The sequence below is a fragment of the Pseudomonas sp. 5P_3.1_Bac2 genome (assembly GCF_025465995.1).
Lineage (GTDB): Bacteria > Pseudomonadota > Gammaproteobacteria > Pseudomonadales > Pseudomonadaceae > Aquipseudomonas.
The window spans coordinates 1-115343 of the sequence record NZ_JANLNY010000028.1 but is presented as its reverse complement, the minus strand read 5'-3'; the positions used below and the strand labels follow the sequence as shown (position 1 = coordinate 115343).

The 115343-nt window shown below is 59.4% G+C and carries 103 protein-coding genes and 1 pseudogene (1 of these 104 running past the window's edge); 48 read left to right on the top strand and 56 right to left on the bottom strand.

The window, feature by feature from the left end; translation table 11 throughout:
- The 18 genes and pseudogenes from NTD81_RS17755 to NTD81_RS17670 all read right to left on the bottom strand — a co-directional run.
- Window positions 1-1753, bottom strand: the 5' portion of a protein-coding gene (locus tag NTD81_RS17755) for a type VI secretion system tip protein VgrG (RefSeq protein ID WP_262184050.1). 347 nt of this gene lie to the left of the window's left edge; 1753 of the gene's 2100 nt are visible here — the first part of the coding sequence; it begins with the start codon at window positions 1751-1753; the stop codon falls past the left edge of the window.
- A gap of 17 nt (window positions 1754-1770) precedes the next feature.
- The gene (locus NTD81_RS17750) at window positions 1771-3279 is read right to left on the bottom strand and encodes a sigma-54 interaction domain-containing protein (protein ID WP_262184049.1); all 1509 of its coding nucleotides are present in this window, start codon (window positions 3277-3279) and stop codon (window positions 1771-1773) included.
- Between the two features lie 10 nt (window positions 3280-3289).
- The gene (gene tssH / locus NTD81_RS17745; RefSeq protein WP_262184048.1) at window positions 3290-5956 is read right to left on the bottom strand and encodes a type VI secretion system ATPase TssH; all 2667 of its coding nucleotides are present in this window, start codon (window positions 5954-5956) and stop codon (window positions 3290-3292) included.
- A gap of 58 nt (window positions 5957-6014) precedes the next feature.
- Entirely contained in the window at window positions 6015-7070 is a 1056-nt protein-coding gene (gene tssG, locus NTD81_RS17740; protein WP_262184047.1) for a type VI secretion system baseplate subunit TssG, read from the bottom strand.
- Entirely contained in the window at window positions 7034-8824 is a 1791-nt protein-coding gene (gene tssF / locus NTD81_RS17735) for a type VI secretion system baseplate subunit TssF (RefSeq protein ID WP_262184045.1), read from the bottom strand. The genes tssG and tssF overlap by 37 nt, the downstream gene beginning before the upstream one ends.
- 95 nt (window positions 8825-8919) lie before the next feature.
- Window positions 8920-9126, bottom strand: coding sequence for a hypothetical protein (locus tag NTD81_RS17730; protein WP_262184044.1), 207 nt, complete (start codon window positions 9124-9126; stop codon window positions 8920-8922).
- Window positions 9127-9328: 202 nt separating this feature from the next.
- Window positions 9329-9727, bottom strand: a complete 399-nt coding sequence (locus NTD81_RS17725; protein WP_262184043.1) for a hypothetical protein — start codon at window positions 9725-9727, stop codon at window positions 9329-9331.
- A gap of 185 nt (window positions 9728-9912) precedes the next feature.
- Window positions 9913-10050, bottom strand: a pseudogene (locus NTD81_RS21510) (type VI secretion system baseplate subunit TssF); the annotation flags it as partial.
- Complete coding sequence (locus NTD81_RS17715) at window positions 10050-10673, bottom strand: hypothetical protein (RefSeq protein WP_262184041.1); 624 nt, start codon at window positions 10671-10673, stop codon at window positions 10050-10052. The pseudogene NTD81_RS21510 and the gene NTD81_RS17715, both read right to left, overlap by 1 nt.
- A 2-nt stretch (window positions 10674-10675) precedes the next feature.
- Entirely contained in the window at window positions 10676-11566 is an 891-nt protein-coding gene (locus NTD81_RS17710; RefSeq protein WP_262184040.1) for a glycine zipper family protein, read from the bottom strand.
- Complete coding sequence (locus tag NTD81_RS17705) at window positions 11563-12087, bottom strand: PAAR domain-containing protein (RefSeq protein ID WP_262184038.1); 525 nt, start codon at window positions 12085-12087, stop codon at window positions 11563-11565. The genes NTD81_RS17710 and NTD81_RS17705 overlap by 4 nt, the downstream gene beginning before the upstream one ends.
- Window positions 12088-12097: 10 nt before the next feature.
- Window positions 12098-12502: a type VI secretion system baseplate subunit TssE gene (tssE, locus tag NTD81_RS17700; RefSeq protein WP_262184037.1), complete on the bottom strand. Its 405-nt coding sequence runs from the start codon at window positions 12500-12502 to the stop codon at window positions 12098-12100.
- Window positions 12503-12508: 6 nt separating this feature from the next.
- Window positions 12509-13987, bottom strand: coding sequence for a type VI secretion system contractile sheath large subunit (gene tssC, locus NTD81_RS17695; RefSeq protein ID WP_262184036.1), 1479 nt, complete (start codon window positions 13985-13987; stop codon window positions 12509-12511).
- A 32-nt stretch (window positions 13988-14019) separates the two neighbouring features.
- Window positions 14020-14517, bottom strand: a complete 498-nt coding sequence (gene tssB, locus NTD81_RS17690; protein ID WP_262184035.1) for a type VI secretion system contractile sheath small subunit — start codon at window positions 14515-14517, stop codon at window positions 14020-14022.
- A gap of 52 nt (window positions 14518-14569) precedes the next feature.
- Complete coding sequence (gene tssA, locus NTD81_RS17685; RefSeq protein ID WP_262184033.1) at window positions 14570-16129, bottom strand: type VI secretion system protein TssA; 1560 nt, start codon at window positions 16127-16129, stop codon at window positions 14570-14572.
- Between the two features lie 423 nt (window positions 16130-16552).
- On the bottom strand, window positions 16553-17464 hold the full coding sequence (locus tag NTD81_RS17680; protein WP_262184032.1) for a D-hexose-6-phosphate mutarotase: 912 nt from the start codon (window positions 17462-17464) through the stop codon (window positions 16553-16555).
- Window positions 17465-18019: 555 nt separating this feature from the next.
- A complete protein-coding gene (locus NTD81_RS17675; RefSeq protein WP_262184031.1) occupies window positions 18020-18955 on the bottom strand; it encodes a hypothetical protein in 936 nt (311 codons plus the stop codon).
- A 227-nt stretch (window positions 18956-19182) separates the two neighbouring features.
- Entirely contained in the window at window positions 19183-19584 is a 402-nt protein-coding gene (locus NTD81_RS17670) for an acyl-CoA thioesterase (RefSeq protein ID WP_262184029.1), read from the bottom strand.
- A 308-nt stretch (window positions 19585-19892) separates the two neighbouring features.
- Between NTD81_RS17670 and NTD81_RS17665 the strand changes: the two genes are divergently transcribed.
- The 7 genes from NTD81_RS17665 to NTD81_RS17635 all read left to right on the top strand — a co-directional run bounded on the left by NTD81_RS17665 (window position 19893) and on the right by NTD81_RS17635 (window position 28751).
- Entirely contained in the window at window positions 19893-20876 is a 984-nt protein-coding gene (locus NTD81_RS17665) for a phosphate ABC transporter substrate-binding protein PstS family protein (RefSeq protein ID WP_262184028.1), read from the top strand.
- 153 nt (window positions 20877-21029) lie between these two features.
- A complete protein-coding gene (locus tag NTD81_RS17660) occupies window positions 21030-23315 on the top strand; it encodes an ABC transporter permease subunit (RefSeq protein ID WP_262184027.1) in 2286 nt (761 codons plus the stop codon).
- 15 nt (window positions 23316-23330) lie between these two features.
- On the top strand, window positions 23331-25001 hold the full coding sequence (gene pstA, locus NTD81_RS17655) for a phosphate ABC transporter permease PstA (protein ID WP_262184026.1): 1671 nt from the start codon (window positions 23331-23333) through the stop codon (window positions 24999-25001).
- A 62-nt stretch (window positions 25002-25063) separates the two neighbouring features.
- The gene (pstB, locus tag NTD81_RS17650) at window positions 25064-25897 is read left to right on the top strand and encodes a phosphate ABC transporter ATP-binding protein PstB (protein WP_262184025.1); all 834 of its coding nucleotides are present in this window, start codon (window positions 25064-25066) and stop codon (window positions 25895-25897) included.
- Between the two features lie 71 nt (window positions 25898-25968).
- Window positions 25969-26700 carry a phosphate signaling complex protein PhoU gene (gene phoU, locus NTD81_RS17645; RefSeq protein ID WP_262184024.1) on the top strand — a complete coding sequence of 244 codons (732 nt, stop codon included), beginning with the start codon at window positions 25969-25971 and terminating at the stop codon, window positions 26698-26700.
- A 130-nt stretch (window positions 26701-26830) separates the two neighbouring features.
- A complete protein-coding gene (locus NTD81_RS17640; protein ID WP_262184023.1) occupies window positions 26831-27739 on the top strand; it encodes a response regulator in 909 nt (302 codons plus the stop codon).
- Between the two features lie 112 nt (window positions 27740-27851).
- Window positions 27852-28751, top strand: coding sequence for a peptidoglycan DD-metalloendopeptidase family protein (locus tag NTD81_RS17635; protein ID WP_262184022.1), 900 nt, complete (start codon window positions 27852-27854; stop codon window positions 28749-28751).
- Window positions 28752-28794: 43 nt separating this feature from the next.
- Here the strand turns inward: NTD81_RS17635 and NTD81_RS17630 are convergent, their stop codons facing one another.
- From NTD81_RS17630 to NTD81_RS17610, 5 genes are all read right to left on the bottom strand, one after another.
- Window positions 28795-30135, bottom strand: a complete 1341-nt coding sequence (locus NTD81_RS17630) for a hemolysin family protein (RefSeq protein WP_262184021.1) — start codon at window positions 30133-30135, stop codon at window positions 28795-28797.
- 70 nt (window positions 30136-30205) lie between these two features.
- Window positions 30206-31513 (bottom strand): phosphate regulon sensor histidine kinase PhoR, encoded by a 1308-nt coding sequence (phoR, locus tag NTD81_RS17625; RefSeq protein ID WP_262184019.1) that lies wholly within the window; start codon window positions 31511-31513, stop codon window positions 30206-30208.
- A gap of 38 nt (window positions 31514-31551) precedes the next feature.
- On the bottom strand, window positions 31552-32241 hold the full coding sequence (gene phoB, locus NTD81_RS17620) for a phosphate regulon transcriptional regulator PhoB (protein ID WP_262184017.1): 690 nt from the start codon (window positions 32239-32241) through the stop codon (window positions 31552-31554).
- 126 nt (window positions 32242-32367) lie between these two features.
- A complete protein-coding gene (gene ubiA / locus NTD81_RS17615; protein WP_262184014.1) occupies window positions 32368-33261 on the bottom strand; it encodes a 4-hydroxybenzoate octaprenyltransferase in 894 nt (297 codons plus the stop codon).
- Between the two features lie 45 nt (window positions 33262-33306).
- Window positions 33307-33861, bottom strand: a complete 555-nt coding sequence (locus NTD81_RS17610) for a chorismate--pyruvate lyase family protein (protein WP_262184012.1) — start codon at window positions 33859-33861, stop codon at window positions 33307-33309.
- 165 nt (window positions 33862-34026) lie between these two features.
- Here NTD81_RS17610 and NTD81_RS17605 point away from each other — a divergent pair, with 165 nt between their 5' ends.
- From NTD81_RS17605 to NTD81_RS17585, 5 genes are all read left to right on the top strand, one after another.
- Window positions 34027-34194, top strand: a complete 168-nt coding sequence (locus tag NTD81_RS17605; protein WP_262184011.1) for a rubredoxin — start codon at window positions 34027-34029, stop codon at window positions 34192-34194.
- A gap of 34 nt (window positions 34195-34228) precedes the next feature.
- Complete coding sequence (locus NTD81_RS17600; protein WP_262184009.1) at window positions 34229-35377, top strand: FAD-dependent oxidoreductase; 1149 nt, start codon at window positions 34229-34231, stop codon at window positions 35375-35377.
- 186 nt (window positions 35378-35563) lie between these two features.
- Window positions 35564-35836 (top strand): HU family DNA-binding protein, encoded by a 273-nt coding sequence (locus tag NTD81_RS17595; RefSeq protein ID WP_262184008.1) that lies wholly within the window; start codon window positions 35564-35566, stop codon window positions 35834-35836.
- Between the two features lie 152 nt (window positions 35837-35988).
- Window positions 35989-36384, top strand: coding sequence for an SCP2 sterol-binding domain-containing protein (locus tag NTD81_RS17590; RefSeq protein WP_262184007.1), 396 nt, complete (start codon window positions 35989-35991; stop codon window positions 36382-36384).
- Between the two features lie 82 nt (window positions 36385-36466).
- Window positions 36467-37201: a hypothetical protein gene (locus NTD81_RS17585; protein WP_262184005.1), complete on the top strand. Its 735-nt coding sequence runs from the start codon at window positions 36467-36469 to the stop codon at window positions 37199-37201.
- Window positions 37202-37224: 23 nt separating this feature from the next.
- Here NTD81_RS17585 and NTD81_RS17580 read toward each other — a convergent pair whose 3' ends face one another.
- From NTD81_RS17580 to NTD81_RS17570, 3 genes are all read right to left on the bottom strand, one after another.
- A complete protein-coding gene (locus NTD81_RS17580; RefSeq protein ID WP_262184003.1) occupies window positions 37225-38631 on the bottom strand; it encodes an aminoacyl-tRNA deacylase and HDOD domain-containing protein in 1407 nt (468 codons plus the stop codon).
- A 79-nt stretch (window positions 38632-38710) separates the two neighbouring features.
- Window positions 38711-40786, bottom strand: a complete 2076-nt coding sequence (recG, locus tag NTD81_RS17575; protein ID WP_262184002.1) for an ATP-dependent DNA helicase RecG — start codon at window positions 40784-40786, stop codon at window positions 38711-38713.
- Window positions 40787-40794: 8 nt separating this feature from the next.
- Window positions 40795-41721, bottom strand: coding sequence for a hydrogen peroxide-inducible genes activator (locus NTD81_RS17570; protein ID WP_262184001.1), 927 nt, complete (start codon window positions 41719-41721; stop codon window positions 40795-40797).
- A 265-nt stretch (window positions 41722-41986) separates the two neighbouring features.
- On the opposite strand from NTD81_RS17570, the gene NTD81_RS17565 reads away from it, so the two are divergent.
- The 14 genes from NTD81_RS17565 (at window position 41987) to NTD81_RS17500 (ending at window position 57731) form a co-directional block, all read left to right on the top strand.
- On the top strand, window positions 41987-42400 hold the full coding sequence (locus tag NTD81_RS17565) for an NADH-quinone oxidoreductase subunit A (protein ID WP_262183999.1): 414 nt from the start codon (window positions 41987-41989) through the stop codon (window positions 42398-42400).
- A 10-nt stretch (window positions 42401-42410) separates the two neighbouring features.
- Window positions 42411-43088, top strand: a complete 678-nt coding sequence (locus NTD81_RS17560; protein WP_262183997.1) for a NuoB/complex I 20 kDa subunit family protein — start codon at window positions 42411-42413, stop codon at window positions 43086-43088.
- A 56-nt stretch (window positions 43089-43144) separates the two neighbouring features.
- Window positions 43145-44926 (top strand): NADH-quinone oxidoreductase subunit C/D, encoded by a 1782-nt coding sequence (gene nuoC, locus NTD81_RS17555; protein ID WP_262183996.1) that lies wholly within the window; start codon window positions 43145-43147, stop codon window positions 44924-44926.
- Between the two features lie 2 nt (window positions 44927-44928).
- Window positions 44929-45423, top strand: coding sequence for an NADH-quinone oxidoreductase subunit NuoE (gene nuoE, locus NTD81_RS17550; protein WP_410017179.1), 495 nt, complete (start codon window positions 44929-44931; stop codon window positions 45421-45423).
- Window positions 45420-46772 carry an NADH-quinone oxidoreductase subunit NuoF gene (gene nuoF, locus NTD81_RS17545; protein WP_262183995.1) on the top strand — a complete coding sequence of 451 codons (1353 nt, stop codon included), beginning with the start codon at window positions 45420-45422 and terminating at the stop codon, window positions 46770-46772. Before nuoE ends, nuoF begins: the two co-directional genes overlap by 4 nt.
- Window positions 46773-46866: 94 nt before the next feature.
- A complete protein-coding gene (gene nuoG / locus NTD81_RS17540; protein WP_262183994.1) occupies window positions 46867-49587 on the top strand; it encodes an NADH-quinone oxidoreductase subunit NuoG in 2721 nt (906 codons plus the stop codon).
- On the top strand, window positions 49584-50576 hold the full coding sequence (nuoH, locus tag NTD81_RS17535; RefSeq protein WP_262183993.1) for an NADH-quinone oxidoreductase subunit NuoH: 993 nt from the start codon (window positions 49584-49586) through the stop codon (window positions 50574-50576). The genes nuoG and nuoH overlap by 4 nt, the downstream gene beginning before the upstream one ends.
- A gap of 12 nt (window positions 50577-50588) precedes the next feature.
- The gene (nuoI, locus tag NTD81_RS17530; protein WP_262183990.1) at window positions 50589-51137 is read left to right on the top strand and encodes an NADH-quinone oxidoreductase subunit NuoI; all 549 of its coding nucleotides are present in this window, start codon (window positions 50589-50591) and stop codon (window positions 51135-51137) included.
- 10 nt (window positions 51138-51147) lie between these two features.
- Window positions 51148-51657, top strand: a complete 510-nt coding sequence (gene nuoJ / locus NTD81_RS17525) for an NADH-quinone oxidoreductase subunit J (RefSeq protein WP_262183989.1) — start codon at window positions 51148-51150, stop codon at window positions 51655-51657.
- The gene (nuoK, locus tag NTD81_RS17520) at window positions 51654-51962 is read left to right on the top strand and encodes an NADH-quinone oxidoreductase subunit NuoK (protein ID WP_262183987.1); all 309 of its coding nucleotides are present in this window, start codon (window positions 51654-51656) and stop codon (window positions 51960-51962) included. The genes nuoJ and nuoK overlap by 4 nt, the downstream gene beginning before the upstream one ends.
- A complete protein-coding gene (gene nuoL, locus NTD81_RS17515) occupies window positions 51959-53809 on the top strand; it encodes an NADH-quinone oxidoreductase subunit L (protein ID WP_262183986.1) in 1851 nt (616 codons plus the stop codon). The genes nuoK and nuoL overlap by 4 nt, the downstream gene beginning before the upstream one ends.
- 15 nt (window positions 53810-53824) lie before the next feature.
- Window positions 53825-55354 (top strand): NADH-quinone oxidoreductase subunit M, encoded by a 1530-nt coding sequence (gene nuoM, locus NTD81_RS17510; protein ID WP_262183985.1) that lies wholly within the window; start codon window positions 53825-53827, stop codon window positions 55352-55354.
- A gap of 22 nt (window positions 55355-55376) precedes the next feature.
- Entirely contained in the window at window positions 55377-56852 is a 1476-nt protein-coding gene (gene nuoN, locus NTD81_RS17505; RefSeq protein WP_262183983.1) for an NADH-quinone oxidoreductase subunit NuoN, read from the top strand.
- A gap of 18 nt (window positions 56853-56870) precedes the next feature.
- A complete protein-coding gene (locus NTD81_RS17500; protein ID WP_262183981.1) occupies window positions 56871-57731 on the top strand; it encodes an SDR family oxidoreductase in 861 nt (286 codons plus the stop codon).
- Between the two features lie 89 nt (window positions 57732-57820).
- Here the strand turns inward: NTD81_RS17500 and NTD81_RS17495 are convergent, their stop codons facing one another.
- The 9 genes from NTD81_RS17495 to NTD81_RS17455 all read right to left on the bottom strand — a co-directional run bounded on the left by NTD81_RS17495 (window position 57821) and on the right by NTD81_RS17455 (window position 65921).
- Entirely contained in the window at window positions 57821-58546 is a 726-nt protein-coding gene (locus NTD81_RS17495) for a hypothetical protein (RefSeq protein WP_262183980.1), read from the bottom strand.
- Window positions 58547-58655: 109 nt separating this feature from the next.
- A complete protein-coding gene (locus NTD81_RS17490) occupies window positions 58656-59381 on the bottom strand; it encodes an energy transducer TonB (protein ID WP_262183979.1) in 726 nt (241 codons plus the stop codon).
- Window positions 59378-59803 carry a TonB system transport protein ExbD gene (gene exbD / locus NTD81_RS17485; protein WP_262183978.1) on the bottom strand — a complete coding sequence of 142 codons (426 nt, stop codon included), beginning with the start codon at window positions 59801-59803 and terminating at the stop codon, window positions 59378-59380. The genes NTD81_RS17490 and exbD overlap by 4 nt, the downstream gene beginning before the upstream one ends.
- Before the next feature lie 4 nt (window positions 59804-59807).
- The gene (gene exbB, locus NTD81_RS17480; RefSeq protein ID WP_262183977.1) at window positions 59808-60935 is read right to left on the bottom strand and encodes a tonB-system energizer ExbB; all 1128 of its coding nucleotides are present in this window, start codon (window positions 60933-60935) and stop codon (window positions 59808-59810) included.
- A 266-nt stretch (window positions 60936-61201) separates the two neighbouring features.
- Entirely contained in the window at window positions 61202-61582 is a 381-nt protein-coding gene (locus NTD81_RS17475) for a RidA family protein (protein ID WP_262183976.1), read from the bottom strand.
- Window positions 61583-61814: 232 nt separating this feature from the next.
- The gene (gene spoT / locus NTD81_RS17470) at window positions 61815-63923 is read right to left on the bottom strand and encodes a bifunctional GTP diphosphokinase/guanosine-3',5'-bis pyrophosphate 3'-pyrophosphohydrolase (protein ID WP_262183975.1); all 2109 of its coding nucleotides are present in this window, start codon (window positions 63921-63923) and stop codon (window positions 61815-61817) included.
- Window positions 63924-63983: 60 nt separating this feature from the next.
- Window positions 63984-64247, bottom strand: a complete 264-nt coding sequence (gene rpoZ / locus NTD81_RS17465) for a DNA-directed RNA polymerase subunit omega (protein WP_262183974.1) — start codon at window positions 64245-64247, stop codon at window positions 63984-63986.
- Window positions 64248-64379: 132 nt separating this feature from the next.
- A complete protein-coding gene (gene gmk, locus NTD81_RS17460) occupies window positions 64380-64997 on the bottom strand; it encodes a guanylate kinase (RefSeq protein ID WP_262183972.1) in 618 nt (205 codons plus the stop codon).
- Window positions 64998-65057: 60 nt separating this feature from the next.
- Window positions 65058-65921, bottom strand: coding sequence for a YicC/YloC family endoribonuclease (locus NTD81_RS17455; RefSeq protein ID WP_262183971.1), 864 nt, complete (start codon window positions 65919-65921; stop codon window positions 65058-65060).
- A gap of 138 nt (window positions 65922-66059) precedes the next feature.
- On the opposite strand from NTD81_RS17455, the gene rph reads away from it, so the two are divergent.
- The gene (rph, locus tag NTD81_RS17450) at window positions 66060-66785 is read left to right on the top strand and encodes a ribonuclease PH (protein WP_262183969.1); all 726 of its coding nucleotides are present in this window, start codon (window positions 66060-66062) and stop codon (window positions 66783-66785) included.
- Window positions 66786-66868: 83 nt separating this feature from the next.
- The gene (locus NTD81_RS17445) at window positions 66869-67183 is read left to right on the top strand and encodes a DUF4870 domain-containing protein (RefSeq protein WP_262184365.1); all 315 of its coding nucleotides are present in this window, start codon (window positions 66869-66871) and stop codon (window positions 67181-67183) included.
- Between the two features lie 116 nt (window positions 67184-67299).
- Here NTD81_RS17445 and NTD81_RS17440 read toward each other — a convergent pair whose 3' ends face one another.
- The gene (locus NTD81_RS17440) at window positions 67300-68079 is read right to left on the bottom strand and encodes an exodeoxyribonuclease III (protein ID WP_262183968.1); all 780 of its coding nucleotides are present in this window, start codon (window positions 68077-68079) and stop codon (window positions 67300-67302) included.
- A gap of 93 nt (window positions 68080-68172) precedes the next feature.
- Between NTD81_RS17440 and pyrE the strand changes: the two genes are divergently transcribed.
- Entirely contained in the window at window positions 68173-68814 is a 642-nt protein-coding gene (gene pyrE, locus NTD81_RS17435) for an orotate phosphoribosyltransferase (RefSeq protein ID WP_262183967.1), read from the top strand.
- A 68-nt stretch (window positions 68815-68882) separates the two neighbouring features.
- Window positions 68883-69434, top strand: a complete 552-nt coding sequence (locus NTD81_RS17430; RefSeq protein ID WP_262184364.1) for a DUF4124 domain-containing protein — start codon at window positions 68883-68885, stop codon at window positions 69432-69434.
- 108 nt (window positions 69435-69542) lie between these two features.
- Here the strand turns inward: NTD81_RS17430 and argB are convergent, their stop codons facing one another.
- The 4 genes from argB to coaBC all read right to left on the bottom strand — a co-directional run bounded on the left by argB (window position 69543) and on the right by coaBC (window position 74815).
- The gene (gene argB / locus NTD81_RS17425; RefSeq protein WP_262183966.1) at window positions 69543-70448 is read right to left on the bottom strand and encodes an acetylglutamate kinase; all 906 of its coding nucleotides are present in this window, start codon (window positions 70446-70448) and stop codon (window positions 69543-69545) included.
- 30 nt (window positions 70449-70478) lie between these two features.
- Window positions 70479-71903, bottom strand: coding sequence for a phosphomannomutase/phosphoglucomutase (gene algC / locus NTD81_RS17420; RefSeq protein WP_262184363.1), 1425 nt, complete (start codon window positions 71901-71903; stop codon window positions 70479-70481).
- 1222 nt (window positions 71904-73125) lie between these two features.
- A complete protein-coding gene (dut, locus tag NTD81_RS17415; RefSeq protein WP_262183965.1) occupies window positions 73126-73581 on the bottom strand; it encodes a dUTP diphosphatase in 456 nt (151 codons plus the stop codon).
- A gap of 25 nt (window positions 73582-73606) precedes the next feature.
- Window positions 73607-74815 carry a bifunctional phosphopantothenoylcysteine decarboxylase/phosphopantothenate--cysteine ligase CoaBC gene (gene coaBC / locus NTD81_RS17410; protein WP_262183964.1) on the bottom strand — a complete coding sequence of 403 codons (1209 nt, stop codon included), beginning with the start codon at window positions 74813-74815 and terminating at the stop codon, window positions 73607-73609.
- 174 nt (window positions 74816-74989) lie between these two features.
- Here coaBC and radC point away from each other — a divergent pair, with 174 nt between their 5' ends.
- A complete protein-coding gene (gene radC, locus NTD81_RS17405; protein WP_262183963.1) occupies window positions 74990-75664 on the top strand; it encodes a RadC family protein in 675 nt (224 codons plus the stop codon).
- Between the two features lie 3 nt (window positions 75665-75667).
- Here the strand turns inward: radC and NTD81_RS17400 are convergent, their stop codons facing one another.
- Window positions 75668-77257 carry an ABC transporter substrate-binding protein gene (locus NTD81_RS17400; RefSeq protein ID WP_262183962.1) on the bottom strand — a complete coding sequence of 530 codons (1590 nt, stop codon included), beginning with the start codon at window positions 77255-77257 and terminating at the stop codon, window positions 75668-75670.
- Window positions 77258-77619: 362 nt separating this feature from the next.
- Here NTD81_RS17400 and rpmB point away from each other — a divergent pair, with 362 nt between their 5' ends.
- Together rpmB and rpmG are read left to right on the top strand one after the other, a co-directional pair.
- Window positions 77620-77856: a 50S ribosomal protein L28 gene (gene rpmB / locus NTD81_RS17395; RefSeq protein WP_233683241.1), complete on the top strand. Its 237-nt coding sequence runs from the start codon at window positions 77620-77622 to the stop codon at window positions 77854-77856.
- A gap of 10 nt (window positions 77857-77866) precedes the next feature.
- Window positions 77867-78022 (top strand): 50S ribosomal protein L33, encoded by a 156-nt coding sequence (gene rpmG, locus NTD81_RS17390; protein ID WP_003177274.1) that lies wholly within the window; start codon window positions 77867-77869, stop codon window positions 78020-78022.
- A gap of 129 nt (window positions 78023-78151) precedes the next feature.
- Here rpmG and NTD81_RS17385 read toward each other — a convergent pair whose 3' ends face one another.
- Window positions 78152-78517: a cupin domain-containing protein gene (locus NTD81_RS17385; RefSeq protein ID WP_262183961.1), complete on the bottom strand. Its 366-nt coding sequence runs from the start codon at window positions 78515-78517 to the stop codon at window positions 78152-78154.
- Between the two features lie 246 nt (window positions 78518-78763).
- Between NTD81_RS17385 and NTD81_RS17380 the strand changes: the two genes are divergently transcribed.
- Both NTD81_RS17380 and NTD81_RS17375 read left to right on the top strand, forming a co-directional pair.
- On the top strand, window positions 78764-80257 hold the full coding sequence (locus NTD81_RS17380; RefSeq protein WP_262183960.1) for an aldehyde dehydrogenase: 1494 nt from the start codon (window positions 78764-78766) through the stop codon (window positions 80255-80257).
- 109 nt (window positions 80258-80366) lie between these two features.
- Entirely contained in the window at window positions 80367-81509 is a 1143-nt protein-coding gene (locus NTD81_RS17375; protein ID WP_262183958.1) for an MFS transporter, read from the top strand.
- Here the strand turns inward: NTD81_RS17375 and NTD81_RS17370 are convergent.
- Window positions 81506-82927 (bottom strand): PLP-dependent aminotransferase family protein, encoded by a 1422-nt coding sequence (locus NTD81_RS17370; protein ID WP_262183957.1) that lies wholly within the window; start codon window positions 82925-82927, stop codon window positions 81506-81508. The two genes, NTD81_RS17375 and NTD81_RS17370, sit on opposite strands and share 4 nt — an antisense overlap.
- A 163-nt stretch (window positions 82928-83090) precedes the next feature.
- Here NTD81_RS17370 and NTD81_RS17365 point away from each other — a divergent pair, with 163 nt between their 5' ends.
- Window positions 83091-83321 (top strand): DUF1127 domain-containing protein, encoded by a 231-nt coding sequence (locus NTD81_RS17365; protein WP_262183955.1) that lies wholly within the window; start codon window positions 83091-83093, stop codon window positions 83319-83321.
- Window positions 83322-83404: 83 nt separating this feature from the next.
- Here NTD81_RS17365 and NTD81_RS17360 read toward each other — a convergent pair whose 3' ends face one another.
- Entirely contained in the window at window positions 83405-84718 is a 1314-nt protein-coding gene (locus tag NTD81_RS17360; protein WP_262183953.1) for an NAD(P)/FAD-dependent oxidoreductase, read from the bottom strand.
- Between the two features lie 164 nt (window positions 84719-84882).
- On the opposite strand from NTD81_RS17360, the gene NTD81_RS17355 reads away from it, so the two are divergent.
- Window positions 84883-85236: a YkgJ family cysteine cluster protein gene (locus NTD81_RS17355; protein ID WP_262183952.1), complete on the top strand. Its 354-nt coding sequence runs from the start codon at window positions 84883-84885 to the stop codon at window positions 85234-85236.
- Window position 85237: 1 nt separating this feature from the next.
- On the opposite strand, the gene dadR is transcribed toward NTD81_RS17355, so the two are convergent.
- Window positions 85238-85726: a transcriptional regulator DadR gene (gene dadR / locus NTD81_RS17350; RefSeq protein WP_262183951.1), complete on the bottom strand. Its 489-nt coding sequence runs from the start codon at window positions 85724-85726 to the stop codon at window positions 85238-85240.
- A gap of 156 nt (window positions 85727-85882) precedes the next feature.
- Here dadR and dadA point away from each other — a divergent pair, with 156 nt between their 5' ends.
- From dadA to NTD81_RS17325, 5 genes are all read left to right on the top strand, one after another.
- A complete protein-coding gene (gene dadA, locus NTD81_RS17345) occupies window positions 85883-87181 on the top strand; it encodes a D-amino acid dehydrogenase (RefSeq protein WP_262183950.1) in 1299 nt (432 codons plus the stop codon).
- Window positions 87156-87506: a RidA family protein gene (locus NTD81_RS17340; protein ID WP_262183948.1), complete on the top strand. Its 351-nt coding sequence runs from the start codon at window positions 87156-87158 to the stop codon at window positions 87504-87506. Before dadA ends, NTD81_RS17340 begins: the two co-directional genes overlap by 26 nt.
- 82 nt (window positions 87507-87588) lie before the next feature.
- Window positions 87589-88674, top strand: a complete 1086-nt coding sequence (gene alr, locus NTD81_RS17335) for an alanine racemase (protein WP_262183947.1) — start codon at window positions 87589-87591, stop codon at window positions 88672-88674.
- A 104-nt stretch (window positions 88675-88778) separates the two neighbouring features.
- Window positions 88779-89327 (top strand): cupin domain-containing protein, encoded by a 549-nt coding sequence (locus NTD81_RS17330; protein ID WP_262183946.1) that lies wholly within the window; start codon window positions 88779-88781, stop codon window positions 89325-89327.
- A 135-nt stretch (window positions 89328-89462) separates the two neighbouring features.
- On the top strand, window positions 89463-89888 hold the full coding sequence (locus NTD81_RS17325; RefSeq protein ID WP_262183944.1) for a c-type cytochrome: 426 nt from the start codon (window positions 89463-89465) through the stop codon (window positions 89886-89888).
- A gap of 106 nt (window positions 89889-89994) precedes the next feature.
- On the opposite strand, the gene NTD81_RS17320 is transcribed toward NTD81_RS17325, so the two are convergent.
- The 3 genes from NTD81_RS17320 to rep all read right to left on the bottom strand — a co-directional run bounded on the left by NTD81_RS17320 (window position 89995) and on the right by rep (window position 94561).
- Window positions 89995-90567 carry a xanthine phosphoribosyltransferase gene (locus NTD81_RS17320; RefSeq protein WP_262183943.1) on the bottom strand — a complete coding sequence of 191 codons (573 nt, stop codon included), beginning with the start codon at window positions 90565-90567 and terminating at the stop codon, window positions 89995-89997.
- A gap of 160 nt (window positions 90568-90727) precedes the next feature.
- Window positions 90728-92449: a thiamine pyrophosphate-dependent enzyme gene (locus NTD81_RS17315; RefSeq protein WP_262183941.1), complete on the bottom strand. Its 1722-nt coding sequence runs from the start codon at window positions 92447-92449 to the stop codon at window positions 90728-90730.
- Between the two features lie 102 nt (window positions 92450-92551).
- A complete protein-coding gene (gene rep, locus NTD81_RS17310) occupies window positions 92552-94561 on the bottom strand; it encodes a DNA helicase Rep (protein ID WP_262183938.1) in 2010 nt (669 codons plus the stop codon).
- A 259-nt stretch (window positions 94562-94820) separates the two neighbouring features.
- On the opposite strand from rep, the gene NTD81_RS17305 reads away from it, so the two are divergent.
- Window positions 94821-96488, top strand: a complete 1668-nt coding sequence (locus NTD81_RS17305; RefSeq protein ID WP_262183937.1) for a putative bifunctional diguanylate cyclase/phosphodiesterase — start codon at window positions 94821-94823, stop codon at window positions 96486-96488.
- 48 nt (window positions 96489-96536) lie between these two features.
- Here the strand turns inward: NTD81_RS17305 and pbpG are convergent, their stop codons facing one another.
- From pbpG to NTD81_RS17265, 8 genes are all read right to left on the bottom strand, one after another.
- A complete protein-coding gene (gene pbpG, locus NTD81_RS17300; protein ID WP_410017178.1) occupies window positions 96537-97436 on the bottom strand; it encodes a D-alanyl-D-alanine endopeptidase in 900 nt (299 codons plus the stop codon).
- 117 nt (window positions 97437-97553) lie between these two features.
- On the bottom strand, window positions 97554-98906 hold the full coding sequence (locus tag NTD81_RS17295; protein ID WP_262183936.1) for a glutamine synthetase family protein: 1353 nt from the start codon (window positions 98904-98906) through the stop codon (window positions 97554-97556).
- A gap of 24 nt (window positions 98907-98930) precedes the next feature.
- A complete protein-coding gene (locus NTD81_RS17290; RefSeq protein WP_262183935.1) occupies window positions 98931-99488 on the bottom strand; it encodes a helix-turn-helix domain-containing protein in 558 nt (185 codons plus the stop codon).
- A 22-nt stretch (window positions 99489-99510) separates the two neighbouring features.
- Complete coding sequence (locus NTD81_RS17285; RefSeq protein WP_262183934.1) at window positions 99511-100800, bottom strand: NAD(P)/FAD-dependent oxidoreductase; 1290 nt, start codon at window positions 100798-100800, stop codon at window positions 99511-99513.
- 110 nt (window positions 100801-100910) lie between these two features.
- Window positions 100911-102554, bottom strand: a complete 1644-nt coding sequence (locus NTD81_RS17280; RefSeq protein WP_262183931.1) for a diguanylate cyclase — start codon at window positions 102552-102554, stop codon at window positions 100911-100913.
- Window positions 102547-102933, bottom strand: a complete 387-nt coding sequence (locus NTD81_RS17275) for a response regulator (protein ID WP_262183930.1) — start codon at window positions 102931-102933, stop codon at window positions 102547-102549. Before NTD81_RS17275 ends, NTD81_RS17280 begins: the two co-directional genes overlap by 8 nt.
- Window positions 102926-107335, bottom strand: a complete 4410-nt coding sequence (locus tag NTD81_RS17270; RefSeq protein ID WP_262183929.1) for a PAS domain S-box protein — start codon at window positions 107333-107335, stop codon at window positions 102926-102928. The genes NTD81_RS17275 and NTD81_RS17270 overlap by 8 nt, the downstream gene beginning before the upstream one ends.
- Window positions 107336-107361: 26 nt before the next feature.
- Window positions 107362-109644 (bottom strand): putative bifunctional diguanylate cyclase/phosphodiesterase, encoded by a 2283-nt coding sequence (locus NTD81_RS17265; RefSeq protein WP_262183927.1) that lies wholly within the window; start codon window positions 109642-109644, stop codon window positions 107362-107364.
- Window positions 109645-109815: 171 nt separating this feature from the next.
- On the opposite strand from NTD81_RS17265, the gene desA reads away from it, so the two are divergent.
- The 5 genes from desA to NTD81_RS17240 all read left to right on the top strand — a co-directional run.
- Window positions 109816-111003, top strand: a complete 1188-nt coding sequence (gene desA, locus NTD81_RS17260) for a delta-9 fatty acid desaturase DesA (protein WP_262183926.1) — start codon at window positions 109816-109818, stop codon at window positions 111001-111003.
- Between the two features lie 150 nt (window positions 111004-111153).
- Window positions 111154-112017, top strand: a complete 864-nt coding sequence (locus NTD81_RS17255) for an MBL fold metallo-hydrolase (protein WP_262183924.1) — start codon at window positions 111154-111156, stop codon at window positions 112015-112017.
- Window positions 112007-113740: a SulP family inorganic anion transporter gene (locus NTD81_RS17250; protein WP_262183923.1), complete on the top strand. Its 1734-nt coding sequence runs from the start codon at window positions 112007-112009 to the stop codon at window positions 113738-113740. The genes NTD81_RS17255 and NTD81_RS17250 overlap by 11 nt, the downstream gene beginning before the upstream one ends.
- A gap of 222 nt (window positions 113741-113962) precedes the next feature.
- The gene (locus NTD81_RS17245; RefSeq protein WP_262183922.1) at window positions 113963-114592 is read left to right on the top strand and encodes a hypothetical protein; all 630 of its coding nucleotides are present in this window, start codon (window positions 113963-113965) and stop codon (window positions 114590-114592) included.
- Window positions 114593-114652: 60 nt separating this feature from the next.
- A partial coding sequence (locus NTD81_RS17240) for a HEAT repeat domain-containing protein (RefSeq protein WP_262183921.1) occupies window positions 114653-115343 on the top strand: 691 nt, incomplete at its 3' end.

The following is a 115343-nucleotide window of genomic DNA, read 5'->3' as shown; positions in this document are numbered from 1 at the left end:
CGGCGTAGTAGTGGATTTCGTTGCCGGCTTCGACGAATTGGCCGACGCCGATTTTCACGTGCTGGGTGTTGGCGACGGTCAGGTGATCGTCACTGCGTGTTTCGATCTTGCGATCAGCGTGGGTGGTGCGGTGTTCTTCGGCTAAGAACTGGCTGTAGCTGTTGGCCTCGACGCTGTCGTGACGCTCGTGGCCGATGCGGATTTTTTGGTCGTGTTCGATGTTCTCGTCCCAGTCGCGCTGGGCGTGCAGGTAAATCTGCTCGGCACCTTTTTTGTCTTCGATGCGCAGTTCGTTGTAGCCGCCGGCGCCCGGGCTGCTCAGGGTTTTAAACAGGCTGCGGGTTTTATTGGCAGGCAGCTCGTAGGGCACCAAATGCTCGGCGTGGTACAGGCAGCCGGTGACGAGGGGCTGATCCGGGTCGCCCTCAAAAAAGCTCACCAGCACTTCCATGCCGACGCGGGGAATGGCCACGCCGCCGTAGCGGTCGCCGGCCCAGCTGGAGGACACGCGCAGCCAGCAACTGGTTTTGTCGTTGGCTTCACCTTCACGATCCCAGTTGAACTGCACCTTGATGCGGCCGTATTGATCGCAGTGGATTTCTTCGCCGGCGGGGCCGGTGACTACCGCTGTTTGGCTGCCCAATACCTTCGGTTTGGGATGGGCTAAGGCGGGGCGATAGGGCACGTCCCAAGGGGTGGCGGTAAAGCGGTTGCGATAGCCTTGCAAGAAGAGGCCATCACTGTTCTCAAGCTGGTTGCTGATCGACTCTTCCAGCACTTGCGGTTGTTTACCCTCGTGCTCAATTTCATTGAGCAGCCACAGTTGGTTCCAGTCCTGCTGGCTGTGCTCGGTGAGGTTGAGCAGGTGACCACTGACCAGCAGTGGCTGATCGCTTTCGCCATGGGCCAGTTGATAGTCGCTGCGATGGCGTTCGAGGATGCGCTTGCTCAGGTGTTTGCCGCGCTCGCGCTGCATAAACAGGCCGGGGTAGTCGTAATCTTCGAGCTGCGGCTGGAAGCTGCTGGTGGTCGCCGCTTCCATCTGCAAACGGGGTTTTTCGAAGTTGTAGTCGCGCCGTGTCACGCTGCTGGTGCGAGTCTCCAGGCGCAGGCCGAAGCGCTTGACCACCGGTTGATCGGCGACCAAGCCGCTGTCTTGCTGATAGGCCGTGGCAGCGAGTTTGCGCAACGCGGTTTGGTCGTCCGCGAACACCAGCAAATGGCCCGAGCTGCTGTGTTGGAAGTGATAGTGCAGGCCTTCTTCTTCACACAGGCGCTGAATAAAGTGCAGGTCGTTTTCGTCGTACTGCACGCAGTATTCGCGTTCGGGATAAACCGTCGGGCCCAGCTGAAACTTATAGGCGTCGCCTTGGATGCCGTGTTCTTCCAAAACTTGGCTGATGATTTGCGGCACGCTTAAGTGCTGGAAAATTCGCTGGTTGGTGCGCTTGGCCAAATAGGCCAGATGCGGGCGCAAACCGATGTGATAACGGCTCAGGCGCGCGCCCGAGTCGCCTTGGCCAATGCGATAAATCAGCCCATGCACGCCGCCGCCATTGGGCGCAAACGCGAGGAAAGCCGGCTGATGCAGCAGGCTTTGTAAGTCCAGGTCAGGGCGCTCGCTGATCAACTCGATGTTGAATTCAAAGGGCTGGCTGATGGCCTCGTGACCATTAAATTCCAGCACCTGCAAATCGTGGCTGGCGCCCTCGATGGTGAGGCTGAAATGGGTCTGGTTGGCGGCGTTAAACATGCTCTTCTCCTTAAGCCTTAGACGTCAGCCGGGCTGATATTCAGCCGCTGCATGCGGTACAGCAGGGTGCGGCGGGGCAAGCCCAGCTCACCGGCGGCGCTGGTTTGGTTGCCGCGGTTTTTGCGCAGACAATCGAGCAGCAAACTGCGTTCGACGCGTTCCATGCGCTCGCGCAGGCTGAGGTTACTCGGTTGGATATCGGCGCTTTGGGGGAGGTAAAAATGTTCCGGCAGCAACTCGCTGCCCTCACACAACAGCACGGCGCGTTCGACTATGCCCTTAAGTTCGCGCACGTTACCGGGGAAGCTGTAGCTGGCCAGGTGCTCCAAGGTGCCATCGGCCCAGCGACAGGTTTCACGCTGCAACAGGCTGGTGGCTTTGTCAGCGAAATAGCGGGCGAGAGTGAGGATGTCTTGCTCGCGCTGGCGCAGCGGCGGCAGTTCGATGGGGAACTGCGCTAAGCGATAGAACAGGTCTTCGCGGAACTGGCCGCTTTCCACCAGGCTACGCAGGTTGTGGTGGGTGGCGGCGACGATACGTACATCAACCTTGTGGGTGTCGGTACAGCCCAGTGGGCGTACTTCGCCTTCCTGCAACACACGCAGTAATTTGGCTTGCAGGCTCAGCGGCATATCGCCGATTTCATCGAGGAACAGGGTGCCGCCATGGGCAGCATCAAACAGCCCCGGATGGTCACGGTCAGCACCGCTGAAGGCGCCTTTGCGGTAGCCGAACAATTCGCTTTCGAGCAGATTTTCTGGCAGCGAAGCGCAGTTTTGCACGACGAATTTTTTGCTACGGCGCATGCCGCAGTTGTGGATGGCGTGGGCCACCAACTCTTTCCCCGTGCCGGTTTCGCCAGTCAGCAGGACGCTGACCGGGTTGTGCAGCACCTTGCTGATCATCTGGTACACACCGCGCATGGCGGCGCTGTCGCCGATCAGGCCGTAGCCGCTGGCGTCCTTGCTGGTGAGCACCGGTGTTGGCGTGACCTGCGGTTGGCGCAGGCGATGGAGCAAGTGCAGATGGCCGATGGCAAAGCTGCCGAGCTGGCCCAACGAGCGGGCAAAGCCGTGCAGCTCAGCGGGCTCCTGACTGGCCACGACAAGCAGGCCATTGACCTGTTGCTGTTCGTCCAGCAGCGGTTGGCACAGCAGGCTGCGCCAAGGCTTGGCGGCTTCGGGCAAAAAGCCGGTTTGATGCAGGCTGCTGTCCAGTTCGCTCAGGCACAGGGTTTGGTTTTGCAGCAGGCAATATTGCAGCAACTGCTGGCCGTCGTAGTCGCTGGATACGCTGGCGCCGGCAGAGGCCTGCAGCTCGCCCGCGGTCCACTGCGCGCTTAAAGTCAGGCGCGTGTGCGTGTCGTCGAGCAGATACAACTGGCTCAGCGCGCAGCCACTTAACTGGGCGGCGCTGCTGACCACGCCGCCGAGCAACGCCTCGCTGCTGGACGCACGCGCCAGTACGGCGAACTGTTCCAGCAAGCTTTCGGCGTAGCGCAGCGGTTGGCTGATCTGGCTAAACATAAGCGACTCGTTAAGCGAACTCACAAACCACCGTGCCTTGCTCATCCACGCCGGCGTGCACCTCTTGTAGGTGCTCGCCATTGGCCATGGCGGCGAGTAAACGATCGACCACCAGCGGTTGCAGGTGTTGGTCGATCAGGTGATCGATCAAGCGCGCACCGCTGTCACTATGGGTGCAACGCTCCACTAGGTTTTGCAGCAATGCTTGGCTGTAGTGCAGCTGCAACTGGCGACGCTGCAGGCGCTCGGCAAAGCGCGCGAGCTTGAGCTCGACCAGTTGGCTGAGCACTTCGCCGTTGATGGGGTAGTAAGGCACTACGCGCATACGGCCCAGCAGCGCCGGCTTAAAGTGCTGGGTCAGGCTGGGCCGGATGGCTTGTTCCAGGTCTTCGGCGGTTGGCCGTTGCTCACCTTGGCAGAGCCCGGCAATACGCTCGCTGGCGAGGTTACTGGTCATCAAAATCAAGGTGTTGCGGAAGTTGATTTCGCGTCCTTCGCCATCGTTGGCCACGCCTTTATCAAAGATTTGATAGAACACGTTCATCACATCCGGATCGGCTTTCTCGACCTCATCGAGCAGCACCACCGAGTAAGGTTTTTGCCGCACCGCTTCGGTGAGCATGCCGCCTTCGCCATAGCCGACATAGCCGGGCGGCGCGCCAATCAACCGCGATACGGTGTGCTTCTCTTGGAATTCGGACATGTTGATCACGGTGAGGAAACGCTCACCGCCATAGAGCAAATCCGCCAGGGCCAGAGCCGTTTCGGTTTTACCCACGCCGCTGGGGCCGACCAGCAGGAACACGCCGACTGGCGCATCGGCGCGGTTGAGGCCGGCAGCCGTGGCGCGCATGGAGCGGTCCAGGGCGACAACGGCTTGTTCCTGGCCCCGCACACGCTGGCGCAGGTCATCGGCGAAGCTCAGTACCTTGCTGTTGTGCTCACGGGCCAGTTGCGACAGCGGTACGCCAGTCCAGTGGCTGATCACCTCGGCGACCAAGCGCGGACAGACCTCAAAACTGACCAAGCGCTCATGGGCTTGGGCGCTGGCCAGCTGCGCTTGCAGATCGGTCAATTCGGCTTGCAGTTGGGCCAAGTCCGTGACTGGCTCGGTGCTCGCCACTTCGGCTGTTACGCCTTCTTCAGTAACCGCTACTTCTTCGGCTGCAGGCGCCGCTTCAACTAGGCTGGCGCTGCGGGCATGGGCGACGCGTTTACGCAGCTCCAGCAGTTGCTCAGCCAGCTGGCGTTGCACGGCCCAGCGGGTTTCGATTTGTTCAAGCTCGGCGCGGGCTTGCTCCAAGCGTTGCTCAAGCGCGCTGAGGGCTTCTTGATCGATCGCAAGCCCGGCTTGTTGATCGCGGCTGATGGCGTGGCGCTGGCGCTCACCTTCGGCCAGCTCACCGCGTAAACGCTCCAGCGCTTGCGGCGCAGCGGCCAGGCTGATGCGCACGCGGGCGCAGGCGGTGTCGAGCACGTCGACGGCTTTATCCGGCAGCTGCCGCCCGGCCAGATAGCGCGCTGACAGCTCAGCGGCGGCCACTACGGCGTCGTCACGCAGGTAGATGCCATGGCTTTTTTCATAAACCGGCGCGAGGCCACGCAGGATGGTGACGGCTTCATCCACCGTGGGTTCGAGCAACTGTACGGGCTGAAAGCGGCGGGCCAGGGCGGGGTCTTTCTCGAAGTACTTTTTGTACTCGCTCCAGGTGGTGGCGGCGATGGTGCGCAGCTCGCCCCGGGCCAGCGCCGGCTTAAGCAAGTTGGCGGCATCGCCACTGCCGGCTTGGCCGCCGGCGCCGATCAGGGTGTGGGCTTCGTCGATAAACAAAATGATTGGTTTAGGCGAGGCTTTAACCTCGTCGATCACCCCTTGCAGGCGGCGTTCAAACTCGCCCTTAACGCTGGCGCCGGCTTGCAGCAGGCCAAGGTCTAGGCACAGCAGTTCAACGCCTTTGAGGGCGTCCGGGACTTCGCCGGTGGCGATGCGCAGGGCCAGGCCCTCAACGATGGCGGTTTTACCCACGCCGGCTTCACCGACCACGATGGGGTTACTTTTGCGGCGGCGGGCGAGGATGTCGATCATCTGGCGGATCGCATCGTCGCGGCACAGCACCGGGTCGAGCTTGCCGTCGCGGGCTTGCTGGGTGAAGTTGTGGGTAAAGCGCTGCAAGTTGGATTCGCCACCTGCTGCCGGGGCTTTAGCGGTATTGGCCTGCGGTTGCTGGGCCAGGGCAAATTCGCGCAGGCGCTCGGCATTGAGCTTGGCCAGCAGCGGCTGGTATTGGCTGCCGGCATAGCGCAGTGGATTGCGCAGCAGGGCGAGAATCAGCGCGGCTTCATCGACCTGGCTTTGCTGCAGCTCCAGGCTGGCGACCAGCAGGGCGTCTTGCAGCCACTGCACCAGTTCGCTGGCAAACACCGGGTTGCGCGACTCGTTGTGCTCGCCGCGTGGTTGCAGGGCTTGGGCCAGCTCGCCGGGATCGACTTCGGCATCTTGCAGGCCGCGCGTGAGCAAGCCTTGCGGGCGCTCGAGCAGGCCCAGCAGCAAGTCTTCGACCAAGATCTTGCTGCCGCCACGCACCACACAGCGCTGCGCCGCGCTTTCCAGGTCCTGCTTGCTCGGTGCGTCGAGGGCCTGCACCAGTTGTTGTAAGTCGACGTTAATCATGTGCATCAATCCTTAATGGCTCTAGTCCGTAATTAGCGCTGCGCGGCTAGCGCGGGCGGACGCTTCATAGCGCGGCCGCCGTGGCCGTGGGTTTGGGTTGACTGGGGCTGGTTGGGGCACCGCTGCTGCCTAAGGTGACAATGCCGTCGGCGCGCTCATGGCCCAGCCAGCTGGTCCAGCCGAGCAGGCAGTGGTTGTCGGCGCCTAAGCGCAGCTCGCGGATTTCGTCTTGCCGCAGCTCCAGGCGAATGTCATAGGCCAGCGGGTCGCGCAGGGTGAAACGCACCAGCGCGCACAACGGCTGATAACCGGTGCCGATGGGCAAAAACTCATGGAAGCGCGTCCAGGTGAGTTGCTTGATGTGGATACGGAATTTGCCGCCGCGATCACGGACAAACTCGCCCAGCACGAGGCTTTCCCCCAGTTGGCTATTGGCCAGGCCCAGGCAGTTGCGCTGCTCGGCCATGATCTCCACCTGGCGCTCCAGACACTGTTCGATATACAGCTCAGCGTGCTTGAAGTAGTAGCGCAGCACCGACTCAATCAGCGCTGCCGAGTGGGCACGCAGGCTAAGCAAGCCGAGGTAGGGCAGCAGGCGCTTCCAGTTCAGCTCCTCCGCTTGGCGAATGGCTTCACCACCCAGGCCGATCAGGGCAAACAGCTGCGAGGAAAACGGGTCCAGCGCGCCGCTCTTAAAGCGCGAGTGGTAACGGTATTTTTGCCACGTAGGCAGCAGCAGGCGTTGCAGGCGGTTATTGAACAGGTCAAGGAAGTTGCGCGTTGGGTTGCCGTCTTCGCTATCGCCCAGCGCCTGCTCGCCATAAAAAGCCGGCAGTGGCGAGCCTGCGCCGAACAGGCTGACCAAGTTGATACGCATGCTCGCGCGCATCTCGCCGTGTTCTTCAAAGAAGTGCACGCGATCAATATCGCTACCCGGAAAGCCCAGGCTCGGGTTGGCCTGTAGCTCTAAGCGCTGATACAGCTGCTCCTCATCCAAGTCAGGATGGGCTTGCTGCAAGTGATCCAGCACCAGCTGCACACCCTGAAACAGGCTGTACTCGCGGATGCCTCGGCTCAGCCGAGTTAAAGCAGGGGCTGTTGCCCCATCCGCGGCGTCCATTGGTAAACCTCTCCCTGTGTGCTCTGCACGCGCAACTCGTGATACGAGTTCAAGCTGGCATACAAAGCGAAAAATTCATTGAGGACCGAGGCGAACAAAAACAGATCGCCTTCACCGATATAGCCCTCGGGGTTAATCGTTAACTGGGTGCGCACCCCGCGCACCGGCAAACCCCGATGCAAGCGGTCGACATGCTGGTGGCTGATGCTTTGCAGGCCGTCGAGCAAACGCTTGCTGACCTTTTGCGCATGCTGGTCGTAGTAGCGCGGCAAGTCGTAGGTTTCCAGAATCACCTTGAGCGCATTGACGTCGGCCAACGACAAATAGTTGAGCGACATATTGCTGATCAGCTTCCACAAAAAATCGCGATGCAGCGGCGGCGCGTAGCTGGGCGTCACCGCGCTGATATTGCGGAAGGTAAGGAACTCCGGGGTGTCCTCACTGGGCATGCAGATATCGCCGAGCTTGAGCCGGCGCGGCAAGTTTTGGTTGGTGCAGGTCAGTTCGATGGACAGCGTTTCATGCTGATCCATATGGCGCAGGGCGAAGCTCAGGTAGGTCTCCAAGCCATCGCCGAGCAGCGACGGTTGCTGGCGCACGCTGTAATGCGGGCGCGCCACTGGCACATCAAAGCTGGGGTCGTGCTCGAACGACTCAAATGCCACGTACTCTTCGTAGCCCTGGCCGCCCGGCTTCCAGCCGGTGACGCGATCGACCGAGAATACCCCGCAGTGCTGGCTGTCCATTTCCGCTGGCAGCAGCAGGTACTGATCCTGTTTGCCGTCGAGGCGGATCGGGATGGCATCATGGGCGAACAGGTTGACGATAGGTGTGCAGTACAGGCGTACGTTATCCAGGGTCGGACGGATGCGCTGCACACCGCCGTTACTGATGTCGAAGCGCAGCTCGATGCCGCGTGCCTGTTTCAGTGTGTCTTCACTTAAGCCATTGAGCACGTCGAGGCCGAGCAGATCGACAAACAGGAACTTGTCCTGGAAGGCGAAGTATTCCTGCAAATAACGATAGCCACGGAAGGTGTTCAGCGGATAGGGAATCAGCGCTTGGTCTTCCTCGAAGCCCACTGGTTGCAGCTTGCTACTGGGCAGCAGCAATGGGTCGAGCGGGCGCTGATAGAGGTCAACCAAAGGCTTGCCGGCTTCATCCAGCAACACCAGCTGAATCCCCTGCAAGTGGCGCAGCAAGCTCAGGTACAACAGTTGGCTGATATAGCGCTCACCGGCCAAATGCAGGCGTAATTGCTTGAGGCCCAGTTCACCGATATGCCCCTCGGCACTCATCTGCAAACGCAGGCTGAGCAGGGCGCCATCGCCCTTCACCGAGTAGTCCAGGGCGTTCAGTGCCAGCGGCAGCACCTCGGTAGCGAAGGCGGTACGAAAGCGACAGGTGACCCCTTCAATGGGCTTGGACTCTACGGGCGTATGGCGTGGCACTGGCAGCGCGCCGCCGGGACGTTTTAGCGGGTCAAACTGCAACATGCTGAACGCCGGCAGCGGCCGCATATAGTTGGGCCACAGCAGGTGCATCAGCGAGTGGGTCAGCTCCGGCAACTCATCATCGAGTTTCTGCCGCAGGCGCCCAGTCAAAAAGGCAAAGCCCTCCAGCAACCGCTCCACATCCGGATCGCGCCCCGCCTGCCCGAGAAACGGCGCCAACGCCGGGCTGCGCTCAGAGAAGCGTTTACCCAGTTGGCGCAGAGCGGTGAGCTCGCTTTGGTAGTAGTGGTTAAAGGACACTGAAGGTTACCTGTTTGTTGGTTTTGCAAAAAGTTGTGTAAATCGAAACATTTAGCTCACCCTGCATATTCACTAAGCCAATCCCAAAGCGGAATTCAGGCCGGAGGCAAATTGGCAAAATAGCTACCAACTAACTCAAGCAATGGAATAGACATCAGACACAAAAAAACTAAAGCTCTATACCATTTTGCATTTCTAATCCCAGCAAACAGACCGCTCATCGCCACAACAAAACATATAGTTGCCAGGGCACCAAAAAGATCACTATCCGCCAATACTGCCAAATAACTTTTAAGGCTCATTATTTTTTAAGCCCCATGAAGTTTTGGTGATATAAACGGCTTGAGCAACAATATCGCCCTGCATCAAGATTTCTGGTGATTGCTGCTCAGTTTTGAACGTATGTCTGACATGAAGGTCTAGGTCGACTAAGTCAGGCCTGACAAATATGTCATGTCCAGCCATCACCACTAAAGAGTCTGAGATTTTATCTGCGTGGCACATTTAATTAATGTTCCCAGCACTACCGTTAGCGCTAATTGGCAGTGAACCATTAGTGATGATCGTATTGGCTTGAATGCCGTTGTTTGTTGTAAAGAAGATGACTGAAAATGCAGCGAGCAATATAAATATGAAATTTGTCCAAAGGGTTGCGCGCCAAGTGTTTTTAGTGGCTATGGCTAAGCAGAAAGCAAGCATTAAGTTAATTGGAATAATGAAATAGAAAAACAAATCCAGCTGCATGACGCCACGGGTCTCGCCTTCATAAAGTTGTCCATGGTTAAATATTTTCGCATAAATCCTGTATGCTGGTTCCGCAATGAAGATAGAGTTTATTATCAGTAGCGCAATGCCTATTAATAGTACGGAAAGTAATAGTCTGAGGAAATTTATTCTAGCCATTATTCTATTTCCCAAAATAGCACTTCACTCGAACGACGTAGGTCAGACATGCTTACATAGGGCAGGTGTTCAGAAACTCTAGAGAAGGTTTGGCGAATAAAGGTAAATACAATACCTATGCTCGCTAGTTCATTTTTGTTCCACAGATCTATATGGTCGACAGAGCGACCATTTTCCCCTGAGACTTCCAGCAACCGTTCCACATCTAGATCGCGCCACGCCTGGCCTAGGAATTGCGCCAACGCCGGGCTACGCTCTGAGAAGCGTTTACCCAGGTGGCGCAGAGCCGTGAGCTCGCGTTCGTAGTAGTGGTTGAAGGACATCAGATTGAGGACTCCCTATCGTCGGTGGCAAAGGCCTCTTGCAGTTGTATGTATTCACGCCAGGCTTCGGGGTAATCGGGGTTTAACAGCCAATTTTTGCGCTGCTCATGAGTTAGGCTCTGCCAATAAGGCCACCAATAGCTCTGCCACCAGTGCTCCAGCTCACCCTGTAGGCTCCCAAGCACACTTGCATCGACCGTTGGAAACGCTAGCCATGGGGCTGGCGGGGATACATCGGTTAATGCATGTAACAAGCGAGAGCTATTAGTGATCAACAAAAGTGAAATCCCTTTTCCAAGGGCAGCACTTTGAAGGGATACAGCCTCTGCTCCATTCCTATAGGTGTGGAAGTCTCCGCTCGAAAGCGCATCAGTGAGGCCTAGATCGGCTATTAGCTGCTTTACACGAGCACAGGCATCAGTACTCACATGTATGTTCATCGAGTAAGCCCCAAGACCGGCAGAAGTCAGGTCTGTCACCTTGGGGTAGTCTTCAGCGCTGTTGAAATCTTCGCGCTCTTCAACTGGATAAAAGGCTCGTAACGAGTCCAGTTCGTTATCAACAGCTTGATTTCGAACTTGCTGTGGTGAAGGCTTTTTACGGAAATATTCGAAAAAGCTCATGCCTAATTCTCGTATATATGATCGGCGACCCAGTCGGCCCCGAAGTAACCGGCAGCTCCAAAAAGGATACCGCCAACTAAACCTGTAACGATTAGTCCGGGGCCTGTCTCCACGCCCAAAGCAGCTCCAGCCACGCCGCCAATTTTAAATCCAGCCCATGCCGATCCCCATCCGCCAGCCTGACGAACAAGCTCTGCATTTATGGGCTTTGTATTTCCAATCCGGATTGACTCCTGAGAGGCAGCGGTGAGGTCGTAAGCTGTAAAAGCTATTCCGACTACTTGGACGACACGGGCAGCTCTTACAAATCCTTGTGTGACACTCAAGGAACCAGATGTGAACACGGCTTTGGCCGGAACTTTCTTGCCTTCAATTAATACTTCTTTATCTACGTCGCCGACATAAGCAGCAATCTTGTCGATGCGTTTGGTTAGGTGAGGATGTTTAGTTTTGTACTGAGCAAGATCCCGCAGGATTTCATCTGTTTGAACCAGTCGTGCTCCAGACTGCTGAGCCTTGTGGATGTCGATGAAGATACTGCGGCCGTCAAAGCGTGGAGAACCTTCAGGGAAAATAGAACTGGTCGAAATAAATTGGGACTGATTTTTACCCAGCACATGTTCAGCGATACTGAGATTAGCGCCAGGTTTTTTGGGCATGAGACCGTAATGTTCTGGGCGAGTCTCTGAAAGCATTTGCAGAGGAGAGAGCTGCATATTTCTTAAGTACGGACTTTTACCAGAGGCATAAATCTTGCGAACCAGAAAACCGTCTTTTCCTGGTTCTTCAACAATGACAAAGAAGAAAGCCCTTGTTGGCATCAAATAACCTGGAAGGTCTTTGAGTGAGCCGCTTTGATTGCTAGTCTCGGCCTTACACTGATAGGGGGTCATTCTTGCCCCCACATTTCCAGAGCATGTACCCCAGTCGATACTTCAAGTTCTTGCTTATCTTTAGTGAAGATACGAGGAGTTTTACCGGATTGGTCAGTAAAACCTTTATAAACACGTCCATGTCCATCTCTGATGTGGTAAGGCACTCCGGCTATAGGCTCTCCAGAATCGGCGATGATTCGGAATTGTTCATCAAAACCCGGGAAAACCACTGGCACCGGAGGCACGAATGGCGCCGGCGTATGCGCCGTACCAATAATCACCGTCCCCGAACCGCTCACCACCACGTTGCCGTGACTACCCACCGTGCCGACCGTGGCCGCTGGTTTGCCATTGATCAGCACATTGCCAATCACATTGCTGGCCATTGCGCCGCCACAGGCCGAAGGGTCGCCTTGGCGGGCGGCTGGGAGGCTGTCGAACAGCACGTTAGGCGAGCCGGCGCTGATCGGGTTAATGCCGTGGCCTGACTTGGGGCAGTCGGTGGGGTCGCTTAAGCGGGCGGCGGGTTTACCGGACATGTGAAGCTCCTTAGTTGACCTTAACTTGACCGCTGCCATCCAGGCTGGCGGCGAAACTGACGTGGCGGCGCAGGCCGTCGACCTGCAGTAATCCTTCAATGGCAAAGGTCAATTGCAGCGGGTTGTTATCGCGGGGCAGGGAGATCACCCGCACTTCACTCAAGCGTGGTTCGTACGCTTCGATAAAGCGTTCGATAGCGATACGCGCCTGTTGCAACGAGTCGTGTAGCGACAGGCGCATATCGTTGAGATCGGGCAACCCGTAGTCGGGCAGCGTTTGCACACTGCCCGCCCGGGTGCTGAGCATCTTGGCTAGATGGGCAGCCACTGACGCCATGACGGCCACCTCGGGGCTCCAGCCAGCACGTTGGCTGGCTTCGCCGCTGAGGCGTTCAAATAGGCTGCCGTAGTTCACCGATGCTTATTCCTTGTCCAGCTTGCCAACCAAGGACAGGGTGAAATCCGCACCCATGTACTTGAAGTGCGGACGCACGTTGAGGTTGACGCGGTACCAGCCCGGCTCACCTTCCACATCACTGACCAATACCTGGGCTGCGCGCAGCGGGCGACGGCTACGCACTTCGGCGCTTGGGTTTTCTTGGTCGGCGACGAACTGGCGAATCCACTTGTTGAGTTCCAACTCGAGGTCAGTGCGCTCTTTCCACGAACCGATTTGCTCGCGCTGCAGCACTTTCAGGTAGTGGGCCAGACGGTTGATGATGAACATGTACGGCAGCTGGGTGCCGAGCTTGTAGTTCAGCTCTGCGTTTTTGCCTTCTTCGCTGATGCCGAAGAACTTCGGCTTCTGCGCCGAGTTGGCGGAGAAGAACGCGGCGTTGTCGCTGCCTTTGCGCATGGTCAGGGCGATAAAGCCTTCGTCAGCCAGCTCGTATTCACGACGGTCAGAAACCAGGACTTCAGTCGGGATCTTGGTTTCGATCTCGCCCATGCTTTCGAAATGGTGCAACGGCAGGTCTTCTACCGCGCCACCGCTTTGTGGGCCGATGATGTTCGGGCACCAGCGGAACTTGGCGAAGCTGTCGGTCAGACGGCTGGCGAAGGTGTACGCGGTGTTGCCCCACAGGTAGTGCTCGTGGCTGTTGGCGACGTTCTCTTTGTAGACGAAGGTCTTGACCGGGTTGTCTTCTGGGTCGTAGGGGTTACGCAGCAGGAAGCGCGGCACGGTGAGGCCGACATAACGCGCATCTTCTTGCTCGCGGAAGCTCTGCCATTTGGCGAACTGCGGGCCTTCGAAGTGATCCTTGAGGTCTTTCAGATCTGGCAAGCCGGTGAAGCTTTCCAGGCCAAAGAATTTCGGACCGGCAGCAGCAATAAACGGCGCGTGCGACATGCTGGCGACGCTGGCCACGTATTGCAGGGTTTTGATGTCCGGCGAACTTGGGTCGAAGAAGTAGTTGGCAATCAGCGCGCCCACTGGCTGGCCACCAAACTGGCCGTATTCAGCGGTGTAGATGTGCTTGTACAGGCCCGATTGAGTGATCTCCGGGCTGTCTTCGAAGTCATCAAGCAGGTCTTGCTTGGAGGCGTTGATGATCTCCAGCTTGATGTTTTCGCGGAAGTTGGTGCGATCCACCAGCAGCTTAAGACCACGCCAGGACGACTCCAGGGCTTGGAATTCGGCGTTGTGCAGAATCTCGTCCATCTGCCGGCTGAGCTTGGCGTCGATCTCGGCGATCATGCGATCGACCAGGGCTTTTTTTACCGGCTCGTTTTCGTTCTGCGGCTTGAGCAACTCTTCGATAAAAGCCGACACGCCGCGCTTGGCGATGTCATAGGCTTCGTCGTCGGGAGTCAGTTTGGTTTCAGCAATAATGCGGTCCAGAATCCCCGCTTCAGCTGTTGTGCTACTGGTGCTTTTTGCGGCGGCACGAGTACTCATGAAATAGCTTCCTTGTTAAGTAGTTCAGGCGATTACAGGTCTTTGCCGGTCAGGCCTAGTTCACCGAGTACGCGGTCACGGGAGTCGTCATCCGCCAGCACGCTTTCGATCGCTTTGCGGAAGGCTGGGGCATTACCCAGTGGGCCTTTGAGGGCTACCAGGGCGTCGCGCAGTTCCATCAGTTTTTTCAGTTCCGGTACTTGTTCAACCACGTTGGCCGGGTTGAAGTCCTTCATCGAGTTAATACGCAGCTGTACCGGCAGGTCTTCGTCGGCAGCGTCGTCTTGCAGACGATTCGGCACGCCGAAGGTGAGGTTCAGCTCTTGCTTGGCGAGCACTTCGTCAAAGCTGTTTTTATCGATGCTGATCGGCTTGCGATCTTCGATTTTGCGTTCGTCAGCGCGTTGGGTGAAATCGCCCAAAACCACCAGCTTCAGCGGCAGTTCGATTTCTTCCTGAGCGCCGCCGGTAGCTGGCTTGAAGGTGACGTTAATGCGTTCTTTAGGGGCTACCGAGCCTTCTTTGGCCATGGTCGTTCTCCTTTACGATGATGGCCCTGAGGCCTTATGGCGCTTGCACGCCTTAATCCAGCACCACCTCTAAATCGAGGTGGCACAAGCGGTGATAAATCTCTTCTTTGCGTTCGCGCACGGCATTGTTTTGCGGCAGCAGTTCGCAACAGCTGTGCAGCAGGCGCAGCACTTCCAGAGTCAGTGCCGGCTCCCAACTGGCAAGGCCATTGCCTTGCAGCACTTGGTCGAGGGATTCGAGCTGGCTCTTGGCCAAGTCATATTTTTTTGCGCCGTAGCACAGGCGCGCCAAGCTCAGTTGCCATTGCAGGCGTTCACGTCCGCCATTAGCGCTGGCCAGACCTTGTTTGAGCTGCTGCACGGCGCCTTTCAGGCCGCTCTTACGCTGCTCGACCAAGGCGTGTTCCAGTGCGATTTCCCAAGGCGGGCTGACGCCTTCGCTCTGCTCTTTGGGCGCTTCTTGGGTGGGCGCCTGTACATGCGGCAACACGTGGCTAATCAACCAAGCGCGAGTTTGCGCATCGGCAAAGGCGCTGCCGTCATGGAAGCGCAATTCTTCAATACCGCTCATGCGTTGCAGGAACAGCGCCAGTTGGATTTCCACCTCGCGCATCGCTAACTCTGCATTGAGGGCTTGCAGGCATTGCCACACCAGGTGCTGGCCATCCAGCCAAAAGGGTGCGCGGGCGATGCTGGACTCTAGGTCGACGAGCAGGTCGCTGTAGTGACCGCCTTCATAGCGCTCTTGGTAGCTTTTTAGCTTGTCGATGGGGACGCCGCGCAGCGCGGTGATTTGCTCGGCATTACGCTCCGGCAGGCTGTCGATGGGCAGCCACAGCAGGCAGCGGGCTAGGCGCAGAGCACGCAGGTCGGTGGCTTTTTGGCGTAGCCAATAAGCACATAACGGGCGGGCATGGTCTTGTAGGTTACGCAGGGATTTATGGGCTTCTTTCTCGCTTTCCACCGGCGTACTGGGGGCGAGGATCTGACTGGCGACTTGTTTAACCTGAGCGATGGCCGCACTGACGGTGCTCGGTTCCGCTTGGCTTTGACTCGCACGCTTGACCATCTCATCAAGGCGTCGGCACAGCGGTAAAAGTAGGGGGGCGTCTTCGCCGAGTTGTTCCCCCAGGTAGCCTTCCAAGGTCCGTAGCTGTTCGGCGAGGCTGCGAAATAACGGCAACTGCTCACCGACTGGCACATGTTCGGCGAGGGCCTCCTCCAGTCGAGGAATCAACCAAGAAATCGCCGCCGCACGAGTACGTGCTTTACGCGGATACAGATCGACCCAGTGGTTGAGGCACAGGTAGTGCAAGAGGCTAAAGCCGGCCTGCAAACCGGCAAAGGATTCACGCTGATACAGGCCCCAGACCAACCAAGCGGCTACGCGTAAATCCTTAGAGTGGGAGCTGAGTAACGCCTCGCTGTCGCTGCGCACTTTCTCCCAGTCAATTGCTGCCGTTTCATGCACCGCGCTGGCTTTGCCCAGCTCATTTTCAAGCGCTTCAAACTCCACGGAATAACGCACATCGGCACCGGCAAAGTTGTCCTCATTAATAGGAAACTTAGCCACATGCAGGTAGTGGGCGGTGAGCTTGCTTGAATAGGTCATTGCATGACTCGATTTTTTCTAATTGGCAGTGTTGGTCAGGATCTAATCGAAAAATACAGATTGAGTTAGTCAAACTGGCACAAAAAAATTACTCCCGTCAATGTGCGCAACATATTGCGCAGCTAACTTTAGGAATTTTCTTAGAGGCCGATTAATTGCTGACAAGCCGCTCTATCACTGTGTTTTTAGGGGGTTGGGCTTATAAGGATAGTGCGAGCGTACATTCCCTAACTGTGGGCTTTTGCCGGGATAAACACAGGGGATTAAATAAGTAAGGAATGTACGAAATGCATATCTAGCTTTGTAGGACATAGCTTACTGGCCAATTAACATTAATTGGCCAGTAACTATTAGTATTTAGGACTGGATGTTTTTCAGTGTGAATGATCGGGTGCAGAAGATATTTAGTTAAGTCACTAAAAATTATCCGGAAATTACCCCGCTTGATATCTCTAGCGCGAGGCAATGCTCAGCACCCGGCACGAGTTTTTGAACGTCCTTGAGGACATTTGCGTGCTCGATACACAGCATCCCTTGCCAGTCGTTGTAAGCGAATTGCGATAGGCGTTTGGCCTTCTCGATCCAAGGGTTCCACACAATCGCAGAGGCACTTGCGCGGCTGACCAAGGAGATTTTGCGATTCCACGCTGCATCGACAATGTGCAACTGGGCTGGGGTATTTTGATAAATGCGGTCGGTTTCGCCGGTGAAATCCACTGCCCCCTGTTGCTCAAAAATCTGCCAGTCGGCGAGGGTGTCGACGTACTCACAGCCTTCCAGGCCCTCGATGCTCACCTGACGAATATCGCTGACGGCAAAGTAGGTGTGCAGTGCTTGGCTAATGGCCAAAGTCGTGGTGCCTAAGTTGCGGGTGATAAGCTCGATAGACAGATGCTCTGCGCTTAGGCGCACGCGCAGTGTGAGCTCGGCGGCATGGGGCCAGATGGCGAGTGGCTGGGTTTGGCTGTTGAAGCTGAACTGCAACAGCACGCTATCAGCCTGCTCCTCGATCTCGCCCAGTTGCCAATCAAGGGTGCGCACCAAACCGTGAAACGGAGCCTCTTGGCCTGGCGTAACCATCGCCTGCACCGCTTGCGGGTTACCCTGCAGCGCGCCGAACCACGGCCAGCACACCGGCACCCCGCCACGAACGCCTTGGCCGCGCTCATAGGCGGCTTGGGGGCTCAGCCAGATCACTGGGGGCTGGCTCTGGCTTTGCCGGTAACTGAGAATCTGCGCGCCTTGCTGGGTGATCAAAAGCTCACTGCCTGCCACTCGTACCCGCCAGCAAGCGAGCTCGTGCAGTTGGATGGCTTCAACTTGGGGGCCGCTCATGCTGTTGCTCCAAACCGATAAGAAAGCACCAAGGTTAACCCTTGGGCGCGGCGGGCGTTAAGTCATAACGAGGGCAAGTGGCTTTAGGTGAAGGAGGCGAGTGCTAATACGCTTGATGACCTCAGACTCTTACCTGTGGATCTAGCGTCTGTAGGAAAAGTGCCTGCGCTTGATCATGCCTTGTTAAAACTCGCTGCTAATGATTTGCCACTCGTAAACTCGGATGGGCTCTCAGTCAGTTACCCAGCGATTTTTGCCTTGCTTGATCTTTGCTCATGATCTTCGCTAGGAGACTGTTCGCCCATAGCCTAAGTACCAGCGAGGAAGAAGTTTTGGGGGGGTTATGTGTTAGGTGTATCCAGTGAGTTATGCCTCACCAGCCGGCGCTGATCAGCGCTTGGGCGATACAGCGAGTGCTATAAAAAATCAGGCCCCAACAGTTGGGGCCTGGGTTTTCTTAAGCGTTACTTAGGTCAGGATCGCCAGCAGAATAATGATTGGGATTGGGATGCCCAAGAACCACAGCAGAATCGATTGCATAACTAGCTCCTTTGATTAACGCGCGGTGTGGTTAAAGTCATCGCGGTAGCGCGCGGACTTGGTTGCAGCCAGGCTGGCGACAAACGCCCCAATCAGCAGCGAGATAAACAGCCACAGGGCGGTATAAGCCGAGGCTTTACGCGCTTGATCAGCGGCCTCACGGGCTTTGTGCTGCAGGTCATCGAGCTTGGCCTTGAGCTGGCCAAAGGTGTCATTTACGCGCTTGGTCGCTTCGTCGCTGCTGAGATTGGTGCGTTGGGCGATTTGCTCGCCGAGGTACTTCGCATCGGCTTCACTGAGCGCGCCTTCTTTGAGCGAGGTGGCGAAAATGCGCGTGACCTCGGCCAGCTCCTCCGGACGTGGTGGTTTGCTGGAGGTGATGCTGACATCCGCTTGCGCATTCGCTTTACGGTACAGCGAGTCAACGTAATAACCGAAGTAATCATTGTCCGCGGCTTCTGCCCCTTTAGCTGCGGCTGCACCGCCTGCCGCCACCGTGGCTGCTGCGCCACCGGCAATGCTGGCGCCGGCGCTGACGGTGCTACTCACTACGCTGCTCAGGGCCGAGCTAAATAAGCCCGCCATGAGCAAGGTTGCTAGGGCCCAGGCGAGAAAGCCGTGGGCACTGTCGCGGAAGAACACTTCACCCGTGTCCACCCCGTGCCAGCGGCTGCGCAAACGCCCGGCGATAAAGCCGCCGAGGCCGGAGGCGAGGATCTGAGTCAGGGTTATCCACAGGATCGCGCTGATGCCAATGGCCGCAGCACCCGCGCCGGCATCACTCCAGGGCGAGACTGAGCTGAGGCCTAGGCCGGTACCGAGGATAAACAGTATCAGGGTCAGAGCGGTGGCGGCGACGCCCCCGGCAATAATGGCTGCCCAAGATACGGCGCTGTTTTCAACTGCGGGCGCGCGCGTAGCAACGGCAGATGGATCGAGAGTTGGGTTCATAGTTGACCTCAATTTTTGATTTTTAGGTACAACGCAAGGCAGCCGTATCTATCGACTTAAGTAATGGAGGAGGTGGCTAATACTTTTGTTGCATTCCGTTCGTCCGACAATCAGTCAGAGGCAGCAGGCCGGTGGGGCGGCAAAAGTGTTGTGCTGGCTAGGTGCTAGATGCGCAAACGCCGGCGCAGGGCCGGCGTTTAACGAAAGACGGGAGTGCTAGGAGGAAATCAGCGACGAGCGGGCACTGAGCGGGTGCGGCCAGTGCTGTCGATGGCAACAAATACAAAGACGGCCTCAGTGACCTTACGCCATTCACTGGACAGCGGATCATCGCTCCACACTTCCACCAGCATCTGGATCGAACTGCGGCCCACTTCGAGGGTTTGCGTATAAAACGATAGCTGCGCACCCACTGCGACCGGCACCAAGAATGCCATGCGATCAATGGCTACGGTGGCGACGCGGCCACCCGCTACCTTGCTGGCCATGGCGGTGCCGGCCAGATCCATCTGCGACACCAGCCAGCCGCCAAAAATATCGCCGAAACCATTGGTCTCGCGCGGTAATGCGGTGATCTGTAATGCCAAGTCGCCTTGCGGGATCGGATCTTCCTGTTCGTAATCTTGCATTGGATAGGCTCGTGCGCAGTTGTTTTTATTGGCGCATGCCGGGTGTATGGGGGCGCTAATCCAGTGGTTCAGCGACGCTCGCGCATAGACCCAACAAGTCCGCGGGAGTGCGAACCGGCCGAGTATATCCACTCACCGGGCCGAGGGCGACTAGGACAGAGGGTCACAGGGCGTAATTAAGCCGGGAATGACGTTTTTATTCAGGCGGCGTCTCAGTCATCTAACTGTCACATTGAGTTCATACAGTGTTCACATGGCCTACCAATACTTGGCCCGTCAATCCAACACTAAAACTCTGGGAGTAAGGCATGAAACTGAAGCGTTTGATGGCGGCCATGACGTTTGTCACCGCTGGCGCAGTGAGCGCCACCGCGCTGGCTGCTGTTGATCCGGCAATTCCTGGCTACAGCAAAACCACCGGGGTGTCGGGCAACTTGTCCAGCGTGGGTTCCGATACCTTGGCCAACCTGATGACTCTGTGGGCCGAGCATTACAAAAAAGAATATCCCAACGTCAATATTCAGATTCAAGCAGCCGGCTCTGCCACTGCGCCCCCCGCGCTGACGGAAGGCACGGCTAACTTGGGGCCAATGAGCCGCAAGATGAAGGACACCGAACTGGCTGCCTTCGAGCAAAAGTACGGCTACAAACCAACCGCAATTCCAGTGGCTGTGGATGCCTTGGCGGTGTTCGTGCACAAGGACAACCCGATTCAGCACCTGACCATGGAGCAAGTTGATGCGGTGTTCTCCTCCACCCGTCTGTGCGGCGCTAAAGACGACGTCAAAACCTGGGGTGACCTGGGCGTGAAGGGTGATCTGGCGAGCAAGCCGGTACAGCTGTTTGGCCGTAACTCGGTATCCGGTACTTACGGTTACTTCAAGGAAGAAGCCTTGTGCAAAGGTGACTTCAAGGCCAACGTCAACGAGCAACCAGGCTCCGCCTCGGTGGTGCAGTCGATCAGCTCGTCGCTGAACGGTATCGGTTACTCCGGCATCGGCTACAAAACCGCTAGCGTGAAAACTGTGGCGCTGGCGAAGAAAGGCAGCAGCGAATTTATCGAAGACACCGAAGCCAACGCCCTGAGTGGCAAGTATCCGCTGTCGCGCTTCCTTTACGTCTACATCAACAAGGCGCCAAACAAGCCACTGGCTCCGCTAGAGGCTGAGTTCATCAAGCTGGTGCTGTCCAAGCAAGGCCAGGAAGTGGTCGTCAAAGATGGTTACATCCCGCTTCCAGCCAAAGTCGCTGCTAAAGCATTGGCTGATCTGGGTCTGAAAGAAGGCGCCTAAGCCCTCGGCTGATCGCGTTGTTGTGTCTGGCAGGGGTCGTTGTTCGGCCTCTGCCGCCTGAATTCCATGCCGTCGCCAGCAATGCTCGGCGGCGGCTTTGTCGCGTCACTGTATTGTCATCTTTCTGTCATGCAGGGCCGCTAGGGTATGTCCATGAATGATTTGGCTAATACCACTATGACTACCACTGCTACCACCAAGCGGATTGACTTCAACACTCCAGAGCTACGCCGCAAGCGTCGTATCCGGGCTTTCAAAGACCGCTTTACCCGGTGGTACGTGCTGGTGGGTGGTTTAGCCGTCTTGGCGGCAATCACCCTGATCTTCTTCTTTCTGGCCTATGTGGTTGCGCCTTTGTTCCAGGGCGCTGAGCTGGAGGCTAAGCAACCATTAACCCCTGCGTGGATGGCGGATGCCGGCAAGCCGCTACTGCTGTCCATCGAAGAGCAGAATCAGGTGGGCCTGCGTATTTCCGATCAAGGTCAAGCGCAGTTCTTTGCCATCGACAGCGGCGCGAGCTTGCGCAGTGTCGATCTGCCGATTCCGGCTGGTGCCACCATCACTGCCATTGCTAAAGATCAGCCCGGCAGTACCTTGGTCGCCATCGGCTTATCCAACGGCCAGGCCATAGTGCTGCGCCACAGTTACAACGTCACCTATCCCGATGGTAAGAAGACCATCACCCCTGCGATTGAATACCCTTATGGCACCGAGCCGCTGCAACTCGGTGAGCAAGGGCAGGCGTTGCAGCACATCAGTCTGAATGCCAGTGACTCCTCATTGATTTTGGCTGCCGCCAATGGCGCGCAACTGCATGTGTTGCAAATCAGTCGCGAGGAGAACCTTATGACCGGTGAGGTCACGACTGAGCAAAAGCGCATCGAACTGCCGCAGATGACCGAAGCGGTGCAGAGCATCTTCGTCGATCCGCGTCAGCAGTGGCTGTATGTCCTCGACGGCAGGGCTCAGGCTGACGTGTTTAACCTGCGAGATAGCAGCCTCAATGGTCGCTATAAGCTGCTGGACGATGCTGATGCGCAGGTCACTGCCAGTGCCCAGTTAGTTGGCGGTATCTCGCTGATTATCGGCGACTCCAAAGGTGGTTTAGCGCAGTGGTTTATGGCTCGCGACAGCGATGGTGAACCGCGCCTGAAACAGATCCGCACCTTCCAAATGGGCACGGCCGCTGTGGTGCAGATCAGCGCCGAAGAACGGCGTAAAGGTTTTGTCGCCTTGGATGCCAGCGGCGAATTGGGGGTATTTCACAGTACTGCCCAGCGTACCTTGCTAGTCGAGCCAGTGGTCGACGGCCAAGGCTTGTTCGGTTTGTCGCCGCGGGCCAACAGCCTGTTGGTTGAAGCCAATGGTCAACTGCAGCCACTGCACCTGGATAACCCGCATCCCGAGGTTTCCTGGAGCGCGTTGTGGAGCAAGGTGTGGTACGAGAACTACGATGAGCCAAAGTACATCTGGCAATCCACTGCAGCCAACACTGACTTTGAACCCAAGCTGAGCTTGGCGCCGCTGACCTTCGGCACCTTAAAAGCTGCGTTCTACGCCATGTTGCTGGCTGCGCCTTTGGCGATCGCTGCGGCCATCTACACCGCCTACTTTATGGCGCCCGGCATGCGCCGCAAGGTTAAACCGGTAATCGAGTTGATGGAGGCGCTGCCAACGGTGATCCTCGGCTTCTTCGCCGGCCTGTTCCTCGCGCCTTACGTCGAAGGCCATTTGCCGGGGATCTTCAGCCTATTGCTGCTGTTGCCGGTGGGCATTCTGGTCGCCGGTTTTGCTTGGAGTCGTTTGCCTGATTCGCTGCGCTTGAAAGTGCCGGATGGTTGGGAAAGCGCGATGCTGATTCCGGTCATTCTGCTGGTGGGCGCGCTGTCGCTGTACATGAGTCCGTTTATGGAGAACTGGTTCTTTGGCGGCGATATGCGCCTGTGGATCTCCAACGACTTAGGCATCACCTACGATCAGCGCAACGCCTTGGTGGTCGGTTTGGCCATGGGCTTTGCGGTCATCCCCAACATCTATTCCATCGCCGAAGACGCCGTATTCAGTGTGCCTCGTGGCCTGACGCTAGGCTCCTTGGCCCTCGGTGCGACGCCGTGGCAAACCCTGACCCGGGTGGTGATTCTCACTGCCAGCCCAGGGATTTTCTCCGCGCTGATGATCGGCATGGGCCGTGCGGTGGGGGAAACCATGATTGTACTGATGGCCACCGGCAACACCCCGGTCATGGAGATGAACCTGTTTGAGGGCCTGCGCACTCTGGCGGCCAACGTGGCGGTGGAGATGCCGGAGTCCGAAGTGGGTGGCAGTCACTACCGCGTGTTGTTCCTCTCGGCCTTGGTGTTGCTGTTGTTCACCTTTTTGATGAACACCCTGGCGGAGCTGATTCGTCAGCGTCTGCGCAAGAAATACTCGTCGCTTTAAGAAAGGTAGCAGTCTGTGAAGCAGAACTCCCTAAAACACTGGTTTAAGAGCGGCGCCCCGGGTGTGTGGATCAGTGGTGGCGCGGTGTCCATCGCCGTCATCATGACCATAGGCTTGTTGGCGGTCATTGCGGTACGTGGCCTTGGCCATTTTTGGCCGGCTGATTTGCTCCAAGCCAGTTACCAAGTACCCGGACAAGCCAACCATGTGGTGGTTGGCGAAGTGGTGCAGAAAGAAGAAGTCCCCCGGGCCCGTCTCAAGAGCGCCGGCTTGCCGGTGCCTGAGCAAGGCCCGGAGTTTATGACCCGCGAATTGATCAAAGTGGGTAACCGCGATCTTAACGGCAGCGACTTCAGTTGGGTGGTTGGTGAGTGGCTCAAAGAGCAGCACTATCCAGAACAACTGATGGCCCTGGAGCGCCGCGAGTGGGGCAATTTCTACGGCTACTTGATCAACATCAAACAAGATGGTCAGGTGGTGGCCGAAGGGGATAAGGCTTGGCCTGAACTGCAAGCGCGGATCGAGCGGGTCAATCAACTCGCCGCTGAGCTAAAGAGCCTAGAAAAATCCGATATCGGCGCCATTAACGCCGGTCTTGAACGCCTGCGCTTGCAGGGCCGCAAGTTGGAACTCAGTGGTCACTTGGACGCCGCCGCGCAAGCGGATATAGAGGCCGGGCGTGCGGAGTTGAACGCGCGCTATCAGGCTATTGAAGCGCGTTTGGGCGAGCTGCATGCTCAGTTCAATCGCGATAGTCTGACTGCCCGCGATGCCAATGGCCGAGAGCTGGAAATCAACCTTTCGAAAGTGATCCACGCCTATCAGCCCAATGCCATGGGTGCCGCCACCAAGCTGGGTTTCTACTTCAGCAAGGTGTGGGAATTCCTCAGCGATGACCCCCGTGAAGCCAACACTGAAGGCGGCATCTTCCCGGCGATTTTCGGCACGGTGATGATGACTCTGATCATGGCCATGATCGTGACTCCCTTTGGTGTATTGGCGGCGGTGTACCTGCGTGAATACGCCAAGCAAAACGCTCTGACCCGGGTCATCCGTATCGCGGTGAACAACCTCGCCGGGGTGCCGGCGATTGTCTATGGCGTGTTTGGTTTGGGCTTCTTCGTTTATGTGCTGGGCGGCTCGCTGGATCGCCTGTTCTTCCCCGAAGCTTTGCCCGCGCCGACCTTCGGCACCCCTGGCCTGATGTGGGCCTCGCTGACCCTGGCCCTGCTTGCCGTGCCGGTGGTGATCGTTGCCACGGAAGAAGGCTTGGCGCGGATTCCCCGCACGCTGCGCGAGGGCTCTTTGGCCCTTGGAGCAACTAAGTCCGAGACGCTGTGGAAGATCGTTCTGCCCATGGCCAGCCCGGCAATGATGACCGGCATGATCCTCGCTGTGGCCCGCGCCGCTGGTGAAGTCGCGCCGCTGATGCTGGTGGGGGTGGTCAAGCTGGCGCCGTCGTTGCCACTGGATGGCAACTACCCGTATTTGCACTTGGATCAAAAAATCATGCACCTGGGCTTCCATATCTACGACGTCGGCTTCCAGAGCCCTAACGTCGAGGCTGCCCGGCCTTTGGTGTACGCCACGGCACTGTTGTTAGTGCTGGTGATCGCCACGCTGAACCTGTCAGCGGTATGGATTCGTAACCACCTGCGCGAAAAGTACAAGGCGCTGGATCATTAATCCGCTGGCTGCCCCGCCCACGCTGGGGCAGCCGCAACGAATTGTTAGTGTAGGAGTCTGCCATGCAGCACGAAGCACATGCCCGCGCCATTGATATGAGCGCCTTGGGCCGCGAACGCCAAGGTTTGAATATGAGCAATGAGACGGTGGCCATCGACATCCCTGGCCTGAATCTTTACTACGGCGACAAGCAGGCGCTTTACGATGTGCAGATGACCGTCCCCAAGCAGCGTGTGACCGCTTTTATCGGCCCCTCGGGCTGCGGTAAGTCGACCTTGCTGCGTACTCTCAACCGCATGAATGATCTGGTTGATGGCTGCCGTGTTGAAGGCGAGATCAATCTCTACGGCCACAACATTTACCGCAAGGGCGAGGACGTCGCCGAGCTGCGTCGACGAGTTGGCATGGTGTTCCAAAAGCCCAACCCTTTCCCTAAGACCATCTACGAAAACGTCGTGTATGGCCTGCGCATTCAGGGCATTAACAAGCGGCGCGTGCTCGATGAGGCGGTGGAGTGGGCGCTTAAAGGCGCGGCGTTGTGGGATGAGGTGAAGGATCGACTGCACGACTCGGCTCTGGGCCTCTCTGGCGGTCAGCAGCAGCGTCTGGTGATCGCGCGTACCATCGCCGTAGAACCTGAAGTGCTGTTGTTGGATGAGCCTTGCTCGGCCCTCGACCCGATCTCGACGCTGAAAGTTGAAGAGCTGATTTACGAGCTTAAATCCAAGTTCACCATCGTTATCGTGACCCACAACATGCAACAGGCGGCGCGGGTTTCTGACTACACCGCGTTTATGTACATGGGTAAGCTGATTGAGTTTGGCGATACTGACACGCTGTTCACCAACCCAGCCAAGAAACAAACCGAAGATTACATCACTGGGCGCTACGGCTAAGCGGCCCAGCGTAGCGCTCGGACATTTAGCAAGGCGGCAAGACTTATCACCAGTTCTCCAAGGGTTTGCACATGATCAACAAAGACAACCTCACTCAGCATATCTCCCAGCAGTTCAATGCCGAGCTGGAGGAAGTGCGCAGTCATCTGCTGGCCATGGGCGGGCTGGTTGAGAAACAGGTTAATGATGCCGTCACCGCGTTGATTGATGCGGATTCGGGGCTGGCGCAGCAAGTGCGTGAAGTCGACGACCAGATCAATCAGATGGAGCGCAATATCGATGAAGAATGCCTGCGCATTCTGGCGCGGCGTCAGCCAGCGGCTTCCGATCTGCGTTTGATCATCAGCGTATCCAAGTCGGTGATCGACCTTGAGCGCATCGGTGATGAAGCCACCAAAATCGCCAAACGCGCTATTCAACTGTGCGAAGAAGGCGAAGCGCCAAGGGGATATGTGGAGGTGCGCCATATCGGCGACCAAGTGCGCAAAATGGTGCAGGAGGCGCTGGATGCCTTTGCCCGTTTCGATGCCAACTTGGCCTTGTCGGTGGCGCAATACGACAAGACCGTCGACCGCGAATACAAGACCGCCCTGCGTGAACTGGTCACTTACATGATGGAAGACCCACGCTCGATTTCCCGCGTGCTCAATGTGATTTGGGCGCTGCGCTCGCTGGAGCGTATTGGCGATCACGCGCGCAATATTGCCGAGCTGGTGATCTACCTGGTACGTGGTACTGACGTGAAGCATATTGGCTTGAGACGCATGCAAGAAGAGGTCGAAGGGCCAGGCAAGGACAATTAACCTTGGCTTAAAGCCTTGATTTAGAGCTTTGTGTTGGTCTTTGTGCGAGCAAAATCTACTTAAATGTATTTCAGTTGGCCTTTGGCCACTTCCCGTGTCTATGCTTAGGCCAGATCAACGGGAGTGGCCGATGAGTAAGATCAGTGTGCTGGTGGTGGACGACGCGACCTTTATTCGCGATCTGGTGAAAAAAGGGTTACGCGACAACTTCCCAGGCATTCAAACCGAAGACGCGGTGAATGGCCGTAAGGCTCAGCAAATGCTGGCCCGACAGTCTTTTGACCTGATTTTGTGCGACTGGGAAATGCCCGAGATGTCGGGGCTGGAATTGCTCAGTTGGTGCCGTGAGCAAGACGAGCACAAAAGCACGCCATTCATTATGGTCACCAGTCGCGGCGATAAAGAAAACGTGGTGCAGGCTATTCAAGCCGGTGTCTCCGACTTTATCGGCAAGCCGTTTTCTAACGAGCAATTAATCACCAAGGTCAAAAAGGCCCTGAGCCGGGTCGGTAAGTTGCAGGCGCTGCTCTCCAGCGCGCCGCCGAAGATGCTCAGCACCGGTGCCTATGCCAATGACTCCCTGGCGGCTCTCACTGGCGGTAAAGCTGCCGTGGTGAAAACCCCTAATCCCACCCCTCGCGCGGCCGCTCCTGGCGCTGCACCACGTGCGGCGAGTAAGGCGGCGGGCAGTGCCCCCAGCGGTCGCGGCCAAGGGCAACTGCGCTTGTCTTCGGGTGACGTCATGCCCTGTGTGATTAAGGCCATCAGCTTGAAAGAGGCGTTGTTGGTGGTGAGGCGAGGCGACCCACTGCCCCAGGTGCTCGATAGCGCAGTTCTGGATCTGGAGCAGGGCGAGGCGGCTGAGACGGCGCGGCTCAATGGCTATTTGCACGCCGTGGCAGCGTTTGAGCCGCGTCCAGATAGCGATTGGCTGCAGTTGAGCTTCCGCTTTGTTGATCAGGACCCGCAGAAGCTTGATTACATTTCGCGCTTAATCGCCCGTGGCACGGCGCAGAAACATTTTAGTCCCGGCGCATAGGTGCTCTGAGCAGTCTGCGAGACATCTCACAAGTCGACCGTCGTGGCTCGCGCCCTGCGCCAGTGGCTGCTAATCTCGCTAGCCCGTAGCTACTACTTATAAGACTAAGATCGTGAAGTTAGGGCGCTTACTGGTTTTCTGTGTTGTGTTGGGCTGCGCTGGTCCAGCGGCGGCACTGACCATCTACAAGTACACCGACAGCAACGGCGTGGTGACTTATTCCGATAAGGCCACGGCTGGCGCTCAGGTGTTTGTCTTTCGCGACCGTATGGTCGAACGTCTCGACGCCCAAGTGAAACTGGAAACGCAAAAGCACGCAGGTGGTGAAACCTTGCAGGTGCGCAATGATTTGTATGCGCCGGTGCAGATTGAGCTGCGCTTGAGCAATCTGGATAACGTCAGCGGCGCGCCGGACCAACCGATCCACTGGGTTCTGCCGCCGCGCAGCAAAATCCGTTTGGCCACCTTGGCCGCACGCGATATGGCCAAGCCCATGCGCTACACCCCGAAGCTGCGCTATGCCATGGGTGATCCGCGCACGCAGCCCAGCCAGCAGGCCTATCCGCTGCCTTGGCGTGGTGGGCCGTTCCGCCTGACCCAGGGCGCCAACGGTACTTACAGTCACTTCACTGCCAAAGGCCGTTACGCTTTAGACATCGCCATGCCCGAAGGCACGCCGATTGTGGCTTCACGCGCCGGTGTGGTGGTGCGGGTGGAGAACGGCCAGAGCGGGCGCGGCAATAATCCAGCCGGCAACTACGTGCGTATCCTGCATGACGACGGCACCATGGGCGTTTATCTGCATCTGCAAAAAGGCTCGGTGGTGGTCAGTGAGGGCAGCCGGATTCAGGCGGGCAGTCTGCTGGCGCGCTCTGGCAACACCGGCAATAGCACCGGGCCGCACCTGCACTTCGTGGTCCAGCGCAACGTCGGACTGGCGCTGGAGTCGATTCCGTTTCGTTTCGCCCAGCCGGTGGATAGCCTGCCCAACTTTGCGGTAGGCGGCGAGTAGACCAGCTGCGCCAAGCTCCGCAGGGCGCAGCCTACAACTTGGCTCAGCTGAGTTTGAGCACTTTGACTAAGACGATCTTTGGCCCTTTCATCTTCTTGATGATCACGCGCAGGCCTTCGACCTCAAGCACTTCCTCTTCTTCGGGCATCCGCTTGAGGCTGTCGTAGATCAGCCCGGCCATGGTTTCTGCTTCAACATGGTCGAGGTCGACATTGAGCAGGCGTTCGACCTTGGCCAGCGGGGTGTCGCCACGCACCAGCAACTTGCCGGGCTGATAGGCGAGGATGCCGCGCTCGGCCTTACGGTGTTCGTCCTGGATATCGCCTACGAGGGCTTCCAACACGTCTTCCATGGTCAGGTAGCCAATGACCTTGCCGTCGGCTTCTTCGACCAGCGCAAAGTGCGAGCCGCCTTGGCGGAAGTGCTCGAGCAGATCGAGCAACGGCATATGCCGGCTGACCCGTTCCACCGGGTGTAGCAGCTCAGCGAGGTTGATTTCCTGCGGGTGATGGTCGAGCAGCGACAGATGCAGCAGCAGGTCCTTGATGTGCAGCACGCCGACAAACTCGCCGCTGTCTTCGTTTTGCACCGGGTAACGGCTGTATTTGTGCCGGCGGATAACCCGGAACACCTCGGCGAGGGTCACTTGCTCGGGCAGGCTGACCAAGTCTTCGCGGGAGTTGGCCCAGTCCACCACTTCCAGCTCACCCAGCTCCACGGCCGAGGCCACCACGCGCATGTCCTGATCGCTCGGGTCGCTGGCGCGGCTGGAGTGTAGGATCAGTTTGAGTTCATCGCGGCTGTACGAGTGATCGTTGTTCTGCCCCGGCTCGCCTTGCCCGGCCAGGCGCAGGATGGCGTTGGCGCTGGCGTTAAGCAGGAAGATCGCCGGGTACATGGCCCAGTAAAACAAGTACAGCGGTACTGCCGTCCACAACGACAACAGCTCGGGCTTGCGAATGGCCCAGGACTTAGGCGCCAGTTCACCGAGGACGATATGCAGATAGGAGATCAAAAAGAAGGCGGTAAAGAACGACACGCCTTGCACCACCTCAGCGGACTGCACCCCTACCGAGTGCAGGGCAGGCTCCAGCAAGTGAGCAAAGGCCGGCTCGCCGACCCAGCCGAGGCCCAGCGAGGCCAAGGTGATCCCCAACTGGCAAGCCGAGAGATAGGCATCCAGTTTGTTATGCACGGTGCGCAGGATCTGCCCGCGCCAGCCGTTTTCGCTGGCCAGAGTTTCCACTTTAGTGGCGCGCAGTTTGACGATAGCGAACTCGGCGGCGACGAAGAAGCCGTTGAGCAAGACCAGGAACAGAGCGAATAACATCATGCCGATATCGGCGAAATAGCTGCTTGCGATGTGACTTGTGGAGGGGTCCATGGGGGATTCGGTTAGCTAATGAGCATTCAAGGTTGGCCGCCGCGGCATTATTTTGCAAGTAGCCTGACCATTACTCAGATGGCTGCACCACCTGTGAACTGGCGAAATGACAACTAAACGTGCTGCCCGAACCGAGGCGGCTAGTGACCTGTAATGTGGCGCGGTGGCGCAGTAGTACGTGCTTGACGATGGCCAAGCCCAAGCCTGTACCGCCGGTGTTGCTGGCGCGGCTGGAGTCGACCCGATAGAAGCGCTCCGTCAGGCGTGGCAGGTGTTTTTCCTCGATGCCCAAGCCGGTGTCCTGCACGCTCAGGTGAGCGCCCTGCGCATCGCCCCACCAGCGCACGTGGATCTCGCCAAGGTCGGGGGTGTACTTCACGGCGTTAAACACCAGGTTAGAGAACGCACTGCGCAGCTCAGCTTCACTGCCCTTGAGCTTGAGCGAGGGATCGGCGCTGAGACTAATCTGATGCTGGCGCTTGCCGGAGAACGCTTGGGCGTCATGTTGAATGGTCTGCAGCATGTCGTAGATGTTCACCGGCTGGTTGTCCGAGGGGTAGTCGGTGGCCTCGAGCTTGGCCAGCAGGAGCAAATCATTGAGCAGGTTTTGCATGCGCACACCTTGCTGCTGCATTTGCTGCAAAGCACGTAACCAGCGCGGCTTAACGTCATCGACGTTGTCCAAGAGGGTTTCCAGATAGCCGGCGATCACGGTCAAGGGGGTACGCAGCTCGTGGGACACGTTGGCCACGAAGTCTTTGCGCATCTGCTCCAGCTGATGCAAGCGGGTGATGTCGCGCACCAGCATCAGGTGCTCTTGGTTGCCGTATTGGGTGACCTGGAACTGCAGGCGCAGGCGATCACTCACCGGTGAGGGCAGCTCCAACGGTTCGCTGTAATGACTGCCTTCGAAGTATTCGATAAAACGTGGATCGCGCACCAAGTTGGTAATCTGCTGACCGCTGTCTTGTGGCGTTTTCAGGCCGAGCAACTTCTCTGCGGCCAGGTTCCACCACTGCAGGTTGCCGTCGCGATCAAGCATGATCACTGCATCTTTCAGGGCGGCGGTGGATTCCTGGACACGGTCGATCACCGCTTGCAAGCGGCCGCGCACTTTCTGGTCGCGGCGTTGCAGGTGATAGATGCTGTCGAAGATCTCGCCCCACAGGCCGTAGCCATCGGGCGGCGTCTCGTCACCTTGGCGGGTGTTCAGCCATTGCTGCAGGCGCAGCAGTTGGCGCAGGTTCCACAGCAGATAGCCGGCCAAACCCAGCACGAGTGCCCAGGCGTACTCGCCGCTGAGCAAACCCAGCAACAAGCAGGCACTGAGCAGCAACGCCAGGCGGCGAAACAGAGAGGCGCGCCAGTTGTGATTCAAAGAAGGTCCATCCGCCAGTCAATCCTTATGCTGGTGAACTAGCTCTTGGTGGAGAAACGATAACCGGTGCCGCGCACGGTTTGCACCAAGTTCTCATAAGCCTCACCGAGGGCTTTGCGCAGGCGGCGGATGTGCACGTCGACGGTGCGCTCCTCGACATACACGTTACCGCCCCATACCTGATCCAGCAGCTGGCCACGGGTGTAGGCGCGTTCTTGGTGAGTCATAAAGAATTGCAGCAGACGGTATTCGGTGGGGCCCATCTCAGCGGGTTTGCCATCGATGGTGACGCGGTGGCTGAGGGGATCGAGCTTGAGGCCGTCGATCTCGATCGGGCCGTCGCTATCAGCTGGGCCGGCACGGCGCAGCACGGCCTTGAGGCGGGCGACTAATTCACGCGGCGAGAAGGGCTTGGTGATGTAGTCATCGGCGCCGACTTCCAGACCCTGGATTTTGTTGTCCTCTTCACCTTTGGCCGTGAGCATGATGATGGGGATATCACCGGTCAGCTCATCGCGCTTCAGGCGCCTTGCCAGTTCAATGCCGCTGGTGCCGGGCAGCATCCAGTCGAGCAGAATCAGGTCAGGTTTGCGGTCAACAATCAGGGCGTGGGCTTGTTGTGTGTTCTCTGCTTCCATGCAGTCATAGCCCGCCATTTCTAAAGCAACCGCGATCATCTCGCGGATTGGTGCTTCGTCATCGACGATCAGAATGTTTTTGCCCACCATGGCTTTAGCCTCAAGTCATCTCGTTTTAATGGTCTGCATTAGATAACGAAATTATTGCAGCTATATGACAAACACTCGACCGCTGGCCAAAGGCTATTGCTGTCTTTGCCGATCTAGAGCGGCGCGCTAGGCGCGTAGGGCGTACTCCAGGACTAGGCCCACGAAGATCGCCAAGCCGGCCCAGTGGTTATGTAAAAAGGCTTGGAAACACACCATCGGTTCGCGTTTGCGGGTTTGGTAAAATTCCCACAGGAAGCACCCAGCCGCCACCAGCAGGCCTAAGTGAAAGTACAGCCCCAGCTCGAAGCGCGCTGCCGCCAGCAGCAGGCAGACCAACGCCAAGCCTTGCAGGCTGAGGATGATGATGCGGTCGGCGTCGCCGAACAGAATGGCCGTGGATTTGACCCCAATCTTCAGGTCGTCTTCGCGGTCAGCCATGGCGTAATAGGTATCGTAGCCCACGGTCCACAGCAGGTTGGCGATATACAGCAGCCAAGCCGCGGCCGGCAGTTGGCCGGTTTCGGCGGTGAAAGCCATGGGGATACCCCAGGAGAAGGCCGCGCCCAACACCACCTGTGGATAAAAGGTGAAGCGCTTCATAAAGGGGTAGCAGGCCGCCAGGGCTACGCCGCCGAACGACAGCCAAATCGTCGCGCTATTCGTGAACAGGACTAAGACAAAGCTCAGGGCGATCAGCACGGCGAACAGGATCAGCGCCTCGCGCGAGCGGATGACGCCGCTGGCCAGGGGGCGTGCTTGAGTGCGCTTAACGTGGCCATCGAATTTACGGTCGGCGAAGTCGTTGATGACGCAGCCGGCGGCCCGCATCAGTACGGTGCCGACGACGAAAATGAGCAGATTCTTCCAGCTTGGCATGCCCTCTGCGGCAATCCACAGCGCCCACAAGGTTGGCCACAGCAGCAGGTAAATGCCGATGGGTTTTTCCATGCGCATCAGTTGGATGAAATCCCAGGCGCGCGGGTGTAGACGATTCAGTGATTGCAGTAGGCGGGTATACATCAAGCGCGTCTCCAGGCGAGGTGCGGCGATTATAGCGGCGTGCAGCTAACTCAGGGACACGCCGGCGGCAGGCCAGAAGCTGGGTAAGAACACCTCGGCGACCAGCACCGCCAATGGCCCCCGGCTAAAGCTGGAGCGCCGCGCCCACAGCCCTTCTTGTTGATCGGGGCTAGGCAGCCAAGCTGCCGGGTAACGGCAGACCTGCAGCTCTCCACGGGCGAAGGCTTGGTCGCTAAACAGCAACTCGCCCAACGAGCGATTTCCCAGCTCGGCTAAATCCAAAGCGGAGTCTTCTAGGGCGCTACGCGCGGCGACACTGCGGGCAAATACCCAAGGCTGATCGTGGCCGCACAAATACACCTCGCGTACCCAACCGCTGCTGCCTGCAGCTACGCCCAGCACTGCACATTCATCGTCACGCAGCGGCGCCCAGCCTTGCAGTAAGGGCACCACGCTAAAGCCGTTCGCGGAGAGTTTGGTTAAGCGGCGGGTCAGCGAGTCCTGATTGAACAGCCACTGCCACACCTCGGGAACGGGGGCAGGTTGCAGGGCGGCGGCGGTTAACCAATTAGGCGACATGGCGAAGGAGGCGTGGGGCACGAGCAGCATTCATCTGTAAGCGACAAGCCGCGAGTCTATCACGCTCTATCGCGGCGCTCGGTGGGCGGCTGTGGTTTGTACAAGAAAGGTACAGCGCCTTGGCGCATCTGCACAGATACGTTAGCGTGCGCGGCACAAATAGCCCTGTGATGGCCTGAGGTGATAATGAAAAAGTGGCAGTGTGTGGTTTGCGGACTGATTTATGACGAGCGTGAAGGCTGGCCTGACGATGGCATCGCTCCTGGCACGGCCTGGCAGGATGTACCTGAAGACTGGTTGTGCCCCGACTGCGGCGTGGGCAAACAAGATTTCGAGATGATTGAGATTGCTTAAGAGCCTGTGTGGCGTTGCGGTTTAAGGAGTGGTTATGAGTGCACCTGTAGTCATTGTCGGCAGCGGTTTGGCCGGCTACAACCTGGCCCGCGAGTGGCGCAAGCTGGACAACAGTACGCCGTTGCTGCTGCTCAGCGCCGATGATGGCCGCTCCTACTCCAAGCCGATGCTGTCCACCGGCTTTGGCAAAAATAAGCAGGCCGATGAGCTGAGCATGGCTGAAGCGGGCGCCATGGCGGTGCAACTGAATGCCGAGATCCGCACCCACAGCCGTGTCACTGCTATCGAGCCGCAGCACAACTGCCTCTGGGTGGGTGAGGAACGTATCGTCTATCGCGACTTGGTCCTGGCCCTAGGGGCCGAAGCGGTGCGTTTGACCCCGGCCGGTGACGATAGCGCTGAGCTGTTTACCGTCAACGATCTGCACGACTACGGCCGCTTCCGCCAAGCCGTCGCCGGTAAACAGCGCGTTCTACTGCTGGGCGCCGGTTTGATTGGCTGTGAGTTTGCCAATGACTTGCTGCTAGGCGGTTATCAGGTCGATGTGGTGGCGCCGAGCATGCAGGTGATGCCGGACTTGCTGCCGCCACCTGCGGCGGCGGCGGTGCAGGCGGGGTTGGCGTCTTTAGGTGCGCGCTTTCACTTAGGCCGTCTGCTGAGCAGCGTGCGGCAGGCCGGCGCGGGCTATGTCGCGCAACTGTTCGATGGCACTGAGGTGAGTTGCGATGTGCTGCTCGCCGCCGCTGGCTTGCGCCCCCGTACTGAGCTGGCCCAAGCCGCGGGCTTGGCGGTAAACCGCGGCATTGTGGTCGATCGCCAGCTACGCAGCAGCCAAGCACATATCTATGCCGTAGGTGATTGTGCGGAAGTAGCGGGGCTCAATCTGCTCTACGTGATGCCCTTGATGGCTGGCGCCAGGGCGCTGGCGCAGACCTTGGCGGGCAATCCGACGGCGGTCAAATACGGGCCGATGCCGGTGACGGTGAAAACTCCGGTGTGTCCGGTGGTGGTCTCGCCGGTTCCGGCTGGTATGCAGGGTGACTGGACAGTCGAGGGCAGTGGCGCCGACATCAAGGCACTGTGTCATGACGGTCAAGGCGCCTTGCTCGGATACGCCCTGACCGGTGCCGCTGTGCAGGAGCGTCTGGCCCTGAATAAGGCCTTGCCAGCGCTATTGGCGTAATTAGCCGAAGTTATGTCGCCCTTGTCACAAAGTTAGTCGTTTTAATTGTTGGACAAGGGTGGCGCGCTAGAGGGAGTCATGCCATCCTCAGATCTGTTAGCCGCAGATCAGAGCAGTCGCGGCGCGTTGGTATCTGCTCATGCAGAGCAGCCCCCGGACACTAAAACAAAAACGTAAGAGGCATGTATGCGTAAACCGGAACTCGCCGCCGCTATCGCCGATAAGGCAGATCTGACCAAAGATCAGGCAAATCGCGTATTGAACGCCGTGTTGGACGAAATCACCAAAGCCCTGAACCGCAAAGACAGCGTGACCTTGGTCGGCTTCGGTACTTTTGTGCAACGTCACCGCGGTGCCCGCACCGGCAAAAACCCACAAACTGGCGAGCCAGTTAAAATCAAGGCCAGCAACACCGTTGCCTTCAAGCCAGGCAAGTCCCTGAAAGACGCGGTTAACTGAGTCTGTGGACCCGGAGCCTGCGCTCCGGGTTCTGCTTCTGCGGCTGGCGTGTTCACGCCCTTCTTGCTGCCGGCTGTTGTCTCTAGGCTAAATCGCTACAATGCGCTGTCTTACTCGGTTAATTCCCTCTATTAATGATGTGAGCTGCGCGCATGAAATTTCGTTTTTTGTTGTGGATGCTGGGTCGTTTGATGGCCAAGGCCAGCCGTACTAATCCGGCATTCCAAGAGCAGTTGGTGGGTAAAGACCTGGTCTTTCAACTGCACACCCTCGACGGCAAAGTAGCCCGTCACTTCATCGTTAAAGATCAGCGTATTTCCAGCAAGCGCGGCACGGTCAACGAGCCGGCATTTGCTTTGGGCTTTAAAGATGCGGCCTTTGGTTTGGCCACCATGACGGCGAAAAACAAACAGCTGGCCTTTATGCAGGGTATCCAGAACAAGGATATTCAGATCAAAGGCAACCCGGCGCTGGTGATGTGGTTTCAGGGCCTGACCAAGTACCTGATGCCAAAGAAGAAAAAGCCGGCGGACAGTAACGCCAAGTGATCTTCTCCATCGACTGAGTGCTGCACCCCCGCTGGCCCGTTGCCCATGGCGCGGCGGACCAGTCATCAAGAGAGCTCTACGTATGCGCGTGTTGCTGCTGGTGATGTTGTTACTGAGTCCGTGGCTGGCGGCGGCAGATAACGCCCAAGCCTACAAATTGTTCGAGTTGGCCGGCATTAACGTGCTGTGCGAACAAAGCGCGCCCTTGGCGCAAAAGGGCTTGTCTGAGGACTTACAAAAGCGCGTGGCTGCGGCGTTTAGCGCGCAAGGGCTGTGCGATGAGTTGGCGCAGCGTTTGGCCACTAAACTGACCCCTGAGCAATTTAAAGAGGCTTTAGCGCTCCTGCAAACGCCGTTGGCGCAGGGCTTTACCGCCGCTGAACGGGCAGTGGGTGAAAGTGAGGACGGCAGCCAGGGGCTGGCCGCGTACCGCCAGCAACTCAAAGAGCGTCCGCCTCTGCCGGCGCGCCTGCAGCTGGTACAGCGTTTGGACGCCGCCTCGCATACCACTGATTTGGCCACCTTGCTGCGCTATGAGGCGGGTAAAACCCAGGCCTGGCTGAGCTTGCAGCAGCGTGGACAAAGCATCGATGAGCAGGCGCTGAGCGCGCAGACCACGCGCCAGGCCGAAGAGCTGCGCAGCAGCAGTGCCCAGGCCGTGGAGTCGTTTATGTTGTACGCCTACCGGCAGATGCCCAGTGACCAACTGACCCAGTACGCCGAGTTGTACGAGCAGCCTGCCGTGAGCCTGTTGATGAGCAGCAGCTTGCAGCTATTGCCGCAGTTGTTCGCGCAGCGGCGAGCCAAGCTTAAGTAAGCCGGGCCCTTGCGCCGCAGCTGTTAGTGGCTGGAGTTATGTTGCGCAGCCAGCTCGCGCAGCGCCACTTCAGCTTGCAGCACCTTGTTCACTGCGTCTTCGGCCTGGGCCAGGCTAATGCCGAGGTTGTCCAGCAGCTCTTGCGGGATCTCGCTGCGTGCGCCTGAACCGATGCCATGGTTGCGCAACAGGCTGGCGGACAGGCACACCAAGTTGGGATACACGGCATTGGCGCCCACGTATTGCGGGTCGAGTTGGAAGCGCAGGGCGCTGATCAGCTCTTCCGGCATGTCCCAATAGCTCATCAGCCAGGCGCCAATTTGCTCGCGGGTAATGCCCAGCAAGTGCTGCTCGATATAGCTGTGCGGCAAGTGCGGGTTGACCTCCAGATGCCGGCAGATCAGCGAAAAATGCGGCGGGAAAACGTGCGCCAAAACCAAATAGCCGAAGCTGTGCAGCAGCCCCGCCAGGTAGGTCAGGCCGCTTTCCGGGCGGCGCTCGCGGGGGATGGCGCGGGTCAGCCCCTCAATCACCGCCGCGTTATAAATTGCCAATTGCCAGTAAGGCGTCGCTTCCTGCGGCTGATCCTTGGGCAGGCTCAAGGTTTTGCCCAGGGCCAGACCCAGCGCCAGGTTGATCACCAAATCAAAGCCGAGCACGCGGACGATGGCATCTTCCACCGAACGGATTTTCCCCGGCGCCGCGTAGTAAGGCGAGGCAGCCCAGCTGACCACTTGCGCGGCCAGGGCGGGATCGGCTTCGACCACGGCAGTGATGGCATCGACGGTGACGTTGGGATTGACCCGCAGCTTGATGATTTTTTGCGCGGTGGCCGGCAGCGGCGGGATCTCGATGGTTTCCTCTAGACGCTGCTGAATACGCCGCGCGGTAAAAACTTGCACCGCTTGGCTGATTTCGCTGCGATCGTCATTGGGGCGATCCAGATTAGGACGGATATTGCTCAATGGCTCGCCAAATCGTGCGGCGCTGGCCTTGCACAATTGTTCTTTAAAGGCCTCGCTACTCAGTTCGAGCAATATCCCAGGCTGGCCGGACTCGATATACAGGCTCGGCTGTTGCAGCAGGCGTTCGTCGTACAGGCAGGGCGAGCTGGTCAATGAAGCCAGGCCGGGCAGGGTTTTCAGGTTGTGCTTGGCCAGCATGCGCTCAAGGCGCTCGGGCTTGACCGCGAATAGTTTGCGCCCGGTCAGCTCGGTCAGGCGCTTGAGATCAAGCAGTTGGTCTTGACCGAACAGGACCAGCAGGGCGCCGACGGCATCGTCCAGCAGCACTGCTTGTACCCGTTGGGCTTTGGCCAGAGCTGGGCTGTCGCTGATGATTTGGTAAGTGAGGCCGAGTTTATTGAGCAGGTGCAGGATGATGGCCGGCGGTTGCGGCGGGGATTGGGGTGCCAGTGCAGCTTCAGTCATTACAATTTCCAGCTAGGCAGCATTCTTTTAAGTATTTACGCAGGGTACGGGGCTAGCCGGGGCTGCTCTGTGCGCAGAGTCACACTTGCCCGTATTGTTGGCCATGGCGTAACCAGCGTTCAAGCAGTGGGCTGACATGTCGCGGCCAGCGTTCCAGCAGGGTTTGTGCTGCGTCGCGCACGGCGGGAAGAAGGTCGGCGTCGCGCATCAGATCGGCCACTTTAAATTGCAGCAGACCGGTTTGGCGGGTGCCGAGCATCTCGCCAGGGCCGCGCAGCTCTAAGTCTTTTTCGGCGATCACAAAGCCATCGCAGGTTTCGCGCATGATCGCCAAACGCTGGCGCCCCAGTTGCGACAGCGGCGCGTGGTAGAGCAGCACGCAGTGACTGGCGGCGCTGCCCCGGCCAACCCGGCCGCGCAGTTGGTGCAGTTGCGCCAGACCCAGGCGCTCCGGGTTCTCGATGATCATCAGGCTGGCGTTGGGTACGTCGACGCCCACCTCGATCACCGTGGTGGCCACCAGCAATTGCAGCTCGCCGCGTTTGAACTGATCCATCACCGCCGCTTTATCCGCAGGCTTCATGCGCCCATGCACCAGGCCCACGTGCAGTCCGCCCAGGGCCGCGCTCAGATCGCTAAAGGTGGTTTCGGCCGCCTGGCAGGTAAGTTCTTCCGACTCTTCAATCAGGGTGCACACCCAGTACGCCTGACGGCCCTCATTGCAAGCCTGGCGCACCCGCTCGACCACTTCTAGGCGGCGGCTGTCGGCGATCACCAGGGTATTCACCGGGGTACGGCCGGGTGGCAATTCGTCGAGGATCGAGGTGTCGAGGTCGGCGTAGGCACTCATGGCCAGGGTGCGCGGGATCGGCGTGGCGGTCATGATCAATTGATGCGGGCACAGTCGGCCATCCACGCCTTTCTGGCGCAAGGCCAGGCGCTGCTGTACGCCGAAGCGATGCTGCTCATCGATGATCACTAGGGCCAGATTGCGAAACTGCACCTCCTCCTGAAACAGCGCATGGGTGCCGACTACCATGGGCGCGCCCGCGGCAATTTGCTCAAGGGCCGCGCTGCGCGCCTTGCCCTTGAGTTTGCCGGCCAGCCAGGCGACTTCCAGGCCCAGCGGGGCCAGCCATTTGCTGAAGTTAATAAAGTGCTGTTCGGCGAGGATCTCGGTCGGCGCCATCAGGGCCACTTGGTAGCCAGCTTCCAGCGCTTGCAGGGCGGCGAAGGCGGCGACCACGGTTTTACCGGCACCCACATCACCTTGCACCAAGCGCAGCATCGGCTCGTGCTGGCTGAGGTCGTAGGCAATCTCGGCGCCGACGCGCTGCTGCGCGCCGGTGGGGGTAAAGCCAAGGATTTGCAGAAATTCTTTGGGCAGCTTGCGCGCCGGCGGCAGAGCCGGTGCTTGCTGGCTGCGCACGCTTTCGCGCAAGCGTTGCAGCGACAGCTGATGGGTCAGCAGTTCCTCAAAGGCCAGGCGGTGTTGCGCCCAGTGGCGGCCTTCGGCGAGTTCTTCCAGGTCGGCATCTGGCGGTGGCCGATGCAGGTAGCGAATGGCCTGATCGAGCGGGCTGAGCTGATATTCATCGGCCAGCTCACGGGGCAGCCAGTCGGGCAGGCTGTGCGGACCGAGGCGGCTGAGGGCTTGCTCGCTGAGCTGGCGCAGGCGCTGCTGGGTCAGGCCTTCGGTGCTTGGGTAGATCGGCGTGAGGTTCTGTTCAACCGCAATGGGTTCGTCGCCACTTAAGGTGCGATATTCCGGGTGATAGATTTCCAGGCCCGATGAGCCGGGGCGCACCTCGCCATAGCAGCGCACGCGAGTGCCGCGTTTGAGGCCGTCTTTTTGCGCTTGACTGAAGTGGTAAAAACGCAGGCTCAGGGTGCCGCTGCCGTCTTGCAGGCGTACCAGCAGGCTGCGGCGGCGGCCCATCACCACATCGGCGCCGGCCACAAGGCCTTCGACCACCGCATCCTGCCCCGGGCGCAGAGCGCCAATCGGCACGATACGGGTGCGGTCTTGGTAGCGCAGCGGCAGATGGAACAGGACGTCCTGCAGGTTCTCGAGGCCAACTTTGGCCAGCTTTTCCGCCAGTGCTGCGCCGACCCCTTTGAGCGCGGTCACAGACACTGTCGCCAGCTCGGTCATGGTTGTGCCTAGTTATTGAAGTTTTCGGGGCGAGCCACCGAGCACAGGCGGATCGAGTCGGTCAGCACCTCAATCGCGTTAGGCCGTGGGAAGCTGGCGCGCCAGGCAATGGCTACGGTGCGATAGGGCACTGGCGCACTAAGTGGGCGTACCTCGATCACGCCGGGCGCATAGTGATGGCTGTCGACCGCTGAGAACGGCAGGATCGATACGCCAAGGCCGGAGGCGACCATGTGGCGAATGGTTTCCAGCGAGCTGGACTCAATGGTGGTGTGCTTGCTGCTGTCTTCACCGCCTTTACGCAGGGTCGGGCAGGCCTCCAGCACTTGATCACGGAAGCAGTGACCTTCGCCGAGCAGTAGCAGGCTCTTATCATTGAGCAGCTTGGCGTCGATGCTCTTCAGCTCGGTCCAGGGGTGGCCGGCTGGCATCAGGGCATAGAAGGGCTCGTCGTACAGTGGTTTGGTCAGCACGTCAGCTTCTTGGAACGGCAGGGCGATGATGATCGCGTCCAGTTCGCCGTTACGCAGCTTATCGCGCAGCACGTGGGTGAAGTTTTCCTCTATATAGAGGGGCATCTGCGGCGCCACGCGGTGCAGCTGTGGGATCAAATGGGGGAACAGGTACGGGCCGACGGTGTAAATCGCACCGATTTTCAGCGGCGCGGCCATCTGGTTTTTCCCAGCTTGGGCCATCTCGCGAATACCTTGTGCCTGTTCAAGGACCTTTTGCGCCTGCGTAACAATGCCTTCGCCGACCGGAGTCAGGCGCACAGCACTTTTGCTGCGTTCGAAGATCAGGATGCCGAGTTCGTCTTCGAGCTTCTTCACCCCCACCGACAGCGTGGGCTGGCTGACGTGGCAGCGTTCAGCTGCACGGCCGAAATGCTGCTCTTGGGCAAGGGTGACTATGTAGCGCAGTTCAGTAAGGGTCATAGTCTTAATCCATTGAAATGCTGCCAAGCATAGCCGTTGTCTTGCACAGAACCAACCATTGGCCCCCGGTCATCATCCATTAGCAGCAATAGAGCCCTTTCTTCTAGCAACTGAGGTATAATGCCGCATGCCCGCTGCTGATTAAAAAGCCTAAATACAGCTGCTGTAGGCGAAACCTTACGCACGACGTTAAGCATTTCCTGAACCGGGGCGGTGCTTAGCTAAAAATATTTAGAAGCCGCCCCTTTATCCAAGGAGAAACGGCATGCCTGATGTGGTAACGACCATGTCCCATAACTGGGCCTTTGCAGTATTTCTGTTAGGAGTCTGCGGACTCATCGCGTTTATGTTGGGCCTCTCCAGCTTGCTGGGTAGCAAAGCTTGGGGTCGCAGCAAGAACGAACCTTTCGAATCTGGCATGCTGCCGACTGGCAGTGCGCGTCTGCGTCTGTCTGCAAAATTCTATTTGGTCGCGATGCTATTCGTGATCTTCGATGTCGAAGCCCTCTATCTCTTTGCTTGGTCGGTTTCAGTGCGCGAAAGCGGCTGGCCCGGACTGATCGAAGCTACAGTCTTTATAGCAATTCTGTTGGCAGGTCTTGTCTACCTATGGCGCATCGGTGCTCTTGATTGGGCTCCCGAAGGCCGTCGTAATCGGCAGGCGAAGCTAAAACAATGAGGCTTTGGCAATGCAATACAAACTTACTCGGATCGATCCGGATGCTCCTAATGAGCAGTATCCGGTCGGTGAGCGGGAGACTGTCTCCGACCCGCTGCTAGACGATGAAATCCACAAGAACATCTATATGGGCAAGCTCTCAGATGTTCTTAGTGGCGCAGTGAACTGGGGGCGCAAGAACTCCCTATGGCCGTATAACTTCGGCCTGTCCTGCTGCTATGTGGAAATGACCACTGCTTTCACAGCGCCCCACGACGTTGCGCGTTTTGGTGCGGAAGTGATTCGGGCGTCACCCCGTCAAGCCGACTTCATGGTCATCGCCGGCACTTGCTTTATCAAGATGGCACCGGTGATCCAGCGCCTGTACGAACAAATGTTGGAGCCCAAATGGGTGATCTCCATGGGTTCGTGCGCCAACTCGGGCGGCATGTACGACATCTACTCTGTGGTTCAGGGTGTCGATAAATTCCTCCCCGTCGACGTCTATATCCCCGGCTGCCCGCCCCGTCCCGAAGCATTCCTGCAAGGCTTGATGCTGCTGCAAGAATCCATCGGGCAGGAGCGCCGTCCACTCTCTTGGGTGGTTGGTGATCAGGGTATTTACCGTGCCGATATGCCTTCGCAGAAAGAACAGCGCCGCGAACAGCGTATTGCCGTGACCAATCTGCGCAGCCCCGACGAAGTATGAGCCTGGGCTCGTAAGAGCCCGCCTACTGACGACGTTGACCGAAAGCGATCGAGACCATGACTGCAGACAGCATTCTGTCCATACCGCCTTATAAGGCAGACGACCAAGATGTGGTCGTCGAACTGAATTCCCGTTTTGGCAGCGATGCCTTTACCGTACAAAGCACCCACACCGGCATGCCGGTGTTGTGGGTGGCCCGTGAGCGTCTGGTCGAGGTCCTGAGCTTCCTGCGCAACCTGCCGCGTCCTTACGTCATGCTGTATGACCTGCATGGTGTCGACGAGCGTCTGCGCACTAATCGTCGTGGCTTGCCGGGTGCGGATTTCACCGTGTTCTACCACCTGATGTCGCTGGAGCGTAATAGCGATGTGATGATCAAGGTGGCCCTGAGCGAGAAAGACCTTAACGTCCCGAGCGTGATCAGCATTTGGCCCAACGCCAACTGGTACGAGCGTGAAGTGTGGGACCTGTACGGCATCACCTTTAATGGTCACCCGCACCTGACCCGCATCATGATGCCGCCGACCTGGGAAGGTCACCCGCTGCGTAAAGACTACCCAGCGCGCGCCACTGAATTCGATCCGTTCAGCCTCAACCTGGCCAAGCAAAAGCTGGAAGAAGAGGCGGCCCGTTTCAACCCAGAAGACTGGGGCATGAAGCGCGGCAACGAGCATGAGGACTATATGTTCCTCAACCTCGGCCCTAACCACCCTTCGGCGCACGGTGCGTTTCGTATCGTGCTGCAACTCGACGGTGAAGAAATCGTCGACTGCGTGCCGGACATTGGCTACCACCACCGTGGTGCCGAGAAGATGGCCGAGCGCCAGAGCTGGCACAGCTTTATTCCTTACACCGACCGTATCGACTACCTCGGCGGTGTCATGAACAACCTGCCGTACGTGTTGGCGGTGGAGAAGCTCGCCGGCATCAAGGTGCCGCAAAAGGTCGACGTGATTCGCATCATGATGGCCGAGTTCTTCCGTATCACCAGCCACCTGCTGTTCCTCGGCACCTACATCCAGGACGTCGGCGCCATGACGCCGGTGTTCTTCACCTTTACCGACCGCCAGCGTGCTTACAAAGTGATCGAGGCCATCACCGGCTTCCGTCTGCACCCGGCTTGGTATCGTATCGGTGGCGTGGCCCACGACCTGCCGCGCGGCTGGCAAGGGCTGGTGAAAGAATTTGTCGATTGGCTGCCGAAGCGCCTCGACGAGTACGAAAAAGCCGCTCTGCGTAACAGCATCCTCAAGGCGCGGACCATTGGTGTGGCGCAGTACAACACCAAGGAAGCGTTGGAATGGGGTACCACCGGTGCTGGTCTGCGCGCCACTGGCTGCGACTTCGATCTGCGTAAAGCGCGGCCGTATTCGGGCTATGAGAACTTCGAGTTTGAAGTGCCGCTGGCCGTTAATGGCGACGCCTACGATCGCTGCATGGTGCGGGTGGAAGAGATGCGCCAGAGCATCAAGATCATCGATCAGTGCCTGCGCAACATGCCGGAAGGCCCGTACAAGGCGGATCACCCGCTGACCACGCCGCCGCCGAAAGAGCGCACGCTGCAGCATATCGAAACCCTGATCACCCACTTCTTGCAGGTTTCGTGGGGGCCGGTGATGCCGGCCAACGAGTCCTTCCAGATGATCGAAGCGACCAAGGGTATCAACAGCTACTACCTGACCAGCGACGGCAGCACCATGAGCTACCGCACGCGCATCCGTACGCCGAGCTTCGCCCACTTGCAGCAGATCCCTTCGGTGATCCGCGGCAGCATGGTGGCCGACTTGATTGCCTACCTGGGTAGTATCGACTTTGTTATGGCTGACGTGGACCGCTGATTATGACCTCCCTAATTCAGACCGACCGCTTCGTCTTAAGCGACTCCGAACGCTCGGCCATTGAGCATGAAATGCATCACTACGAGGACCCGCGCGCGGCGTCCATCGAAGCGTTGAAAATCGTTCAGAAAGAGCGCGGCTGGGTGCCTGATGGCGCCGCCGATGCGATTGGCGACATCCTTGGCATCCCGGCCAGCGACGTCGAAGGCGTGGCAACCTTCTACAGCCAAATCTTCCGCTCGCCAGTGGGCCGCCACGTCATCCGCGTGTGCGACAGCATGACCTGCTACATCGGCGGTCATGAAGGCGTGCTCGACACCATCAAGCAGCAGCTCGGCATCGTGCCTGGGCAAACCACTGCCGATGGGCGCTTTACCCTGCTGCCGGTGTGCTGCCTGGGTAACTGCGACAAAGCCCCGGCGGTGATGATTGACGACGACACCTTCGGCAATCTGCAGCCCGATGGCGTGGCAAAACTGTTGGAGGCCTATGTATGAGCAAGGCACTGACGTCGATTGGCCCAGCCAACCTGATTACCCGTACTGAAGAAACCCATCCGCTGACCTGGCGTTTGCGCGACGACGCGCAGCCGGTGTGGCTGGAAGAGTATCAAGCGAAAAACGGCTACGCCGCCGCGCGTAAGGCGCTCGGCGAAATGGCCCAGGCCGATATCGTCCAGACCGTTAAAGATTCCGGCCTCAAGGGCCGTGGTGGTGCGGGCTTCCCCACTGGCGTGAAGTGGGGGCTGATGCCGGCCGATGAGTCCATGAACATCCGCTATTTGCTGTGCAACGCGGACGAAATGGAACCCAACACCTGGAAAGACCGCATGCTCATGGAGCAGCTGCCGCACCTGTTGGTCGAAGGCATGCTGATCTCGGCGCGAGCGCTGAAAGCCTATCGCGGTTACATCTTCCTGCGTGGCGAGTACGTTGACGCCGCCGCCAACTTGAATCGCGCCATCGCTGAAGCCAAGGCCGCTGGCCTGCTGGGCAAAAACATTCTGGGCAGCGGTTTTGATTTCGAGCTGTTCGTCCACACCGGCGCCGGGCGTTATATCTGCGGTGAAGAAACCGCCTTGATCAACTCCCTCGAAGGCCGCCGCGCTAACCCGCGGGCCAAGCCGCCATTCCCGGCGGCGGTAGGCGTGTGGGGCAAGCCGACCTGTGTGAACAACGTCGAGACCCTGTGCAACGTGCCAGCCATCGTCGCCAATGGTGTGGATTGGTACAAAACCCTGGCCCGGCCGGACAGCGAAGACCACGGCACCAAGCTGATGGGCTTCTCCGGCAAGGTGAAAAATCCAGGCCTGTGGGAGCTGCCATTCGGTGTGTCGGCCCGCGAGCTGTTCGAGGATTACGCTGGTGGCATGCGCGATGGCTACACGCTCAAGTGCTGGCAGCCTGGCGGCGCCGGTACCGGCTTCCTGCTGCCCGAGCACCTCGATGCGCTGATGTACGCCGGTGGTATCGGCAAGGTCGGCACCCGGATGGGTACGGGCTTGGCCTTGGCCGTGGACGACAGCGTCAACATGGTCTCGCTGCTGCGCAACATGGAAGAGTTCTTCGCCCGCGAGTCGTGCGGCTGGTGTACGCCGTGCCGTGACGGTCTACCGTGGAGTGTGAAGATCCTCCGTGCCCTGGAGCGTAAGCAAGGCACCCGTGAGGACATCGACACCCTGCTGGGGCTGGTCAACTTCCTCGGCCCAGGCAAAACCTTCTGTGCCCACGCACCGGGCGCCGTCGAGCCATTGGGCAGTGCGATCAAGTATTTCCGTGGGGAGTTTGAAGCTGGTGTCTCCAGCGCTGCCCCACAAGCGACGACGGGACAATTCGTACCCGCGTGAAGTTAGCGTTGTGGCGGCCACTGACCTGGCCCCGCGACACACCGTGATTCCATTAGCCAAGCCTGCTTCGGTGGGCAAAGAAGAAACCTGAACCATGGCCACTATCCACGTAGACGGCAAAGATTTCGAAGTCGATGGGGCGGACAACCTGTTACAGGCCTGCTTGTCCCTCGGTCTCGATATCCCTTACTTCTGCTGGCACCCGGCGCTCGGTAGCGTCGGCGCCTGCCGCCAGTGTGCGGTTAAACAGTACACCGATGAGAACGACACCCGTGGTCGCCTCGTCATGTCCTGCATGACCCCCGCCACTGACAAAACCTGGATCTCCATCGACGACGAGGAAGCTAAGCAATTCCGCGCCAGCGTCGTTGAATGGTTAATGACCAACCACCCGCACGACTGTCCGGTGTGCGAGGAGGGCGGTCACTGCCACTTGCAAGATATGACGGTGATGACGGGGCACAACCAGCGCCGTTATCGCTTCACCAAGCGCACTCACCAGAACCAGGAACTCGGCCCGTTCATCGCCCATGAGATGAACCGCTGCATCGCCTGCTATCGCTGCGTGCGTTACTACAAGGATTACGCTGGCGGCACCGATCTCGGCGTCTACGGCGCCCACGACAACGTGTACTTCGGTCGCGTTGAAGATGGCACCTTGGAAAGCGAGTTCTCCGGCAACCTGGTCGAGGTTTGCCCGACCGGTGTGTTCACCGATAAAACTCACTCCGAGCGCTACAACCGTAAGTGGGATATGCAGTTTGCGCCGAGCATCTGCCACGGCTGCTCCAGTGGCTGCAACACCAGCCCGGGCGAGCGTTATGGCGAGATCCGCCGCATCGAAAACCGCTTCAACGGTGATGTGAACCAGTACTTCCTGTGCGACCGTGGCCGCTTCGGCTATGGCTACGTCAACCGTGCTGATCGGCCACGCCAACCACTGCTGCAAAACGCTGCGGGTAGCCAGCAACTGGGCATCGACGCCGCGCTGGATAAAGCCGCCGAGTTACTCAAAGGCAAGCGCGTGATCGGTATTGGCTCGCCGCGTGCCAGCCTGGAAAGCAACTTCGCCCTGCGCGAACTGGTTGGCCACAGCCACTACTACAGCGGTATCGCCGCCGATGAGCTGGCCAATCTCCAGCTGATCCGCGAGATCCTGCAAAACGGCCCGCTGCCGGTGCCGACCCTGCGCGAAATCGAAGAGCACGACGCTGTGTTCGTCTTGGGTGAAGACCTCACCCAGACCGCCGCCCGTGTGGCTTTGGCCCTGCGTCAGGCGGTAAAAGGCAAGGCGGTGGATATCGCCGCTGCCGCGCGCATTCAAGACTGGCACAAGGCCGCGGTGCAGAACGTCGCCCAGCATGAGCTGAACCCGCTGTTTATCGCCAGCGTCACCGCCACCCGCTTGGATGATGTGGCTGAGGCTTGCGTGCATGCCGCGCCGGCGGACTTGGCGCGGATCGGCTTTGCCGTTGCCCACGCCATCGACCCAAGCGCCCCAGCGGTCAATGGCTTGGACGAAGAAGCCGCCGAGCTGGTGCAAATCATCGCTCAAGCGCTGCTGGAGGCTAAGCGTCCGCTGATCGTCGCCGGTGCTTCGCTGGGTGAGAAGAGCCTGATCGAAGCCGCTGGCAACATCGCCAGTGCCCTGAAAAATCGCGAGAAGAATGGCTCCATCAGCTTGGTGGTGCCAGAAGCCAACAGCATGGGCCTGGCCCTGCTCGGTGGTGACTCGGTCGATGCTGCCCTTGAGGCCCTGAGCAGCGGTGCTGCCGATGCGCTGATCGTGCTGGAAAACGACCTGTATCGCCGCGCCGAGCAAGCTCAGGTGGATGCCGCCCTCGCCGCTGCACAGGTGGTGATCGTCGCTGACCATCAGCACACTGCCACCAGCGACAAAGCTCACCTGCTGCTGCCCGTGGCCAGCTTCGCTGAAGGCGACGGCACTCTGGTCAGCCTCGAAGGCCGCGCCCAGCGCTTCTTCCAGGTGTTCGAGCCGAGCTATTACGACAGCAGCATTCTGGTCCGTGAAGGCTGGCGTTGGCTGCATGCCCTGCACAGCACCCTGCAAGGCAAAGCCGTCGACTGGACCCAGCTGGATGAAGTGACTGCCGCCTGCGCCGCAAGCAACAGCTTGCTGGCCCGCATTGGCGAAGCCGCACCCAGCTCGGCATTCCGCATCAAGGGTCTGAAGTTGGCTCGTGAGCCGCACCGCTACAGTGGCCGTACGTCGATGCGCGCCAACATCAGCGTGCACGAGCCGCGTCAACCGCAGGACCACGACTCGCCGTTCGCCTTCTCCATGGAAGGTTATGCCGGCAGCAAAGAAGACCGTCAGCAGATCCCATTCGCTTGGTCGCCGGGCTGGAACTCGCCGCAAGCGTGGAACAAGTTCCAAGACGAAGTCGGTGGTCACCTGCGTGCCGGTGATCCGGGCGTGCGTCTGCTGGAGGCTAAAGGTCAAGCACTGCCTTGGTTCAGCGTGCCGGCGCCGTTTAATCCAGCGGCTGGCACCTTGCAGGCTGTGCGTTTGCACCACCTGTTTGGCAGCGACGAAACCTCGGCTTTGGCTAAGCCGATTCAAGAGCGTATGCCACAGCCGTATGTGCTGTTGGCCAGTGCTGAAGCTGAACGCTTGGGCACCAAAGAAGGCGCGCTGTTGAGCCTGCAAGTAGCTGGGCAAACCCTGCGTCTGCCGCTGCAAGTCAGTGACGACCTGGCCATCGGCGTGATCGGCTTGCCAGTTGGCCTGCCCGGTATGCCGGTGCTCAGCGCCGCTGCCGTGGTCAGCGCAGTCGCGGAGGTGGCGCAATGAGTTGGCTAACGCCTGAGGTGGTCGACACCTTGATTGCCGTGCTCAAGGCCATCGTCATCCTGCTCGCCGTGGTGATCTGCGGCGCGCTGCTGAGCTTTGTTGAGCGGCGTTTGCTGGGTTGGTGGCAAGACCGTTACGGGCCGAACCGGGTGGGCCCGTTCGGCATGTTCCAGCTCGGCGCGGACATGATCAAAATGTTCTTTAAAGAGGACTGGACGCCGCCGTTTGCCGACAAGTTCATCTTTATCCTGGCGCCGATGATTGCCTTCGCCGCCATGCTGATGGCCTTTGCGATCATCCCGATCTCGCCGAACTGGGGCGTCGCCGATCTGAACATCGGCATCCTGTTCTTCTTCGCCATGGCCGGACTTTCGGTGTACGCCGTACTGTTCGCCGGTTGGTCCAGTAGCAACAAATTCGCCTTGCTCGGTTCCCTGCGCGCCTCCGCGCAGACCGTGTCGTACGAGGTGTTCCTGGCGCTGGCGCTGATGGGCGTGGTGGCGCAGGTTGGCTCGTTCAACATGCGCGATATCGTTGAGTACCAAGCGCAGAACCTGTGGTTCATCATTCCGCAGTTCTTCGGCTTCTGTACCTTCTTTATCGCCGCGGTCGCCGTGACTCACCGTCACCCCTTCGACCAACCGGAAGCAGAGCAAGAACTGGCCGACGGTTACCACATCGAATATGCCGGGATGAAATGGGGCATGTTCTTCGTTGGTGAGTACGTGGCCATCGTCACTGTTTCGGCGCTGCTGGTCACCCTGTTCTTCGGTGGTTGGCATGGCCCGTTCGGCTGGCTGCCACAGATTCCGTTCTTCTGGTTTGCGCTGAAGACCTGCTTCTTCATCATGCTGTTCATCCTGCTGCGGGCCTCGATCCCACGGCCGCGTTATGACCAGGTGATGGCCTTTAGCTGGAAGTTCTGCCTGCCGCTGACCCTGATCAACCTGCTGGTGACCGGCGCATTCGTGCTGGCCTCGGCCCAGTAAGGAGAAACTTCGATGTTCAAATATATCTGGGATGTGCTGGTTGGCACGGCGACCCAGTTGCGCAGCCTGGCCATGGTCTTCAGCCATGGCTTTCGCAAGCGTGACACCTTGCAATACCCCGAAGAGGCCGTGTACCTGCCGCCGCGTTACCGTGGCCGTATCGTCCTGACCCGCGACCCCGATGGTGAAGAGCGCTGCGTAGCCTGCAACCTGTGCGCCGTGGCTTGCCCTGTGGGGTGTATCTCGCTGCAAAAAGCCGAGAAAGACGACGGTCGTTGGTACCCCGAGTTCTTCCGCATCAACTTCTCGCGCTGCATCTTCTGTGGCCTGTGCGAAGAAGCCTGCCCGACCACCGCGATCCAGCTCACGCCGGATTTCGAGATGGGCGAGTACAAGCGTCAGGACCTAGTGTACGAGAAAGAAGATCTGCTGATCTCCGGCCCAGGCAAAAACCCTGAGTACAACTTCTATCGGGTCAGCGGTATGGCCATTGCCGGCAAGCCTAAAGGCGCTGCGCAAAGCGAAGCCGAGCCGATCAACGTCAAAGGCCTTCTGCCCTAAGGAGAGTTTTGTGGAATTCGCTTTCTACCTCGCCGCAGGCGTAGCCGTGGCGGCAACAGTCAGGGTGATCACCGCGAGCAATCCGGTGCACGCCCTGCTGTACCTGATCATCTCGCTGTTGGCCGTGGCCATGACCTTTTTCAGCCTGGGGGCGCCGTTTGCCGGTGCCCTGGAAATCATCGTGTACGCCGGCGCCATCATGGTGCTGTTCGTCTTCGTGGTGATGATGCTCAACCTGGGCCCAGCTTCAGCTGAACAGGAGCGCAACTGGTTGCGTCCCGGCATCTGGACGGGCCCGGCGATCCTCAGCCTGCTGCTGTTGGGACAACTGCTGTATGTGTTGTTCCAAGGTCCAAGCGCGGGCCTGATCGGCACCCAGAGTGTTGAGGCGAAGGCCGTCGGCATCGCCCTGTTTGGTCCTTATTTGTTGGTGGTGGAGCTGGCTTCCATGCTCCTGCTGGCCGCGTTGGTCAGTGCGTATCACCTGGGTCGTCAAGATGCCAAGGAGCCAACCGTATGACCGGCATTCCCATGGAGCACGGCCTGGCGCTCGCCGGCGTGCTGTTTAGCCTCGGCCTGGTTGGCCTGATGGTGCGGCGCAACATCCTGTTTGTGCTGATGAGCCTGGAAGTCATGATGAACGCTACCGCGCTGGCCTTTGTGGTCGCCGGGAGCCGCTGGGTGCAAGCCGATGGTCAGGTGATGTTTATCCTGGTCATCACCTTGGCGGCGGCTGAGGCCTCGATTGGCCTAGCGATTCTGTTGCAACTCTATCGTCGCTTTAACACCCTCGATGTCGACGCTGCTAGCGAGATGCGCGGATGAATCTTTTATTCCTAACCTGTGTATTCCCCCTGTTGGGCTGGCTGCTGCTGTCCTTCTCCCGTGGGCGTATCAGTGAAAACCTGGCGGCGTTGATCGGCGTCGGCTCGGTCGGCCTGTCGGCATTGACCAGCGCCTGGCTGATCTTCCAGTTCAACACCAACCCACCGGTCGATGGCGTGTACAGCCAACACCTGTGGCAGTGGATGAACGTGGCGGGCTTTGCGCCGAACATCACCCTGTACCTGGATGGCCTGTCGCTGACCATGCTCGGTGTGGTCACTGGCGTGGGCTTTTTGATCCACATGTTCGCCAGCTGGTACATGCGTGGTGAAGAGGGCTACTCGCGCTTCTTCTCCTACACCAACCTGTTTATCTTCAGCATGCTGTTGCTGGTGCTGGGCGATAACCTGCTGGTGCTGTTCTTCGGTTGGGAGGGCGTGGGCCTGTGCTCGTACCTGCTGATCGGCTTCTATTACAAGCACGTGCCTAACGGCAATGCCGCGCTGAAGGCGTTTATCGTCACCCGTATCGGCGACGTGTTCTTGATGATCGGCATGTTCCTGCTGTTCATCAACCTCGGCACCCTGAACATCCAGGAGCTGATGGTGCTGGCACCGCAGAAATACGTGGCCGGTGACACCTGGCTGTGGGTGGCTACTCTGATGCTGCTGGGCGGCGCGGTAGGTAAGTCGGCGCAACTGCCACTGCAAACCTGGCTGGCCGATGCGATGGCAGGTCCGACCCCAGTGTCGGCGCTGATCCACGCCGCGACCATGGTGACCGCGGGGGTGTACCTGATCGCCCGCACCCATGGCCTGTTCCTGCTGACTCCGGAAATTCTTGAGCTGGTTGGCATCGTCGGTGCCGTGACCCTGGTGCTGGCCGGCTTTGCCGCGCTGGTGCAGACCGACATCAAACGTATCCTCGCCTACTCGACCATGAGCCAGATTGGCTACATGTTCCTCGCCCTGGGCGTTAGCGCTTGGGACGCGGCGATTTTCCACCTGATGACCCACGCTTTCTTCAAGGCCCTGCTGTTCCTTGCTTCCGGTGCGGTGATCAACGCCTGCCACCACGAGCAGAACATCTTCAAGATGGGCGGCCTGTGGAAGAAACTGCCGTTGGCCTACGCCAGCTTTATCGTCGGTGGCGCTGCGTTGGCCGCCTTGCCGCTGGTGACCGCCGGCTTCTACTCGAAGGATGAAATCCTTTGGGAAGCCTTTGCGACTGGGCATCAATGGCTGCTGTACGCAGGTTTAGCCGGTGCCTTTATGACCTCGCTGTACACCTTCCGCCTGATCTTTATCGCCTTCCACGGTGAGCAGAAAACTGAAGCCCATGCCGGCCACGGTATCGCTTACAACCTGCCGCTGATGGTGCTGATTGTGCTGTCGACCTTTGTCGGCGCGCTGATCACTCCGCCTTTGGCCGGGGTGCTGCCGCACAGCTTCGGTCACGCCGGTGGCGAAGGCCAACACAGCCTGGAGTTGGCTTCGGGGGCGATTGCGATTGCCGGTATTCTGCTCGCCGCGCTGCTGTTCCTCGGCCAGCGTCGGGTGGCGACAGCGATTGCCCAGAGCGGCATTGGCCGCTTCCTGTCGGCTTGGTGGTTCGCCGCGTGGGGCTTCGATTGGCTGTATGACAAGGTGTTTGTGCAGCCGTATCTGCTGCTGACCCGTTTGCTCGGCCGCGACCCGATTGATCGCAGCATCGGCCTGGTGCCGCGCCTGGCCCGTGGCGGTAACGCCGTGCTGGCGCGCAGCGAAAGTGGTCAGGTGCGTTGGTACGCCACCTCGATTGTCGGGGGTGCCGTACTGGTGCTCGCCGTCCTTCTGTTTCTAAATTAAGGAAAATAGCCCGCTATGATTCTGCCCTGGCTAATCCTGATTCCCTTTATTGGCGGACTGTTGTGCTGGCAGGCTGAGCGTATCAGCCATAGCCTGACCCGCTGGATCGCTTTGTTGACCATGCTCCTGCTGCTGGGCCTCGGCCTGTGGCTGTGGGCTACGGTCGATTTCAGCCTGGCGCCTGCGCCAGACACCGGCCCGGTGTGGGCGTCTGAATTCCAAGTACCGTGGATTTCCCGCCTGGGTATCAGCATCCACCTGGCGCTGGACGGCTTGTCGCTGCTGATGATCGTCCTCACTGGCTTGCTCGGGGTGCTCTCGGTGCTTTGCTCGTGGAACGAGATTCAGCACCGTGTCGGTTTCTTCCACCTCAACCTGATGTGGATCTTGGGTGGCGTGGTCGGCGTGTTCCTGGCGGTCGACCTGTTCCTGTTCTTCTTCTTCTGGGAAATGATGCTGGTGCCGATGTACTTCCTCATCGCGCTCTGGGGTCACAGCGGCAGCAAGGGCAAGACCCGCATCACCGCCGCCACCAAGTTCTTCATCTACACCCAGGCCAGCGGCTTGGTGATGTTGGTGGCGATCCTGGCGCTGGTGTTCGTGCACTTCAACCAAAGCGGCGTGTTGACCTTCAACTACGCCGACCTGCTGAAGACCCAACTGGCACCTGGCACTGAATACCTGCTGATGCTCGGTTTCTTTATCGCCTTCGCGGTGAAGTTCCCGGTAGTGCCTCTGCACTCCTGGCTGCCGGATGCCCACGCCCAGGCGCCGACTGCGGGCTCCGTCGACCTCGCCGGTATCCTGCTGAAAACCGCCGCCTACGGCCTGATGCGTTTCACTCTGCCGCTGTTCCCCAATGCTTCGGCCGAGTTCGCGCCGATTGCTCAGTGGCTGGGTGTGTTCGCCATCGGCTACGGCGCTTTCGTGGCTTTCGCGCAAACCGACATCAAGCGTCTGGTGGCTTACTCCAGCGTGTCGCACATGGGCTTTGTGCTGATCGCCATCTACTCCGCCAGTGAGATCGCCCTGCAAGGCGCGGTGGTGCAGATGGTGGCCCACGGTCTGTCGGCGGCGGCGCTGTTTATCTTGAGTGGCCAGCTGTATGAGCGCCTGAAAACCCGTGACCTGCGTGAAATGGGTGGGATCTGGGGGCGCTTGCCATGGCTGCCGGCGATCAGTCTGTTCTTCGCCGCTGCCGCCTTGGGCTTGCCGGGTACCGGTAACTTTGTCGGTGAGTTCCTGATCCTGATCGGCAGCTTCCCGACGGCACCTTGGATCACCGTGCTGGCTGCGGTCGGCCTGGTGCTGGGTTCGGTCTACTCGCTGATCATGATTCACCGTGCCTACTTTGGTCCGGCCAAACAGGAGGGGGCGCTGCAAGGTCTGCAGGTGCGTGAGCTGAGCATGGTCTTGCTCCTCGCGGTGCTGCTGATCCTGCTCGGCGTCTATCCGCAACCGGTGCTCGATACTTCCGCTGCCAGCATGCACGGCGTGCAGCAGTGGTTGGGTCATGCCCTTAATCAATCTGTTCTGGCCCGGTAGCTGTTAAATGGAAAGTCATGCCATGCAACTGACGTCGCAACATTTTCTAGCGCTGCTGCCGCTACTCATCGCCAGTGCCACTGTGGTGCTGGTGATGCTGGCGATTGCCTGGAAGCGTAACCACTCGATGATCTTCGGCCTGTCGGTCGTCGGTCTTAACTTGGCTCTGTTGTCGCTGCTGCCTGCCTTGGGCGTCACGCCGATTGAAGTCACGCCGCTGCTGTTGGTGGATAAGTTCGCCTGCTACTACATGGCCGTGGTGCTCGCTGCGACTCTGGCCTGTACCACGCTGATCCACGCCTACCTGGGCGGCGATTCGGGCAAGGGCTATCCGGGTAACCGCGAAGAGCTGTACCTGCTGATGCTGCTCTCGGCGGTCGGCGGCCTGGTGCTGGTCAGCGCGCAACATTTGGCCGGTTTGTTTATCGGCTTGGAACTGCTGTCGGTACCGACCTACGGCATGATCGCTTACGCCTTCTTCAACAAGCGTTCGTTGGAGGCCGGCATCAAGTACATGGTGCTGTCCGCTGCCGGTTCGGCCTTCCTGCTGTTCGGCATGGCGCTGCTGTACGCCGAGTCGGGGCAACTGAGCTTCGCCGGTATCGGTGCACAGCTGGCCAGCAATGGCCTGCCGAGCCTGCTGGCGCAAATCGGTGTGGGCCTGATGCTGATCGGCCTGGCCTTCAAACTGTCGCTGGCCCCGTTCCACCTGTGGACGCCGGACGTATACGAAGGTGCTCCAGCGCCGGTGGCGGCGTTCCTCGCTACCGCGAGCAAGGTCGCCGTATTCGCCGTGCTGCTGCGTCTGTATCAGATGTCGCCGGTTACCGCTGGCGGCTGGCTGACCGATCTGCTGACGCTGCTGGCGGTGTTCTCGATCCTGTTCGGTAACCTGCTGGCGCTGTTGCAAAACAACCTCAAGCGTCTGCTTGGTTACTCCTCCATTGCCCACTTCGGTTACCTGCTGGTGGCGTTGATCGCCACTAAAGGCCTGGCCGTGGAAGCGGTGGGGGTGTACCTCGCCACCTACGTGCTGACCAGCCTGGGTGCGTTCGGCGTGATCACTCTGATGTCGACGCCTTATAGCGGCCGTGATGCCGATGCGCTGTTCGAGTACCGTGGCCTGTTCTGGCGCCGTCCATACCTGACGGCGGTGCTGACGTTGATGATGCTGTCGCTGGCGGGTATCCCGCTGACGGCCGGCTTTATCGGTAAGTTCTACGTCATCGCCGCCGGCGTGCAAGCGCAACAGTGGTGGCTGCTGGCCGTGATGGTGATTGGTAGCGCCATCGGCGTGTTCTATTACCTGCGTGTGATGGTCACCCTGTTTATGCTCGAACCGAGCCTGCATGCCCGCGATGCTGAGCTGCATTGGCCGCAACGCGCAGGTGGCATTATGCTGCTGATCGTCGCGCTGTTGGTGTTCGTTCTGGGTGTTTACCCACAACCGCTGCTGGAGCTGGTGCAACAAGCGGGCTTCACCGCCTTGGTGCACTAAGCCCAGTCAGGAGCGAGTATGCCGACCTCACCCACCCTGATGATTGCTGGTTGTGGTGATGTCGGCAGCCGTCTCGGCTGCCAACTCAGCGCAGCCGGCTGGACGGTATATGGCCTGCGCCGCAACGGCGCGGCCTTACCCCCCGCCATACGCCCCGTCGCGGGCAATCTCTTCAGCCATTGCTGCCCGTCCACTTGGCCCACTGCGGCGTTGGATTACTTGGTCTATTGCGTGGCTGCAAGCACCCACGATGAGGCCGGTTATCGTGCGGCTTATGTCGATGGCTTAAGCCATGTGCTCAGTTGGTTGGCGCAACACGGCCAACGGCCCAAACGCCTGCTGTTTGTCTCCAGTACGGGCGTGTATGCGCAGAACGATGGCGCTTGGCTGGATGAGAGCGCCCCTGCCGAGGCGCAGGGCTATTCCGGACGGATCATGCTGGAGGCGGAACAGCTAGTCTTAAACGCGCCTATGGCTGCCACTGTGCTGCGTTTAGCCGGGATCTATGGCCCTGGCCGTGAGTGGCTGCTGAAGCAAGTGCGCGCGGGCTATCAGGTGGCGAGCGAGCCTGCGCAGTACAGCAACCGCATTCATGCCGATGACGCCGCCGGTTTGCTCGCCCATTTGCTGCAAGCCGATCACGCAGGTGTGGCGCTGGCTGACTGCTATATCGGCGTGGATAACCAGCCTGCAGCGCTGCATGAGGTGGTGGCGTGGCTACGCCAGCAGTTAGGCGTCAGTCACAGCGAGCCGCCGACCATCAGCCGCCGCGCCGGCAGCAAGCGCTGCAGCAACGCACGGGCGCGGGCCTTGGGCTGGCAGCCGCAGTATCCGAGCTACCGTGAAGGTTATGCCGCGGTGCTGAGCGAGTCGCGCTGACGTCTGGCCAGCAGCGAAATACGATTAATGAGCCGTCGCAAGTAAGTGCTAGCGTGCTGGGCGATTTACATTGAAGGTTTGCCTGAGGCTTAGTGCCGGCGTAATAACCAGCGCTGCGGGCCTTTGCTGTAGTCGGGCATCTCATCAATGGCGGCGCGGTTGACCGCCTGGAAGATGCGCAGTTGATCGCCGTTATGCTCGAACAACCAGGTTTGACCTTGCTCGCCCAGTTGCAGCCAAATGCTGTCGTTCTCGCCGCTCATGGCTGCGCAATCGCCAGCCAGGCAGAGGGCGTACTGCTGTGCGCCCGGTAAGCCCTGGACGCTACCGTAGGGGTTAAACAGCACTAAGCCACCTTGGCCTTCGCCTGCTTCGATGGTCCATTTACCGCCCAGATAGGCGCTATACAGCGCGTGCTCAAATCTGGTGCCCAAGGCTAAATCTGGCCCCTCGACGTGGCTGAAGCGCTGCTCGGGCGCAGTAGGGCTCTGGGCTTGCAGCAACTCGTTGCCGTCCAGGCTTAACCACTCTGCATAGTCGCCGTAGAAGTCCACGCGCAGGCGGCCGTCGGGCTGCACATGCAGATCGCCTTCGGCCTGTTCAAAACCATTGCTTAAGGTGGCGTGCTGCTGTGCGGTGGAGACCTGCCATTCGAGGTTCGGCCCGTAAGCCAGCAAGGCTTCACGCAGGTTGCCGCTGGCGGCAGCGGCATCGATGGCGGTCTGGTTGATCCAGGTGCCATCTGCACTCGGCGGGGTACTGGCGCAGCCAGTGAGGATGGCACTGACAAGTACGACAAGAGACAGGCTACGCATGATCATTCCTCACCCGGGCAGCAGCACAGCGCTGCAATAAGTAGCCGGCAGGATAGCGTTTTCGGCGGGGCAGAAACAGCTGAGGCCACAGCAAGCTGTGGCCTCAGGTTTAGCGGGTCAACTCAAAGTTGAGTGGGAAGTTCAGACTGATCCGCCCACCTGACAACAACTCTGCCGGTGGTCGGGGCACTGAACCGGCGCGGCGCAGTTGTTGCAACACGTCGCGGTCAAAGCTCGGTTTGGCGTTGGAGTTTTTCACTTCCGCCTGGCTGATGGAGCCACTGGCATCGACGATAAAACTCAGCATCACCGACTTACGGTCGCCAATCTTGTTAAAGCGGCGTTCGCGCTGCGGATAATGCATGCGGCTGCTCAAGTACGCGTGCACCTTGCTCAACCACTGACTGCGCAGCATGTCCGCAGGATTAACTGTGGATTTACGCGGCGCGGCCTGTTGTGGTGCGGCCGGCGGCGTATTGCTCGGCTGCGGATCAGGTTGCGGCTGCGGTGGTTGCGGCTTGGGCTCCGGTGGTTTGGGCTTAGGCTTCTGCGGTTTAGGCTTGGGCTTAGGCTGTTCAATCACCAGTTTCGGCTTCGCTGCCTCCACCACTTTCGGTGGCTCGGGTTCCGGTTCTGGCTCGATTTGCGGCTGCGGTGGTGGCGGCGGAGGCGGTGGGGCCAACGGCTGCAACTCAACCATCATGGCCGCCGGCGGCGGCTCCAGCGTGATAGCTTGAGGGCGCCAGTACAGCGCCCAAAGGAACACGCCAACATGCACCGCAAGTACCAGGATTAAGCTGGCGCTCCAGTAGAAATTGCGTTTGCGTGGATTCATTTGGCGCCGACCGTCTCCAGACCAACCAGGCCAATCTTGAGGTAGCCAGCGCTGCGCAGACTGTCCATCACCACCATCAGGTCGGCGTATTCAACACCTTTGTCGCCGCGCACGAAGATGGTCTTGTCTTTATCTGAATGTGTCAGATTGTCCAGCGCCGCGCCCAGTTGCTCGGGCTCAACCTGATCATTGGCGAGGAACAAGGTTTTGTCTTCCTTGATGCTCAGGTAGATCGGTTTATCCGGGCGTGGCACCGGTTTGGCGGTGGAGGCCGGCAGATCGATTTTAACGTCTACCGTGGCCAGTGGGGCTGCGACCATGAAAATGATCAGCAGCACCAGCATCACGTCGATAAAGGGCGTTACGTTGATCTCATGGTTTTCCTGGAGATCATCGCCGCTGTCGTTTAGGTGCAGACCCATGTTGTTAAACCGCCCTGACCATGGCTGGAGCTTGGTTGCGCTCGTTCGCCGTGGCGAGGTCGAGATCGCGGCTGACCAGCAGCAGTACCTGAGCGGAAGCATCACCGACCTGCGCTTTGTAGCCGGCGATGGAGCGGGCAAACACGTTGTAGATGATCACCGCAGGGATCGCAGCCACCAGACCCAGCGCGGTGGCCAGCAGGGCTTCAGCGATACCTGGGGCGACTACCGCGAGGTTAGTGGTTTGCGATTTAGCGATGCCGATAAAGCTGTTCATGATGCCCCATACGGTACCGAACAGGCCGACGAAGGGGGCGGTGGAACCGATGGTGGCGAGCACGCCGGTGCCTTTGCTCATCTCACGACCGCAAGCGGCGACCAGACGTTCGAGGCGGAAGCTGACGCGCTCTTTGATACCTTCTTTGAGCTTGCTGTTGGCCGACAGGCTGATTTCGTCCTGTGCGTCTTCAATCAACACGGTGCTGAAGCTGTGCTTGGCGCGGGCTTGCTCGGCGGCTTGGTTGAGGTTGCGCGCGCTTTTCAGGTCTTGCAGTTCGCGGCGCAGGCGGCGGCGAGCGCCAACCAGCTCGATGGTTTTCGCGACCCAGATGGTCCAGGTCAGGATCGACGCCAGGATCAGGCCGATCATCACGCTTTTCACTACGACGTCAGCGTTCTGGTACATGCCCCAGGGCGACAGGTCGTGCAGCATGGGCTCTTCGGCACCAGCTTGGTCGGCCAGGCCATCATCTTGCACCGCAGCCAGCAGCTTCTCGGCGTCTTGCGGGTTGAGTTGGTTGTCCGTGATGAATTGCTGCTGCACTTGCTCGATCTGATCGGCAGTGGCTTGGTCGCCGAGGGTCGCGATCTTCTCGCGCAGCGCCGCGACTTTGCTGTCCACTGCGTTTGGCGCGACAGCCTGAGTGGTTGCCGCAGCATCGCTGCCAGCTGGAGCCGCCACGGCGGCTTGTGCGGGGTTGGCTACGGCGGCAGGGGCAGGTACAGCGCTAGGCGTCGGCTCTTCGGCAAAACTGCTCAGTGGCAGCAACGCCAGCAGTGCGACACACAGTGGGCGCAACCAGCGAGTTTGAGGGGCTGCTGAAGTCGGAATGCGTGAGCTGGATAAGAACATACTGGCCGGACCTGAATGGAAGAAGTAGGTACTGCACTCGCCTGAAAGCGGGTGTCAAGCAAGATATTGCGAGTATTATTGCAAATAGTTCTCAATAAGGAAATATTAACTTGTCAATTAGTGGCCGCTAAATTGTGCCTATTGAGCGCGTTAGTGCTGATGCAAGACGGGCTGTGCGCACTGGGCGACGGATTTGCAGGGGGCGTTGCACCGGGGAGGGGGTGTCGCTTTGCTGCTGGGCGGGGCGCTAGGCCCCGCCACAGGGGTTATTCGATAACCAGAATGGCGTCCATCTCAACCTGCGCGCCACGCGGCAGAGCGGCTACGCCAATGGCGGCGCGCGCTGGGTAAGGCTGCTCGAAGTAGCGACCCATCACTTCGTTGACCTTGGCGAAGTGCGACAGGTCGGTGAGGAAGATATTCAGTTTAACGATGTCTTTAAACGAGCCACCCGCCGCTTCAGCCACGGCTTTGAGGTTCTCGAACACCTGCACGGTTTGCGCTTCAAAGCCCTCAACCAGTTCCATGGTTTTGGGGTCCAATGGGATCTGCCCGGACATGTAAACGGTGTTGCCGGCCTTGATCGCCTGGGAGTAAGTGCCGATGGCCGCTGGGGCCTTGTCGCTGCTGATAACGCTCTTGCTCATGGGAACTCCTGCACAAATTAGGAACGCCGGGCGCGCGCGCAGCGCTGCCGACGAGGCCGTCTAGGGTGGTGCAAAGTGTGGGAGCTGTCAAAGCGCAGTTGTCTGACATGTAAGTGCGAAGGCGCTCAGCACCAAGTCGGCGCGCCAAGGCTTGGTGAGACGCAAGGTGCGCTGCTGCAAGCTGGCGAGGCGAGGTTTAGTTCGGTAGTAACAGGCGCCTTGGGGCTGGCGCTTAGGCGCGGGCGCGCGTGATGCGGATTACCCCGGTGAGGGTACGCAGCTTCTTAATCACGCGGGCCAGATGCACGCGGTCATGCACGCTGACCACCAGCTGTACCACGCTGATACGGCCGTCGCGCTCGTCCATGCTGATCTTCTCGATGTTGCCGTCGGCGGCGTTGACGCTGCCAGCCAGCAGGGCGATCAGGCCGCGTTGGTGTTCCAGTTCGACGCGCAGCTCGACGTTGAACTCGCCGGTGACGTCTTTGGCCCAGGACAGCTGGATGCATTTATCCGGGTTGTTGCGAATTTCGCCGATGTTCTTGCAGCTTTCCAAGTGCACGACCATGCCTTTGCCAGCAGACAAATGGCCGACGATGGGGTCGCCGGGGATCGGCGTACAGCACTTGGCGTAGCTCAGCACCAAGCCTTCGGTGCCGCGAATCGCCAGTGGTCCTTCGCTGCTCGGCAGGGCTTCGTTGCTTTCGCTGAGCAGGCGCCGCGCCACCACATAAGCCATGCGGTTGCCCAAGCCGATGTCTTCGAGCAAGTCCTCGGTCAGCTCCAGGTGGTATTCCTCCAGCACCGCGTCGATACGCTCCACCGGCAGGGCATCCAGATGCTGATTGAAGCTGGCCAGAACCTTGTTCAGCAGGCGCTCGCCCAAGTTGATCGACTCGGAGCGGCGTTGCTGTTTAAGGGTGTGGCGAATATGCGTACGGGCCTTACCGGTGACCACAAAGTTGAGCCAGGCCGGGTTGGCGCGGGTGCCGGGAGCGGTGACGATTTCCACTGTCGAGCCGCTTTCCAGCGGTTGCGACAGCGGCGCCAGGCGCCGGTTGATGCGGCAGGCAATGCAGGTGTTGCCGACATCGGTGTGCACCGCGTAGGCGAAGTCCACCGCCGTGGAGCCTTTGGGCAGCTCCATGATCCGGCCTTTGGGAGTGAAGACGTAGACCTCGTCCGGGAACAGGTCGATCTTCACGCTCTCGATAAACTCCAGCGAGTTGCCGGCGCGTTGCTGCATTTCCAGCACGCCTTTGACCCACTGCCGCGCACGGGCGTGGCTGCCCTTGGGCTGGTCATCGTCGTTGGATTTGTACAGCCAATGGGCGGCGATGCCGTTGTTGGCTAACTCTTCCATCTCGCGGGTGCGGATCTGGATTTCGATCGGCACGCCATGCATGCCGAACAGCGTGGTGTGCAGCGACTGATAGCCGTTGGCTTTAGGAATCGCGATGTAATCCTTAAAGCGCCCCGGCAAGGGCTTGTACAGGTTATGTACGGCGCCTAGTACGCGGTAGCAGGTGTCGACTTTGTCGACGACGATGCGAAACGCGTAAACGTCCATGATCTCGTTGAACGCCCGGCGCTTGCCGCGCATCTTTTTATAGATGCCAAACAGGTGTTTCTCGCGGCCGCTGACTTCGCCTTCCATGCCTTCGCGGGTGAGGCAGTGGATGATCGACTCCTGGATCTTGTTGACCAGCTCTTTGCGGTTGCCGCGGGCGCGTTTCACCGCGGCGCGGATACGCTCCGAGCGCATCGGGTGCATGGCCTTGAAGCCTAGGTCTTCGAACTCCACGCGCATGCTGTGCATGCCCAGGCGGTTGGCGATGGGTGCGTAGATTTCCAGGGTTTCTTTGGCGATGCGCCGGCGTTTCTCGCCGGATAACACTTCCAGGGTGCGCATGTTGTGCAGGCGGTCGGCCAGCTTAACCAGGATCACGCGAATGTCGCGGGCCATGGCCATGGCCATTTTCTGGAAGTTTTCGGCTTGCGCCTCGGCTTTGGTCTCGAAGTTCATCTGGGTCAGTTTGCTGACCCCATCGACCAGTTCCGCCACCGACTCGCCAAACTGGGCGTCGAGGGCTTCTTTGGCGATGCCCGTGTCTTCGATCACATCATGCAGCATGGCGGCCATCAGGCTCTGATGGTCCATGTGCATGTCAGCCAGAATGCCGGCCACCGCGAGTGGGTGGGTGACATAGGGCTCGCCACTACGACGGCGTTGGCCATCGTGGGCTTGTTCGGCGTAGAAGTAAGCGCGGCGAACCAAGTTAACTTGGTCGCCGTCGAGGTAGGTCGAAAGTCTTTCGGCGAGGGCGTCTATGCTCGGCATGGGTGAACCCCATGCTGAGTCAGGAATGCCTGCGTCTGTGCACTTCGACCAGGCATCAGCTTACAGAGGCTCGTTCGCCTCTTCCTCGAAGGCGGCGAACAGCGGCTCTTCTTCAACGATGTCGTCTTGGGCGATAACGTCATAATCAACCAGGCCAGCAGCGATTTCGCGCAGGGCTACTACGGTTGGCTTGTCGTTTTCCCACGCCACTTTCGGCTCTTTGCCGCCGGTGGCCAGTTGGCGCGAACGCTTGGTGGCGAGCATGACCAACTCAAAGCGGTTAACAACGTTGTCCAGGCAATCTTCAACGGTAACGCGGGCCATGGTATTCCTCGTACGACAAAATTAAGTGCGAAATCTAGGTCCAGGCAGTGCAAGCCGGCTGGACGAACGGACTGAATAGTCTAAAAAATCACCAGCATTAAGGGAAGCACTGATTTAGCCAGTGCTTCGCTATCAGACCAATAGCTCACTGAGCAGCCCGGCGTGGCGCTGTTGTTGCACCGACTGCAGCAGGCGGTTGGCCTGGAAAATCGCCTTGAGGTCGCTCAGGGCGTGGGCGAAATCATCGTTGATCACCAGGTAGTCGAACTCGACGTAATGGCTCATCTCGTTGACGGCATCACGCATGCGTCGTTCGATCACCTCTGCGCTGTCCTGGCCACGTTGGTTGAGACGATGCTGCAGGGCCTCTTTGGTCGGCGGCAGGATAAAGATCGATTTGGCTTGCGGCATCAGCTTGCGTACCTGCTGCGCGCCTTGCCAGTCGATTTCCAGAATCAGGTCGTAGCCTTCGGCCAGGGTTTGTTCCAGCCAGCGCTGCGAGGTGCCGTAATAGTTGTCGAAGACCTGCGCGTGCTCAAGAAACTCGCTGCGTTCGAGCATGACGCTGAATTGCCCGTGGTCGACAAAGTGGTAATGCAGCCCGTCGATTTCGCCGGGGCGCATCGCGCGGGTGGTGTGGGACACCGATACGCGCACTTGGCTTTCGCTGTCGGTCAGGGCCTTGACCAGGCTGCTTTTGCCGGCTCCCGAGGGCGCGGAAATGATGTAGAGAGTGCCGCTAGTGGGCATGGCCTGCTCCTGCAATAAAGGTTGGGACGGCTGCGCGTATCAGTGGCGCGCAGCGCTGGCTTATTCGATGTTCTGCACCTGTTCGCGCATTTGCTCGATCAGGACTTTCAGGTTCACCGCCGCTTGGGTGCTGCGGGTGTCAAAGGCTTTCGAGCCCAGGGTGTTGGCTTCGCGGTTGAGCTCCTGCATCAGGAAGTCCAGGCGGCGGCCAGTGGCACCGGCACTTTTAAGCACGCGCCGCACTTCGCTGACGTGGGTGCTCAAGCGGTCCAGCTCTTCGGCCACGTCACTCTTCTGGGCGAGGATCACCAGCTCCTGTTCCAGGCGCTGCGGGTCCAGCTCGACTTGCATCTCGGCGCTGCGATCAAGCACCTTCTGCCGTTGCCCGGCGAGCATTTGCGGCACCAGCTCACGCAGCTCGGCGACTTGCTCAAGAATGCTGTCGAGGCGCTCGTTGAGCAGTTTGGCCAGCTCGCTGCCTTCACGCTCGCGGCCGTTTTTCAGCTCTTTCAGGGCTTGATTGAACAGGCCCATTGCACTTTGGTTGAGCGCTTGTGGATCGACGGCATCGGCCACCAATACGCCGGGCCAGCCCAGCACCTCCAACGGATTCAGCGGCGCAGGCTGTTTGATCAGGTTGGCCACGCTCTCGGCGGCGGCAATCAACTGCGCGGCACGCTGCAGGTCGACTTGCAGGGCTTGGCCGGTGTTTTCTTCACTGTAACGCAGGGTGCACTCGACTTTGCCACGGGACAGGCCGTTACGCAGGGCATCGCGCACCGCGCCTTCCAAGTCGCGGAAAGCTTCGGGCAGGCGCAGGTGCGGTTCCAGGTAGCGGTGGTTGACCGAGCGCAGCTCCCAGCTCAGGGTGCCATTGGCGAGCGCTTGTTCGGCGCGGGCGAAGGCAGTCATGCTGTGGATCATGGGGCGACCTCGCAAAAGTCTGTCGGCAAAGAGCGCAGATTGTAGCGCAGTGCGCTGTGGCCTTCCCAATTCGGCATACTGTCACAGTCGATGGCCCTATAATGTGGGCAGATTTTTATTCAGAACAGGTAATAGTTGATGAAACGTCCTAGTGGCCGCGCCGCCGATCAGTTGCGCCCGATCCGCATCACCCGCAACTACACCAAGCACGCTGAAGGCTCGGTACTGGTTGAGTTTGGCGACACCAAAGTGATTTGCACGGTCAGCGTCGAGTCGGGCGTGCCGCGCTTCCTTAAAGGTCAGGGTCAAGGCTGGTTGACCGCCGAATACGGCATGCTGCCGCGCGCCACCGGCGATCGTAACCAGCGTGAAGCCAGCCGTGGCAAGCAAGGCGGCCGCACTCTGGAAATCCAGCGTCTGATCGGCCGCTCGCTGCGCGCCGCACTGGATATGAGCAAGCTGGGCGAAATCACCCTGTATGTCGATTGCGATGTGATCCAAGCCGATGGCGGTACCCGTACCGCGTCGATCACTGGCGCTATGGTGGCGTTGGTCGATGCCCTGCAAGTGATCAAAAAACGTGGTGGCCTCAAAGGCGGCGACCCGATCAAACAGATGATCTCGGCGGTGTCGGTCGGCATCTATGAGGGCCAGCCGGTGCTGGACCTGGATTATCTGGAAGACTCTGCCGCTGAGACCGACCTCAACGTGGTGATGACCAGCACTGGCGGCTTCATTGAAGTGCAGGGCACTGCCGAAGGCGCGCCCTTCCAGCCGGCCGAGTTGAATGCCATGTTGGCGTTGGCGCAAGATGGCATCAGCCAGCTGTTTGCCTTGCAGCAAGCGGCTCTGAGTGCCAACTAAGCCATCGCCAAGTACTTCGGAGTGTGTTCGTGACTGATCAACTGCCCAGCACCCAACCTAATGCAGAGGCCCGCAAATGGGCCATGCTCTGCCATTACGCCGCCTTCGCTTGGTTGATCATGCCGATGGTGGCCAATGTGCTGGGGCCGTTGATTGTCTGGCAGCTGAAAAAGGAGCTGGACCCCTTTGTCGACGAACAGGGCAAAGAAGCGCTCAACTTCCAGATCACCGTCAGTATCGCCCTGATGGTCAGCGGCGCGCTGATGTGGGTGCTGGTCGGTTTCCCGCTGGCAGCGTTGATCAGTCTGGCGGCCCTGATTCTGACCATCATTGCCGGGATCAAAGCCAACACTGGCGAGCATTATCGCTACCCGTTGTGTTTGCGCTTGGTTAAGTAAGCGGTTTGCCGCACAAAGGCCCTGCTTCGCAGGGCTTTTTTAGGATGGCTGATTGGCATGCTGCACAAACAAAAAACCGCAGCTTAGGGCTGCGGTTTTTTCTGGGCGATTAACGTCTAGACGCTCAGCGTCCAGTCGTAATCGACGATCAGCGGCGCGTGCTGGGAGAAGCGCGGCTGACGTGGCAGGCGCGCAGTACGAATGCTGCGACGCATGCCCGGTGTCAGCAGTTGGTAGTCGAAGCGATAGCCTAAGTTGAGTAACTCGGCTTGTTCGCTATCGGGCCACCAGCTGAATTGATCGCCTTCGCGGCTGACTTCACGCAGGGCGTCGACATAGCCCATGTTGCCCACCACTTCATCCATCCACGCCCGTTCTGGCGCCAGGAAGCCTGGTGATTGCTGGCAGTCACGCCAGTTCTTCACGTCCAGTTTCTGGTGCGCGACGTAGAACGAACCGCAGTAAATGTACTCACGGCGTTTGCGGCGCTGCTTGTCTAAGTAATGGGTGAAGTCGTCCATAAACTTAAACTTCTGGTTCAGATTCTCGTCACCTTGCATGCCCGAAGGCATGAGTACAGTGGCAATACTGACTTTGTCGAAATCGGCTTGCAGGTAGCGCCCGTAGCGGTCGGACATTTCAAAGCCCAGACCGCTGATAATCGCCTTGGGTTGCAAACGGGAGTACAGGGCCACGCCACCAAGGCTTGGTACTTCTGCATCACAGGCATAAAGGAAATAGCCATCCAATTGGAGGGCTTGGTCGTCCAGTTCAAAGGCGGAGGCGCGGGTGTCCTGCAGGCAGATGACGTCGGCATTCTGTGCTTGCAACCAACTGAGTAATCCTCGTTCGACTGCAGCATGAATACCATTCACGTTCACACTGATGATCCGCATAAATGGCCCCTAAAATCGCGTGCGTGTATGATACCCGAGCTCATTCCAAATTAGCTAAATTCCTAGTCAATCCGTGTCGTCCGGGACTTTTAAATGCAAGCGTACCAGCGCGATTTCATCCGTTTTGCCATCGAGCGTGGAGTACTGCGCTTTGGCCAGTTCACCCTTAAGTCGGGGCGCGTCAGCCCATATTTTTTCAATGCCGGATTATTTGACAGCGGATTAGCTTTGGCTCAGCTCGGGCGTTTTTATGCTGAAGCGGTGATAGACAGCGGCATCGACTTCGATGTTCTGTTCGGCCCGGCCTATAAAGGTATCCCGTTGGCTGCAACCACTGCGGTGGCGCTGGCCGAGCATCATCAGCGTGATGTGCCTTGGTGTTTCAATCGCAAAGAAGCCAAAGATCATGGTGAAGGTGGCACCCTCGTTGGGGCTCCGCTGGCTGGTCGTGTACTGATCATAGATGACGTAATCACGGCCGGCACTGCCATTCGCGAAGTGATGCAAATCATCCAGGCGCAAAACGCGCAAGCCGCTGGCGTGCTGATTGCCCTCAACCGCCAAGAGCGTGGCAAAGGCGATCTTTCGGCCATTCAGGAAGTACAACGCGACTACGCTATGCCCGTAGTGAGCATTGTGTCGCTAGAACAGGTTCTTGAATATCTGGCAGAGGATGCGCAACTCAAGCACTATTTACCGGCGGTACAAGCGTACCGCGAGCAATACGGTATCTAATCTGCCCATTACAAGGTGCTGCATCGATGCGTAGAACTGGCCTGATCCGCTTTTCGCTGTTGCTGTGCATGGCGCTGCCAGTTGTGGCGCAGGCGGCAGAGCTCTACCGCTATATCGATGACCACGGCACCACCGTGCTGAGCCGCCAGGGCGTGCCGCCGGAATTTATCAGCAAGGGCTACCAGGTGCTTAACGATCAGGGCCGGGTCATCCATGAGGTGGCGCCGGCGCCGACGGCCGAGGAGCTGAAGAAGATCCTCGCGCAAAAGGCCCAGGCCAGCTCCGATGAGCAACTGCTGCGCCTGTACAGCTCCCCAGAAGATGTTGAACGTGCCCGTAGCCGCAAGCTCGCCGAGTTGGATGGCTTGTTGGGCGTGGCGCGCGGCAACCTCAATTCGGCCGCCAGTCAGCAGGCCAGCTTGCAGGCCCAGGCTGCCGATCAAGAGCGCGCGGGGCGCAAGGTGCAAGCCCATCTGCTCGATCAGATCGACAGCCAAAAAGCCGAGCAAGTGCGCCTGAACGCGGATATCGCCCGTTACCAACAGGCGCGCGAGGAAGCTGAGCGTAATTTCGCCAACGATCTTGAACGTGTGCGCCAGCTATTAGGTGATGCGCAGTAAGCTGCGTTTAGTCCGCTGAGTTAAGCGATCGAGTGGGGTTAGCCTCGGGACAGAGGCTTTGCCGCCGCCATCAGCCTGCCAGGCAAGCTGATGGGGTTGCAGTGCCAGTTAGCCGCGTTTGCGGTTACTGATCAGGGTACCGACACCGGTGTCGGTGAAGATTTCCAGCAGAATCGCATTAGGCACGCGGCCGTCGATAATCAACGAGCTGCCGACACCGCCTTGCACGGCTTCCAGGGCGCAGCGGATCTTCGGCAGCATGCCGCCGTAGATGGTGCCGTCGGCGATCAGTTCGTCGACTTGCTGAGTGCTTAGACCGGTCAGCACCTTGCCTTCTTTATCCATGAGGCCGGCGATGTTGGTCAGCAGCATCAGTTTCTCAGCACGCAGTGCTTCAGCCACTTTGCCCGCGACCAGGTCGGCGTTGATGTTGTACGACTCGCCCTCTGGGCCGACGCCAATCGGCGCGATCACTGGAATAAAGTCGCCCTGCACCAGCAGATTGAGCAGGTCGGTGTTGATGCTCACCACTTCGCCGACTTGGCCGATGTCGATGATTTCCGGCTTGGTCATCTCTGGCGTCTGACGGGTAACGGTGAGCTTTTTCGCCCGAATCAGCTGCGCGTCTTTACCGGTCAGGCCGATGGCGCTGCCGCCGTGGCTGTTGATCAGGTTGACGATGGACTTGTTGACCTGGCCGCCGAGGACCATTTCCACCACGTCCATGGTCTGCGCATCGGTGACGCGCATGCCGTCGATAAAGTGGCTTTCAATTGACAGCCGTTTGAGCAGGTCGCCAATTTGCGGGCCGCCGCCGTGGACCACCACGGGGTTGATGCCCACCGCCTTCATCAGCACGATGTCACGGGCGAAGCCGGTCTTCAGCTCCTCGCTTTCCATGGCATTGCCGCCGTACTTGATGACCAAGGTCTTACCGACGTAGCGGCGGATATAAGGCAGTGCTTCAGACAGAACCTTGGCGGTTTGTGCGGCGGCATCGCGTTCGAGGGTCATGCGGTACTCCAGTTAAAAAACGTAGTTCAATCAAAACGGCAGCTTGAGATCAGGCGCGACGCGCTGCAATTGGGCGCGGAACACCGCCTTGATGCGCTCCAGCTCCTGCTCGTTCTCGGCCTCGAAACGCAGCACCAGCACCGGTGTGGTGTTGGAGGCGCGCACCAGGCCCCAGCCTTTGGGGTAGTCGACGCGTATACCATCGAGATCGGTCAGTTTGGCTTCACCCCATACGCCTTCGCTTTGCAGGCTGTGGATGATGCTGAACTTGCTTTGCTCGGTGACTTCGATGTTGATTTCCGGCGTGCTGATATCGTCCGGGAAGGCGCGGAACACCTGGTCGGCGTCGCGTTGCTCCTGGCTCAGGATCTCCAGCAGGCGAGCGGCGGCGTAGATGCCATCGTCAAAGCCATACCAGCGTTCCTTGATAAAGATATGCCCGCTCATTTCGCCGGCCAGTAAAGCACCGGTTTCTTTCATTTTCTTTTTGATCAGCGAGTGGCCGGTTTTCCACATCACCGGGCGGCCACCGTAACCGCTGATCAGCGGGGTCAGGCGGCGTGTGCATTTGACGTCGAAGATGATGTCGGCGCCAGGGTTGCGCGACACCACGTCCTTGGCAAACAGCATCAGCAAACGGTCGGGGAAGACGATGTTGCCGAGGTTGGTGACGACGCCTAAGCGGTCGCCATCGCCGTCAAAGGCCAGGCCGATATCGGCCTTTTCTTCTTTGACCTTGGCGATCAGGTCGACCAGGTTTTCCGGCTTGCCCGGGTCGGGGTGATGGTTGGGGAAGTTGCCATCCACCTCGCAGAACAGCGGGATTACCGTGCAGCCCAAGGCTTCCAGCAGTTGCGGGGCGATCACCCCGGCCACACCGTTGCCGCAGTCGACCACCACGCGCAGCGGTTTGGCCATGGCGATGTCATCGCGGATTTGCTTGAGGTAGGCCGGCAGCAAATCGACCTGCTCGACGCTGCCGACGCCGCTGGCCAAGTCGTTGTTGTCGATACGCTGCTTGAGCGCTTGGATTTGCTCATTGGCCAAGGTGTCGCCGGCGATGACGATTTTAAAGCCGTTGTAATCGGCCGGGTTGTGGCTGCCGGTGAGCATCACTGCCGACTTACCGGCCAAGGTGTGCGCCGCGTAATAGGTCACCGGCGTCGGCACCATGCCCACATCGCTGACGATACAGCCGCAGTCGAGCAGACCTTGGATCAGTTGCTGCGCCAGTTCCGGGCCGGACAGGCGGCCATCACGACCGACGCTGACGTGGGGTTCGCCTTGAGCCAGGCTCTGCGAGCCAATGGCGCGGCCGATCCAGTAGGCGGTTTCGCCGTTTAGGCTGCGTCCGACCACGCCACGGATGTCGTAAGCACGGAAAATATCTGCTGGCAGTTTGGGCGCCACCTTGGCGGCTGCGCCGGTTTGCGGGTTGAGACCGAGTAAGTCCATGTCTTCGTCGAGAATATCTATGTCCAAGATATCGGTGTCCTGAAACAGCGGGTCGGTAATGACTGCGGCCGGCGGGCTCGCAGGGCTGGGTGCAGCAGCCGGAGTGCTGGGGCTGCTCGAAGCATTGCCACGGCGCGGCAAGCGCGCCATGTGTTGGGCCAGATTGTGCAGCGGAGCCAGGCTCAGACTAAAGGCTTTGATGTTTTTACCCGCCGCGAGTTGCGTGAGCATTTGGTCGAGTTGGTCGGCATCGCCGGCGATCTTGCGTTGCAGACTATAGTGCAGCAGATACAGACCAGCCAAAGCGCCGGCCAGGGCCAGCAGCGCGGCGCAGGCCAACAGCAGGGGCGACAACATGGGGCTGAGCAGGCTGCTGCCAGGGCTGAAGCTGAGGCTCCAGTGCGGGTTGCCGGTATTAAAGCTCAGCGCCGCGCCATCCGCTTGGCCGCGTTGCAACAAGACTTGCGCCGGGGCGCTGCTGAACTGCTGGAGCAATTGCATTTGCCCCACTTCAGCAGGCATGTCGGGCAGGCTGGCGGTCAGGCGCTGCAGATCGACGGCGATCAGCAAGGTGCCCAGTGGCGCCTCGTTGGCGTTGGCTCGTACGGCTACCACGCTATAGGCCAGCCAGCGCTTGTCGACTTTATAGGCCTCCACCGCTGGGTTTTGCCCGCTTTCCGCGCGGCGTAGCAAATCCAGTGCGGCGAAATTCATCGGCGCGGCGCGCTCGGCGTTGGGCACCGCTTGGCCGCGCAGGTTGAGTTGGGCGTCGACCACTCCAGGCCAGGCGCTGATATTCAGCTCGGCGCTGCGCAGCTGTTGGCTGTCTTGGCTTTGCAGGGCTTGCAGCACTTGAGCTGTGCTGGCCGCGGCTTCGCTATCCACGCGCAGTTGTTTTAGGGCTTTTTTAATCACCCCGGCCTGACCTTCACCCCACGCCTGACTGAGTTGTTGCAGATGTTGCTGATGGGCACTGCTTAACGGGCCGAACCACAACAGCGCCGCGCCCAACGCCACCCCAACCAAGGCCAGCAGGGCGCCGGGCAGCAAGCCGTGAGTGGCTGAGCGCGCGGCTTGTTGTTGCGCGCTGCCGGTGAGCTCCGCACTGCTGGCGAGGCCGCTTGGCGGCTGGGGTTTAGCGCGACTTTTGAAGAGGGTCATGCGGCGTCTCCTCGGCACCTTATTATTGTGATCCGTTCAGTCAGCGTGCTGCCTGTTGCCCTTAGTGGCTGCCTGAGTGGCCAAAGCCGCCAGCGCCGCGTTGGCTCTGATCAAATTCGTCAACCAGTTGGAACTGTGCCTGCACCACCGGCACCAGCACCAATTGCGCGATGCGCTCGCCGATGGCGATGGTGAATGGGGCTTGGCTGCGGTTCCAGCACGAGACCATCAGCTCGCCCTGATAGTCCGAGTCGATCAAGCCCACCAAGTTGCCCAGCACGATGCCGTGCTTATGGCCCAGGCCTGAGCGCGGCAGAATGATCGCGGCCAAGCCTGGGTCGCCGATATAGATCGACAGGCCGGTGGGCAGCAGCACGGTTTGTCCCGGCGCAATCACCAGCTCTTCTTTGAGCATGGCGCGCAGATCGAGACCGGCGGAGCCTGGGGTGGCGTACTGCGGCAGGGGAAATTCATGACCCAGGCGCGGGTCGAGGATCTTGGCTTGAAGGCTGTGCATACGGGTATCTGTGCTCAAAAATGACTTAACGGTGGGCGAAGCGTTCAGCGATAAAGGCAATCAGCTGACGGGCAATTTTGCTTTTGCTGGTCTGGCTGAAGGTGCTTTGCTGCAGCTCGCGGTCAATGATGGTGATGGCGTTTTCTTCGCTATTAAAGCCAATGCTGGGGTTGGCCACGTCGTTGGCTACGATCAGGTCGAGGTTTTTATCCTGCAGTTTGCGCGAGGCGTATTCCAACAGGTTCTGCGTTTCGGCGGCGAAGCCAACACTGAAGGGGCGGTCGCTACGGCCGGCCAGCGTGGCCAGAATGTCTGGGTTACGGACCATTTGTAGCAGCATGCCATCGCCGCTGCTGGGGTCTTTTTTCAATTTGTGCTGGGCCACTACTTCTGGCCGGTAGTCCGCCACTGCGGCGGCGGCGATCAGCAAATCGCACGGCATGGCAGCCTCGCAGGCAGCGAGCATGTCGCGGGCGCTGATGACATCGACGCGATTGACCCGGTCGGGGGTGGGCAGGTGCACCGGGCCGCTGATCAGGGTCACTTTGGCGCCGGCTTCCACGGCTGCCTCGGCTAGGGCAAAGCCCATTTTTCCGGAGCTGTGGTTGGTGATGTAGCGCACCGGGTCGATGTTTTCCTGGGTCGGGCCGGCGGTGATCAGCACGTGTTTGCCGGTCAGGGCCTGATGCTGGAAGCAATCGGCGGCGCACTGCACCAGTTGCTCGGCTTCGAGCATGCGGCCCTGGCCGACATCGCCACAGGCCTGGCTGCCCGAGGCCGGGCCAAAGATATGCAGGCCACGGCTGCGCAGCAGTTCGGCGTTGGCCTGGGTGGCTGGGTCGCGCCACATGGCTTGGTTCATGGCCGGTGCCAGGGCGACTGGCGCATCGGTGGCCAGCACCAAGGTGCTCAGCAGATCATCGGCCATGCCTTGGGCCAGGCGCGCCATCAGATCGGCGGTGGCGGGGGCAATCAGTACCAAGTCCGCCCAGCGGGCCAGCTCGATATGGCCCATGGCCGCTTCGGCAGCGGGGTCGAGCAGGTCGACATGCACCGGGTGGCCAGACAGCGCTTGCAGAGTCAGCGCAGTGATGAACTCACGGCCGCCTTGGGTCATGACCACGCGCACATCGGCGTCTTGATCTTTGAGTCGGCGGATCAACTCGGCACTTTTATAGGCGGCAATGCCGCCGCCTACGCCAACAATGATGCGTTTCCGATACAGCCGTTGCATAGGCTTGCCTTGTCTCGAGTTAAGTGATGCGCACAGCGTCGGCCCCCCCTGGCCAAGCGCTGCGCAAAAGTTGCGCTACGATACCATACCGCTAGCCCCGCAGTGGCACTGCCAAGCGCTTGCTGGGCGTGGCTTTGCGGGGGCCATTGAGGGGTTATCGCACAAGGAGGTGTGATGAGTATTCGCGACTGGCCGGCCGCTGAGCGGCCGCGGGAAAAACTATTGGCCAAAGGTGCCGCCAGCCTGACTGATGCGGAGCTGTTGGCGATCTTTCTGCGCACGGGTGTTGCCGGACAATCGGCGGTGGAGCTGGCGCGTCATCTGTTAAACGACTTTGGCAGCCTGCGCAGCTTGTTGCAGGCGGATTTGCCGTCGTTTAGTCAGCGTTTAGGTCTAGGTCCGGCCAAGTTCGCTCAGTTGCAGGCGGTGCTGGAAATGGCCCGGCGCCATCTGGCCGAGCAGCTACGGCGCGACTCGGCGCTGGAAAGCCCGCAGGCAGTGCGCGATTACCTCAAGGCGTTGCTGCGTCACGAGCCCCATGAGGTGTTCGGCTGTTTGTTTCTCGATGCCAAGCATCGGGTACTGGCTTTTGAAGCGCTGTTTCACGGCTCTATCGACAGTGCCAGCGTCTATCCGCGCCAAGTCGTGAAGCGGGCGCTGGCGCATAACGCGGCGGCGCTGATCCTCACCCACAATCATCCCTCCGGCGTGGCCGAGCCCAGTCAGGCGGACCGGGTACTGACCCGGCGCCTGAAGGAGGCTCTGGAGCTGGTCGATGTGCGCGTGCTCGATCACTTTATCGTCGGCGATGGCGAGCCGCTGTCGCTGGCTGAGTTTGGCTGGCTGTGAGGCCTAGCGGCTCAGCTGCACCTTGGCCAGATCCAGGCGGCCGATGGGGCTGACCTGATAGCCGCTGACTTCCTTGCGCAGCAAGGTGTAAGCCGTCGGGTTGGCCAGCGGCAGCCACAGCGCTTGCTGCTGGATGATCTGCTGAGCTTGCGCATACAGCTTGCTGCGTTGGCCCTGGTCGCTGATGCGCTTGCCGTCGCGGATCAGGTCGTCGAGCTGTTGGTTGCAATAACGCGCAAAGTTCAGCCCCGACTGTACCGAGGCGCAGGAAAACTGCGGGGTGAGGAAGTTGTCCGGGTCGCCGTTATCGCCCGCCCAGCCCATAAACAGCAGGTCGTGCTCGCCGGCCTTGGCGCGGCGGATCAGCTCGCCCCACTCGATCACGCGGATCTCGGCTTTAATCCCGACTTTAGCCAAGTCAGCCTGCAGCAACTGCGCGCCTAAGCTCGGATTGGGGTTAAGCAGGCTGCCGCTGGGGCGGGTCCAGATGGTGGTGCTAAATCCGTCGGCCAGGCCCGCTTGCTTGAGCAGGTCGCGGGCTTTTGCCGGGTCGTGGGCATAGCCGGGCAGGGCTTGGTTATAGCTCCAGGTATTGGCCGGGTAGGGCCCGTTGGCGGCTTCGGCGCTGTTCTCAAACACCGCTTGCAGGTAGCTGGCTTTATCGAAGGCGAGGTTGATCGCCTGGCGCACTTCGGGCTTATCCAGCGGTGGATGTTGGCTGTTGATGGCGACGAAGGCGGTCATAAAGGCGGCGATGTGGGCGCTGGTTAAGTTTTTATCGCCTTGCACGGCCTGCACGTCCATGGGTTTGGGCGACAGGGCGATCTGGCATTCATTGCGCCGCAGTTTTTGCAGGCGCACGTTGGCGTCCGGGGTGATGGCGAAGATCAGGTTATCCACCGCCGGTTTACCCGCGAAGTACTCGGTGTTGGCGGTGTAGCGGATCACCGCGTCTTTTTGATAGCGCTTAAGCACAAAGGGCCCGCTGCCAATCGGCTGGCTGTTCAGCAGTTCAGGCTTGCCGGCCTTGAGCAGTTGCTCGGCATATTCGGCTGAATAAATAGAAGCGAAACCCATGCTCAAGGTGGCGAGGAAGGTCGCGTCCGGGTGATTGAGGGTAAAGCGCAGGCTGTGCTCGCCGGTTTTCTCCAGACTTTTGATCAGCGCCGGCAGTTGCAGCGACTGGGCGTGGGGGTAGCCGTTGACGGCCACCTTGGCCCACGGGTGGTTGGGCTCGAGCATGCGCTGAAAGCTGAACAGCACGTCGTCGGCATTCAGCTTGCGGCTGGGGCTGAAGTAGGCGGTGTGATGAAAGGTCACGTCGCTGCGCAGGGTGAAGTCATAGCTCAGGCCATCGGCGCTGATCTGCCAGCTTTGCGCCAGGCTCGGCACCAGCTTGCCGCTGCTGGCGTCGAAGTCCACTAGGCGGTTCATCAGCATATCGGCCGAAGCATTAGTGGTGGTCAGAGAGTTGTACTGCACCACATCAAAGCCCTCGGGGCTGGCTTCAGTGCAGACGCTTAGAGTGCTGGCCATGGCCGACGCTTGCGCGAGCAAGGGCACTAGCAGCAGCGGCAGACGGGCAAAACGCATGGCAAACTCCTCAAGGTTGTATGGACAAGCAACGCCGGGCATATAAGAAAGCCTTACCCTAGGGCATTACCGGGCCACAGAGCAATCAGCTGCGGCGACGAATGGCAGAAATGCCTAATGGCCATTGGCGGCTGCTCTGCTTGGCCAAAACGGCTTGGCATTTAGTTAAGCAAAGTACGGTTAACCTTGTTGCACTGGGGGCTTTCTGGTATAAAGCAGCGCTCTTTTGTAGGGGCCCGGTTCTTGCGCTATCAGGTATGGCCGGTAAGACCCTCGAGATACGCGGCGTTAAGCGCCAATGACATTGAGTTTAAGCGGCCAACCCATGCCGGGTTGGGCATGTGGTTTTAGAGGGCTGAGGCATGTCTAGAGTCTGTCAAGTTACTGGTAAGGGTCCAGTAACCGGGAATAACATTTCCCACGCAAACAACAAAACCCGTCGTCGTTTCCTGCCAAACCTGCAGCATCACCGCTTCTGGGTTGAGTCTGAGAACCGTTTCGTGCGTCTGCGCGTTTCTGCCAAAGGCATGCGTGTAATCGACAAGCGTGGTATTGACGTTGTTCTGTCCGAGCTGCGCGCTCGCGGCGAAAAGGTTTAAGGGGAACATCATGCGTGAATTGATCCGTTTGATCTCGAGTGCCGGTACTGGTCACTTCTACACTACCGACAAAAACAAGCGCACCACGCCTGACAAGATCGAAATCAAGAAATACGATCCTGTTGTGCGTAAGCACGTGATCTACAAGGAAGGCAAGATCAAGTAATTGATCGCGCACCTTGTGAAGAAACCCGCCTAGTGCGGGTTTTTTCTTGCCTGCGATTTGCCTTAAAGCCTTTGGCGGACAAGAAAAAGCCCGCGTTCAGCGGGCTAAAGGGGGACGCTGAAAAACTGTTCAGGCCGGCGCCTGCTCGAACATCACGTAGACCTTGCGGCACGCCTCGACCACTTCCCAGGTACCGCTAAAGCCGGCCGGGATGACAAAGCGATCGCCGGCACGCAAGGTTTTGCTGTTGCCGTCTTTGTCGCGAATCACCGACACGCCGTGGAGAATTTCGCAGTACTCGTGTTCGGTGTAGTTGATGTTCCACTGCCCTGGCTCGCCTTCCCAGACCCCGGCGCTGAACTGCCCGCAGGGGCTGCTGTAGTGGTTGCGCACGTTTTGCTTAGGGTCGCCCTTGAGGATTTTTTCCGCTGCTGGCAGGTAGTGTTCAGCGCGAGTTTTGGCCTCGGCGAAATCGACAATATTTTCAATTTTCATAAAAAGTCCGAATTCAGTTGGGCGCCCACAAGGGTAGGCGTACATGGCGAAACCGACGAAAGGTCAGTCTATGTTTAATAAAGTGAACATAACAAGCTGGTTTCGCCCGGCTTGTAAAAAATATTGGAACAACACCCTGCACTCGTTTAGTGTTGCCAGCACCATTGGGGCTTGCTCCGCCCATAACAATAATTGATAGCGTGTGCAGCTTAGCTGCGCCGCTTTACTGGGAAAGAGGATAGAGAGATGACCAGCCTGACTCGTACCGATTGGGAACAACGCAGCAAGGCCCTGAAGATTGAAGGCCGCGCGTTTATCCACGGTGAGTACCGCGATGCCGCTTCTGGCGCGACCTTCGATTGCATCAGCCCAGTAGATGGCCGCGTGCTCGGGGTGGTTGCCAGCTGTGACAGCGCCGATGCTGAGGCGGCGGTCAGTGTCGCGCGTGCGGTGTTCGAGTCGGGGGTGTGGTCGCGCTTGGCACCGGTTAAGCGCAAAGAGGCGATGATCCGTTTTGCCGATCTGCTGGATGCCAACGCCGAGGAGCTGGCGCTGCTGGAAACCCTCGATATGGGTAAACCGATCAGCGACTCCCTGAGCATCGACGTACCGGCTGCTTCGCGCGCTATCCGCTGGAGCGGTGAGGCGATCGACAAGATTTACGACGAAGTGGCGGCCACCCCCCACGATGAGCTGGGTCTGGTTACCCGTGAGCCGGTCGGTGTGGTCGCGGCCATCGTGCCGTGGAACTTCCCCCTGCTGATGACCTGCTGGAAGCTCGGCCCGGCGCTGGCCACCGGTAACTCGGTGATCCTCAAGCCATCGGAAAAATCGCCGCTGACGGGCATTCGTATCGCTCAACTGGCCATCGAGGCAGGCATTCCGGCTGGCGTGCTGAACGTGCTGCCAGGCTTTGGGCATACCGTAGGCAAGGCTCTGGCCCTGCATATGGATGTCGACACCCTGGTGTTCACCGGTTCGACCAAAGTGGCTAAGCAGCTGATGATTTACGCCGGCGAGTCGAACATGAAGCGCGTGTGGCTGGAAGCCGGTGGTAAGAGCCCGAACATCGTGTTTGCCGATGCGCCGGACCTCAAAGCCGCTGCGGAAGGTGCCGCTGGCGCCATCGCCTTCAACCAAGGTGAAGTCTGTACCGCTGGCTCGCGTTTGCTGGTGCAAAACTCGATCAAAGATAAGTTCGTGCCCATGGTGATCGAGGCGCTCAAAGCCTGGAAGCCGGGCAACCCGCTGGACCCGGCGACTAACGTCGGTGCGCTGGTGGATAGCGTGCAGATGAATCAGGTGCTCAAGTACATCCAGGCCGGTCACGACGATGGCGCCAAATTGGTAGCCGGCGGCGCGCAAGTGCTGGAAGAGACGGGTGGCACCTATGTGCAGCCGACGATATTTGATGGGGTGAACAACGCCATGCGCATCGCCAAAGAAGAAATCTTTGGCCCAGTGCTGGCGGTGATTGGCTTTGAAGACGAAGCCGAGGCCGTGGCGATTGCCAACGACACCATTTACGGTCTGGCTGCTGGTATCTGGACCGATAATCTGTCCCGTGCCCACCGTGTGGCCCGTGCCGTGCGCGCCGGTAGTGTGTGGATCAACCAATACGACATGGGCGATATGACCGCGCCGTTTGGTGGCTTCAAGCAATCCGGTAACGGTCGCGACAAGTCGTTGCACGCCTTCGATAAGTACACCGAGCTCAAAGCCACCTGGTTCAAGCTCTAAGTCACTCCCGCCTGAGCATGCCGTGAGGCGTGCTCGGTACCGCTGGCGGCCGGGCTCCTGAGGAGTCCGGCCGTTTGCTTTGTGCAGTGCAGTTCGAAGGATTCTGGCAATGCGTTGGGGTACTTATTTCGCCGTATGTGCGGCAGTGATCAGCATCGGTCTGGCGTTGGGCGTGACCATGCCGCTGGTGTCGTTGCGGCTAGAAGAGTGGGGCTACGGCTCGTTCGCCATTGGCGTGATGGCGGCGACGCCGGCCGTCGGTGTGTTGCTTGGCGCTTCCATCGCCGGGCGCTTGGCTGGTGCCTTGGGCACTGAGCGAGTGATGCGCCTGTGTCTGCTGGTCGGCGCGCTGGCCACCATTCTTATGGCGTTAATGCAGCACTACTACCTGTGGTTGATTTTGCGTCTGCTGCTGGGCGTCGGTTTGACCGTGGTCTTCGTGTTGGGCGAAAGCTGGATCAACCAACTGGTGCCGGAGCATCTGCGCGGGCGCTTGGTCGCGCTGTATGGCACCGGCTATGCCCTGAGCTATCTGGGTGGTCCGTTGATTCTGGCGGCGGTGGGCACTGACAACGATCTGGGGTTTTGGATCGGCGTGGCCTTGCTGATCGCTGGCAGCCTGTGGCTGCTGGGCCGCACCGGTGCACCTAAGGTCGATGCGCACAGCGCCTCGGGGCGTGGTTTGTGGCAGTTCTGTCAGGGCATGCCAGCGATTGCCTGGGGGGTGATGCTGTTTGCCGCCTTCGAGGCCATGGTGCTGACGTTGATGCCGGTGTACGGCCTGCGTCAGGGCTTTACGCAGGACGTCGCGCTGCTGCTGGTCAGCGTGGTGGTGGTCGGCGATGCGGCGCTGCAATTGCCAATTGGCTGGCTGGCCGATCGCCTGTCACGCCAGCGTCTGTATCTGTTCTGCGGTTTGGGGCTGTGTGTCAGCAGCCTGGCCATTCCGTTGCTGCTGCATACGGTGCTGATCTGGCCGTTGTTGGTGCTGTTTGGCGCCACGGCCGGCAGCCTGTTCACCCTGGCCTTGATTCTGATCGGCGAGCGTTATCGTGATGAGCAGTTGGTCAAGGCCAACGCCCATATCGCCCAGCTGTGGGGCTTGGGTTGCTTGGTCGGGCCGTTGCTGACCGGGGCGGTCAGTCAGTGGGTCAGCGGCCATGCCTTGCCATTGATGATGGCCCTAGGCGCAGCGGTGTTTGTTGTGCTGGTCTGGCGCGGCAAGGGCTTGCAAGCGGTGCAGGGCACCTAAGCGTGCGCCTCCAGCAGGCTGTCGATGCACAGGCCCAGCTGCTTAATCGCCTGCTCCAGATCAGGGGTGGGCTTGAGCGCGTAGTTCAGGCGCAGGCAGTTTCGGTACTTGCCGGCGGCGGAGAAGATGCTGCCCGGTGCCACCATCAGCTTATGGGGCGCCAACAACCGATTGAGGCGCTGGCTGTCGAACTGCGGCGCTAATTCCAGCCACAGCATAAAGCCGCCCCGGGGTTGGCTCACCCGGGTGCCGGGCGGCAGGTAACGGCTGATCCATTCGACCACCAAGCCTAGGTTTTGCGCGTACTGGCTGCGCATGCGGCGCAGGTGGGGCTGGTAGTGGCCCTGGCTGATAAAGTCGGCCAGCGCGTGCTGCGGCACCGGTGCATTCATCCCGCTGCTGATGTACTTCTGATGTTGCACCTGCTGCAGGTAGCGGCCGGGGGCGATCCAGCCGACGCGCAGGCCCGGCGCCAGGGTCTTGGAGAAAGAGCTGCAGAGCAGCACGCGGCCGTCATCATCAAACGACTTAATCGTGCGCGGCCGTGGGTAGCGGTAAGCCAGGTCGCCGTACACATCGTCTTCAATAACCGCCACGTCATGCCGCTGGGCCAGGGCTAGCAGGGCACGCTTGTGGGCGTCGGGCATGATGTAGCCCAGCGGATTATTGCAGCTGGGGGTCAGCTGAATCGCCTTGATCGGCCACTGCTCCAGAGCCAGCTCCAAGGCTGGCAGGCTGATGCCGGTAAGTGGATCGGTGGGCAGCTCGAGGGCTTTGATATTGAAGCCCTTAAGCGCCTGCATCACGCCGTGAAAACTCGGTGAGTCGACCGCTACGATATCGCCGGGCTGGCACAGGCTGCGCAGGGCAATCGATAAAGCCTCATGGCAGCCGGTGGTGATCAGCAGTTCATCGGCGGCGATCTGGCAGCCGGAGTCGAGCATTAGCCGGGCGATTTGCTCGCGCAGCGCCGGGTCGCCTTGCAGGCTGCCATAGCTCAGCTCGCGCAATTGCTGGCGCCGGCTCAGTTGGGCAAGGCTGCGCAGCAAGGGTTTCAGGGTGGGGCTGCTGATATCCGGCATGCCGCGACCCAGTTGCAGCCAGCCGCTGCCGGGGGCCTGGCTGACCAGCTCGAGCACCTGTGGCCACTGGGATATTTCCACCGGCCGTTGTGGTGCCCGGCCCATGCTCGGCAGGGGCGGCGTGGGCCGGGCCTGAGGGACGAAATAACCGGACTTGGCCTTGGGCTGCGCCAGGCCTTGGTCCTCCAGCTGGCGGTAGGCCTGCTGCACGGTGCTCAGGCTAACCCCATGTTCCTGGCTCAGGGTGCGCACCGAGGGCAAGCGTTGGCCGGGCCGATACAGGCCTTGTTCGATGCGGGTGGCGAGCTGTTCGGCGAGCTGCTGATAAAGACTCATGGGCGATCCTTGGTGCTTGCGACCATACAGATTGGCCTTAAAAAAGCCATTCAGGCGTAAGTTGGCTGATCTGTATGGTTTTTAAACTGATTTGTTGGATCTGTCTGCCTAGCGCCTTGCCATTCATCCTATTCACTCGGCCCAAGGGGAATCGGAGGCGTTTATGCGTAGCAGCAAACTAGAGCGGTTAAGCGGTGGGCAGGATGACTCAGCGGGACTGACCAGCGGCAAGCATCTGTATGGCGTAGCGGCTTGGCGCGCTGTCTGGGCGCGTATTCGTTTGCGCAAGCAGACGCGGGCCGTGTTGGCCGAATTGAGCGATGAACAACTGAAGGATGTGGGCCTGAACCGTGAGCAGGCGCAGCGTGAGGCCAGTCAGCCGTTTTGGCGCTAGACGTGGTGAGTGGTCATGCAGCCAAAGGCCGAGCATGCGCCGCCAAGCCAAGCCAAGCCAAGTCTTGGCGGCGTGTCGCTGTGTTACAGCAGCTCTTTAAAGCGGTGCCAGAGCATGCCCAAGGCCAGCAGTGGCGAGCGCAGGTGTTTGCCGCCGGGGAAGGTCATATGCGGCACTTGGGCAAACAGATCAAAACCCTTGCTGGCTTGCCCGGCAATCGCCTCGCCGAGCAGTTTGCCGGCTAGGTGGGTGGCGTTGACGCCATGGCCGGCGTAGGCCTGGGCGTAGAACACGTTACGCTGCTCGCTGAGGCGCCCGATTTGCGGCAGGCGGTTGGCGCCAATGCCGATCATGCCGCCCCACTGGTAGTCGATACGCTTATTGGCCAAGTGGGGGAAGACTTTCAGCATCTTCGGCCGCATATAGCCGGCGATGTCCGCTGGATCGCGGCCGGAATAGTGGCAGGCACCGCCAAACAGCAGGCGCCGGTCAGCGGACAGGCGATAGTAGTCCACCGTCACCCGTTGGTCGCACAGCGCCATATTTTGTGGAATCAGCGCTTTGGCTTCGGCTTCGCTCAGCGGCTCGGTGGCGATCACATAGCTGCCCGCCGGTAGCACCTTGCCGCCCAATTGGTTATTCAGGCCGTTGAGGTAAGCGTTGCAGGCCAGCACCAGATACTTCGCCCGCACCTGGCCTTGGGCGGTGTGCACCTGCACTTCGTGGCCATAGTCGATGCGGGTTACCGCGGACTGTTCAAACAGCTGCACACCCAGGCTTTGCGCGGCGGCGGCTTCGCCCAGTGCCAGATTCAGCGGATGCAGGTGACCGGAGCCCATGTCGATCATGGCGCCGTGGTAGAGGGTTGAGCCGACCACCTCATGGATGTTTTCCGGTTGCACCAGGCGCATCGGGTGGCGGTAGCCGAGGCTTTGCAGCTCGGCCATGTCCTCGGCAAAGCCGGCGAAGTGGCTGGGCTTGTTGGCCAGGTCGCAATAACCCCAGGTCAGGTCGCAGTCGATATTGAACTGCGCCACGCGCTGGCGAACGATCTCCACCGCCTCCAGTCCCATCAGCTTGAATTGACGGACGCCGTCGGCGCCGACGATGGGGGCGAACTGCTCAACATCATGGCCGACCCCGCGAATCAGTTGCCCGCCGTTACGTCCGCTGGCGCCCCAAGCAATCTTGTGGGCTTCCAGCAGCACCACCGACAGGCCTTTCTGCGCCAGCTCGATGGCCGTGTTGAGGCCGGAAAAACCGCCGCCCACGATGCACACATCAGCGCTGAGAGCGCCTTGCAGGCTAGGCAACGTAAGGCTTTGCTTGGCGCTGGCGGCGTAATAGGACGCGGCGTGCTGAGGGCTGTGCACGGGGGCGTGAACGCGGGCGTTCATGTGTGGAATCCTGATTATTGTGTTTGGGAAATTTTACGAAGCATAAGCGCGCTTTTCCCTGCTCGCCAAGGGGAAATCGCCGCTAAAGGCCAACTGGGTCGCTTACAGACATGCTTTAGCGCTGCTGCGCGGTAGAATGCGCGCGATTTCTTCCGGATAGGCCCATGAACAGCAATTGCCGCAAAATCGACAAGCTGCGTTTGCAGATTCCCAGCTTCGCCTGTGTGCCCGGCTGCCACGATTGCTGTGGGCCGGTGACGGCTTCATCGGAGGAAATGGCCCGCTTGCCGGTCAAGAGCGACGCCGAGCATGACGCCGCCCTGGCTGAGTACAACTGCGTGCACTTAGGCCCGCAAGGCTGCACGGTGTATGACCAGCGGCCGCTGATTTGCCGCTTGTTCGGCACCACTCCACGCCTGCCTTGCCCGCAGGGGCAGCGCCCAGAAGAGTGGGTCGAGGCAAGCGTCGAGCGGCAGATCCATCAACTGATTGCCAGCACCCGTCAGGTACTGGTCTAGCTCAGTCGGCGATCGGCAGGCTGAGGCTCTCTTTGACCTCTTCCATGACGATATAGCTCTTCGACTCACGCACATGGGGCAGCTTGAGCAGGATGTCGCCGAGCAGCTTGCGGTAGCTGGCCATCTCGTTGATGCGTGCTTTAACCAGGTAGTCGAAGTCGCCGGAAACCAGGTGACACTCCAGCACGTGGGGCAGCTTGAGCACGGCGCGGCGGAACTCTTCGAAGGTGTCGCCAGACTTGTAGTCCAGGCTGATCTCAACGAACACCAACAGGCTGGCCTTGAGGTGTTGCGGGTTGAGGCGGGCGTTGTAGCCCATGATGATGCCTTCACGCTCTAAGCGGCGTACGCGCTCAGTGCACGGCGTGGTAGACAAGCCGACACGCTCGCCCAGCTCGGTAAAACTGATGCGCCCATCTTCTTGCAGGATGCGCAAAATGTTGCGATCAATCTTGTCCAGTTCACGACGGCTTTGATGTTGGGTTCTCATGGGGGATCCGCCTCTGCTTAAGGCATTTTTGTCGATAATTGTCGCCAAATATAGCTGCTTATATAGTGAAAAGCACTGCCTGTGTCTTCCTATACTTCTGCCCATCTGTTGTCATACAAAATGTTCGTCGTGCCGGGTCACGATGAGGAGAGCGTCATGCGGGTTTTGGTTCTGGGTAGTGGTGTAGTCGGTACAGCCAGTGCGTACTACTTAGCGCGGCAAGGTTTTGAAGTGGTGGTGGTGGATCGCCAGGCGGCGCCGGCCATGGAAACCAGCTTTGCCAACGCCGGCCAGGTCTCGCCAGGCTACGCATCGCCTTGGGCTGCCCCGGGCGTGCCGCTCAAAGCGATCAAATGGCTGCTGGCCAAACACGCGCCGCTGGCGATCAAGCTCACTGGCGATGTCCAGCAATACCTGTGGATGGCGCAAATGCTGCGCAATTGCACCGCCAGCCGCTATGCGGTGAACAAAGAGCGCATGGTGCGGTTGTCTGAGTACAGTCGCGACTGCCTCGATGAGCTGCGTGCAGAAACCGGCATCGCCTACGAAGGCCGCACGCTGGGCACCACCCAACTGTTCCGCAACCAAGCGCAACTGAATGCCGCGGCGAAAGACATCGCCGTGCTGCAAGCCTCCGGCGTGCCCTATGAACTGCTGGATCGTGACGGCATCGCCCGGGTCGAGCCGGCGCTGGCTGGCGTCACCCATAAGCTCGCCGGCGCCCTGCGCCTGCCGAATGACCAAACCGGCGACTGCCAGATGTTCACCACCAAACTGGCGCAAATGGCCAAAGACCTGGGCGTGGAATTCCGCTTCGGGCAGAACATCGAGCGCATCGACGCGGTGGGTGACCGGGTCAACGGCGTGTGGATCGACGGCAAGCTGGAAACCGCCGACAAATACGTGCTGGCCTTGGGCAGCTTCAGCCCGCAGATGCTCAAGCCGCTGGGCATCAAGGCGCCGGTGTACCCGCTTAAGGGATACTCGCTGACCGTGCCGATCACCAACCCGGAGATGGCGCCAACTTCGACCATCCTGGATGAGACTTACAAGGTCGCCATCACCCGTTTTGATCAGCGTATTCGCGTCGGCGGCATGGCGGAAATCGCCGGCTTCGACCTGAGCCTGAACCCCAAACGGCGCAAGACGCTGGAAATGATCACCAGTGATCTTTATCCACAAGGCGGCGACCTGAGCCAGGCTGAATTCTGGACCGGGCTGCGTCCGGCCACGCCAGATGGCACGCCGATTGTGGGGGCGACCCCACTGCGCAATTTGTTCCTCAACACTGGGCACGGCACACTGGGCTGGACCATGGCTTGCGGCTCGGGTCGTTTGCTGGCGGATTTGATCGCCAAGCAGCGCCCGCAGATCAGCGCCGCCGGCCTGGATATTTCCCGTTATAGCCGTTCCCAGGAGAACACCGAACATGTCAGTACAGCGCCTGCACACTGAGGCCCGTTACAGCGAAATCGTCATCCACAATCACACCGTCTACCTGGCGGGGCAGTTGGCGGATGACTACAGCGGCGATATCGTCCAGCAAACTCGCGAAACGCTGGCTAATATCGACCGCCTGTTGGCCGAGGCAGGCAGCGACAAGTCGAAGATTTTGAGTGTGACCATCTACCTGCGCGACATGGCGCGCGACTACGTCGGTCTCAATCAAGTCTGGGATGCTTGGGTGGCTGCGGGTACTGCCCCGGCGCGCGCCTGTGTTGAAGCGCAGATGTACAAACCAGAAGTCTTGGTGGAAATGACCGTCGTCGCCGCGCAGTAAGGCGCGCGCCCACCTTGTAACCTCCACCCTCTGCATGCCCGGCGCGAACTGTCGGCGCATGCGGCTTGTAACTGAGAACAGCATGCGTCCTGCTCGTGCCCTGATCGATCTCAATGCCCTGCGTCACAACTACCAATTGGCCCGGCAGACTGCTGGCGCCCGTGCCCTTGCGGTGATTAAAGCCGATGCTTATGGGCATGGCGCGGTGCGCTGCGCCGAAGCCCTGCAAGAGCAAGCCGATGGCTTTGCCGTGGCCTGTATCGAAGAAGCGCTGCAACTGCGTGCGGCCGGCATTCGCGGGCCAATCCTGCTGCTCGAAGGTTTCTTTGAGGCCGACGAGCTTGAGCTGATCGTGCAGCACCAGCTGTGGTGTGTGGTGCATGCGCAGTGGCAGATCGAGGCGATCATCAATAGCGCCGTCAGCGGTTTGAACCTGTGGCTGAAGCTGGACAGCGGCATGCACCGTGTGGGTCTGCATCCGGCGGAATATCAGGCTGCTTATCAGCGCCTGCAGGCCAGCGGCAAGGTCGACAAGATCGTGCTGATGAGTCATTTCAGCCGCGCCGATGAGTTGGATTGCAGCCGCAGTGCCGAGCAGCTCAGCACGTTTAATCAGGCCCGCGCGGCGCTGAATGCCGAAGTCAGTTTGCGTAACTCGCCGGGCATTATGGGGTGGCCGCAACTGTTCCCCGAGCAAAGCGCCAACGACTGGGTGCGCCCGGGGATCATGCTCTACGGCGCCACGCCGTTTGAGGTCGAGCAGCCACTGGCGGCACAGCTCAAACCAGTGATGACCCTGCAATCGAAGATCATCAGCGTGCGTGAACTGCCGGCCGGTGAGCCGGTGGGCTACGGCGCCAAGTTTGTCTGCGCTCGGCCAACCCGCGTCGGCGTGGTCGCCATGGGTTATGCCGATGGCTACCCACGGCATGCGCCGACTGGTACGCCGGTGGTGGTCGATGGCGTGCGCACGCAGCTGATTGGCCGGGTGTCGATGGACATGCTGACCGTCGACCTCACTGATCTGCCCCACGCCGGCCTTGGCAGCAGCGTAGAGCTGTGGGGCCAGCAAGTGCTGGCCAGCGATGTGGCGCAAGCCGCGCAAACCATTCCCTACCAGCTGTTTTGCAACCTGCGCCGGGTGCCGCTGAGCTACAGCGGCGAGTGAACCCCAGGCTGCGGCAAGGGATCTGCCGCAGGTGTTGTAAATACTGAACACTGTTGCCATCATACGGCACCATTACCAGTATTTTCCCTAGGGGGACTCCAACATTGGACGTCGGTGTACGACTGCAATCAATCCGTAAGCTCAAAGGCCTTTCCCAACGTGAACTCGCCAAACGCGCGGGCGTCACTAACAGCACCATCTCCATGATCGAGAAGAACAGCGTTAGTCCTTCGATCAGTTCGCTGAAAAAGGTGCTAGCCGGTATCCCCATGTCGTTGGTGGAGTTTTTCTCCCTCGACGTCGAGCAGGATAACCAGACCCAGGTGGTCTACCGCGCCGCCGAATTGAGTGATATCTGCAGTGGCACCATTACCATGAAGCTGGTTGGCAAGGCGCATCCGAGCCGGGCTATTTGCTTCTTGGACGAGATCTATCCAGTGGGCGCCGATACTGGCGAAGAGATGTACACCCATGAGGGTGAAGAGGCCGGTATGGTCATTGAGGGTAAGCTGGAGCTGACCGTGGGGGCCGAGGTGTTCGTGCTGGAGCCGGGCGATAGCTACTATTTTGAAAGCAGCAAACCGCACCGCTTCCGTAATCCTTTTACTCAACCGGCGCGATTGATCAGCGCGACCACGCCGGCCAACTTCTAAACCAGTCGTCGCGCCCGCCTAAATAATAACCCTGCGACAATCTGGGTTGTTTCAGCGGGCTCTGCTTACGGCTATACTGTCGCCCGCTCGCGAAACCGTGGCCGCGAGCGTGACTAGCCACGAAGAGGGTGTACCGTGAACCTGATTAAAAAGCTCCTGGTAGCACCGGCTACCGTTTTGGCCCTGTGGGCAGTGACTGCTCAAGCCACGACCGACGACGCCATTGCCGAGCGCTTAAAGCCGGTGGGTGAAGTCTGCGTGATGGGCGAAGAATGTAAGGGTGTTGCTACCGTAGCCGCTAGCGCTGCTGGTGGTGGTAACCGTACCGGCGACGAAATTATTGCTAAGCATTGTGGCGCTTGCCACAGTTCTGGCCTGCTGGGTGCGCCAAAAATTGGCGACGCAGCGGCATGGAAAGAGCGTGCTGACCACCAAGGTGGTTTGGATGGCATTCTGGCCAAGGCTATTACAGGCCTGAATGCTATGCCGCCTAAAGGCACCTGTGCTGACTGCTCGGATGACGAGCTGCTTGGCGCGATCAAGAAGATGTCCGGTCTGTAAGCTACAGACGCTGGACATGAAAAAGCCGCCCTTCGAGGCGGCTTTTTTGTGCCTGGCGTTTGCCTTAAGGCCCACGCGCAGAGCGCTTGAGCCTTAGGCCGCGGGCTTATTCGAGGAAGCGCACTTCGCCGTTTTCCAGCGCGGCGATACGCGCCAGGGACTCGACCCGGTAGCCTTCGCGTTCCAGCATGCTGCGGCCTTCCTGGAAGGATTTTTCGATCACGATGCCGATGCCTGCGACTTGCGCGCCGGCTTGCAGGATCAGGTCGATCAGCGCCTTGGCGGCGTGGCCGTTGGCAAGGAAGTCGTCGATCACCAGCACCTTGTCGTTGGCGCTAAGGTGCCGCGAGGAAATGGCAATGGTGCTTTCGGTCTGCTTGGTGAAGGAAAACACCTTGGAGATCAGCAGATCGTTTTTCAGGGTCAGCGACTGAAACTTGCGAGCGAAAATCACCGGGATGCCCAGTTCCAGGCCCGCCATGATCGCCGGGGCAATGCCCGAGGCTTCGATGGTGACGATCTTGGTGATGCCTTGCCCGGCGAAGCGTTGGGCGAACTCATGGCCCACGTGCTGCATCAGGAGCGGGTCGATTTGGTGATTGAGGAAGGCGTCCACTTTGAGCACCTGCTCGGACAGGACGATACCTTCACTACGAATTTTGTCTTTGAGAATATTCACGCTTGCTTCCTGGCGGGGCTAGGGCCACTGCTAAAGCGCGTAATTGTACCGTGCCCGTAGGCCTTGCGCGACTTCCGCCCGGCGTCGTCGCTTGGCAATTGACGAAAATCTATCCGCACCGCAGCAAGGCTGGCATAGCGCCGGCCTTGCTGGCGGGAGGTTATTTCTTCAGGAAGTTGCTCACCACCAATTGCTCCACGTCTTTAAAACGGCCGTTAAGAATGGCTTTGGCCGCATACAACGCGGTGTCGATCACTTGGGTGGCCTCAATCTTGGGCGGCATCACCAGTTCGCTGGGGTTGGTGTGCACATCCAGCAGCGCCGGCCCCGGATGGGCGAGGAAGGCTTGCACGGCCTGCTCCAGCTGCGCCGACTGAGTCACGCGCTGGCCGTAGAAGCCAATCACCTCGGCCAGTTTGGCAAAGTCCGGGTTGAGCAGGTGGGTGTAGTTATCCAGCAGCCCTTCGACCTTCTGTTCGATCTCGACGAAGTTAAGCGAGGCGTTATTCAGCACCACGATCTTAATCGGCAGCTCTTCTTGAATGGCGGTGAGCAAGTCGCCAAGCAACATCGCCAGGCCGCCGTCGCCAGAAATCGAGATCACCTGGCGGCCCGGATAGGCCTTTTGCAGGCCCAGTGCCTGGGGCATGGCGTTGGCCATGCTGCCGTGGACCAAGCTGGTGAGGGTGCGGCGTTTGCCATTGGTGTGGATATGCCGCAGCAGCCAGACCATGGCCGAGCCCGCGTCGGCGGTGAACAGGGCGTCGTCGTTGGCGTACTGGTTGATGAGTTTGACCAGGTGCTGCGGATGAATCAGCTCGCCATCGCCGGCGTGCTCTTCTTTCTCCAGGTGGGCCACGGTCTGTTGGCGCAGCGCTAAGCACTCCTGCAAGAAACTGTCGTCGCTGTGCTGCTGCACTAAGGGCAGCAAGGCCTGCAAGGTGGCGACGACATCACCGACCACGCCTAGATCGACCGGGTGACGGCGGCCCAAGTGGCTGGCGTCACGGTCGACCTGGATCAGTTTGGCGTGCTGGGGATAAAACTGCGCCCAAGCGAAGTCGGCGCCTAACAGCAGCAGGGTGTCGCACTCATTCATCATATGAAAGCCGGATTTGACCCCCAGCATGCCGGTCATGCCCATGTTGAAAGGGTTGTCGTATTCGACAAAGTCCTTGGCCCGCGAGGTGTGGGCAATGGGTGCCTTGAGCTTGGCGGCCAGCTCCACCAGCAAGTCGTGGGCGCCTTGGCAGCCGGAGCCTGCGTAGATGCCGATCTTTTTGCCTTGGCTGAGTAAGTGGGCGATTTCCTGCAGTTCGCTATCACTGGGGCGCAGCACCGGGTGTGGCCGGTGGACGGCAAAGGCGGGGGCGTTTTTGACCGTGGCTTGGCTGATATCGGCGGGCAGAATCAGCACCGCGACGCCTTGTTTATGGATGGCGGCTTGGCAGGCCAGGGTGGTTAAGCGCTTGGCTTGCTCGGGGTTCATCACCTGCTCGCAAAACACGCTGCAGGTCTTGTACACGGCCTTGAAGTCGACCTCTTGGGGAAACTCCATGCCCAGCTGTTCGGTGACGATCTGGCTGGCAATCAGCACCATGGGCGCGCGGTTGCGCTGGGCTTCAAACACGCCGTTGATGAAGTGCAGGCTGCCCGGGCCGCAAGAGCCGGCACAGGCGGTGAGGTTGCCGCTGATATACGAGTCGGCGCCGGCGGCGAACGCGGCGGCTTCTTCGTGGCGGACATGGACCCATTCGATGCTGCTTGCATGGATCGCATCGGTGACGTAATTCAGCGTGTCACCCACAATCCCATAGCAATGTCGGACCCCGGCTTGTTCCAGGGTTTCGACCACGATCTGAGCAACGGTTTGACTCGGCATAACGCACATCTCCTAAAAACAGCGGGCAGGCTGGTTTAAAAGTTGATGGGCGCAGCGAAGTTAAAGTTCAACACTTGTCAGGTTGTCTGTCAGGTTGTGTTTTCAGCGTTTGAGCAGGGCGCGCATGTTGGCCAGGGCGTCGTTACCGCGCGCGGCTTTGACTTCCGGGGCGGTGTCTTCCAGACCTTCCCATTGCAAGTCTTCCGGCGGCAACTCGTCGAGGAAGCGACTCGGCAGGCAGTCCATGATTTCGCCGTACTGTTTGCGTTTAGCCGCATAGGTGAAGGCCAGCGTCTGCCGTGCACGGGTGATGCCGACATAGGCCAGGCGCCGCTCCTCCTCGATGGTGTCGGCCTCGATGCTGGAGCGGTGGGGGAGGATTTCCTCTTCCATACCGATGATAAACACGTAGGGGAACTCCAGGCCTTTGGAGGCGTGCAGGGTGAGCATCTGCACGCCGTCGGCGCCTTCTTCTTCCTCTTGCTGGCGTTCGAGCATGTCGCGCAGCACCAGCTTGCCGATGGCGTCCTCGATGGTCATCTCACCGTCTTCGTCACGCTCAAGGGTGTTCTTCAGCGCGTCGACGAGGAACCACACGTTGCCCATCCGCGCATCGGCGACTTTGTCGTTGGAGGCGTTCTGCCTCAGCCAGTTTTCGTAGTCGATATCCATGACCATGCTGCGGATCGCGGCGATTGGATCGTTCTGCGCACATTCTTGCCGCACCCGGTCCATCCAGCGGGTGAAGCGTTGCAGGCGCTCGCTGTAGCGCGGCTCAAGGTGCTCGGCCAGGCCCATCTCGCCCGCCGCGGCGTACATGCTGATCTTGCGCTCGGTGGCGTAGTTGCCGAGTTTTTCCAGGGTGGCGGAGCCGATTTCACGGCGCGGCACGTTGATCACGCGCAGGAAGGCGTTGTCGTCATCCGGGTTAACCAGCAGGCGGAAGTAGCTCATCAGATCCTTCACTTCCTGGCGGGCGAAGAAGCTGGTGCCGCCGGAGAGGCGATAAGGGATCTGGTGGTGCTGCAGCTTCAGCTCCATCAGCTTGGCTTGGTAGTTGCCGCGATAGAGGATGGCGAAGTCGCTGTAGGGCCGATCGGTACGCAGGTGCAGGGTGAGGATTTCCATGGCCACCCGCTCGCACTCCGCGTCTTCGTTGCGGCAGCGGATCACGCGGATCTCATCGCCGACGCCCATCTCCGACCACAGCTGCTTCTCGAAAGCGTGGGGGTTGTTGGCGATCAGGGTGTTGGCGCATTTGAGGATGCGGCTGGTGGAGCGGTAGTTCTGCTCCAGCATCACCACTTTCAGCGACGGGTAATCCTCTTTGAGCAGCATCAGGTTTTCCGGGCGCGCGCCACGCCAGGCGTAGATCGACTGGTCATCGTCGCCGACCACGGTGAACTGGTTGCGCATGCCCACCAGCATCTTCACCAGCAGGTATTGGCTGGCGTTGGTGTCTTGGTATTCGTCGACCAGCAGATAGCGGATGCGGTTTTGCCACTTTTCCAGGATGTCGGCGTGTTCTTGGAACAGCTTCACCGGCAGCAGAATCAGGTCGTCGAAGTCCACTGCGTTGTACGCCTTGAGCGTGCGCTGGTAGTGCAGGTAGACGATGGCGGCGGTTTGCTCTTTGGGATTGCGCGCTTCGCTCAGGGCTTGCTCGGGCAGGATCAGGTCGTTTTTCCACGAGCCGATGTAGTTTTTGATCTCATCGATGCCGTCGTCGCCGGAATACTCCTTCTGCATGATGTCCGAAAGCAGCGCCTTGATATCGCCATCATCGAAGATCGAGAAGCCGGGCTTGTAGCCCAAGCGTGCATATTCCTTGCGGATGATGTTCATGCCCAGGTTGTGGAAGGTCGACACGGTCAGGCCGCGCCCTTCGGCGCCGTGCAGCAGGCTGCCGACCCGTTCTTTCATCTCGCGCGCGGCCTTGTTGGTAAAGGTCATGGCGACGATATGGCGGGCCTGAATGCCGCAGTTTTTCACCAAGTGGGCGATTTTGCGGGTGATCACGCTGGTCTTGCCGGAACCTGCACCGGCGAGCACCAGAAGTGGGCCGCCGACGTAGTTCACGGCTTCTTGTTGCCGGGGGTTCAGTCGGGACATGGGAAGACATCATCAGCAGAGGAGGCCGGGCATTTTAACAGGCCTTGCGCATTCTGACCGAGCCGATGAAATTGTGTTGCGGCGCACATAATGTTGCTGCGCAACACTTGGCTAATTCAACCAATGCAGTACTCTGCGAGACAAACTTGAGACTTACCTTGAAGTAGGTACGCGTATACCACATGGCTGTGGGGGCAAGACGCCGAACACGGTGCAGCTGAGCGAGTGACACGCTAATTGATTATGTGGGGGGAGCTGCTTGCCTGTGTCTGTCAAACCGTGGCGTCTGTTGTTATTGGCGGCCACGCCTGCCTGGGAGCAGTTACTGCGCGCGCAACTAAGCGCCCTGGGTGAGGATGCGTACCATCTCCTGACTGCGCCGAGTTGGCTGGCAGCCTGTGAGCGCTTTGCCTTGCCCGCCAATATGCTGGTGCTGACCTGCGATTTAAAAGCCGCCGAACTCTGTCCCCTGCCGCTTATTCTGCTACTCGATGAAGAACCCCAGTCACCGCCCCTGAGCGTGGTCGATTGGTTGGTCAGCTCGACCCTCAGCAGCGAAGTGCTGCGCCGCTGCCTGCGTTACGCCAGTGAGCGCACTGATCTCACCGATTCCTTGCAGCGCCTGGCGCAACAAGATGGCCTCACCGGCCTGGCTAACCGGCAGGGCTTTCACCATGTGCTGGCCAATCGCTTGCAGGAGTATCAGGGTCACGGTCTGACTCTGGGCCATCTCGATTTAGATAACTTTCGCCACGCCAACGATGCCTTGGGCCATCAAGGCGGTGATCGGCTGATTGTGCAGGTGGTGGCGCGGATCAAGGCACAACTGCAAACCGGCGATCTGCTGGCGCGCCTTGGCAGCGATGAATTTGCCTTGCTCATCGACAGCCGCCGCGACCCGCAGCGCGCCATGGATGTGGCCGAGCGCATCACCCAGGCCTTGAGCGAGCCGTATTGGATTGATGGCGAAAGCCTGTTGCTGGGTTGCAGCCTTGGTCTGGCCCACTCCAGCGCGCAAATGCATGCCGATCCGCTGATGTGGTACGCCCATATCGCCATGCAGCAGGCGAAAACTCAGCAAGGCTGCACCTACCGTTTTTATGATCAGCGCGTCAGTCGCAGCGCCCGCCAGCAGGTCGAGTTGGAGAGTGAATTGCGCCGGGCGCTGCGGCGCAATGAATTCGAGCTGCATTACCAGCCGCGCCTGTGCCTGCAAAGCGACCGCATTGTTGGCCTTGAAGCCTTGGTGCGCTGGCGGCATGCCGAGCACGGTCTGCTGGGGCCTAACGAATTTGTGCCGCTGGCCGAAGAAACCGGGCTGATCGTGCCGCTCGGCTATTGGGTGATCAACCGCGCCTTGCTGGATATCCAAGCCTTGCTGGATCAGGGCCTGCCGCCACTGCATATGGCGGTTAACCTGTCGTTCCGTCAATTCCAGGACAGCCAACTGCTGAGCACCGTCAGCCGGCTGATCAAAGAGCGCGGTGTGGATGCCAGCTGGTTGGAATTTGAACTGACCGAAACCGCCGTGATGCGCCGCAGCGACCATGTGCAGCAAACCATGCTGGCGCTGGAGAAGTTAGGCGTGCAGTTCTCCCTGGACGACTTCGGCACGGGCTTCTCGTCTTTCGTCCACCTACATAGCTTGCCGATCAACCTGCTGAAGATTGACCGCAGCTTTATCAGTGGCATCGCCGAGCGGGCGGAGGATCGTCAGTTGGTGCGGGCCATGATCAACATGGCGCACAACCTCAATCTGAAAGTGGTCGGCGAAGGGGTGGAGAACCCCGCGCAACTGGCGTTGCTGCGCCAGTATGACTGCGATCAGATCCAGGGTTATCTGATCAGCAAGGCGCTGCCGTTGGCGGAGTTGACGCGGTTCTTAAAACAGCGCCAACAGTACCTGCAGACCCAGCCCATCGTTTAACCCTAAGGCGCCATCACGGGCTGCTGCGTGCTGGCGGCAAGGCGCGGTTTAGTGAGTGCTGGCGCTCTGGCGCAGGGCCAGTTTTTGCTGGCGATAGCTAATGGCCGCCGCCGGCACCGGAGTCACCTTGCCGGTTTCCAGCCAGCGCTTAAGGCGGGTGGCGTCGGCCATATGGGTGTACTTGCCAAAGGCATCGAGCACCACAAAGGCCACTTGGCGCTTGTTCATCACCGTATTCATCACCAGGCAGCGGCCGGCTTCATTGGTAAAGCCGGTTTTGCTCAGGCGCACGTCCCAATCGGCTTTGCGCACCAAGTGGTTGGTATTGTTAAAGCCCAAGGTGTAGTTGGGTTTGCGAAAGGCCTGGGTCTTGTCGTGGGTGGTGGTGAACTGTTTGATCAGCGGATAGTGATCCGCCGCCTTGAGCAAGCGCACCAGGTCACGGGCGGTGGAGACGTTGTGCTCGGACAAGCCAGTAGGCTCGACATAGTGGGTCTTGCTCATGCCCAACGCCTTGGCCTTGGCGTTCATCGCCTTGATAAAGGCCACTTGGCCGCCCGGATAGTAGTGGGCCAGGCTCGCGGCAGCACGGTTCTCCGAAGCCATCAGGGCGATAAACAGCATGTCGCGGCGGCTCAGCTCGCTGCCCACGCGCACGCGCGAGAACACGCCACGCATCTCTTGGGTGTCGCTGATATTGATCGCCAGCATTTCATCTAATGGCAGCTTGGCATCGAGGGTAACCATGGCGGTCATCAGCTTGGTGACTGAGGCGATGGGCACCACGCTGTCGGCGTTGCGCTCGTAGAGAATCTTATCGGTTTGCAGGTCGACCAACAGCGCGCTACCGGCGGCAAGGTCCTGTTGCTGGGGGGCAGCAAATACCGAGGAAACAAAGCTGAAGCAGGTGCACACAAGCAGGGTTACGAGGGATTGGCGAATAGTCACGGCAGAGTTCACGACAAATGGAGGGAAGCGCGGCGGCGCTGAGCAGTATACGCAAAGCTGCCCGGCGCCTTGAATGCCCTCAGTCGAAAACCTGCAGCAAATATTCGCCTGCGTCGGTTAGAGGAACCAACGGTACTCGCGGGCATTGATCTCCTGCATAAAGGCCAGATGATCCTGGCGTTTGTTCTCGCAATAGACCATCACAAACTCGCTGCCCAAGCCTTGCTGGAGCGGCTCGTGGTCCTGCATGGCGGTCACGGCGCTGAGCATGTCTTTGGCGAAGTCGATGCCGCTTGTGCGATCTTCATTGAGTGGCGCGATGGGTTCGCGACGCGCAGCGAGGCCCTGTTCCATGCCGGTCAGAATGGCCGCCAGGACCAAATACGGGTTGGCATCGGCGCCGGCTAAGCGATGTTCGATGCGCAGGTTGCGGGCGTCTGACTCGGGGATGCGGATGCACGCGTCGCGGTCTTCAAAGCCCCAGCTGGCGCGGCTGGCGGCGTTAACCATGGCGCCATAACGGCGGAAGGCGTTGTGGTTGGCGGCGAAGATCGGCATGCAATGCGGCAACAGATCCAGGCAGCCGGCTACGGCATGGCGTAGCGGTTGCTGCTGGTCGGCGGCGAGCAGATTGTTGCCGGCCTCGTCATACAGGCTGATGTGCACATGCATGCCGCTGCCCGGCGCGTGCAGGTAAGGCTTGCTCATAAAGCTGGCGCGTTGCCCGTGTTGCAGGGCCACGCCACGGGTGCTGCGGCAGAACATGGCGGCCCAGTCGGCGGCTTGCAGACCATCGGCGCTGTGGCCGAAGTTGATCTCAAATTGCCCTGGGCCCAGCTCGGCAGTGATCACGTTGGCGTCGATACCTTGTTCTTGGGCGGCCTCGACGATGTCGTGGAGCACCTCGCTGAAGCGCGACAGGCGCTCGATATGCATGTTCGGCTGGTCGTCAGGGTCGCCGCTTAAGGGATCATGGGGGAACTGCGGCAGACCGTCTTTCAGGGCGCGGTCGAACAGGTAAAACTCCAGCTCAAAGGCCACTACCGGGAATATCCCCCGCCCGGCTAAGCGCTTAAGCACGCGGGCCAGCACTTCGCGCGGCTCGAACTCAATCGGCGCTTGGGTGCCGTCGGAGCTGATGAGCATTTGCCCCAGCGCTTGTTTTTCCCAGCGCACGATTTTCAGGGTGCCGGGGATCAGCCGGCGCGGCGCATCGGGATCGCCATCGTTAAAGCAGTAATCGCCGATGGCATGCAGGCCACCTTGCTGGCCGAGCAGGACGCAGTTCTGCGGAATTTTTAACGGGCTGCCGGCGGCGACTTTTTCCAGCATCTCGATGGGGTAACGCTTGCCGTAAAAGTGCCCGGGAATGTCCAGGCTGATCAGGTCGACATAGCGCACGTCAGGGTGCTTGGCGCGAAAGCTGTGGACTTCTTCGAGCAGACTGCTAAAGGCTGTTGTTCTTGTCATCATGCGGGTCCTGCACGGGTGGGGTTAGCGGAACACCCACAACACGCGCGTCGGTTGGTCGGTCAGGTTGGCGTAACGAAACTGGGAATGCGGCGGCAGCTGGAAGCTGTCGTTGGGGTAGAGCACCACCGGCTCGGGGCTGTTATCGAGCCAGATGCTCAGCTCTCCTTCGAGGACAAAACCACCTTGCTCCGAGCTGTCATTCAAATGCCCCTCGCCACTGGTGGCACCGGGGGCCAGGTGACTGTCGAGCATGGAAAACCCCGCTGACATGCTCGGCGACACCAGCACATCGGTGATGCCGCCGGCGTAATACAGGGTGCGCCGCTCATCCGGGCGGGTCACCCAGCGCAACTGGCGGGGCTTGCTCAGGCTGTAGAAGTAGGTGGTCGGCACCCCTAAGGTTTCGCTGATCGCGGTTAAGTCCGCCACCGTGGGCTGCGACAGACCGCGCTCAACTTGCGATAAGAAGCCCACCGAGCGATCAATACGCGCCGCCAGCTCACCCAAGGTGAGGTTCTTATGTTTGCGCAGATCGCGGATCAGGATCGCGAGGCCTTCGACTTCTTCCTGCTTGTTCATGGGCTACCTCGTTACACAGCGGTTAAATCACATCGCGCAGGCGATACCAGGCCTTGCCCACCGCCTCAATCGGCGCGGCCAGCAGGTCGCCACCGGGGAAGCGCGGGTTGCTCAGGCCTTGGTACAGGCTCAGCAGTTCGTTATCACCGAGGATGGCATCGCTGATCGCCCGGGCGGCGGCCAGGGTCGGCAAGATGCCGTGACCGGAGAAACCTTGCAGCCAGTACTTATGCCCCAGCTGGCCGAGGTCCGGGGTGCGCGGCATGGTGCAGTCGATATGGCCGCCCCAGCCGTAGTCGATTTGCACGCCTTTAAGTTGCGGAAACACTCGCTCCAGATAGGGCCGGGTAGCGGCTGGCACATCCGTCGGAATGCCCCCTAGATAAGTGCAGCCGCCGCCGAACAGCAGGCGGTTGTCGGGGGTGACGCGGAAGTAATCCGGCACAAACTGGTTGTCGATGGCGCAGGTGCCTTTCGGGAACAGCGACTGCGCCAGCGCCGGGTCCAGCGGCGCGGTAGCCACTTGATAAGAGCCCACCGGCAGCAGGCGCTTGGCCAGTTGCGGATCGAGTTTGTCGATATAGGCATTGCAGGCCAGCACCAGCACGTCGCACTGAATCTCTCCATTGGCGGTCAGCACTTGGTAGCCGTTGCGGGTCGGGTGGCTGGTCAGCGCTTTGCTCAGCTCAAAGATTTTGCCGCCGGCCTTTTCAATCGCATCAGCCAGGCCCATGGCCAGTTTCAGCGGGTTGATATGGGCGGCGCCGGCGTCGTAAACCCCTGCCAGGTAGCGCGGGCTGGCGATCCACTCAGGCAGTTCGGCTTTGGCGATAAATTTCAGCTGGTGGTAGCCGTACTTCTGTTCGGCCTCGACGATGCTTTCTTGCAGCTGGGTGACGCGGCGTGGCAGCACGGCGTTGTACAGCGCGCCTTTGCGGTAATCGATATCGAAACCATGGCGCCCGGGCAGCTGGCTGAGTTCTTCGGCGGCCCAGACCATGCTGTCCCACAGACTGCGGGCCCCGGACAGGCCCAGTGCTTGCTCAAAAGGTGGCATATCGCACGACCAACCCGGCAAGGCCTGGCCACCGTTGCGCCCGGAGGCGGCCCAGGCCAGGCGGCTGGCTTCCAGTACCACCACCTTCTTACCGGCCAGGCTTAAACGCAGGGCCGTGTGCAAGCCGCTAAAGCCACCACCGACAATCAACACATCGCACTCGAGGTCCTCCTGCAAGGGGCGACGTTGCGGGATCGCGCCGGGGTAGCAAGCGGCGTAATAGGTGTCGAGATGCTGGGCGGACTGCTTGAACATGGCTGCCTCATGAATATTATTAAAATAATTTCATGAAAACATACGCTCAATTTTTCACGAAGCCAAGTACAAGACCGGCTTTTATAGTACTTACGTGCCTTATTTCTCGTTTAAACCACGCAGTTACGCCCGCTGTTTTTCGCGCTGTACAGCGCGCGATCGGCCTGTTCCAGCAGGGCGTCGGTGGGGCCGGGGTACTCGGCGGTGGAGGCGATGCCGACGCTCAGGGTGACGCTGAAATGCTGCTCGCCGGCGACAAATTGCAGGTCGGCAAAGCGCTGGCGAATCTCATCGAGAATCCGTCGTGCCTGCTCGGCCGTGCAGTCCGGCAATACCAGCAGAAACTCTTCGCCGCCGTACCGGCCGAGGCTGTCAATGCGCCGCAGGCGCTGGCGCAACAGATTGGCCAGGGCGCGGATCACACTGTCGCCGGCAGCGTGGCCGTAGCTGTCGTTGACCTTCTTGAAGAAGTCGATATCGAGCATGGCCACGCTGGCTGGCTTACCGCTGCGCAGGGCGCGGGCTTGCTCGATTGCCACCTGCTCTTTGATGTCGGCGTGCTTGAGCAGGCCGGTCAGGCTGTCGCGGGCCAGCGCCTGGCTCAACTGGCGGGCCCGTTGCGCGCGGGAGAACACGGCAGCGACTAAGGCGTGATCGCTGATAGGCTTGGTGACGAAATCATCGCCAGCCTTGATCAGTGCATTCATCTGGCGGGTGATGTCGGTTTCCGCCGACAGATAAACGATGGGCACGCGCAACCAGTCGTCGTTGAGACGAATGATTTGGGCCAACTCGGGGCCGGTACAGCCGGGCATGCTCACGTCGAGGAGGATCACCTCGGGGTTGAAGTTGTGCATGCAGCTGAAGATGTTATCCGGCTCGTGGAGCATCTCCACCTGCATATGGGCGCTGCGCAAAATCAGGCTGTAGCGCTTGGCCAGCTCGCGATCGTCATCGATGATCAGCACCCGGTACGGCTCGCCGTGCTGCTGGGCAAAGCAGCCTTCGAGGCTGTTTTCCAGCTGGGCGATATCCAGCGGCTTGTTGAAAAAACCTTCCGCGCCGGCCCGCACCGCCTGCAACTGGGTGGCGAAGTCGCTGCGGTTGCTGATCACCAGTAGCGGCAAGGGCTGCGCCAGACGTTGCTGCAACTGGCTGGCGTAGTCCAGGGCGCTGCCTTGGCTAGCCGGCAGCTCCAGGTCGAGGATCAGTGCGTCGGGACGCTCTAGGCTCACCGCGGCATCTAGCGCTTGCAGGGTGCTGAAGTGCGCCGTGCGATAGCCGAAGTTACCCAGGGTCAGGCGGATATAGTCGCCCAACGCCGGTTGCGCTTCGAGGATGTAGATCAGCCGGTCAGCGTGGTGGGGTTGCGGCGCGGGGATGTGGCTCTGGTAGTCGGCCACCTCCTGCTCTTGGCTAAACCTCTGGCCGGCGAGGTTCTGCACGCTCGCGATAAAGTCGCTGAGCAGCGGTTGGGCTTGGCTTAGGTACTGCTGCCAGTGTTCGGTTTGGCGCTCCAGCTCATGCACTTGCTGGCCGAGGCGGACAAAACCAAAGGTGCCGGCGGCGCCGGCGAGGCGGTGCAACTGCTCGTGCAGGGCTTGCAGCAAGCGCAGTTGCTCAGGCTGTCCGGGGCTGTTGGCCAACTGCTCGGCGAGGTGACCAAGGGCTGGCAGATCATCGTGCAAACGCTGGGCGAAGGCGTCGCTGAGGAGCTTAAGCTGGGCTTGTAATTCGCTGGCACCATCAGCCATGGCGCTGGCTCCAGATGTGGCGAACTTGCTTGGCCAGTTGCATGGGATCAAAGGGTTTAATAATCACGTCCTGCGCGCCAAGGCTTAGGTAATGGGCGATTTGCGCAGGTTGCACCTTTGCCGTCATAAACACCACGGGCACTTGCTGGATATCGATTAACTGACTGATCTGGATCAGGGTTTGCGGGCCGTCCATGTCCGGCATCATCACGTCGAGAAGGATAAAGTCAGGGGCGAACTCCAGCAGTTGCTCCAGCGCTTGCTGGCCACTGCTGCAACTGCGCACGCTAAAGCCACCGAGGGCTTCGAGGGCGAGTTTGGTCACTGCTTGGATCGACGGGTCATCTTCGATATGTAGGATGCGCTTAAGCTCAGGCATGGTCGGCGGCACTTATTGGCGGATTAGGCGGGGTGTCGGGTTGTGGTTGCAGCGCGAGTTCAAACCAGAACGTCGTGCCTTGCCCTTCGTGGGAAGTGAAGCCGATGTGGCCGCCCATGCGTTGCATAATTTCCTTACAGATAGCTAAACCTAAGCCCGTACCGCCTTGTTGGCGGGTGTCGGTGGCGTCGGCTTGGGAGAATTTACTGAAAATCCGGGCTTGGAATTTTTCACTAATGCCGCGGCCATAATCGCGCACGTTGATGCGCACCTGTTCGGCCTGCTGCTGCACACTGACTTCCACACGTTGCCCGGGCGGGGAGAATTTTGCCGCGTTGGACAACAAGTTGGCGAGCACTTGGCTCAGGCGCAGTGGATCAACCAGTACATAGCAGGCGCTCGCCGGAACCAGTAACTGCAAGTGCACCTGCAACTGTTGCGCGTACGGCTGGTTATGCTCGATGGCTTGCTGCAACAGCGGCTCGAGGGCGAGCACGTGCAAGTCAAAGTGCATTTCGCCGGCCACCAGCTTCTCCATATCGAGCAGGTCGTTGATCAGCAGTTTGAGGCGCTGGCTGTTGTCTTCGGCGATTTGCAGCATGTGCTGCATGGCCGCAGGCACCGGCCCGGCCACGCCGCCGTTGATCAGACCTAAGGAGCCGGCGATGGCGGTCAGCGGGGTGCGCAGTTCGTGGCTGACGGTGGCGACAAATTCGTTCTTCATGCGCTCGATGCGTTTGCGCTCTTCGATGTCGCGGATCACCGCAATAAAACGCCGCGCGCCCTGGTGGCTGATTTGCGAAATCGCCAGCTCCACGGTGAACACTTCGCCATTGCTGCGCCGCGCCAACAGCTCGATTTCTTTGCCCAGCACCTGCTTGATACCGCTGCGCAGGTAGCTGCTCAGGTGCCGCGGTTGGAGGATGCGCCGGCCATCGGCGATCAGCATGCTGATGCGGTGGCCGGACGCTTCGAGATGGCTGTAGCCAAAGATGCGTTCGGCGGCGTGGTTAAAGTTTTCGATATAGCCTTGCGGGTCGATGGTGATGATCGCATCGAGGACGTTATCGAGCAGGGTGTGCAGGTATTCCTCGCGCTCGCGGATCGCCGCCTCGGCGCTGATGCGCTCGTTGAAGTCCTGAATCTGCGCGACTAAGTGCACCGGCTGGCCATGGCTGTCGCGTACCAGCGAGGCGCTGATCAGCACCCATATGACCCGCCCTTGGCTGTCCAAGTAGCGCTTCTCGCGCTGGATGCTGTGGGCGATGCCGCTGATCAGGTCATCTACGTCATGCTGGTCATATTCACGGTCGTCGGGGTGGGTGATGCTTTGGTAGGTGCGGCTCAGCAACTGCTCGCTGCTGTAGCCGAGCATGTCGCACAGCGCCTGGTTGACCTCCAGCCAGCGGCCATCGATAGACACCAGCGCCATGCCTTGCGGGGCGGTGTTAAAGGCACTGCTAAAGCGCTGCTGGCTGAGATTGAGCTGATCCTCGACGTTCTTGCGGTCGCTGATGTCCCAGATAAACCCGGAAATCCATTCCAGCTCGCCTTGGGCGTTGTATTCGCTGCGACCTTTGTCGCGCACCCAGACACTATGACCGTCGGCGTGGATCACCCGGTAGGTCAGCTCGAAGTTGCTCTGCGCGGCAAGCGCTGCGGATTCGCGTTGCAAAGGCTCGCGGTCATCGGGGTGGATGATGCTGGCGAAGCTGCGTACGCGGTTATTGATAAAGTCGCTGGCGTTGTAGCCGCTGATGGCGGCAATTTCTTCGCTGAGGTAACTCATGCTCCAGGCCTCATCGCTGCGGCAGCGATACACCGCACCGGGCAGGTTGGCGACCAGGCTGCGAAAGCGCCGCTCGCTTGTTTGCAGGGCCTGGGTGGCTTGTTGCAGTTCGTTGATATCGCTGGCGATGCCCAGATAACCGCTGAGCTTGCCGTGGCTGTCAAACATGGCGCTGACGGTCAGGTTGACCACCCGTGGCTCGCCATTTTTGCGCACATAGGTCCACTGTCGGGTTTGTGGCTCACCGTTGCGCAGCGTGTGCACCAACAGCTCAAAACCACTGATGGGCCGGCCTTCCTGCTGGCTGAGCTGGGTGCAGCGCGCTTGCAGCTCGTCACTGAGGTGATACAGCAGCGGGCTGTGCTGGCCGATCACCTCAGCGCTGCGATAGCCCAGCAGGCGTTCGGCACCGGCGTTGAACAGGGTAATGATGCCCTGGGTGTCGGTGGTGATGATGCTCACGCCCGTGGCGGAATCCAGCACGGTTTGCAAAAAGCGCCGCGCCTGCCGGGTTTGTTCTTCGTGCTCCAAGCGCTCCAAGGTGGCGCCGACCCAACGCGCCAACAGGCGGATAAATTCTTCATCGGCCTCATCGAAAGGAGTGCTGCGCACCTTCGCACTGGCAAAGCTGAGGGTGCCGAAGCGTTGTCCGGCGACCCAGATGCTTATGCCGATATAACTCTGCACCCCGCTGGCGAGCACGCTGGATAGGTTGCTGAGGCGACTGTCGCGCACATCCGCCAAGGCCAGCACATCGTCTTGCCTCAGGGTGGCGGCGCAGCAGCGTTGCTCCAGGGCTAAGCGTGGTTCATCGCTGCTGCTGTGGACGCTGGGCAGTTGCGCCAAGACGAGCAGCTCGGCGCCCTCAAGCCGGCCAACCAGGGCCTGATCCATGGCGTAAAACTGCGTGCCGATGCGCAGCGCTTCACTGAGCAAATGTTGCCGATCCAGCTTGGGCAGCGCCGCCACTTCATTGAGCAATTGCAGCACCCGTTGCTGGCGCTGAATGCGCTGCTGGGCCAGCTCGCGCTGGCGGTCGCGTTGCAGTGCCTGGAACAGTTGGCCAAGGGTGGTGAGCAGCGGTTGCAGCTGCTCAACGAAGTCAGCGGGGTAGCCGCCTGGGCGATTGGCCAAGGCCAGTACGCCGAGCAATTGGCCGTTGGCGTGCAACGGCAAGCCGGCAAAGCTATGCAGCGGTGGATGGCCTTGGGGCGTGCCGCCGCTATGGGGATGCTGACTGGGAGCGTTGGTCACCAACGGTTGGCCACTGCGGATGACCTGGCCAAACAGGCTGTAGGGGTTCTTAAATTCCAGACCGCTGCGCGCCAGTTGGTGGTACTCGCTGAAGCTGTCACCCAGCGCCTGAATATTGATGGCGAAGGTGCGCATATAGGGCGCGCCGCGTTGATCGTGAAGGATCTCACCGATCATGCCGAACTGGCTGGCGGTGATCTGCAAGATCCGCTCAAGCAAGGCATCAAAGGCTTCGTGCTGGTTGTGGGCGTTGATATAGGCCGCTTGTGCCTGGCTGATCATGGCCAGCAGTTGGCGCGACTCTTCACCTTGGCGGTGCTTGGCCAACAGGGCGCTGTGCTGCTGCGCCAGCAGGCGCTGCTGCTGGCGTCGCTGGGCCAGCCACACCCAGGCCAGCAAGAGCTGGCTGGCGGCCCAGGCGAGCAGCAGGCTGCCGACCAGCCACAGCAGTTGCTGCTGATGCCGGCTGGCTTGGGCGCTGAGGTCGTGCCAGAGCAGCGCCAACATGGGCGGCTCGGTTGGCGCGGCAGTAGCCAGCGGCAGCTGGCTGAGCAGCACACTGCGCTGCGCCGCGCTGAGCAACTGAAAACTATTGCCCTCCTCTGCGCCAGGCAGCTGTTGCGCATTCTGCCACTGCTGGATGGGTGTCTGGGCCTGGCTCGCCACTTGCCAGCCGGCAGCGCCCGGCGGGCGGTAGCGCAGGGCAATGCCACTGTCTGAGCGACTCTGTGCAGCCTGTAAGGCATTGAGCAGGGGCAGGCGCACTTCCAAAACGCCGGCGGTGAGCAGGGCCGTCTCGGTACGTACTTGCAGCGGCAACAGCGCACGCAGCACCGGGCCTTGGGCGCTGAGGTCGGGGCCGGTAAAGGCGCTGGCTTGTTGCAGTACCGTTTGCAGGTGCGGGTCCTGGGCGGCGATGCTGGGCTGCGCGGCGTCGCCAAGGCTGAGCAGCACTTGCTCGCTGTTGGCCTGATAGAGATACAGCTGCAAGGGCTGACTGCTTTGTAGGGCCGACCAGACAGGGCGGAGCTTGGCGAGCAGCTGTGCGCGGATGGCCTGCAGGGCCGCTTCATCTTGTCCGGCTGCGGGCGTAAGCAGGCTGGCTTGTAAGGCCAGATCGGCCAGTTGCGCGTCGCTGGCTAAGCCTTGGGCGATCATCAGCGCTTGTTGCTGCGCGGTGTGCTCCGCGTTGGCCAGGGCCTGCGCGTGGGCCTGATGCTGTTGAGTCAACTGCCGCTGCCAGAGGGTTTGCCGCTCATTCAACGCCAGGCTGCCGAGCACTAAAAACAGCAGGCTTAAGCCGAGGCTGGCGAGACCCATGGCGCGATTGATAGCGGATGGCTTACTGGCTGTCGGCATCGGTTCGCCTCTGAGTGACACTGGGGTTAGGGATGGACGTCAACCATATGCGTTAACTGCAAGTGCTCGGCCGGTACTGGCCGTCCATAGAAGTAACCTTGAACCAAATCACAGCCAAGTTGCTTGAGCAGTTCGGCTTGTTCCGCGTGCTCCACCCCCTCGGCCAATACCGTCAGGCCCAGGCTGTGGCCGAGGGCAACCACCGAACGGGTGATGGCCACATCGTCGTGGTCGTGGGGCAGGCCGTTGACGAAGCTCTGATCCAGTTTCAGCTTGTGCACCGGCAAACGCTTGAGGCGCGCCAGCGAACTGTAACCGGTGCCGAAGTCATCGATGGCTAAACGTATGCCTAAATCGCGCAAACGCTCCAACAAGGCTTGGGCTGCCTTAGGGTTATCCATTACCGCGCTTTCGGTGATTTCCAGCTCCAGGAACGCCGGGTCTAAGCCGGTGTCTTGCAGCACCTGGGCGACCCGCTGATCCAGCTCGCCACGTCCAAACAAACGGCTCGACACGTTGACTGCGACAAACAGCAAGCCATTAGCTTGATCGCGCCACAACACCATCTGTCGGCAGGCCTGTTCCAAGACCCAAGCGTCGATGGCGGCGATCAGTCCGGTTTCTTCGGCAATCGGAATAAATTCCCCCGGCGGCACCAGGCCGCGTGTGGGGTGCTGCCAACGCACCAGGGCCTCGACGCCAATCACCTGCTCGCGCTTGAGGCACAGCAGCGGCTGGTAGTAAACGCGCAGTTGTTGGTTGTCCAAGGCGTAGCGCAGGGCACTGGCCAGCTCAACGTGCTGGCGCGCGTGCTCGGTCAGCTCCTGGGTGTAGAAGGCGTAGTTTTCCCGCCCGCTATTCTTCGCTTTGAACAGGGCCGAGTCGGCATTGCGCAGGATTTGGCTGGCATCACAGATGTCATCCGGAAACAGGCTTATGCCAATGCTGGCGGTGACAAACAGCTCCCGGCCCGCCACCTGATAGGGCTGTGCCAGGCAGTTGAGCAGATGCTGTGCCTGCACGGCGGCCTGTTCGGCGTTACTGCAGGTTTCATAGAGCAGGCCGAATTCATCACCGCCCAAGCGCGCCAGGGTCATGCGTGGGGCTAACTGCTGGTTGAGGCGCTCGGCCACATCCTTGAGCAGCAAGTCGCCGATGTCGTGGCCGAGGCTTTCATTGATGTGCTTGAAATGATCCAGATCGATCAGCAACACGGCGCCGTTGCGCTGCTCGCTATGGGCCAGTTTGAGCGCGTGTTCGACACGCTCGGTAAACAGCAGGCGGTTAGGCAGGTTGCTCAGCGGGTCGTAGTGCGCCAGATAGTCCAGCTCGCGCTGCGAACGTTTGAGCAAGCTGATATCGGAGAACACCGCGACATAGTGGGTGATCTCGCCATGCTCGCCGTAAATCACCCGGATGCATTGCCACTGTGGATAAATTTCGCCGCTTTTGCGCCGGTTCCAAATCTCACCGCTCCAGGTGCCGGAGGCGTTGACGCTGCTCCAGATCGCTTGGTAGAAGCTCTTATCATGGCGCCCCGACTTGAGCATGCTCGGCGACTGGCCGAGGATTTCCGCCATGCTGTAACCGGTGATGCGGATAAACGCCGGGTTGCAGTGGACGATGCGCTTATCCACGCCGGTGACCAGTACGCCCTCCTGGGTGGTATCGAAGACCACCGCCGACATACGCAGGCTTTCTTCGTCTTTACGCCGCTGCGTGACATCGCTGGCGGTGCCGAGCAAACGTTCCGGGCGCTGTTTTGTATCCAGCAATAAACGCCCGCGAAATTGAATCAAGCGGTACTGCCCATTGGTGTGCAACTGCCTGAAGCTGCGCTGAAACGGCGCCGTGTCGCGATTAGCGATGCACTTGTTCAACTCGCGTTCGAGGTTTTCCCGATCATCCGGATGCACTCGTTGCAGCCAGTAATCGGCCTCGGCCTGGGGCGGAGCCTGGGTCATCCCGAGCAAGGCCGCGTAGCCTTGCGAGCAATAGAGAATTTGCGAGCTTAAGTGCCAGTCCCACATGCCGTCTTCAGCGGCTTCGAGGGCGTTGCGCAGGCGTTTTTCACTGCGCAGCAGGGCCTCGGTGGCACGCCGGTTGATCCGCTGATAATTGCGTACCAACAGGAACAGCAAGGCTGCCGTGACCAGAATAAAACTCAGGCCTTTGAACAACTGCAACTGTTCTTGTTGGGCACTTGTTAGGCCCAGAGCGTTTAGCATTCCGTCGCTGAAGAAAACCCAGAGACTGGCGATCACGATATAGCTCAGGATCATGCGCCAGGCTTTAGATAGCAGGGGCATTAATTGGAATCTTCAGATGGTATTTGGCACGCAAGTATAAGTCTTGCGACGAGTAACAGCACTCATCAACAAGGTGTAACTGTCTTTTTATTTCGGCTTAGGGATAATGCCAAACGGTCCCCATTGCACAATGCATAGACGCCTCGTCTGCTGATTCGGAATTAATTATTCATGTGGTACAACGGTTTTCTTGATCTTTCACCCTGGCAACTGATCGGGGTTACGCTGCTGATGACCCACGTCACCATTGTTAGCGTCACCGTGTATCTGCACCGCTACTCGGCGCACCGCGCGCTGGAATTGCACCCCGCACTCAAGCACTTCTTTCGCTTCTGGCTGTGGCTGACCACGGCGCAGAACACCCGCGAGTGGACCGCAATCCACCGCAAGCACCACGCTAAATGCGAAACCGTCGATGACCCGCACAGCCCGGTGATCAAGGGTTTGGCGACGGTGCTGCGCAAAGGTGCGGAGCTCTATCGCGAAGAGGCGCAGAACCCAGAAACTCTGCGGATCTACGGCAAAAACTGCCCGGACGATTGGATCGAGCGCAACCTCTACTCGCGCTACAAAATGCTGGGTGTGACCCTGATGGCGGTGATCGATCTGTGCCTGTTCGGCGTGATCGGCATCAGCGTGTGGGCCGTGCAGATGATGTGGATCCCGCTATGGGCCGCAGGCGTAGTCAATGGCCTCGGCCATGCGGTGGGCTATCGCAACTTTGAATGCCGTGATGCGGCCACTAACCTGGTGCCTTGGGGCATCCTGATTGGCGGCGAAGAGCTGCATAACAATCACCATACCTATCCCAACTCGGCCAAGTTGTCGGTGCGTAAATGGGAGTTCGATATGGGCTGGCTGTGGATCAAGCTCTTCAGCTACTGCGGCCTGGCCAAGGTGCAGCGCGTCGCGCCGATTGCCCATCGGGTTAAGGACAAGCGCAACCTGGATATGGACACCGCCATGGCGATCCTCAACAACCGCTTCCAGATCATGGCGCAGTACCGCAAGTTGGTGATCGCGCCGCTGGTGAAGCAGGAGTTGAGCAAAACCGATCACTCGCTGCGCCATCATTTCCACCGTGCTAAGCGCTTGTTGTCGCGCGAAACCAGCTTGCTCCATCCGGGCCATCAGGCGCGTATCCAACGCATGCTGGAGCAGAGCCAAGCGCTGCAAGTGATCTATGAAAAACGCCTGGCCTTGCAGCATATCTGGGCGAAAACCAGCGCCAACGGCCACGATATGCTGGAGGCGATCAAGCAGTGGGTCAGCGAGGCCGAAGCCAGTGGCATCCACGCCCTGCGCGACTTTGCCGAGCAGCTTAAGACCTACTCGCTGCGCCCGGCGCCAGCGCTCTAAGGGTTTCCCCCCGATCCCAAAACCCGCCGCTCGGCGGGTTTTTGCGCTCAGGGCTGGGCTTTCGGTCTTGCCCGCGCAGTCAGTCCGATGCACGCTGCAGCATGGCGCCGCCGGCGTCGAACAAAGTCCGCCAGTGCGGCAGGGAGCCCTATGTCAGCGTCGATCCAGGCTTTTTTTGACAGCGCCACTTCGAGCTACAGCTATGTGGTCAGCGACCCCAGCACGGCGCAGTGCGCCATTATCGATCCGGTTTTGGATTACGACGCTGCCGCCGGACGCATTCAGTACCGGGGCGCCGACCAGCTGATCGCCTATGTGCGTGAGCAAGGCCTGCGCGTGCAATGGTTGTTGGAAACCCATGTGCATGCCGACCACCTATCCGCGGCGGCCTATATCAAGGCCGCGCTGGGCGGTTGTATGGCGATCGGTGCGCAGATCACGCAGGTACAGCGGCGCTTCGCCAAGCTGTTTAATGCCGGGAGCGAGTTTGCCGTCGATGGCCGGCAGTTCGAGCATTTGTTTGTCGATGGCGAGCGCTTTCAGATCGGTACCTTGGCGGCGCAGGCCCTGCACACGCCAGGGCATACCCCCGCGTGCATGACCTACCTGGTTGGCACGGCGGCCTTTATCGGCGACACCCTGTTTATGCCGGACTACGGCACCGCGCGCTGTGACTTCCCCGGCGGCGATGCACGCACGTTGTATCGCTCGATTGCCCGGCTGTTTAAATTGCCCGAGCATACCCAGCTGTTTATGTGCCATGACTACCTGGGCCCAGGCCGGGAGCAGCATCAGTACCAAACCAGCGTGGCCGAGCAGCTTGCGGGCAACGTGCATGTGCATCAGGGCATCAGCGAAGACGCCTTTGTCGCCATGCGCGAGGAGCGCGACGCCGGGCTCGCCATGCCCGCCTTGCTGCTGCCGGCGGTGCAGGTGAATATGCGTGCCGGTCATCTGCCGCCGGCGGAAGACAACGGCGTGCACTATCTCAAGGTTCCCCTGAATGTTCTCTAAATGGCCGCTGCTCAGCACCCTGCGTCATTACAGCTTGAGCCTGGCCGGGCGCGATTTATTGGCCGCCAGTTTGGTCAGCTTATTGCTGGTGCCACAGGCTCTGGCTTATGCGCAGTTGGCGGGCTTGCCCGCGGTGGCCGGGCTGTTTGCGAGTATTTTGCCGCTGCTGGTGTATGCCTTGATCGGCAATAGCCCAGGCGTGGCTTTGTCGTTTGGCCCGGTGGCGGTGCTGTCGCTGATGACGGCGGCCGCGCTGGCGCCGGTGGCCACTGCGGGCAGCGCCGCTTACCTGCAAGCCGCCACCACCTTGACCCTGTTAGTCGGCACGCTGCTGTTAGTCATGGGCCTGCTGCGCCTGGGCTTTATCGCCAACTTTTTAAGCCATCCGGTGATTTCCGGTTTTGTCAGCGGCTCCGCTCTGCTGATAGCCGTGAGCCAAATCAAATATCTGCTCGGTGTCTCGGTCGACGGCCTGAGTCTGTTGCAGGTGCTGCCGGGGCTGTATGCCCAGCTTGGACAAGTGCATCAGCCTACCTTGATCTTGGCTGGGGTGAGCCTGGCCTTGCTGGTGCTGCTGCGCAATCTGCATTGGCTCGGTGTGCCGGCCACGCTGGCGGCGCGAGCGCGGCAGTTCAGTGCGTTGATGGTGATACTGCTGGCCATGCTGCTGGGCGCGCTGCTGCAGCTGGAAAGCTATGGGGTGAAGGTGGTCGGTGAGGTCGAAGCCAGCCTGCCGCCGCTGCTTATACCCAGCTTGGAGCTGCCCTTAGTGCTGACGCTTTTACCGGCAGCGCTGCTGATCGCCTTGGTCGGTTTTATCGAGTCAGTATCCATTGCCCAAAGCCTGGCCATGCGTAAGCGCCAGAGCATTAATCCTGACCTGGAAATGCTCGGCCAAGGCGCCGCCAATATCGCCGCCGCGTGCTCAGGCGGCATGCCGGTGGCAGCGAGTTTTTCCCGCTCGGCCCTGGCCCTGCAAAGCAGCGTGGCCACGCCTTTGGTCGGGGTGTTTGCCGCGCTGTTGATGCTCGCAGCGGTGCTTGGTTTAGCTCCGCTGTTGGAGCATCTGCCGCAGGCGGTGCTGGCCGCGAGCATTGTGGTGGCGGTGTTGGGCCTGGTGGATCTGCGGACCTTGCGCCGCACCTGGCGCTATTCGCGACAAGAAGGCGCCGCGCAGTTGGCGACCCTGCTCGGTGTGCTGTTGCATGGGGTGGAGGCGGGCATTCTGCTCGGTGTGGGCTTGTCGCTGCTGCTGTTCCTGTGGCGCACCAGTCGTCCCCATATGGCGGTGCTTGGGCAACTGCCGGGCAGCGAGCACTTTCGCAATATCGAGCGCTTTACCACGGTGCAGAGCGACAGCGTGCTGTCGATACGCATCGATGAGAGCCTGTATTTCCCCAATGCCCGTTATCTAGAAGGGCGCATCGCGGAACTGCTCGCCAGCCGCCCGCAAGCGCGGCATCTGGTGTTGATGTGCTCCGGCGTCAACCTGATCGACGCCAGCGCCTTGGACACCCTCGAGGCCATCAGCGAACGCCTGCACAGCGCCGGCGTGCAACTGCATCTGGCCGAAGTCAAAGGCCCGGTGATGGACCGCCTGCGCCGCAGCAACTTCCTCGACAGCTTCGGCGGCCACGTCTTCGTCAGCCAATACCACGCCCTGCACAGCCTCGACCCCACCACCACCGAACGCGCCAGACAACTGCCAGCCAGCCACGAATAAGCCGATATTCAAAGTGGGTGGATAAAGATTTATCCATCCACCGTTTGCCGGCGTGTGCTTCTTGTTTATACCCGTTACAGGGTTATGCGAGAACGAGTTCCCATCTTCGGCGCAATGTTCGGTTTATGGTGAACAAGCTTCGCGTTGTCCGCCCTACTTGCTGGGACGACCAGGGTTTACCGTGCCATTAGATAATGTACGACCATAAATTGGAGCGTTAATGTGTTTTTAAAAATATTTGCAATATTTTTTATTAGTTTCTGCGGAGTGAGCGCAATCGCAGGTGAGTCGATTGTCAATGAGACAGCCGCTATAACAGTAAATGACTTTAATGAAAAAGAACTGATCAGTTATAAAGAACCGGGCAGTGGTGAGTTTCTAGCCTACCGCTTGCATTGGTCCAGAAGCTTCGATGATTCGATGGTGTTTAGGGTTATTTTAAAAAACGGTGATAAAGAGCCGGAATTTACAGTAAAGAAATACTCGGTCACTGATAAAAAGCTAACGTTAAACGAAACCTATCATGTCTCAGATAATCAAATATATAATTTGATTAACTTTTCGAGGGCCGCTGATTTCTGGAATCGACCAGAAACCTTTGGGAATATTGGCCTTGATGGTGCGGAATGGAAGCTGGAAGGCATAAATAACAACCAGCATCATATAACTACTCGCTGGTCCCCCCTGCCGCCATATTACCAAAGTGTACTAGACCCCAAGACTAGAAAGGTCATCAAACAGCCAGGTTTAAGTTTTGAGGAGCAGGCAAGGCATTCGGATGAAGTAGGGTTGGATATGTTTGGCTTGTTAATTATGTTTATGCATCAAGGGTTTGACGAAAAGATATATTGAATTAAGTTTCCAGTTTTCTAGGCGGGATATTTTCGCCGCGCGAAACAGCGAGTAGGGTGGATGACGCTTTACCCATCCACCGTTCCCGGCTTGAGCGTTATACCTGTTACAGCTTTATGTGATAAGGCGTTAACGGTTATTGTTGGATGTTCGGCTTATGGTGGACAAGCTTCGCGTTGTCCACCCTACTTGCTCGGTGCGACTATGGAATATACATCTGACGAACAGCTAGACTTTATTGACTCAATTGATGAACTCGATGAATCAAAGAGGCCGATGTTACTTGACCTGACCAATGGCGAAGATTCGGAGGTTAGACTTCGGGCAATTGAAAATATAAGCCTCTTACCAGTACATGAAGATACAATAAGCTGCATAAGGGATCGTTTAAACGATAATGATGAACTTATCAGGCTTGCTTGTCTTGAGGCTATTGAGAGCTACCTAGACACTGACAGCTTACCTTGGGTTAGGCAGGCCCTTGATGACGCCGATTGGATGGTTCGCGGAGAAGCCGCAATTGCACTATCAAAGCTAGACGCCCCTGATGCAGAAGAAGTCGCACAAGCCAAATTTGACAGCTGCCACAATACAGAGGAATTAGTCAAATATGCGATAGCCATGTTTATTTCTAACAAATCAAAGCTATCAGTCGTACTTGATCTATACCCTTCTCTTGAGTACAGAGCAAAATGTGCTACAGCCAATCTATTGGCTGATGCAATTTACTCGAAGTGGAAAAGCGACAGAG

Bases quoted from the DNA above. Each gene is read 5' to 3' on its own strand.
- NTD81_RS17445 (WP_262184365.1), top strand. From the start codon at position 66,869: ATGCTCTGCCATTACGCCGCCTTCGCTTGGTTGATCATGCCGATGGTG.
- dut (WP_262183965.1), bottom strand. From the start codon at position 73,581: ATGCACAGCCTTCAAGCCAAGATCCTCGACCCGCGCCTGGGTCATGAA.
- NTD81_RS17560 (WP_262183997.1), top strand. From the start codon at position 42,411: ATGCAATACAAACTTACTCGGATCGATCCGGATGCTCCTAATGAGCAG.
- gmk (WP_262183972.1), bottom strand. From the start codon at position 64,997: ATGCCCACTAGCGGCACTCTCTACATCATTTCCGCGCCCTCGGGAGCC.
- tssB (WP_262184035.1), bottom strand. From the start codon at position 14,517: ATGGCCAAAGAAGGCTCGGTAGCCCCTAAAGAACGCATTAACGTCACC.
- NTD81_RS17580 (WP_262184003.1), bottom strand. From the start codon at position 38,631: ATGACTGAAGCTGCACTGGCACCCCAATCCCCGCCGCAACCGCCGGCC.
- NTD81_RS17375 (WP_262183958.1), top strand. From the start codon at position 80,367: ATGCGTTGGGGTACTTATTTCGCCGTATGTGCGGCAGTGATCAGCATC.
- NTD81_RS17680 (WP_262184032.1), bottom strand. From the start codon at position 17,464: ATGAGCGGCCCCCAAGTTGAAGCCATCCAACTGCACGAGCTCGCTTGC.
- rpoZ (WP_262183974.1), bottom strand. From the start codon at position 64,247: ATGGCCCGCGTTACCGTTGAAGATTGCCTGGACAACGTTGTTAACCGC.
- dadA (WP_262183950.1), top strand. From the start codon at position 85,883: ATGCGGGTTTTGGTTCTGGGTAGTGGTGTAGTCGGTACAGCCAGTGCG.
- phoB (WP_262184017.1), bottom strand. From the start codon at position 32,241: ATGGTGGGCAAAAACATTCTGATCGTCGATGACGAAGCACCAATCCGC.
- nuoI (WP_262183990.1), top strand. From the start codon at position 50,589: ATGTTCAAATATATCTGGGATGTGCTGGTTGGCACGGCGACCCAGTTG.
- NTD81_RS17705 (WP_262184038.1), bottom strand. From the start codon at position 12,087: ATGTCCGGTAAACCCGCCGCCCGCTTAAGCGACCCCACCGACTGCCCC.
- tssA (WP_262184033.1), bottom strand. From the start codon at position 16,129: ATGACCTATTCAAGCAAGCTCACCGCCCACTACCTGCATGTGGCTAAG.
- NTD81_RS17600 (WP_262184009.1), top strand. From the start codon at position 34,229: ATGAGTGCACCTGTAGTCATTGTCGGCAGCGGTTTGGCCGGCTACAAC.
- NTD81_RS17365 (WP_262183955.1), top strand. From the start codon at position 83,091: ATGCGTAGCAGCAAACTAGAGCGGTTAAGCGGTGGGCAGGATGACTCA.
- NTD81_RS17440 (WP_262183968.1), bottom strand. From the start codon at position 68,079: ATGCGGATCATCAGTGTGAACGTGAATGGTATTCATGCTGCAGTCGAA.
- nuoK (WP_262183987.1), top strand. From the start codon at position 51,654: ATGACCGGCATTCCCATGGAGCACGGCCTGGCGCTCGCCGGCGTGCTG.
- NTD81_RS17430 (WP_262184364.1), top strand. From the start codon at position 68,883: ATGGCGCTGCCAGTTGTGGCGCAGGCGGCAGAGCTCTACCGCTATATC.
- NTD81_RS17315 (WP_262183941.1), bottom strand. From the start codon at position 92,449: ATGCCGAGTCAAACCGTTGCTCAGATCGTGGTCGAAACCCTGGAACAA.
- NTD81_RS17290 (WP_262183935.1), bottom strand. From the start codon at position 99,488: ATGAACAAGCAGGAAGAAGTCGAAGGCCTCGCGATCCTGATCCGCGAT.
- NTD81_RS17660 (WP_262184027.1), top strand. From the start codon at position 21,030: ATGAATGATTTGGCTAATACCACTATGACTACCACTGCTACCACCAAG.
- nuoM (WP_262183985.1), top strand. From the start codon at position 53,825: ATGATTCTGCCCTGGCTAATCCTGATTCCCTTTATTGGCGGACTGTTG.
- nuoG (WP_262183994.1), top strand. From the start codon at position 46,867: ATGGCCACTATCCACGTAGACGGCAAAGATTTCGAAGTCGATGGGGCG.
- nuoN (WP_262183983.1), top strand. From the start codon at position 55,377: ATGCAACTGACGTCGCAACATTTTCTAGCGCTGCTGCCGCTACTCATC.
- NTD81_RS17255 (WP_262183924.1), top strand. From the start codon at position 111,154: ATGTCAGCGTCGATCCAGGCTTTTTTTGACAGCGCCACTTCGAGCTAC.
- dadR (WP_262183951.1), bottom strand. From the start codon at position 85,726: ATGAGAACCCAACATCAAAGCCGTCGTGAACTGGACAAGATTGATCGC.
- NTD81_RS17355 (WP_262183952.1), top strand. From the start codon at position 84,883: ATGAACAGCAATTGCCGCAAAATCGACAAGCTGCGTTTGCAGATTCCC.
- NTD81_RS17605 (WP_262184011.1), top strand. From the start codon at position 34,027: ATGAAAAAGTGGCAGTGTGTGGTTTGCGGACTGATTTATGACGAGCGT.
- desA (WP_262183926.1), top strand. From the start codon at position 109,816: ATGTGGTACAACGGTTTTCTTGATCTTTCACCCTGGCAACTGATCGGG.
- NTD81_RS17275 (WP_262183930.1), bottom strand. From the start codon at position 102,933: ATGCCTGAGCTTAAGCGCATCCTACATATCGAAGATGACCCGTCGATC.
- ubiA (WP_262184014.1), bottom strand. From the start codon at position 33,261: ATGTATACCCGCCTACTGCAATCACTGAATCGTCTACACCCGCGCGCC.
- nuoF (WP_262183995.1), top strand. From the start codon at position 45,420: ATGAGCAAGGCACTGACGTCGATTGGCCCAGCCAACCTGATTACCCGT.
- NTD81_RS17570 (WP_262184001.1), bottom strand. From the start codon at position 41,721: ATGACCCTTACTGAACTGCGCTACATAGTCACCCTTGCCCAAGAGCAG.
- NTD81_RS17500 (WP_262183981.1), top strand. From the start codon at position 56,871: ATGCCGACCTCACCCACCCTGATGATTGCTGGTTGTGGTGATGTCGGC.
- radC (WP_262183963.1), top strand. From the start codon at position 74,990: ATGAGTATTCGCGACTGGCCGGCCGCTGAGCGGCCGCGGGAAAAACTA.
- NTD81_RS17675 (WP_262184031.1), bottom strand. From the start codon at position 18,955: ATGAACCCAACTCTCGATCCATCTGCCGTTGCTACGCGCGCGCCCGCA.
- rpmB (WP_233683241.1), top strand. From the start codon at position 77,620: ATGTCTAGAGTCTGTCAAGTTACTGGTAAGGGTCCAGTAACCGGGAAT.
- phoU (WP_262184024.1), top strand. From the start codon at position 25,969: ATGATCAACAAAGACAACCTCACTCAGCATATCTCCCAGCAGTTCAAT.
- tssG (WP_262184047.1), bottom strand. From the start codon at position 7,070: ATGGACGCCGCGGATGGGGCAACAGCCCCTGCTTTAACTCGGCTGAGC.
- coaBC (WP_262183964.1), bottom strand. From the start codon at position 74,815: ATGCAACGGCTGTATCGGAAACGCATCATTGTTGGCGTAGGCGGCGGC.
- NTD81_RS17710 (WP_262184040.1), bottom strand. From the start codon at position 11,566: ATGACCCCCTATCAGTGTAAGGCCGAGACTAGCAATCAAAGCGGCTCA.
- NTD81_RS17475 (WP_262183976.1), bottom strand. From the start codon at position 61,582: ATGAGCAAGAGCGTTATCAGCAGCGACAAGGCCCCAGCGGCCATCGGC.
- NTD81_RS17280 (WP_262183931.1), bottom strand. From the start codon at position 102,554: ATGGCTGATGGTGCCAGCGAATTACAAGCCCAGCTTAAGCTCCTCAGC.
- NTD81_RS17265 (WP_262183927.1), bottom strand. From the start codon at position 109,644: ATGCCCCTGCTATCTAAAGCCTGGCGCATGATCCTGAGCTATATCGTG.
- NTD81_RS17380 (WP_262183960.1), top strand. From the start codon at position 78,764: ATGACCAGCCTGACTCGTACCGATTGGGAACAACGCAGCAAGGCCCTG.
- NTD81_RS17640 (WP_262184023.1), top strand. From the start codon at position 26,831: ATGAGTAAGATCAGTGTGCTGGTGGTGGACGACGCGACCTTTATTCGC.
- NTD81_RS17370 (WP_262183957.1), bottom strand. From the start codon at position 82,927: ATGAGTCTTTATCAGCAGCTCGCCGAACAGCTCGCCACCCGCATCGAA.
- rph (WP_262183969.1), top strand. From the start codon at position 66,060: ATGAAACGTCCTAGTGGCCGCGCCGCCGATCAGTTGCGCCCGATCCGC.
- NTD81_RS17585 (WP_262184005.1), top strand. From the start codon at position 36,467: ATGCGCGTGTTGCTGCTGGTGATGTTGTTACTGAGTCCGTGGCTGGCG.
- recG (WP_262184002.1), bottom strand. From the start codon at position 40,786: ATGACCGAGCTGGCGACAGTGTCTGTGACCGCGCTCAAAGGGGTCGGC.
- NTD81_RS17250 (WP_262183923.1), top strand. From the start codon at position 112,007: ATGTTCTCTAAATGGCCGCTGCTCAGCACCCTGCGTCATTACAGCTTG.
- NTD81_RS17285 (WP_262183934.1), bottom strand. From the start codon at position 100,800: ATGTTCAAGCAGTCCGCCCAGCATCTCGACACCTATTACGCCGCTTGC.
- exbB (WP_262183977.1), bottom strand. From the start codon at position 60,935: ATGTTCTTATCCAGCTCACGCATTCCGACTTCAGCAGCCCCTCAAACT.
- NTD81_RS17730 (WP_262184044.1), bottom strand. From the start codon at position 9,126: ATGAGCCTTAAAAGTTATTTGGCAGTATTGGCGGATAGTGATCTTTTT.
- NTD81_RS17490 (WP_262183979.1), bottom strand. From the start codon at position 59,381: ATGAATCCACGCAAACGCAATTTCTACTGGAGCGCCAGCTTAATCCTG.
- rpmG (WP_003177274.1), top strand. From the start codon at position 77,867: ATGCGTGAATTGATCCGTTTGATCTCGAGTGCCGGTACTGGTCACTTC.
- NTD81_RS17400 (WP_262183962.1), bottom strand. From the start codon at position 77,257: ATGCGTTTTGCCCGTCTGCCGCTGCTGCTAGTGCCCTTGCTCGCGCAA.
- rep (WP_262183938.1), bottom strand. From the start codon at position 94,561: ATGTCCCGACTGAACCCCCGGCAACAAGAAGCCGTGAACTACGTCGGC.
- pstB (WP_262184025.1), top strand. From the start codon at position 25,064: ATGCAGCACGAAGCACATGCCCGCGCCATTGATATGAGCGCCTTGGGC.
- algC (WP_262184363.1), bottom strand. From the start codon at position 71,903: ATGGACTTACTCGGTCTCAACCCGCAAACCGGCGCAGCCGCCAAGGTG.
- NTD81_RS17590 (WP_262184007.1), top strand. From the start codon at position 35,989: ATGAAATTTCGTTTTTTGTTGTGGATGCTGGGTCGTTTGATGGCCAAG.
- NTD81_RS17725 (WP_262184043.1), bottom strand. From the start codon at position 9,727: ATGGCTAGAATAAATTTCCTCAGACTATTACTTTCCGTACTATTAATA.
- alr (WP_262183947.1), top strand. From the start codon at position 87,589: ATGCGTCCTGCTCGTGCCCTGATCGATCTCAATGCCCTGCGTCACAAC.
- NTD81_RS17495 (WP_262183980.1), bottom strand. From the start codon at position 58,546: ATGCGTAGCCTGTCTCTTGTCGTACTTGTCAGTGCCATCCTCACTGGC.
- tssC (WP_262184036.1), bottom strand. From the start codon at position 13,987: ATGAGTACTCGTGCCGCCGCAAAAAGCACCAGTAGCACAACAGCTGAA.
- NTD81_RS17665 (WP_262184028.1), top strand. From the start codon at position 19,893: ATGAAACTGAAGCGTTTGATGGCGGCCATGACGTTTGTCACCGCTGGC.
- NTD81_RS17670 (WP_262184029.1), bottom strand. From the start codon at position 19,584: ATGCAAGATTACGAACAGGAAGATCCGATCCCGCAAGGCGACTTGGCA.
- tssH (WP_262184048.1), bottom strand. From the start codon at position 5,956: ATGCACATGATTAACGTCGACTTACAACAACTGGTGCAGGCCCTCGAC.
- exbD (WP_262183978.1), bottom strand. From the start codon at position 59,803: ATGGGTCTGCACCTAAACGACAGCGGCGATGATCTCCAGGAAAACCAT.
- nuoC (WP_262183996.1), top strand. From the start codon at position 43,145: ATGACTGCAGACAGCATTCTGTCCATACCGCCTTATAAGGCAGACGAC.
- NTD81_RS17565 (WP_262183999.1), top strand. From the start codon at position 41,987: ATGCCTGATGTGGTAACGACCATGTCCCATAACTGGGCCTTTGCAGTA.
- nuoE (WP_410017179.1), top strand. From the start codon at position 44,929: ATGACCTCCCTAATTCAGACCGACCGCTTCGTCTTAAGCGACTCCGAA.
- nuoH (WP_262183993.1), top strand. From the start codon at position 49,584: ATGAGTTGGCTAACGCCTGAGGTGGTCGACACCTTGATTGCCGTGCTC.
- pyrE (WP_262183967.1), top strand. From the start codon at position 68,173: ATGCAAGCGTACCAGCGCGATTTCATCCGTTTTGCCATCGAGCGTGGA.
- argB (WP_262183966.1), bottom strand. From the start codon at position 70,448: ATGACCCTCGAACGCGATGCCGCCGCACAAACCGCCAAGGTTCTGTCT.
- NTD81_RS17270 (WP_262183929.1), bottom strand. From the start codon at position 107,335: ATGCCGACAGCCAGTAAGCCATCCGCTATCAATCGCGCCATGGGTCTC.
- NTD81_RS17385 (WP_262183961.1), bottom strand. From the start codon at position 78,517: ATGAAAATTGAAAATATTGTCGATTTCGCCGAGGCCAAAACTCGCGCT.
- NTD81_RS17630 (WP_262184021.1), bottom strand. From the start codon at position 30,135: ATGGACCCCTCCACAAGTCACATCGCAAGCAGCTATTTCGCCGATATC.
- spoT (WP_262183975.1), bottom strand. From the start codon at position 63,923: ATGCCGAGCATAGACGCCCTCGCCGAAAGACTTTCGACCTACCTCGAC.
- NTD81_RS17595 (WP_262184008.1), top strand. From the start codon at position 35,564: ATGCGTAAACCGGAACTCGCCGCCGCTATCGCCGATAAGGCAGATCTG.
- NTD81_RS17750 (WP_262184049.1), bottom strand. From the start codon at position 3,279: ATGTTTAGCCAGATCAGCCAACCGCTGCGCTACGCCGAAAGCTTGCTG.
- NTD81_RS17295 (WP_262183936.1), bottom strand. From the start codon at position 98,906: ATGACAAGAACAACAGCCTTTAGCAGTCTGCTCGAAGAAGTCCACAGC.
- NTD81_RS17715 (WP_262184041.1), bottom strand. From the start codon at position 10,673: ATGAGCTTTTTCGAATATTTCCGTAAAAAGCCTTCACCACAGCAAGTT.
- NTD81_RS17340 (WP_262183948.1), top strand. From the start codon at position 87,156: ATGTCAGTACAGCGCCTGCACACTGAGGCCCGTTACAGCGAAATCGTC.
- NTD81_RS17455 (WP_262183971.1), bottom strand. From the start codon at position 65,921: ATGATCCACAGCATGACTGCCTTCGCCCGCGCCGAACAAGCGCTCGCC.
- NTD81_RS17360 (WP_262183953.1), bottom strand. From the start codon at position 84,718: ATGAACGCCCGCGTTCACGCCCCCGTGCACAGCCCTCAGCACGCCGCG.
- nuoL (WP_262183986.1), top strand. From the start codon at position 51,959: ATGAATCTTTTATTCCTAACCTGTGTATTCCCCCTGTTGGGCTGGCTG.